Here is a 115,343-nt window from a genome sequence, read left to right as displayed (position 1 = left end):
AACCCGGAGCTGCTGCTCGAAACCATCAGAAGCCGTGCACAGCGCATCGACTTCAAGAAAATCGACAACGAGGAAGTGAAGAAGGCACTCATCGAGCGAAGACTGCTGGACGAAAACACCGCCCACCGCATCGCCCGAATAGCAGGAGGCAACTGGAACCTGGCACTGGAAGAGCTTGACTCCGGAAACGAAAACCGCCAGCACCTGGACATGTTCATCATGCTGATGCGACTGGCATACATGCGCAACATTCACGACCTGAAGAAATGGAGCGAGGTGGTAGCCACCTTTGGTAGAGAGAAGCAGAAGCGAATGCTGGATTACTTCATGCACATGCTTCGCGAGAGTTTCATGTACAACTTCCGCCAGCCGGAACTGAGCTACATGACGCAGGATGAGGAGGACTTCGCCAAGAACTTCGCCCGATTCATCAACGAGGCGAACATCATCGATATCTCCGACCTCTTCGAGGAAAGCAAGAAGTTCATCGCCCAGAATGCCAATCCCAAGATTGTCTTCTTCGACATGGCGCTGAAGGTCATCGTCCTCCTCATCAGAAAATAATAATGAAAGCATCATATATACATAATATAAATAAAATACAATAAATAGATTACATCGTGGACTACAAGAATATGAAATTCCGAATGTGGAATGGCTGCGACAGAGGTCTATGTTGCAAGGCTGTAGGACGACAGGACAAACAGCTCAACACATACGACTGGCTTGCCGATGTGCCAGGAAACGCAGAAAGCACCGACCTCGTGGAGGTGCAATTCAAGAATACCCGAAAGGGATATTATCACAATGTGAACAACCTAGACCTGAGAAAGGGCGACCTCGTGGCTGTGGAGGCTAACCCGGGCCACGACATCGGTGTGGTTACACTCACCGGACGACTCGTGAAACTGCAGATCAAGAAAGCCAACCTCAAGTCGCAGGATGACATCAAGCGCATCTACCGCATCGCCAAGCAGGTGGACCTTGACAAGTGGAAGGAGGCCAAGAGCCGCGAACACGCCACCATGATCCAGAGCCGCCAGATAGCCAAAGACCTGGGCTTGAAGATGAAGATTGGCGACGTGGAGTACCAGGGCGACGGCAACAAGGCGATATTCTACTATATCGCTGATGAACGTGTGGATTTCCGCCAGCTCATCAAGGTACTTGCCGAGGCTTTCCATGTACGCATCGAGATGAAGCAGATTGGTGCACGCCAGGAAGCAGGCAGAATCGGCGGAACCGGTCCTTGCGGAAGAGAGCTCTGCTGCGCCACCTGGATGAAGAACTTCGTAAGCGTAAGCACCAATGCAGCACGCTATCAGGACATCTCGCTCAACCCACAGAAACTGGCGGGTATGTGCGCCAAACTGAAGTGCTGTCTGAACTACGAGGTAGACAACTACGTGGAGGCAAGCCGCAAGATGCCACCTAAGGATGCCGTGCTCGAAACAGCCGATGGTCAGTTCTACCAGTTTAAGGTGGATATTCTGGCTGGCCTCATCACCTACTCATCCGACAAGAATCTGGCTTCCAACCTCGAAACCATCACTGCCGACCGTGCCAAGGAGATTATCGAGCTGAACAAGAATGGCGAAAAGCCGCTCAGTCTGATGGAGAACGGAAAGGTGAAGGAAAGCTCCAAGCATATCGACCTGCTCAATGAGTCAGACCTCAGCCGATTCGACAAGGCGAAGAAAAAGAAGAAAAAGAACAAGAATAACAGTAACAATAATCGCCAGGACAAGGAAGGCGGAAACAAGCAGGAAAGAGGCGACCGCAGACCAAAGGGCGAGAACCGCCAGCAGCAAAACGGCGGTAATCCACAGAAGAATGGTAATGCAAATGGTGGTAATCAGCAAAAGAACGGTAACCAGCAAAAGAATGGTAACCAGCCAAATGTAAACCGCCGCAAAGACAACAGAAACAAAGGTCCTCGACAGAACCAGAATGGAGGAAAAGAGAAAAATGAAAAGAATGATTAATTTCATTTTCCTGATGGTGGCAGTCTTCGTACTTGCCTCCTGCTTCCAGCGAACGGTGTATGACGAATACGCCCATACACCTATCGCCGGATGGGAGAAGAACGACACCCTCTCGTTCGATATTCCTCCCATCCTTACCACAGGATACTATCAGGAAAGCCTGGGTTTGAGAATCACAGGAGCCTATCCCTTCACAGGATTAACACTCATCGTGGACCAGACCATCTATCCAGCTAACAAGCAGGAAGACCGCATAGAAAAAGCCGATACCGTGCTCTGCCAATTCATTGGAAAAGACGGTTCCAGCTCAAGACAGGGAATCAGCTATTATCAATACAACTTCCCCATCAATATGTATAAGATGAACCAAGGCGACTCCATCCATATCACCATACGCCACGACATGAAGCGAGAAATCCTTCCCGGCGTCAGCGATATCGGAGTAAAAGTTGAATTGGCAAAATAAAAAAATAATAAAGGGCAAAAGCATCTCAAAACAATGCTTTTGCCCTTTTATTATATTTATATTGTACAAGATATATGCATTATACATTATCCATTATACATTATCCATTATCTCAGCTTCTAACCAGATTTCTTCCCGCATCAATTCTCAGGAAGATAAAGAGAAGGATGGTGAAACCCCACAGCGAACTACCGCCATAACTGAAGAACGGTAGCGGAATACCAATCACAGGCGTCACGCCCAGCACCATTCCCACATTAATAAATAGGTGGAACAGGAACACACTCAACACACAATATCCGTATATTCGCCCAAACTTAAACGGTTGCCGCTCTGCCAGTTTTATCAGCCTCAATATCAGCATCAGGAAGAGCAGCAGTACACCTGCCGAACCCAGGAAGCCTTCCTCCTCTCCCACCGTGCAGAAGATAAAGTCGGTATCCTGCTCTGGCACGAACTTCAGCTTGGTCTGGGTTCCGTTGAGGAATCCCTTGCCCTGCAAACCGCCCGAACCGATGGCTATCTCACTCTGATGCACATTATATCCGGCACCAGCTAAATCCTCATCCAATCCCAGAAGCACATTGATACGCACTCGCTGGTGAGGCTCCATCACGTTGTTCAGCACGTAGTCGGCACTGTAGAAGAAGGCAATAGAACCCAACGAGAAGATGGAAATCAGGAAATAATTCCTGAATCTCGTCCTCAAGCCGTGATATACCAGGAAACCTATCATCAGTGCACAGAGCAGCAGCTGAATCCATACGATATCGAACGGGATGATGAAGGTGGAGAAAAGCGCCACTATCAGCGTGATACCCACCGAATATGCCAGAATAATCAGCGCATGCTTCTTGTTGCCCGTATAGGAATTCACCATGCCCGCCGTGAATATCTGCACCAGCAGCAGCACCGTAAACTTACCCACCGAGGTATAGGTATCCCACATCAGCACATTCTCGTACTTGATACCCACCACAAAGTAGGCTATCATCGAGACACCCGTAAACAGCACGGCTCCAGGCATTCCCTCGCGATAGAGCATCAGGAAGAAGGCGGAATAAACCAGTGCCGAACCCGTTTCTCGCTGTCCCACGATGCAGACCATCGGCAGCAGGATGATTCCCACCGCCGCCATGAAATGCTTCATGTTGTGGATGTTGAAACCATAGCTCGACATAAACTTCGCCACAGCCAGCGCCGTAGCAAACTTACCAAACTCGGCAGGCTGCAGTCGGAGCGGTCCGAGAACCAGCCAGGAATGCGAACCATTGATGCTGTGCGGATTGAATACCGTGGCAAAGAGCAGCAATATCAGCACGCCATAGATGACATACGAGAAGGTATCGAAAAACCTGTCGTCCATCATCAGGATAACAAAGCCCAAGGCGATGGAAGTGCCAATCCACACAATCTGCATGCCCGAACGGGCACCCAGACTGAAAATATTATTGTCACCATAGGTGTAGCTGGCACCACAGACGCTGATCCAGCCAAAGCTGAGCAGCACCAGATAGATGCCGATGGTCCACCAGTCAAGCGAACGGAGTACACCAGCCGGTTGTTTATTATCGCTCATAATCTATAAACTATCAACTATAAACTATTAACTGAAAACTATCTGCTAGAAGAGCCATAGGCGATTCTGCGAGCCTGCATCTGTGCTGCCTGACTTTCTGAAGCTGGCGACAGCTTTCCTTTCAGATACTGCTCCATCATCAAGCCTCCGATAGGCACACCATAATCGGCACCCCAACCACCATTCTCCACATACACGGCGATGGCAATCTTAGGGTTGTTCATCGGAGCAAAGCCCATGAACACAGAGTGGTCGTGACCACGGTTCTGAGCCGTACCCGTCTTGCCGCATGCCTCGAAGTCGTAGCGTGAAAGCATCTTGCAGGTTCCCCTCAGTGCCGAACTTCTCATACCAGCCACCACATAGTTGTAGGCACGCTTCGATGCCTTGGTATAATGCCGGCGGGTATAGAGCGTATCCAGCGGCTCGCCCTGCACCTTGCGCACTACGTGAGGCACATAGTAATAGCCTCGGTTGGCGATGGTAGCACCCAGATTGGCTATCTGCAAAGGCGTCAGGTTCACCTCACCCTGACCAATGGAGATACTGATTACGGTCAGTCCGTTCCAGGAACCCTTGTAGGCCTTGTCATAAAACTGGGCATTAGGAATCAGTCCTCGTTTCTCGCCCGGCAGGTCGATGCCCAGCTTGTAGCCGAATCCCATGCTCACCATATAGTCTTTCCAAACAGTCATTGCCTTCTGCACAGAACCATACTTGCTCTTGCTTCCAAGCATATAGTAGAGTCCCCAACAGAAATAACCGTTGCACGAAGTACTGATGGCATCCACCAGTGCGATAGGCGACGGGTGCCCGTGGCAACCTACGTGCAATCCCTTGTAAGAGAATCCGTGATTACATGGGAAGGCTGTGCCCGGAGTGATGATACCCTCGGTGAGATAAGTCAGCGCCTGGGTAGTCTTGAACGTAGAACCCGGAGGATACTGTCCCATGATGCTTCGGTTGAGCAGAGGCTTCCATGGGTTCTGCGAGAGCCATCGGTGCATCTTACCACGGTTCTTGCCCACCAGCTTACGAGGGTCGTAAGATGGAGAGGAAACCATTGCCAGCACCGAACCGTCTCTAGGGTCGATGGCAACGATACTGCCTATCTTTCCCTGCAGCAGACGCTCACCCAGAGCCTGCAGGTTCACGTCGATACCCAGGGTCAGGTCTTTTCCTGCTACAGGTCGCTGGTCGAGTTTTCCGTTCTGATAGCTTCCCTGTATTCTTCCGCGCGCATCACGGAGCAGAATCTTCACACCCTTTACGCCTCGAAGTTCCTTTTCGTAATGCTTCTCAATACCCAGCTTTCCGATGTAGTCGCCCGGCTGGTAGTAGTCATCTTCCTCGATGTCGCTTTCCGAAACCTCGCCCACATCGCCCAATACATGGGCGGCATACGGATAGGTATATTCTCTCACGCTTCGCTTCTGCACATAGAAGCCCGGGAATCGGAACATCTTCTCCTGGAACACGCTGAAGTCCTTGTCAGACAACTGCGTCATGAAAAGCTGCTGCGTATATCGGGAATATCCCGGATTCTTACTGCGGTCCTTGATATCCTCCATTCGCTTCTCGAAAGCCTCCTTGGTAATACCCAGGGAATTGCAGAAGTCGAGGGTATCAAGTCGTCCCTCCTGCTCCTTCATCACCACCATCAGGTCGTAAGAAGGCTGGTTATACACCATCAGCTTTCCGTTTCTATCGTAGATAGCACCACGCGAAGGGAACTCTATCTGCTTCAGGAAGGCGTTACTGTCGGCATTCTTCTTGTAATCCTCGCTCATAATCTGGAGCGTGAAGAGCCTGATGATGTAGACTATCACGATAACTATCGCCACACCACCAATCACATAACTGCGCTTCTCAAGATTGTAATCTACCATACCTTATTATATATATATATAAGTATCAATGGACATGAATGTTCTTCTTCTTTTTCCTTCAGGGTAAAAATCCCTACGACTTTCTGAAACTCTCCAGCGCCATGATCAGCACCATGGTGATGGCACTGCTGCCGACAATGCAGAGCAGCCACTGCATCCAGTTGAAGAAATTGAAAGTCTCTATCGTAAAGAACAACAGATTATAAACGAGTACTATAATCAACGTGTAGAGCACGTACGAACCCACACCGATGGTTCGCATCGATGGTTCCAGGTCTTCAGCACTGTCTCTAGGCACGAAGAGTTCAAAAAGATAAGGTTGCAGCAGTCCGATGGCTGTCATCGATGCCGCCGCAACACCCGGCGTGTTGGCAAACACGTCGATGCAAAGTCCCAGCATGAAGCTCCAGAGCATCACCGACCAGCGTGGGTGGTTTCTGCGGAAATGGAGCACCATGATGATATACAGCAAGGGGGTGGCACAATTGAACAGATGGATATGGTTGAACACCAGTCCCTGCACCAGCACGAGCACCACGAAGATGCCGAGTCGTTTTAAAATATCTATACTCATTGCTTCTGATATCTCCTCTTACTTTACTTTAGTTTTTACTGCCCGTATTGCCATCGGGCTTGATGCTGTCTTGCGCAGCACGCATAATCTCTATTCTCTCTTTCATCAGTGTGTCGTCGATGACGCATACGTCGCGCAGGTTGCCGAAATCTGTTGAGAGTCGCAACTGTACGCGGTAAGACAGGCCGTCGGCGGAATTGAACACATGCAGTATCTTGCCCACTCTAACACCTGGAGGGAACACAGCCGAGTAACCGCTGGTTACCACATAGTCGCCCAGCTTGAAATGGGCATGGCGTGGCACCTCTTCCAGATAAGCCAGCTCCGATACGCCGCCCTTCCATCTCAGATAGCCGAAGTAGCCTCTGCCCTGGATGGTACAGCTGATGTTCGACTTCACGTTGAGCACCGGTATCACGATGCTGTAATGCTCGGCCACAAGATATACGATGCCCACCACGCCGGTGCCGCTGATTACACCCATATCCTTATGGATGCCGTCGGCGCTACCCTTGTCGATGGTCATCAGGTTGTCGGGCTTATCCAGACTGTTGGCAACCACCTTGGCAGGAATGAGTCTGTAGTTCTTGAGCAGGGCAAACTGGTCGCGGTGATAGATGGCACTATCCTTGGTCACGGCATAGAGACTGTCGGAAAGATGCTGCACCTGCTGCTCCAGATAGGCATTTCGCTGCGTGAGTTCCTGGTTCACCTTGGTCAGCGAGAAGAAGGTTTCCACATTGGCATCCCACTCATAAATCTTTCCCGTCACGGCATTGGCTGTGGAAAACCACGCACTGCCCTGATAGCTGTTATACTGAAACAGGAACACCATGCTCACCACTTCGAGAATCACGAAGACAAACCAATGGTTGTATTTCTGCAAAAACTCTAAAAGGTTGTGCATACTATTATATAAAATTAAAGTTTCGCCACTTGGGGGGAATTTAACCTTCCCAACAAAGTCACGAAACTTATCTAATAAAATTTTATCTCATCAAGAAAGAGAAACGGTCCACATTCTTCAATGCGATACCGGCACCCTTAGCCACGCTATGCAATGGGTCCTCGGCGATATGGAATGGGATGTTAATCTTGTCTGTCAAGCGCTTGTCCAAACCACGGAGCAAAGCACCGCCACCCGAGAGCCAGATACCGTTCTTCACGATGTCGGCGTAAAGCTCTGGTGGAGTATTCTCAAGGGCAGAGAGCACGGCATTCTCAATCTTAGCCACGGTCTTGTCCAAGCAGTGAGCAATCTCCTGATAGCATACTGGAACCTCCATTGGGAGGGCTGTGATACGGTTAGGACCATGAACGATGAAGTCCTCTGGAGCCTCCTCACCCAGGTCTGTCAAGGCAGAACCTACGTGAATCTTGATACGCTCAGCCATACGCTCAGAAACCTTCACGTTGTGCTGACGGCTCATGTACTCCTGGATTTCAGCGGTGAGGTCGTCACCGGCTGTGCGGATAGAGTTGTTGGAAACGATACCACCGAGCGAGATAACGGCAATCTCGGTAGAACCACCACCTATATCAACTATCATATTGCCTTCTGGTGCCTCCACATCGATACCGATACCGATAGCGGCAGCCATAGGCTCAAAAATCAAATAAACGTCGCGACCGTCGGCATGCTCGGCAGAGTCACGAACGGCACGGAGCTCCACCTCGGTAGAGCCAGAAGGAACACCAATCACCATACGGAGTGAAGGTGAGAACAGGCGGCTGCCTGTGTGGACCATCTTGATGAGTCCACGCATCATCTGCTCGCAAGCAGTAAAGTCTGCGATAACGCCATCGCGCAAAGGACGGATAGTACGGATGTTGTCATGAGTCTTCTCGTACATCATCTTTGCCTTCTCGCCCACGGCAATCATCTTGTCGGTGCGGCGGTCGAGGGCTACAACAGAAGGTTCGTCCACTACAATCTTATCATCACTGATAATGATGGTATTGGCGGTACCCAAGTCCATTGCGATTTCCTGAATAAATGAAAAAAATCCCATTTTCTAATGTAAAAAATATAATATTTTAAGCTTAAAACCTTTTTGTAGTCATCTTCCCGCCCTGGGATGCAGAACGGGAAGAGGTAGCGAGATTACTCGGCTGCTTCGTCTTGTTACTTGTTACTCAGCAAACCAAGTATTACTTAGCAAGCCAAGTTATTACTTAGCAAACCAAGCATGGATAGCTGTATCGTAGTGTGAGCTTACGCCGAAGGCACGCTCAGCAAACATCTTGCGGTCCTCGATGTCGGTCTCAGCACCCTTCTTCTTCAGAATATCGAGAAGCACGCTGTATTCAGCCTTGCTAGGAACGATAACCACGTCCTTGAAGTTCTTGGCTCCGGCACGGATCAGAGAGATACCGCCGATATCAATCTTCTCGATAATGTCGGCATCGCTGGCACCGCTGGCCACGGTCTGCTCAAATGGATACAAATCTACGATAACGAGGTCGATAGAAGGAATCTCATACTCCTTCATCTGCTCCTGGTCGCCCTCATTGTCGCGGCGGGCCAAGATACCTCCAAATATTTTTGGATGAAGAGTCTTCACACGACCACCGAGGATTGATGGATATGTGGTGACATCCTCAACTTTCTCACATTCATAACCCAAAGATTCGATAAACTTCTGAGTACCTCCTGTGCTCAGGAATTTAACACCCTCTTCATTCAACTTGGCGAGCAACTCGTCCAAGCCATCCTTGTGAAAGACAGACACCAAAGCTGTCTTAATCTTCTTTGTTTCAGCCATTGACTTGATATATTACGAATTCTTATTCAATTTCTTATTCAATCTGTTTCTTAAAACGCTGCAAAGGTACGAAGAAAATTTGGAATACGCAAACATTTGGGGGCTATTATCACATTATTTAAGTGATATTTGCGATTTATTGAAGCATGGGTTGCGATAAATCAAGTCGCGGTTCAGTCATTTTGACAGAAACTTCTATAAAAAGGCAGCCTTTTCTACGAAAAAGCCGACAAAACGTCAGAAAATCTCCTCAACTCCGACAATGGGCACACTATTCGCTCCTACCATCGGCGAAGCTGAAAGCCTGCAAGGGCTGAAGCGAAACTAAGTATTGAAAATAATAACATCATAGAAAGGAGATTAAGATATGACATTCGACAAATTTACAATCAAGGCGCAGGAAGCGGTGCAGGCCGCTGTGAACATAGCGCAGAGAAATGGTCAGCAGACCATCGAACCGGTGCATCTTCTCAGTGGTATCATCGAGAAAGCACCTGATGTAACAAACTATATCTTCCAGAAGCTGGGCATGAACGGCAACCAGATTGCCATGCTCCTGCAGCAGGAGATGCAGCACCTGCCTCGTGTGCAGGGTGCCGGTCAGCCATACCTCTCGGGCGATACCAACCAGATATTGCTCAATGCCGAGGACATCGCCAAGAAGATGGGAGATGAATTCGTCAGCGTGGAGCCTATTCTCCTCGCTATCCTCAAAGGCAACTCTACCGCTGCCCGAATCCTCAAGGATGCGGGTGCCAACGAGAAGGACCTCACAGCAGCCATCCAGGCTTTGCGACAGGGCCAGAACGTGAAGAGCCAGAGTGCCGACGAGAACTATCAGAGTCTTGAAAAATATGCCAAGAATCTGGTAGAACAGGCTCGCAGCGGCAAGCTCGACCCGGTGATTGGCCGTGATGAAGAGATTCGAAGAGTTCTTCAGATTCTCTCCCGCCGCACCAAGAACAACCCTATTCTGATTGGTGAGCCTGGTACAGGTAAGACCGCTATCGTCGAAGGGCTTGCAGAGCGTATCGTTCGTGGCGACGTGCCTGAGAACCTGAAGAACAAGCAGCTCTATTCACTCGATATGGGTGCACTGGTTGCCGGTGCCAAATACAAGGGTGAGTTCGAGGAGCGCCTGAAGAGCGTCATCAAGGAGGTAACCAATGCCAACGGCCAGATTATCCTCTTCATCGATGAGATTCATACCCTGGTAGGTGCTGGCGGTGGCGAAGGTGCCATGGATGCAGCCAACATCCTGAAGCCAGCCTTGGCTCGTGGTGAATTGAGAGCCATCGGTGCCACTACCCTCAACGAGTATCAGAAGTACTTCGAGAAGGATAAGGCACTAGAGCGTCGATTCCAGACTGTGATGGTCAACGAACCAGACGAGGTCGATGCCATCAGCATTCTTCGTGGTATCAAGGAGCGTTACGAGAACCACCACAAGGTTCGTATTCAGGATGACGCCTGCATAGCAGCTGTCAAATTATCTGAGAGATATATTTCTGATAGATTCCTTCCTGATAAGGCCATCGACCTGATGGATGAAGCCGCAGCAAAGCTTCGTATGGAGCGTGACTCCGTGCCAGAGGAACTGGATGAAATCACCCGTCACTTGAAGCAGTTGGAGATTGAACGTGAAGCAATTAAGCGTGAAAACGACCAGCCTAAGATTCAGCAGCTCGACAAGGAGATTGCAGAGTTGAAGGATAAGGAGCATGACTTCCGTGCAAAGTGGGAAGGCGAAAAGGCTCTTGTCAACAAAATTCAGCAAGACAAGCAGGAGATGGAGAACCTCAAGTTCGAGGCTGAGCGCATGGAGCGTGAAGGCAATTACGAGCGTGTAGCCGAAATTCGCTACTCTAAGTTGGTAGCTCTTGAAGAGGATATCAAGAAGATTCAGGAGCAGCTGAAGAGCACCCAGGGCGGAGAAGCCATGATTCGCGAAGAGGTAACTGCCGATGACATTGCAGAGGTAGTAAGCCGCTGGACCGGAATACCAGTGAGCCGAATGATGCAGAGCGAACGTGAGAAACTGCTCCATCTGGAGGAGGAACTCCACAAGAGAGTCATCGGTCAGGACGAGGCAATCACTGCCGTAAGTGATGCCGTACGCCGCAGCCGTGCCGGTTTGCAGGATCCAAAGCGTCCTATCGCCAGCTTCATCTTCCTCGGTACCACCGGTGTAGGTAAGACCGAGCTTGCCAAGGCACTTGCCGAGTATCTCTTCAACGACGAGTCGATGATGACCAGAATTGATATGAGTGAGTATCAGGAAAAGTTCAGTGTCACCCGTTTGATTGGAGCGCCTCCGGGGTATGTAGGATACGACGAGGGTGGTCAGTTGACCGAGGCTGTTCGCCGCAAACCATACAGTGTGGTTCTCTTCGATGAGATAGAGAAGGCTCACCCAGATGTCTTCAACACCCTGCTTCAGGTATTGGACGATGGCCGATTGACCGACAACAAGGGTCGTGTAGTGAACTTCAAGAACACCATCATCATCATGACTTCCAATGCGAGCCGTGAGATGTTGAAGAAGACCTTCCGTCCTGAGTTCCTGAACCGTATCGACGACATCATCACCTTCCAGCCATTGACCAAGGATCAGATTGCCAAGGTTGTTGAGTTGCAGATGAACAGAGCCAAGAAGATGTTGGAGCCTCAGGGCTTCGATCTCCGCTGGACTCCAGCCGCCATCGGTTATCTTGCCGAGGTAGGTTACGACCCAGAGTTTGGTGCCCGCCCTGTAAAGCGTGCCATCCAGGATTACGTTCTGAACGATTTGAGCAAGAAGATTCTTGCCGAGGAAGTAAGTCGCGAGAAGCCAATTACCATCGACTACTCAGAGGCAAACGGCATCGAGTTCAAGAATCTCTAATTCATATAAAAAAACAAGAAAGGTTCCTTCAAGGAGTAACATCCCCGAAGGAACCTTTTTTATAGGAATACGTGCATGCTTTCAAATGAATTACCCATTTATTTGTTATATAAAACACTAAAATCGTCCAAAGAAATTACAATTAGCATAAAAATAATAGTTTGAATTCCAAATACTTACCTTAAAATTTGGTACTTTCGCTTTTTTTTCGTACTTTTGCAACCTACATAAAGAATAAACATGAATTTACAACTCTGTTAATTCAGATAATAAAAACAAAATATAATGTATCAAGAAAATTTAGACAATGACATATATCAGTCAGATAATGACATCTATCAAAATAACAATGACATATATCAGTTAGATAACGACATCTATCAGGATAATAATGGCATGTATCAAGATGACAATAATATATATCAAAATGACAATGATATATATCAGGATGACAATGATATGTATTATCCTCCAGTTGACAACTACGACTGGAGTCCTAACTTATTTGCCAAGCTCACATCCTTCTTGCAGACATCAACCTCTCCTGATGTGATTAGAATGGGCATCATCGCTGGTATCAGAAATAGCGTATCCACAGAGGAAACCCCTACCAGATGGGACAAGGTGGAAGCCATGCGCCGCTATGTAGACAGTGTGAACCAGGGATTGGGATTGCCAGAGGATCCTAAGCTCATGTCGCTTCTTCATTCCACCCAATGGATGGGCTACGGCTTGTTCTCAATGAATTTTATCTCAGAGAAGAATCTTGATTTTAAGGGAATCTGCATGGATGAGCAGACATCACTCTCCTATGCAAGCATGGTATTTCTCATTGCCCTTGTCAAGGGAATGAGTATGCTCAACCTGAAGCATCCTTCCCCTAACAGTGAAGACCGCCAAATATATACATTTTTAATTCCAAGCCAGTTTTCAACATTCGCATTTGCTTCATTCCTCAATGTTGCCAATAATCGCCTTTCAAACAAAGAAGAGATTTCGCAACAGGATATCGATGAACTGGCAAACCTTGCCTTCAAGAGTCGCTATTGGAAACAGGGAACCTGCCTGATGGGAAAGGACAGCGAACAGTTTGTCAATGTCCTGAAGAACATCATCCTAGACATACTTGGGCTCACGCTCAACGTTGATATGAACTCTTTCTCACAGCATGCCAAGAAGGAAGAGCGCATAGCAGATAAGCCAAAGCAAGTACTCTCTACAGAAAACATGGAGGCTAACACAAAATTGTCCATTGTAAAAGCCGTAGAGATAGTCCTCACAGGGTGTTCAGTTCCTATAGATAGAGATCAGCTCTTTTCTGATATCCAGGAACTCAGACCATCCACAAATGAAGATAGTTTCCGTGCAATGATTACCAAGATGCATAGGGAAGGAGCCATTTCCTATTTTAATGGCAACCTGATAGGTTTCTCTGGCAGAAGCTACGGAAGAGGATACAAAAAAGTAAATCGCTACAAAAAGAAATAGCATCAAAGATATAGAGGTGATAAAAAAGGAGGAAATGAAAACGTTTCCTCCTTTTTGGTGTAAACTTATTTGATGATGGCAAATCCATGCTACACCCAAACCTGACTTCTAAAAATACGGATATTGGAAATCAAGCAGTTACATGATAAGCAGCAGCAAGTTGGGTTAAATTTCCCTTATTCTTTCAGCTGTTTCAACTGCCTCTCCGACAATCCCGTAATTTCCATCACCGTCGCAGCATCCATACCTTTTGCCAGCATCGTCCTAGCAATCTCGAGGCTACGCTGACTCATGCCTTTCTCCATGCCTTCAGCTAATCCCTTTTCCATTCCTTCAGCTAATCCCTTTTCCATTCCTTCAGCTAGTCCCTTCTCCATTCCTTCAGCTAGTCCCTTCTCCATTCCTTCTCTCTTGGCGGTATCAATCGAATTTTTAATATCGCGATATGCCATTTTGCTGGCTTCATACTCTCGTTGTTCCTGCGGAGTAAATTTTGCGATCTCGGCTTCTTCTACCTGCTTCATAATCCCAATGTTATTAATGTTTCTATTGTAGCAGCAATAGTTACGATTTTCTTTTGAAACCAACAAGAGTTTTCTCAAAAAAGTTGAGAAACCATCCATAAAAGACAAAAAAGTATAAATAGTGAATCATATAAATGGTCAAGTGAAATATTATCATTATCTTTTTTGTTTGGAAACAACAGGAGTGCCTTTCCTTTTATTGTTGTTGGGGGATTGCAAATCCGCCGGGACGCCTAACATTATGAAACCAACAATGAACAAACAAATTGTCCAGATGGCATCTGGACAATTCCCAAAGATTCTTTTTCTGACCACATTATCAAATCATTATTACATATTGGGCAGATGTAGAAGTTTTGATGAACGTCTCTTTTATATACTTTATGCACACAAAGAAAGATTAAGCCATAAAGAACTTCAAAGACCGGGACGCCTAGCGGACAGCTGCAAAACAAAGCATAGACATAGATAATCTACAAAAGAAGAAATCGTGTGCAATGCATATGAAATTCCAAAGTTTACCCTTTCGTGGAATCATTACCAAATATTAATGCGAATAGCAAATCTCAAAGAACGCAAGTCCGCTAGGCATCCCGCCGGATTTGAAATCATAAGTGGTTAATAGATTTTTTAACATCTATAACCACTTAATAATCAGTTATTTATTTGCGTATTTCAATTATTTTTTGTACCTTTGTAGGTAGATAAAAACAATAGAAAATAGCAAATATGAGCAAAATAAAGGTACATGCATGGGATATTCTTAGAATGATTCCAGATGAAGAAATCGCAAAAATAGCAAAAGACACGAAGGTGGATTATTGCGCCAAGGTATTAACCGGTGAGCGCCTTTTCTACCTTCTTGTCTTTGCCTTCTTATCTGCCGACCATGTTAGTCAAAGAAGACTTGAGTCAATCTTCAATAATCCTACGTATAAAACTTTGTTCAATGTAGCATTGGATGCTACCGTAACACACGGATCCATATCTACCCGTTTGGCTAATGTAAATCTCGACTTCTTTGAGAAGGCTTTTGATTTATTATATAACCGTCTGTCTCAGCTATATACAGAAAAAGAATTGCAGGCCAAAAACATAGTTCGCATAGATAGTTCCATGGTGGCAGAAACCTGTAACAAGCTGAAGAAAGGATTTACTGTTGGTAAAAAAGCATCAAATAAAACAGAACGCAAACAAATAAAGTATACAGTAGCTTATGATGGCTTTTCTGCTAAACTTGCTGAAGTATTTTCTAAACCAGAATATCTTAGCGAAGACATAGCTATGCCGGCTGTTGTGCAAGAACTGATTAAGTATGACCCAGAACATAACAATCTATACGTTCTTGACAGGGGATTCTGTGCTCTTAAGAATTATGAATTGGTAGAAGATGCAAAGGCTAAGTTTGTAGGACGAATTAAAACTAACCGCAAAATGCAGGTTATAGAAAGCCTTATGACAGAAAACACCAACACTGATTTAGGAAAATTGGAGTTGGTGGATGACCTTGTTGTGTTCCTATATGACAGAGAAAAAAAAGATTTTTCAAATACAAAGTATAGAGTGATAAAGGCTAAATTCAAAACGCCTCGTGATACTACTCGTCCAAATAATAAGGGTAAGGTAAAGCGTGTAGAAAATGAAGTGTTTTTTATAACTAACGACTTTGATATGACTCCACAAGAAATTGCGTTCTGTTACAAAAAGCGCTGGGACATAGAGGTTTACTTTAAGTTTTTAAAGCAGAATTTGAATTTTTCTCATTTTCTGTCTACTAATGAGAATGGCATAAAAGTCATTCTCTACATGACTATTATTACCTCTATGCTGGTTATGATATACAAAAAGGAAAATGAGCTCGGTTTTTCTATTGCGAAATTTAACTTTTACCTTGAAATGCAAGAATGGGTTGGGGCGTTGTTAGTGGTTATTAATGGTGGGGATTTGAGTAAGACTCCATTCAGGCATGTTACTATAAGAAGTAGGATTCCTTAAAAAAGGAAATCCTACTTTATAGAGCAACATGCCTAAAATAATCTTTCAACCACTTATGATTTGAAATCCGGTGTTAAAAAATGTCCTAACCTATTAAGGCTCTGCGGATTTGGAATCCGCAGCAAAGGAGTATGTTTTTCCTTTAGTTGCTGTTGGGGGATTGCAAATCCCCCGGTTTTAATAGGTCGAACATTTTTTGACGGCGGATTGCAAATCCGCCGGGACGCCTAGCGGATGCAACAACAGATGTTTATTCTGATGAAGATCACCAGGTAAAATGGTAATTCTCTGTTAATCAAATGTTAAATAATACACAAATGTTTAAAATAACATAGAAACACCTTGGCATTCAACAAAAGTTTATTATCTTTGCACCATGATAGTGAAATAAAGCGTATGGCAAGACGGAAATCTAAGGAACTCAAGGAAAATGAAGACGATTTGCTTTTCTACCTAGAGTATTGGCAAGAGTTTCCCGATACCTTCAAGAGGGTAGCAGAAAAAGAAATCGAAGAGTTAGAGAATAAAATAAAGAACAAAAAGAAATAAGGTCTCATGCGGATCTCATTCCTTTAAAACTTAAAAAATAAGATTATGGAATATACAGAGATGATTGATAAGGTGAAAGCTCTAGCTATACAAAACAGAACAGCCCAAACAGAAGAGGAGAAAGATGAGGTTCGTCGTCAGATGAATATTCTCAAAAGTATTGACCCTAAGGCTTTTGCCGTGGCTGTTGGATATATGGCTAAGAATACTGAGCAAAAGGTAAAGGAACTGACTATGGCTGAGAAGTTGGGCGAAATCAAAGATATGGTTTCCATGGCTTACATCGCCAAGGCTTACTTTGGAAAATCGCGCTCTTGGCTAGCACAAAAGATGAACGGCAACATCGTTAACGGAAAGACCTCCCAATTCTCTCCTGACGAGCTTGCAATCCTCAGAACAGCCTTGCAGGATATGTCGAAGAAATTTGGAGCGCTTAGCCTTACTATATAGGCTTATGTATTAACAACACTATATAGGCTTATTATTAACAACAGAAAGATAAAACATGGTAATATACGAGCCGATAGCATCCCAAGAGCTAACACAATGCATAAAGCGAAAGTTGGTGACCTTCATTTTATGAAGCCCCTTACAAAAGGATGCGTTCCAAGCGGATTTTAAACCCACCAGGTATCCCGGCGGATTTGAAATCATAAGTGGTTGAAAGATTATTTTAGGCATGTTGCTCTATAAAGTAGGATTTCCTTTTTTAAGGAATCCTACTTCTTATAGTAACATGTCAGAATGGAGTCTTACTCAAATCCTCACCATTAATAACCACTAACAACACCATTGACCCAAAGTTTACCCTTTCATGGTCACATTACTCGGTACGACTCTCCGACAAATTCACCCTTCCTTAATAATCCACTCGCTGACAGTACGCTGAGTGCTATCATAAATCACAGCAAGAAGCTTCTCCATACTAATCTTCACCTCCTGGTTAGGATACAAACAAAGAAATAGCATCTATCCGATTACGCACGCATAAAAGTTTTTTCCACAAAAAAGTATCATAGTCTCATTTTTCGCTGGAAAATCCATATTATATTACTGATATATTGATATTTACAATCAATGAGACTTCTCGTAAAAAGCAAAAAAAAATATCATGGAAGTATCATTAAATGCTATAGAAGTATCATTAAAAACAGCACTATGCACGAGAAAAGACAATTGAAACATTAAGAAAAGACAGTTTAAACATTGCAAAAAGATAGTTTAAACATCGCAAAGAACCTAAAGAATATTGCCCAAAAACAAGTCCTATATTTGGGCACTCGTTGCCCACGCTATGGGCAATAGCTGCCCAGCACACGGTCTGCCGATGCCCACGTGGTGGGCTGCGGATGCCCGTGTAACGGGCACAAGCAGACCAACCGGAGGGCATAAAGAGACCAACTGATGAACTGAAAAAGTAGACACATTACCGTGACTTATCCTGATTATATTGACATAACCATAGAACATCTACGCACAGCAAAAACACAGCAAAAAGTGCCGATAGCGGTGCCAAAAGTGCCTAAAAAAGCAACTTTTGGCACCACTATCGGCACTTTTTCCCAATTTTCCATCGTTTTTTCACGATTTAGCATTATCTTTGCATAAGATAAGCTGCACTCGGCAATCTGAAAGCAAGCTTTCATTGCGCTCGTTTGCATTATCTTTGCAAAAAATCAAAATTAAAGAAGATATGCAGCAAAATATCATTGGAAGAAAACGGGAAATTGAGCTGATAGAGAATTGCCTCAATTCCAACAAGCCCGAATTCATCGCCATCTATGGCAGAAGACGAATCGGCAAAACATATCTCGTCAAACAACTCTTGGGCGAGAAGTTTAGTTTCTACATGACGGAGGTGTACCAATGCTCCAAGAACGAGATGCTCGCTTACTTCAGCGAGCAGTTGGCATTGTATTCCGGACAGAAACAGGCAAGACCTAAAACCTGGTTCGAGGCATTCTCTCAACTGCGTGCCTACCTCTCTACCCTATTGGAAGAAAGAGAGCAAATCATCATCTTCATTGACGAACTGCCATGGCTGGATACACCGAAGTCTAATTTCATCCGTGCCTTAGATTTGTTTTGGAACGGATGGGCTTCAGACCAGCCTAATATCAAGTTCATCGTCTGCGGTTCAGCTACTACCTGGATGACCAACAAACTTCTGGGCGACAAAGGCGGCTTGCATAATCGGGTAACCAGAAAGATTTACCTCGCCCCTTTCGACCTTAACGAGACTGAACTTTTCTTACAATCAAAAGGTATCGTATGGACCCGCCATCAGATAGCAGAATGCTACATGATTATGGGAGGTACACCGTTTTACCTCAACATGATAGACAAGCAATATAGCTTGCCTCAAAATATTGACATGCTTTTTTTCGCAGAAGGCGCAGAACTATCCAATGAATACGAGTTCCTGTTCCGTTCACTCTTCAAGGATTCAATACTTTACCGAAGAATTGTGGAACTTCTTGCCAAGAAAAAGATGGGTATGACGAGAGAAGATGTGATGAAGGCGTTACATCTCACATCGGGCGGAAAACTGACAGAAGCATTTAATGATCTCATCAGCTGCGACTTCATCAGAAAATACAACTCATTCGGAAACAAGTCGAATGGTGCTATGTATCAGTTGACCGACCTCTACACTTTATTCTATTTACATTACATAAAAGGTAAAGAGGAGACCGACGAACATCTCTGGAGCAATATGATAGACTCTCCGTCCCATCGTGCCTGGAGCGGCTATGCCTTCGAACAGCTTTGCCTTCACCATATCTCACAGATTAAGAAAAAACTAGGCATTCTGGGAGTACAGACGAATGTATATTCCTGGCAGCAGAAAGCCAACAAGGAAAAAGGAATTGAAGGTGCACAGATTGACCTTATATTAGACCGTAGAGACCAGATTATCAATCTCTGCGAGATGAAGTATTCTCTCAAGGCATACGACATCACCCCTGCTTACCTGCAAAAACTGCTGGACAGAAGAGAAATCTTCCGCCAAGCTTCAAATACCAGCAAGGCACTGCATCTAACTTTCGTTACAGCTGCAGGATTAAAGAAGAATGCCCAGGAAGGCATGATTCAGAGCGAAGTGGGATTGGACGATTTATTCGGAGAGAAAATATAAGTACATTCTGATGATGCAGAAAGTTTTATGAGACTTCAATGAGACTTCAATGAGACTTCTCGGCTCAAAATCCGAGAAGTCTCATTTTCGTTATCATCTTATATATCAAGTATTTACACCCCATTTTTCAAACATAAATGAGACTTTGATACTTTTTTCGAGAAAAAAAACTTTTTTACGTAAGCAATCGATGCCTATAAAATTTTCACGAACACGAATCTTATGCCTATAAAACATGAAGATTATTCGATGATGATACCGCCATTAGGCTGAATTACCACCTTTGCCTTACCATTCTTTCCAACCTTCAAAGTTTTCTTGACAGAAGTAAAGAACTTCTCGCCCTTCTTCTTTGGCTGATCAGTGATATAAGTAACGGTCTTACCCGCAAACATCGGCAAATCCAAGGTTAGAGCCAGAGGCTTATCGGTGGCATTCAAACCGCCCACAAACCATCTGCCGGCTGTAAGTGCTGCACCGGAACCGTTCTCTACGCTCGACTTGCGAGCCACCACCGCATACTTGGTAGGATAACCGGCAATAAACTTGGTATCCTCCCATGCCGTTGGTACATTCTTGAGCCAATCCAACTCCCACTGTGGTACATCCTGCAAATTGTTAGGATAGAGACAGATGCAGTTTACGCTACTCTGGTTGGTGATGGCAGTAGCCATCTCGAACACATCGCTGGTATAACGCTGATGGCGACTCTTGTTATCCTTAGACAAATACTTGTTCATCATCACGCCACCCCAGTCGAAACTAGCTACGGCATTTCTTGAGAATGGATGCATCGTCATCTCGAAAGCCTCCTTCTTGGCATGATAATCCGTGAAAAATACGTTCTCAGAAGCCAGGGCTGCCTCGCTGGATACATAATTAGGATACATACGCTCCCAGCCACGTGGCATGGTGCAACCATGGAAGATTACCTCCAAGCCATAATCGTTGGCATCGCTGAGGATATCCTCATAGAGCTTCATCGTCTCCAGCTTGTCGCCACCGAAGAAATCCACCTTGATGCCTACCACGCCAATCTTCTTCATCCAAGCCATCTCCTTCTTGCGGGCGATGGAATTGTTCATAATCTGACGCGGAGTCTGAGGGGCATCATTCTCGAAACCATTGGAATTATACCAGAGCATCAGGCTTACCTTCTTGCTCTTGGCATACTTGCTCAACTCTTCGATGCGCTTTCTGCCAATCTGCTTGTCCCACCAGTTATCCACCAAGATGGCTTCGTAACCCTGGACGGCAGCTACATCCACCATCTTCACCTGGTCGTCATAGTTAATGGAATTGTCCTGCCAGATGAGCCAGCTCCAGGTATAGCGCGATGGCTTGTAAGTCTGACTCGCCTCGTACAATGGTTCAACCACATCATAAGGAATGGTGGTCTCTACGATAGGAGCCAGCGAAGACCCCACGGTGATGGTGCGCCAAGGAGTTTCGCCCGGCAATGGGATGCCGGCAAATTCAGAACCGATGCCATTGTTCTCGCCCTTCTGAGGGAAAGCCACAGTATAGCCCTTGCCTGGCTCGTAATCTGAAAGACGACAACCAGGATAAGCGCTTGAAACACCCGTCTCGCTGACCAGTACCCAACCATCGTTGCCTACCTTGAAGAGGCAAGGGAAGGTATAGCCCACACCAAACTGCGACTTCACGTTCATCGGAGCATCCGGAGTATATTCCTCCTCGTAAGAAGGCTTGGTGCGCTCCCAACCCGTCATCGGAGTAATCTGAGGACAGAGGAAAGTGGTGGTCTTCTCAGGGAAGTTGAAACCGCTCACCTCATTATAGATAATCACCGACTTAGGATTGTCCTTCTTAGGACGAATCATCTCATACTTGTAGGCGATGTCGTTGTTGGAAACATGCAGACGGAGGGTCATGGAATCCTTCTTGCTATTGATGAATCCGATAGTAGCCTCATTGGCATCTTTCTCGATTTTCTCTTTCTTGATACGGGTCATCTTGTAAGCCAGATGCTTCTTCTCACTCTTGAGGGCACCCATCTTCAGGTTCTGCGAGAAGTCGCCATAGTTAGCCACCAATCCCAGAGCCGAAGCGCCGAGCATCTGCTTTCCATTGTAATCCACTGTATAGAAAGCCTTACCTTCCTTGCACTCCACATTCACGGCGAGTTTGCCATCAGGAGAAGTCACAGTATAGTTGTTTGCCTGGGCGCAGACAGCACAGAGCAACAAAATACCACTCAAAAAACTTTTTTGCTTCATTTTATTTGTTTATTTATATAGGTTGTTCATTATACACTGCAAAATTAATGTTTTTTGCGGAATAAAAGGGGTATTATTCGTTAAAATATAAGCAAAATCCGGGAAATGAGCGCAAAAAGGTACAAAATCAGGGGAAATGTGTCCAGAAAAAAAGTCCATCAACTTAAAAGCCCCGACTCCCGTCGAGGCTTTTGAAGTTTTTGAATGTTTCAGCAGTTTGTGTTTTTTATGTAGTTATGATTTGCGTTTTGAAAATCAGTTTTCTAATTCCGCTTGCAAAAGTACGACAAATATTGATATAAATCAAATAAAATAATACTTTTCATTCAAAAAATAACGTAAACGTTTGCAAGTTTTGACGCTCAAAAACAGGAAATCCCAGCAATCTTTACCTGCATTATCTACACTTGAAACAGGCATTGGTGACCCAGAAAACATAAAAAAAACATAATTTTACACCTTATTTATATATAGGATAGAGTTTTTTTATTACCTTTGCAACTTAGTAAATATTGAATTGAAAGAATGAAAGAATTTGTTATATCAGAGGTCAAGGCGGAAACCGCTGTGCTCGTGGGTCTTATCACCAAGACACAGGACGAGGCCAAGACCAAGGAATATCTCGACGAGTTGGAGTTTCTTGCCGATACCGCAGGTGCCGTCACCGTGAAGCGATTCACGCAGAAGGTGGTGGCTCCTAACCAGACCACCTACGTGGGAAAGGGTAAGCTGGAGGAAATCAGACAATATATCAAGGACGAGGAAGAGGAAGACAGAGAAATCGGTATGGTCATCTTTGACGATGAACTTTCGGCCAAGCAGATCAGAAACATCGAGCAGGAACTGCAGGTGAAGATTCTCGACCGTACTTCCCTGATTCTCGATATTTTCGCCATGCGTGCCCAGACCGCAGCTGCCAAGACCCAGGTAGAGTTGGCACAGTATCGCTACATGCTTCCACGCCTGCAGCGACTCTGGACCCACCTGGAACGTCAGGGTGGTGGTTCCGGCTCCGGTGGCGGAAAGGGTTCCGTAGGTTTGCGTGGACCAGGTGAGACCCAGCTTGAGATGGACCGCCGTATCATCCTCGGCAGAATGAGTCTGCTCAAGGAACGACTCGCCGAAATCGACAAGCAGAAGACTACCCAGCGAAAGAACCGCGGAAGAATGATCCGTGTGGCGCTGGTGGGATATACCAACGTGGGAAAATCCACCATCATGAACCTGCTCAGCAAGAGCGAGGTGTTTGCAGAGAACAAGCTCTTTGCCACACTCGATACCACCGTGAGAAAGGTGGTGGTAGACAACCTGCCATTCCTCCTTGCCGACACCGTGGGATTCATCCGCAAATTGCCTACCGACCTGGTGGATTCCTTCAAGAGTACACTGGATGAGACCCGAGAGGCAGACCTGCTGCTGCACGTGGTTGACATCTCGCACCCCGACTTCGAGGAACAGATTCAGGTGGTAGAGAAGACATTGGAGGAACTGGAATGCGCCGACAAGCCATCGATGATTATCTTCAACAAGATAGATAACTACTCATGGGTGGAGAAGGAAGAGGACGACCTGACCCCGATGGAAAAGGAAAACATCCCGCTGGAAGACCTGAAGAAGACATGGATGGCGAAACTCAACGACGACTGTCTCTTCATCTCGGCAAAGAACAAGGAGAACATCGACGAGTTCCGCGAAGTGCTATACAAGAAAGTAAGAGAGCTCCACGTACAGAAGTACCCATACAACGACTTCCTGTACCAGGATTACGAATAAACATTCACCCAAAAACGTATCAACAATGAATGACTACAGACCTCTGACCTCCGAGGAAATCGAGGTGCTCAAGAGCAACGACTGTTGGGCAGAAGACTGGACATCCGTTAATGTTGCAGAAGATTTCAAGCCAAACTTCATGCACCGAGTGATGCTCTATGGCGAGGTAAATATCGGTGCCTTCAACAAAAATGTGGAGGTGAGCCAAGGATTCGTGAAGCATGCTGGCATCAACAATGCCACCCTTCGCAACGTGACCATCGGAGATGATTGCCTCATCGAAAACGTGGGCAACTTCATCAACAACTATACCATCGGTGACGACTGCTACATCTCGAACATCTCGACCATGGAGACCACCGAGGGTGCCACCTATGGCGAGGGAAACCTAGTGAGCGTGCTCAACGAGGTGGGCGAAGGCAACGTGATTCTGTTCAGCGACCTGAACAGTCAGCTTGCTGCCTTCATGGTGAAGCATTTCTCTGACAAGGATCTGAAGGAGAAGATTCGCCAGCTCATCAAGACCGATATCGACAACAAGATGCCGGAAAGAGGTCAGATAGGCAACAACGTGAAGATTGTCAATACCAAGGAGATAACCAACTGCATCATCAACGACTTCTGCGAAGTGAACGGTGCAGCACGTCTCAGCGACTGTACGCTGCTCGGTTCTGCCCATGGCAACGTATATGTAGGCACCGGCGTCATTGCCGAGAACTCAATCATCGCCGAGGGCGCTTCGGTTATCAACAGCGTGAAGATACAGGATTGCTACGTGGGCGAGGCTTGCCAGCTGAGCAATGGTTTTACGGCATCCACCTCTATCTTCTTCGCCAACAGCTACATGAGCAACGGCGAGGCTTGTGCCGCCTTCTGTGGTCCATTCACCGCATCGCATCATAAGAGCAGTCTGCTCATCGGCGGCATGTTCTCATTCTACAACGCCGGTTCAGCCACCAACTTCAGCAACCATGCCTACAAGATGGGTCCTATGCACTGGGGCATCCTGGAGCGCGGTTCTAAGACCGCCAGTGGCGCCTACCTCTTGATGCCAGCCACCCTGGGTTCGTTCTCGGTATGCTTCGGCAAGCTGATGCACCACCCTAACACCCGCAACCTGCCATTTGCCTATCTGATAGCCGATGGCGACAAGATGTTCCTCATTCCAGGCAGAAACATCACCACCGTGGGTCTGTACCGTGACATCAAGAAATGGCCTAAGCGTGACCTCCGTGCACAGGAAAACCGCAAGAGCATCGTGAACTTCGACTGGCTCTCTCCTTTCTCCGTGGGCGAGATCCTGAAGGGAAAGAAGATTCTGGAAAGTCTGCGCGAGGTGACGGGCGACAATGTGTCGCAGTATCTCTATCATGAGTACATCATCCCAGCCTCATCGCTGCACAAGGGCATCAAGTACTACGACATCGCCCTGCGCATCTACATGGGAGCCGTATTGAAGAGAGTGCTCAAGCGCGACCCTTCCATCACCCCTCCAGCCACCCAGACCGGCATCGGCGACTGGGACGACCTTTCAGGACTCCTGCTGCCAGTGAGCGAGGAAGAGCGCATCGTAAACGACCTGCAGGATGGCACCATCGACAGCATCCAGCAGCTCATCGAGCGATTTGAGGAAATCGATGCCAACTATCGCCAGTATCAATGGGCATGGACCTACAAGATGGTGTGCGACTATTACGGCATCAGCGAAATCACACTGGAAGATGCCAACCGCATCCACGAAGACTACATCAAGGCACGCCGTTCCTGGATTGCAGAAATCAAGAAGGATGCCGAGAAGGAATACGCCATGGGCGATGTAGAGGAAGAGGTATTCAGAAACTTCGTGAACAGCCTCAACCAGGAAGTGGATTACGAGAATTAATTGATAATTAATAATTTATAGTTTACAGTTCATCATTAAAAATGACTTTAAAACATGTATTGATGGCGGCTATCCTGATGGGAAGCCTCAACGCCACAGCCAAGGACTATCATTACACCACCGTAGCAGGTGATGCCATGAAAACCCGCATCTATACCCTCGACAACGGACTAAAGGTGTATATGTCGGTGAACAAGGAGAAGCCACGTTTGCAGGCTAATATCGCCGTGAAGACCGGTTCAAGAAACGATCCTGCCGAAACCACGGGTCTAGCCCACTATCTGGAGCACCTGATGTTTAAGGGTACCCAGAAATTCGGCACCATCGACCACGCCAAGGAGAAGCCATATCTCGACGAGATTACCCGCCGATATGAGAGCTACCGCAAGCTCACCGATCCTGCCCAGCGCAAGCAGGCTTACCACGAGATAGACTCCATCTCGCAGCTTGCTGCCAAATACAATATCCCTAACGAGTACGACAAACTGATGGCGAGCATCGGAAGCCAGGGCACCAATGCCTATACTTCCAACGATGTGACCTGCTATGTGGAAAACATCCCGAACAATGAAATTGAAAACTGGGCAAAGGTGCAGAGTGACCGATTCCAGAACATGGTAATCCGCGGTTTCCACACCGAGCTGGAGGCTGTGTATGAGGAGAAGAACATCTCGATGGCAAGCGACAACACCAAGGAGTTTGCTGCCCTCTGGAAGCTTCTTACTCCTACCCACCCTTACGGCACCCAGACCACCATCGGCGAGCAGGAGCATCTGAAGAATCCTAGCATCATCAATATCCAGAACTATTTCCACCGCTACTATGTGCCAAACAATGTGGCCATCTGCATGGCGGGCGATTTCGACCCAGACCAGACCATCGCCATCATCGACAAATACTTCGGTACATGGAAGAAGAGCGACAACCTCTCACGTCCTGAGTTCAGCGCACAGCCAGACCTTACAGCCGTGAAGGATACAGCCGTGGTGGGCAAGGATGCAGAAAACGTGATGCTTGCCTGGAAGTTCAAGGGAGCCAACGACAAGGAAAACGATGTGCTCGACGTAATCAGCGAAATGCTGACCAACGGAAAGGCAGGATTGATGGAGGTAGATTTAGAGCAGCAGATGAAGATAGCTGCAGCCAGCGCCTTTACCTATGGTCTGCACGATTACTCAGCCTTCATCGTAGCCGGTACTCCTAACAAGGACCAGAAGCTGGAAGAGGCTCGTGCCCTGCTCCTCGACGAGATGGCAAAGCTACGCCGTGGCGAGTTCGACAACGACCTGCTGCCATCGGTCATCGCCAACAAAAAGCTGAACTACTACAAGGGTCTGGACGACAACGAGGAGCGTACCAACATCATGGTGGATGCCTTCATCAACGACCAGAAATGGGAAGATGTAGCCAGCAAGCTCGACCGACAGAGCAAGCTGACCAAGCAGGATATCGTTGACTTCGCCAAGAAGTATCTGCGCGACGACAACTTCGTCTGCGTTTACAAGAGAATGGGCGAAGATACTACCCTAAAGAAGATAGAGAAGCCAGCCATCACTCCTATCCCAGCCAACCGCGAGTATGAGAGTGACTTCGTGAAGGAAATCAAGAATGCCAAGGTTCCAGACATCCAGCCTCAGTTCCTCGACTTTAAGAAAGATCTCACAGTGACCAAGACCAGCAAGAAGCTGCCGCTCATCTACAAGCAGAACACCCAGGACGACCTCTTCAACCTCACCTTCCGCTATGAGTTTGGTGATGAAGACGACATCCGCTACAGCTATGCAGCGCAGTATCTCAACTATATCGGCACCGACAAGAAGAGTGTATCAGCCATCAAGCAGGCATTCTACAAGCTGGCTTGCAACTACAGCATCATACAGGGTTCCAAGACCCTGCAGATTAATCTGAACGGTCTGAACGAGAATCTTCCTGCTGCCCTCAACCTGATGGAGGAAATCCTGCACCATGCCAAGGCCGACAAGAATTCCTGGAACCAGTTTATCGACCTCATCGAGAAGATGCAGACCGATGCCAAGGCCAACCAGAAGTCGAACTTCAGCTATCTCTGGGCTTACAGCACATACGGTGCTTACAACCCAACCCGCAATGCCATCAAGACAGCCGACCTGCGCAAGATGGATCCACAGGAACTCGTGAACCTGCTGGGCGGACTGAACAACATGGAGCACACCGTAACCTACTACGGTCCATACAGCGAGAAGCAGTTGAACGCCATGCTTGCCAAGGAGCACAAGACAGCCAAGAAGCTCGCCGCCGTGCCAGAAGGCAAGGAGTATAAGATGGAAGAAATCAAGCAGAACGAGATTTACATTGCTCCATACGAGGCAAAGAACATCTATCTGCGCTATTACCAGAACGAAGGCAAGAAGAGCAGCGTGAACGACGAGGCACTGGTTTCTCTCTTCAACGAGTATTTCGGTGGCGGCATGAATGCCATCGTCTTCCAGGAGCTCCGCGAAACCCGTGGTCTGGCTTACAATGCATGGGCTTCATACCTTACTCCAACCCGCAAGGACGAGAAGGATTACTTCGTGAAGCACATCATTTCGCAGACTGACAAGATGATGGACTGCATCCACGTGTTTGATGAAATCACCAACAACCTGCCACAGAACGAGGCATCATTCAACCTCGCCAAGCAGAGTCTGATGAAGTCAATCCAGAGCCGCCGCGTAACGAAGAATGGCGTTATCAATGCCTACCTCAACGCCAAGCTGATGGGTATCGACTATGATGCCACCAAGCTCTACTACGAGCAGATACCATCGCTCACCCTGCAGGATGTGACCAACTTCGAGAAGCAGAACATCGTGGGCAAGCCTCATCGCATCATCATTCTTGGTGACGAGAAGAATCTCGATATGAAGAGCCTGGAGAAGATTGCGCCAATCAAGCGTCTCTCTCAGGAGGAAATCTTCGGATATTAAATAGGAAAAAGAATATATTGAATATTTCAACAGTTTTAAATAACAAAAAACATTATGGCAAAAACTCCAGATTTTAAGTATGCTCCAATGTTCCAGATTGGAGAGGACAAGACTGAGTATCGCCTTATCTCTAAGGAAGGCGTAAGCACAGCAGAGTTCGAGGGTAAGACTATCCTCAAGGTTTCTAAGGAAGCTCTTACCTTGCTGGCTCAGCAGGGTTTCCACGACGTAGAGTTCAAGCTCCGTCGTGAGCACAACCTCCAGGTAGCTAAGATCCTCAGCGACCCAGAGGCTTCAGAGAACGACAAGTACGTAGCTCTCCAGTTCCTCCGCAATGCAGAGACTGCCGTTAAGGGCATCCTCCCATTCTGCCAGGATACAGGTACTGCTATCATCCACGGCGAGAAGGGTCAGCGTGTATGGACCGATTTCGAGGACGAAGAGGCTCTGAGCCTGGGTGTATATAACACCTTTACACAGGACAACCTGCGTTACTCTCAGAACGCTCCTCTCAACATGTATGATGAGGTGAACACCCGTTGCAACCTGCCTGCTCAGATTGATATCGAGGCTACAGAGGGCGACGAATACCGCTTCGTGATGGTAGCTAAGGGTGGTGGCTCTGCCAACAAGACCTACTTCTACCCTATGACCAAGGCTACTATCCAGAACGAGGGTACACTGCTCCCATTCCTCGTAGAGAAGATGAAGAGTCTGGGTACAGCAGCATGTCCTCCTTATCACATCGCCTTCGTCATCGGTGGTACTTCTGCTGAGAAGAACCTCCTTACCGTGAAGTTGGCTTCTATCAAGTACTACGACGAGTTGCCTACTACAGGTGATGAGACTGGTCGTGCCTTCCGTGACATCGACTTGGAGAACAAGCTCCTCGAAGAGGCTCACAAGATTGGCTTGGGTGCACAGTTTGGCGGTAAGTATCTGGCTCACGATATCCGTGTGATTCGTTTGCCACGTCATGGTGCCAGCTGCCCTATTGGTATGGGTGTAAGCTGTTCTGCCGACCGTAACATCAAGGCTAAGATCAACAAGGACGGTATCTGGCTGGAGAAGATGGACGAGAACCCAACAGAGTTGATTCCTGAGGAGCTCCGCAACCCAGGCGAGGGTACCAAGGGTATCGAGATTGACCTCGACAAGGGTATCGACGCCGTTCGTGCTGAGTTGAGCAAGTATCCTGTAAGTACCCGTGTTAACTTGAAGGGTACCATCATCGTGGCTCGTGACATCGCTCATGCTAAGCTCAAGGCTCGTCTGGATGCAGGCGAGGAGATGCCAGCGTACTTCAAGAACCACCCTATCCTCTATGCAGGACCAGCCAAGACTCCAGAGGGTTATCCATGTGGCTCTATGGGACCTACCACAGCCAACCGTATGGACCCATACGTAGATGAGTTCCAGGATCACGGCGCTAGCTTGGTAATGATTGCCAAGGGTAACCGTGGCGATGTTGTTACAGAGGCTTGCAAGAAGCATGGTGGTTTCTACCTCGGTACTATCGGTGGTGTAGCTGCCGTTCTCTCTAAGAGTTCTATCAAGAGCATCGAGTGCGTAGAGTACCCAGAGCTCGGTATGGAGGCTATCTGGAAGATTACCGTAGAGGACTTCCCAGCATTCATCCTCGTAGATGACAAGGGCAACGACTTCTTCAAGCAGTTGAAGCCTTGGACTCCTTGCACAGAGTGCCAGAAGTAAATGATACAGAAATCATGATATTTAAAAAAGCTCAGGGCTATCAGCCTTGAGCTTTTTTTATTTCTCACTCCCCATGCATATAGTGTATAACCATTCCATCTTTTTTAGCTATATAAATAGAGGCGGCATCACCGAAACTGTTTGGTGGTAAGCTTCCCTCCATCAGCCAGCTATGTTGAAACTCTATAATGTTGAAAGGAATTTCCTCCTTTATGACATCTTTGCCATAAATGTCATTTAGGTAGCAAATGCCTATTTGGGCTGCTACCTCAGATGTATTAATAAGCTCTTTTCCGAATCTTCTTAATGAAGAGTCTGAACAGAAAAGAGAATCTTTCTCCATACTAAAGCACATTTTTTCTTCACTTTCTTTTAAATGTACAATTTTAGGAATACTCTTTTCTGCTGGAGTACGTCTCATATTTATATATAATCCGATAACAGTACCAGCTATTGCACCTAAAAAGAAATAAAATCCTATTTTACATGTTACTTTTACCATATCTTTCCAATCTTAGAATTCGACCATCATGTTTTTGAATATAGACTACCAATGAATCTTGCCCGACAACACTGATTTTCCAAACCTTTTTGCCTGTAGAAGTTATGTAATACCTTTTTATATCGCTATTTTCCTTTCCAGTATGTTTATACAAAACATTTGCTACAAAAATAGCAGTCTTTTCTGTAGAAACAACATCTTTAGAATATATTTTCTCACTTCCATAAATAGCATTTTCTGATTCGTGATAACCTTGACGATCCCCTGTTAATTCTTGATATTCCTTTAAGGATATTTTTTTGTATGATGGAGATTTATCCTGTCTTTTACTATTGAAAGACAAGATAATAATCAACGAAATGATGAACCCCAATAAAAAACTAATAATTTTCATTTTTATATAGATTATATTCGACATTAGATGCATACTGATTGTATAATATAACAACCTCTTTCATCTTTTTTTCTAATTTTCGTTTCTCTAAAACAAACCAAAGATTAAATATGACACAAGCCAATCTGTAACCAATATGGCCAATGCTTCAATTCTCCATTTCCAAATATATTTTTTGCGAGCAGGAAGCATTTCTCGAAATTCGGAATCTCAGAACTGTCAAAACTCACAGGAATGACAGAATTTTCCCAATTATCAGGACCCACCTGAGCCTGGCAAATATCTGCGATACCTGCCAAGCACAATAATATTATGATGATTACCTGTCTCAAAATCAAACTGCTTTCCTTAACTATTCAACTGTCATATCAATAACAATAAGCAAAGGTATCATTTTAATTCCAAACAACCGACTTTTTTTGTTTTATTTCACAATAAAAAAAAGAAGCTGCCACCCATTCTTCACGAACAGGTGGCAGCTTTCCTAATAACATAAACTTAATATCAACTATTCTCTAAAAACCAATATAACTCTTTTTGCACTTTTTATGCCATACCAATAGAGGGGGATTACTTAGTATATTCCTCAGGGATGACAGGCATTGCACCATTCTGGGTGCATACGTATGCACTTACCTTAACGGCAAGTTCGTGTGCCTCCTGGATGCTCTTGCCCTTCAGGATGCTGGCACAGAAAGTACCGGTGAAGCTATCACCTGCACCTACGGTATCAGCCACCTCAACCTTTGGAGTCTCCTGGAATGACTTCACACCTGGAGCAAATACATAGCTGCCGTTTACACCGCAGGTCAACACGAGCATATCGAGATTGTACTTGCCGAGAATCAACCAGCACTTGTTCTCGATGTCCAAACCTGGATAACCGAAGAGGCGACCGATGGTAATCAACTCCTCATCGTTAATCTTCAAAACATTGCAGCGCTTCAGGCTCTCGGTAATCACCTCTGGAGTATAGAAGTTCTGACGGAGATTGATATCGAAGATCTTCAAGCAATCTTCTGGAGTATGATCAAGGAATGTATAGATGGTCTTACGGCTAACCTCACTGCGCTGAGCCAGAGAGCCCCAGCAAACAGCACCAGCATTGGCAGCAATTTCCTTGATATCATCGGTGAATGGGATGTTATCCCAAGCCACATTCTGCTTGATATCGTAAGTAGGAACACCCTCCTTATCGAGCTGCACCTGAACAGTGCCTGTAGGGAATTCTACCTCAGGCATCACATACTTGAGCTTCTTCTCATCGAGCAGGCGGAGAGCTGTTTCGCCCAGAACATCCTTGCCCACAGCACTGACGGCTACAGAATGCAAACCATGCTGACCAGCGTGGTAAGCGAAGTTGGCAGGAGCACCGCCGAGTTGAGAACCAGTAGGGAGAACGTCAAAGAGAATCTCACCCAAACCTACACAATATTTTGTATCTAAATTCTTTGTTTCCATAATTACACCTTATTAAATATATACTTTATTAAATATATATGATATAAACGATTGTGAATGATCTTATTATAACTTACGGATATAAGTGAAGAGATAAACAACTCCTACAGCCATGACTGCCACGGCACCTACCTGACCGAAGGTATCGCTGGCGAATCCCATGAACAATGGGAAGATGGTACCACCGAAAAGACCCATGATCATCAATCCACTCACCTCATTCTTCTTCTCTGGCAAAGCAAGCAGAGCCTGAGAGAAAATCATAGAGAAGACGTTAGAGTTGCCGTATCCCACGAGGGCGATAGCGATATAGAGCATCGTCTTGCTCTCTCCTATCCACATGCCAATCATACTCAGAGCCATCATCACTACGCTGATAACGAAGAATGTGCGGGTCTTCATCATGCGGAGGAAGGCTGTACCGGTGAAACATCCGATGGTACGGAAAATAAAGTAGAGCGATGTAGCGAAGGCTGCCTCGTTCAGCGTCCATCCCAAGCGCTCCATCAGAATCTTAGGAGCAGTGGTGTTGGTACCTACATCGATGCCCACATGGCACATGATACCGATGAAGGAAAGCAGCACGATAGGTTTGCCGAGCAACTTGAAGCACTCACCGAAACCGGAAGCCTTACCCTCGTTCTTCTCTTCTTCGATAGGCGTACCAGCCAGGAAGAAGGTGGCAGCAATACCGATAACCATATAGATTGGGAAGAGAATGCGCCAGCCCAAACCGAAGGTTGGAATGCTTGCTATGGCGCCCCACATAGCGATGTATGGAGCCAGGAAGGAAGCTATCGCCTTGACAAACTGACCAAAGGTCAAAGTAGAAGCAAGGTTCTTGCCTGATGTCACCACAGAAACCAGCGGGTTCAGGGAGGTCTGCATCAAGGCGTTTCCGATGCCAAGCAAAGAGAATGACACGAGCATCAGTTCAAAGTTTTCGCCGAAAATGGGCAAAAGGAGTGAGATGACGGTAACGAGCAAAGACAGGAGCACTGTCTTCTTTCTACCGATCTTATTCATCAGGATTCCCGTAGGAACCGAGAAGATGAGAAACCAGAAGAATACCAGGGATGGAAACAGATTGGCTGTCGAATCATTGAGGTTGAGATCTTCCTTTACGTAGTTGGAGGCGATACCTACCAAATCTACAAATCCCATGGCGAAGAAACAGAGCATCACCGGGATAATTGATAATTTTGATGATTTATTCATATTTGTTAGCGTTATTGTTTCTATTTTTGCTGGTGCAAAGGTAGCGATAAACGATACAATATATCATAAAATATCGTTCATCGGCTACCATTTATGTTGCACTGTTACATCAGTAACACTCTTAGAAACAATTATCTTATAGATTCAGTTCTTAACAGATGAGGTTACTTGATGTCGTAAATCTGATACTTACCCTTTCCCTTTACAGTGACCTTGTTGTAAGGCTTGCTTGGGAACACGAGATTGGTCATAGACATCTTGCCGTCGGCATCAAGTGCCTCGATGCTGCTCTTGTCGATGAAGATGCGCAACTGGCTGATATTGCCATAGGTTGGAGCCTTGGTGACTGCAGCGAAGTCCTTGCAGAAATCCATCTTACCGCTCTTGGTTCTATCCATTGAGAAAGTCTCTGCCTTGGCATCGTAGTTCATCACTACCTTCTCGCCCTTGTCGTTGCTCAAAGTGATAGTAGCATTTCCCTTCAGGTTCACTACCATCTCACAAGATGCTGTAAGTTTCTTGCCTGCCTTCTTGCTTCTTGCCGCTGTCATCTCTGGAGATGGAACCACGCTGCAATAAGTTTCACCCTTATATTCAAAGAGACCCAAGTCGCGAGGAATAGAGTTGCCTGAACGGTACTGCTGGGTAGGAACCTGGTTGGCATACTGCCAGTTGCTCATCCAGGCGATAGCCACACGGCGACCTTCTGGTGCGTTATCAAAAGTAACTGTGGCATAGTGGTCCTTACCGTAATCCATCCACTTGGTAACCTCAGGCTTACTGTCGCAAGTAAACTTATGACCGTCGAAATCACCGATGAAATACTGGGTAGCAGAACCTCCGGAAGGTCCACCAGGATTGATGTTGCAGATAAGCATCCACTTCTCCTTACCGGTGCCACGAACCTTCATCTTCATCAAGTCTGGGCATTCCCAGACACCGCCATGGTTGCCATACTTCTCACCAAAAGAGCTTTCGTATTTCCAGTCCTTCAAGTTATCTGAAGAATAGATTTCCATGTGCTGACCGGCAGCCAGAATCATATTCCACTTCTTGATATCCTCATTCCAAAACACGTGAGGATCGCGGAAGTCGGGCACATTGCTGGTGATGACCGGATTTCCCTCATATTTGGTAAAGGTCTTGCCATTATCTGTGCTGTAAGCCATGCTCTGTGTCTGGTTCTCACCAGCCGAAGTGTAGAGAGCCACAACAGCACCCTTGCCCAAACCAGCGGTATTATTCTTATCCACAACGGCAGAACCACTGAAGATAGTACCTACAGCATCAGGCTGTATAGGAGTACCCTGGAACTTCCAATGTACCAAGTCGGTGGAAGTAGAATGTCCCCAGGTCATATTCTCCCACTGTGATCCGTAAGGATTATACTGGAAGTAGAGATTCCATACGCCATCCTTATAGAACATACCATTTGGGTCGTTCATCCATCCGTAAGCAGGAGTGTGATGGAAACCCGGACGATACTGCTCACGATTCTTCATATCGAAAGAATCAGAGAACTTCATGTTCTCCCAGCAAGTGAGGGCGTTCAAACCCTCCTTGCTATAATCGCCGTTTACATGGATATCGAGAGCCAGGCCCTTCAAACCGGCAAACTCATTCATATAGAGAGGCACGTAATAATCTACGTGGTCTTTAGCCAACTTCACATTGAAGGCTTTCACCTGCTTGTTGTCGGCAATCACCTTGATGTTGGCCATCTCCGCACTCTCCTGCACAGGGAGCAAGAGACACTTCTGGTTCTGACTCTCCTGGCTGATGCGATAGAGACAGTGGTTATTGCTCAAGAAGGAAGCCTCCTGGGCATAACTGGCGGTGAAACCGCAAAGAGCGACAAGCGCTGAAACAAATATCTTTTTCATTGTCTAATTATCTAATTATCTAAAAATACCGATGGTAATTACTCGTATCCCTTATTCTGCTTATAAAGACCAGGAATGTAATACAGCTGGTTATATGGAACCGGATAGAACTCGTTCTTGCCCGGTGTGAACTTGGCATCCTTCAAGTATTGTGCGTATGTTTGCTCTCCATACTGATCTTTCTGCTCAGATTCGAAATACTTGTTCAGTGTCTCAGAAGCAATGCCCCAGCGGCGCAGGTCGAAGAAGCGGCCGTTCTCCATAGCCATTTCCAGACGACGCTCCCAGCGAAGGCACTTTCTTGCCGTCTCCTTATCCTGGAAATATGACTCCGGATAGAGGGCTATATCACATTGATCCTTGGCATATTCAATATGCTTATCCACAGAATTCTTGGCTCTCTGACGGATATCGTTGATGATGGTACGAGCCTCAGCCAGACGGTCCAACTCTATCAAAGCCTCAGCACGCATCAACATGATGTCGCTATAACGGAGCACATAGTCGTTCATCGCAAACGCCTGCCAAGAACCATTGAAAGTTTCACCCTTAGAACGCTGTGGCACTTCCTTCAGAGAGGTATAGTAACCGTAAACATTTGGTGTACGAGAGTTGGCCTTAGTCATCGTGTATTCTGACTCATATTTATATGGGAAGGTAGGCATTCCTACTGTATGGAACAAACGTGGATCCCATTTCTGACTATTAGGCTCACCGTTTACAGGATAATCACAAGTCTTGTTGTAGTCATCAAACTCAGGAAGTCCGTTCTTGGTCTTGAAGGCATTCACCAGGTTCTGTGAAGGCTTGTGGAAATCCCATCCGCAAGACCAAATACCCCAACAGCCATTCAGCATATTAGACCAGTTGGCACGTCCGAAGGTGGTATGGTCCTCGCTATAGTCGGAAGTCTGGACAGCAAAAACTGACTCCTTGCTGTTCTTATAGTCAGGCAGGAAGATGTCGCCGAAATCTGCCATGTAACCATAGTCTGAATTCTTCACCACATCAGTATAGTCGATAACCTTCTGCATATACTCCTTATTAATATGGTCAACACCATCGGTTGCCTCATAGCCATCACCCCAGGCAATGGTAAGATAACACTTAGCCAGATAACCTGCGGCTGCAATCTTGTTGACACGACCGCCATCCTTCTGCTTAGCAGGAAGTACATCGTATGCTGCCTGGAAGTCGGCTATCACCTTCTGCCACAATTCCTCGTAAGTAAACTGAGTGTTTGATGTGCTCTCTGTGGTTTTATCCTCATAAACCTTCTCGTCTATCCAAGGTATCTGACGATACATGGTAAGTAACTTGAAATAGAAATGAGCACGGAGAAAGCGAACCTCAGCCTCACGCTGCTTGGTTACCTCAGCACCCAGTGTGCTCTCGCCATTCTGCTGCAAAGAAACCAAGGCACGGTTGCAACGGGAAACGGCACAATAGAGACGATACCATAACTCGTCGAGTTCGCCCTTAGTAGAGGTTAAGGTACTCCAAATCTCCACATCGTGATAACCGGTATCACCGGTGCCACCGCCACCCTTCAAGCAATCGTCTGAAGAAAGGTCACCGTATGGCCAAAGGTTGAATGGGTAAGAGTACCAACAGTCGCCCAACATCGCATAGGCACTGTTTACCATCTTGTCTGGCTCGCTGAAAGCCTTGTCTTCATCAATCACAGCTGTTGGCTTGTAATCCAGGAAATCATCACAACTGGTGAATGTTCCTACCAGTGCTGCTGCAAGCACCATTGTATATAACTTTTTCATTTTGAAATTCTCTTTAAAATATGAAACATTTTAGAAACCTACCTGAAGTCCGAATGATACGGATGTTGAAAGTGGATAGTTCCAGTTTGGATTCTCTGGGTCTGAACAGGTCAGGCTATTGCTCTTGATGGTCAAAAGATTCTGACCTGAGAGATAGACACGGGCACTGGTCATCTTCAACTTAGAGAGGATGCTGCTTGGGATAGTGTAACCCACCTGCAAGGTACGCAACTTCAAGTAAGATCCATTCTCAACGAAGTAAGTAGAAGCACGACCTTCATCAGCTGTATTCATGGTGCTCAAGCGTGGGATGGAAGAACCAGTGTTGTTGGTATTCCAAGCATCGAGCAAACGGGTTCCCTTGTTAGAACCACCATCAGTAATAGCCCAGAAGTCGGTCTGGAACTTTTGGTTGTTATACACATCCTGGTCATAGACACCCTGCCAGAACATACTGAAATCAAAGCCCTTATAGTTGAGAGCAATATTCAAACCATAGGAGAAGGCTGGTACAGGGTCGAAAATCCAAGTCTGGTCATCTGAAGTAATACCATTTTTACCATCTAAGTCCTTGTATTTTAATCCACCGACACGTGCGTTTGGCTGTCCAGACTTATCTACTTCTTCCTGATTCTGGAAAATTCCATCGGCTACATAACCTACGATAGAACCGTATGACTTGCCACTCTGCACCAGGTTTTCCGTAGATGTGTGAGCGTAAGCACCTGTTGTTGTTGCTGGCAAATAAGTAACCTTGTTGCGGAAGAAATCCAGATTGCCGTTCACGTCGATGCCAAGTCCATTAGCCAAAGTCTTGCGATAGCCCACGGTGAACTCCATACCCCAGTTGCGGAGCGAAGGACCATTCTGCCATGAATTTCCACCTTCACCAGTTGCACCCAGATAAGCAGGATTAATCAACATATCCTTTACATTCTTAATATAGGCATCCACTGTACCATAGAGGGTGTTGCCAAACAGGGTGTAATCCAAACCTACGTTATACTGGGTAGCAGCCTCCCATTTCAAGTTAGGGTTAGCCAACTGTGTGGCACGATAGCCAGAAGGGAAGGTACCTGAACCTTGCAGGAAGAGGTCGTAAGCTGTAGAGGTTACACGGTCTAGTCCGTAATCCACTACATAAAGACCAAACTGTGCATTGTTGTCGATAGCCTGGTTACCTGTCTGACCCCAAGAGAGTCGCAACTTGGCGTCATCCAACCAATCCTTCTTCAGGAGATTAGAGAATCTGAAGCCGAGTGATGCAGCAGGGAAAGTACCCCAGCGATGAGCCTTACCGAAACGTGAAGAACCATCATGACGGATAGTAAAGGAAGCCAGGAGGAGATCATCCCAGTTGTAGTTCACCTTTCCGAAGAAAGAAGCCAGGCGATAGCCTACCTTTGCACCCGAGTTACGCATCGTTCCCGTGGCAGCATTTGGCCACATATAATCTTTATCTTCCAGCGCATAGCCTTCTGAATAGGCAGAGAAATCGACAACCGACTGCTTGGAAAATTCCATACCACCGAGTACATCGATGTTGTGCTTGCCAATCTGGGTAACGTACTGGGCTGTGTTAGACCATGTCCAGTTAGTCTCATTGTTATTCGAGAGCGTTGTCTTGGCGATGTCATTGTTGACAATATCGGAATGATAAGTATTCGTCATCGAATTGATAAACGATGTCTTGAAATCCAAACCGAAGTTAGAGCGCAGGGTCAATCCCTTAACAGGCTTCAATTCTACGAAAGCATTACCGAAGATGCGCCAGTAGTCGAGGTGGTTGTTGCGGTTCTGATACTGCTCACGACAAGGGTTCTGACGGTCGGCCATACTACCCACAGGACCTGCGAAGGTCTTGCCATCTTCTTCGTAAACCGGAACGATGGAAGGCATCTTCAAGGCATTCTCCATCGGATGGCAATCTACCTGAGAGGTATAAGTCAAAGTCAAATTCTCACCTACGGTTACGATCTTGTTTAAATTCCAAGAGGTGTTCAAACGAGCTGAGATATTCTCGAAGTCGGTATATTTCAAGACACCCTCATTATTCTTGTATCCCAAGGAGAACATAGCGCTATGCTTGTCATTGGCATGAGATACAGAGAGGTCGTAGTTCTGCGAGAAACCAGTGCGAGAGATTTCATCGAGCCAGTCGGTGTCTGAGAATCGCATGGTCTTCTTGGCATTGATGTAGCCATCATATCGACCATTGATCGTATAGTTCTGATACTGGTTGGTAGCAGGATTCCAAACGGTGATTGGAGTACCAGAGGCCGCATTCAAGTCGATGCCGTAGTTGGCTGCATAAGCCACAGGATCGAGTCCATCGTTCAGGGCTGCCTGAGCCATCGCAGTAGCATACTGGCTGGAGTTCATCAGCTTCATCTTCGACTGGTTGGAATAGAACTGTGCAGTCAGGTTGGCAGAGAAGTCAACAGCCACCTTGCTACCCTTCTTACCTTTCTTGGTGGTGATGATGATGACACCATTCGATGCACGTGAACCATAGATAGAAGCCGAAGCGGCATCCTTCAAAACCTGCATACTCTCAATATCATTTGTATTGAGGGTATTCAATGCCATAGTGGTAGGCACACCATCTATGATATAAAGAGGGTCCTGAGAAGAGTTGAAAGAACCGATACCACGAATACGCACGGTTCCTGAACCAATAGGAGAACCATCGGTAGTAACAGTCATACCAGGAACACGACCCTGCAAAGCACGCATCGGGTCTGTCTCTGAACTTGTCTTCAGGTTCTTGGTTGAAACCACAGCCACGGAACCGGTCAAGTCTGCCTTCTTCTGAGTGGTATAACCTGTTACAACTACTTCCTGCAAGTCGTTGGCATCTTCCTGAAGTGTTACCTCCATATTATCTGAAGCCTTTACTTCTTGCGTTTTATAACCTATATAGGAAATAACGAGTGTGGAACCAGGAGCACATTCTACATGGAAGTTACCATCAAAGTCGGTAACAGTACCAGTCTTTGTGCCTTTCACCATAACAGACGCTCCAATGACTGTCTCACCGGCTGCATCCTTTACGATGCCATTTACATTTACCTGTTGTGCACTAGCTATGGTGCAAACAGTACAGAGCGCAGAGCTCATCAGTAATCTTGAAAGATTGTTCATACTATTATAACATTTTAAGTTTCAAAAATTGTTATTGCTTTGATTTCTGCCGCAAAATTAGGCAAAGATTGGATATGAGAATAAAAAAAATCGTTCCTGCAACAATAATTATGTTACATGAAACGATTTTCTTATTTTTTGCTAAGATTTTAAAATACTTATTTTAAAGGAGTTAGAAAACTATTTTCTTTTAGATAACTGTTTATTTCTGAAATCGGTAGGAAGAATGCCAAACTGCTTCCTAAAGCATGAAGAGAAATAGCCCGGTAACGCAAAGCCTACTTCTGCCGAGACTTCAGCTACAGTCTTATCAGTCTGCATCAGGAGCGTATAGGCTCTCTGCAGGCGCATCTCTTTCAGGAGCTCGGCAGGCGTTTTTCCTGTCATAGCCTTCACCTTGCGATAGAGCTGTACTTTACTCAACTGCATCTCGGCTCCCAAATCATCCATTTTCATATCAGCATTGCCCATATTCTCAAGAATCTTCTTCTTGAAACGATCCATGAAATAACAATCACTCTCATCCAGGTGATTCAGTTCAGCAGCCCAGCCCTCCTTGTTCTCTATGAATCCACGAGCCACGGCTTTCTGTTTCTGCAGCTTCTTTCTATATACCTTATATATATAGTAGATGATAAAGAGCAGAATCAGAACTACAATAAAAGCGACCACAAGCATCCATTTCTGGATACGGGAAACCTCTGAATAAGAATCAAGACTGACAGAAATCTGATCCAGATTCTTCATCTTGGCTTCCAAATCCTGATATTGTAGGGCAATGGCATCGCAATTCTCCGGGGTAGCAAGGAATGATTTCATCACATTATCCTTCTTATAGGGTTTACCCTGAAGGATATTCATCGCCAATTCCATAATCTTTTCGCCCTGGGTGGGATAGACATAAGAAGCAGCAAACTGTCCTCTCTTCACTCTATCCACTCCTTCCCATTCTCCAGGCAATCCATCAATGCCCACTATCAGCATCTGCTTATCAATGCCTCGTCTCTCTGCTTCCAGAAAGGCACCTATGGCTCCCAGATCGCTATGTCCGAACACGCCATCCGCATGTCCACCCTTATCCAGATATTGCTTCATCAACTCCTGGGCTCGCTCCATCTTCCAGTTACTGTCCAGGGTAACCACCTTGATTCCCGGATAATTCTTCATCACCTCATGGAAACCACGATGGCGCTCAATGACAGGAGAAGCATCTTTCAAGCCCGTAATCTCAACAACGGTACCTTTTCCATCCAGTTTACTGGCAAGAAAGCGTGCTACTTCCCTACCCGCTTCTACATTATCGCCACCGATGGAAGCTGTATAATGTGGTGTCTTTACCTTTCTGTCGAAGAGGATAACCGGGATATGCGCACGATAAGCTCGCTCGATGGCAGGTGTTACATCATTCACGTTATCAGGAGCCACCACGATTAAATCTACCTTCCCGGCTATCATACTGTCTATCTGGCGAGCCTGGCGTTGCCCGTCATTCTCTGCAGTAGTAAACAGCAAATCCACATTCTTATATTGATACTGCGCCAGTCGCATCTCATTATTCACCTTCTCGCGCCAAACTCCGCTGCAACATTGCGACACACCAATCACCATCTTCTTCTGGGTGCATGAATCCAGAAGAAGAAGCATACTACTAAGTAATACTATTAATATAATATAGAGTCTTTTCATTAATTTCATACTTCTTCCATCCGTTTAAGTTCCCACCCCTCAAACTGCATGATGATGAGATGGAGTTTTGTGCCTTGGCGCAAAGCCTCAACCCTTGGAGCCTCAGCATATCGATGAATCTGATCTACTGCCTCACGCCACTGTTTCTCCGCCTTGGTCATAGGCTTGCCATCTTCCGTGACCTCACCTTCAACTATCGCAGAGAAATCTTTCTTAGAAAGAACCTTCAACTCCAGGATGTAGCTATGCTGACTGGCATAATGGGTAAGGTCTGGCAAAAGGAAGAAATCACAATAGCCATGATTCAACTCCAACTCTGGAGCCGTGATATAATAATCATTCAGATTCAGATAAGCCATGAAGAATCCCTGCAGGTTTCGCTCAGCCTCAATGCCATCACGCACCGATGAAACCTTGGCATAGGCATCTGCCATGAAGCGCAATCCTTCTTCCCACTTACCATCGTATGCCATATCATAATAGTAATCGGTGAGCTGGTTGACATCCACATAAGCCTTTGCCTGATACTCCTCTTCCAGATAACCATAATACTGCTTGCGGACATTATTGTTCGGAATGCCCAGAATGAGCTTGGAGCCACGAGTTCCCTTGATGGTCAACATGCCATAATAGAACAGAAGACTTGGAAATATCTCTGCCTTTGGAATCTGATACGCAGAAAACGACTCATAAAGCTGGGTAACAATCTGCTCCTCTTCTGCAATCTTGCGGATAATGCCCTTACGCTCTCCATCCAGCTTGTCAAACTGCAAGAGTTTCTTCATCTTGCCGTAATCGGTACGGGTATTCGGGTCTATCATCTCTTCTGGCGGACATCCGGCATCCATGTAATTGCGAAGGTAATAAAGAACCATATCACAATTAAACATACGAGTCTTTTTCTTCAATGCCTGCTTGGCGAAGCAATAGTTATCATACCATGGCTTCATATCATTGACGATGGCATCAATATCACTATCGGCAGGAATACTACCATGCTCCTTATAATAGGTAAACATCTCCACCACATCAGTGGTAGAGAAGCCCAGCATCTCATCAAACTCTGGCTTGATAGAAATGTTCCAACCTATATTGAATCCACTCGTCACATCATCCAGGGTTACAGGACTCACACCCATCATGAAGATACGCTCAAAATTACCCTTGAACTTCTTGAAGACATCACGATAAAATCCGTCGGCATGGGTTATTGCATGATATACTTTCTCACCACGTTCGTTGAGTATGACATTCGTGAAATTGTCATACTCATCGATGATGAGATACAGATGATACTGGTGCGCCTTGGCTGCCTTGAATATCAGTTCCATCTTTTCCTCGAAATCTTCCTGCGCCAGGATTTCTTCCATCTCTGCCTGATAATATTCTGAGTATTGACGGACAAAAGCATCGAGGTTGATGCTGAGATAAGAATTAAACTTAGTCTCAAGCTTATCGATATTACCCGTAATCTGGGAGAAATCTAAGAACAGCACCTGATACTTTCCCTGCAAAGGAGTAGGATGCTGGCCTATCCACAGATTTCCAAAAAGACGCTGGAACTTATGGCTCTGCGTACAGTCATAGTAAGAATAGAGCATACTCAAGAACATACTCTTACCAAAACGACGAGGGCGGGTGAAGAAGAGATTGCGAGGCTGCTTCTCCAGCTCCGGGATAAACATCGTCTTATCCACATAATATAGATTCTGCTCTATTACCGTAGCAAAATCTGCCACCCCATAAGGTACTTGTTTAACTTGCTGTTCCATCATGATCTATCTTTAAAAACTAATCTTTGTGCAAAGATAGCATAAAAAAACGAAAAAGCCACAGTTTGCGTTTACAAACTGCGGCTTTTATTATATTTTATCCGAAACACACGATTTTTACCGTACGACTTTCTTGTTGCCCATAATATAAATGTGTCCTTTTTGTGGCACAAGGACTTTTCTTCCCGAGAGGTCGAACAGAGTAGGATTGATGTTTCTTGCTATCATGAAAGATGATGCATATATATATAATAATGTGATAACTTGTATCTTTTGGTGTAAAATATTAGGATTATTTATACATTGATATATTTGCAGCGTTTGAAAAGGACTCTAAAATATATGGGGTATTTGGATCAAGTACAAATTTACTTATTGATTTCAAATAGTGTTACAGATGTCATCAAGAAAAAAAGTTCTGAGACATCATAAGAAAATGCTTCATTACCAAAATAAACGTCTCCAAAAGTGCGTTTCTCAAATTTTATTTGTACTTTTGCAGTGTCATTCAGAACTTTGTTTTAATTTTGCAGCACGATAATAAACAAAATGTCTGGATATGGCAAGCATCCCGGTGCACCAACAGAGTAGCTTAGGTACACCCTGATAAAGAAGATAAATGATAGTGCTGCGTTAATTAAATAAATCAGATTCAACATGTCGTTTCTAACTCGAACATATCCTTTTAAACAGAGTAAACACTTGCTAAAAGATAGTAGCATCTTTGGCTTCATCATTTGGGTAATTTTATATTTTCTGCAGCCATTTGGACTCTGCTTATATCAAGGTAACAAATGCTTTGTTGCTACATTATTCGGACTGGTAACTTTTGGATGCCACATAACATACGCTGCAACGATATTGAAGTATTTGCATCAAACTATCAAGCCCTGGCGTATCTGGCATGAAGGAGTAGCTATACTCGGACTGATTTTCATCATTGCCTTCGGTAATTTCCTCCTATTCTCATACTTGTTTCATTATACGATTACATTCAGTCTGTTTCTCTTGTTTCTAAATTGGACTATTATCATAGGCATATTTCTTACGACATTATCTATCGGAATGCAATACAACAGAACATTACGAGAGAGAATGGAAGAGTTGTTGCGCAATACAACAAAGGAACAGGAAGAAGTATCTATTACCATCCATGATACTAACGTAAGAGGAAACGATCTGTCGATTGCCATCAACGATCTACTTTATATGGAAGCACAGAAAAACAATGTATCCGTCTGTTTTCTAAAAGAAGGTAATGTTGTTGCTGTTGATATCCATACAACACTAACCCATGCTCTTGAAGAGTTGAAAGAGTTTGAGAACATTTTCCAATGTCACCGTTCTTTTGCTGTCAATGTGAATAATATCACTTCAGCACGAGGCAACTCAAATGGTTATCAACTGACTCTCGGAAATTGCACAAACATCATACCCGTTTCCCGAAGATTTGTGCCCAAGTTAAAGACTTATCTTACATAGTTATTTGTCCTTCAACTTAGTTATTCGGCATCTTAACTAGCTTTCTATCATAAGTTTTAGTTGTATATCCTAAGAATTTGGTAACTCCAGTTTCATGCAGTATCTTTGCGGCATGAAACATCGAATAATACATATCGCATTGCTGCTGACTTCAGTCTGCAACCTGGCTGCACAGACCATCATATCAGGCATGGTAAAAAGCGGTCAGGAACCGCTTGCTGGTGCCAATGTTTTCATCATGGGCACAATTGATGGATGCCTGACAGATTCTCTGGGCAGGTTTTCCTTTTCCACATCAAAAACCGGAGAAGCGTCTATCAAGATTACCATGATTGGTTTTGAAGAATATATGCAGACTACAGATGCCTGCAAGTTACATAATCTTTCTATCCAAATGAAAGAAAAAGCTACGGCAATCCAAGAAGTTGTAATATCTGCCAGCACTTACAGTTTCGGGAAAAGTGACAACTTCAAGACTATGGATGCCTTAGATATTGTGATGGCAGGTAATTCATGCGGGGACATTGTTGCAGCCCTGCAAACTTTACCCGGCACTCAAAAAGTGGGAGAAAATGGAAAGCTCTATGTCCGTGGTGGAGAAAGCGAAGAATGCCAGACTTTCATTAACGGAATGCACGTCCTTGTTCCATATAGTACAAACACAGAAAATACTGCTGTACGTGGACGATTCTCTCCTTTTATATTTAAAGGTATCAACTTTTCTCTTGGTGGATATAGCGGAGAATATGGACAAGCACTTTCCTCCGTTCTCCCTATGGAAACATCAGATGCAGCAACAAGTGACAAATATGGAGTCAGCGCATCATTGGTTGACTGGAACATCGGTGGCACCAAGGCATATTCCCACAGCAGCTTATCCTTTAATGCCGCACTAACAAGTTTGGGAATCTACAATCAGTTATTTTCAGAAAGGCTTGATTTCAACAAGCCTTATCTAAAACTATCTGGCGAATCACAATACAAGAATGAGTTCCGAAATGCCGGAATATTGAAAACATACGTTGGCTATGATTTTACATCTGTAGGACAGCATATAGACAACCAAAACCTTTCGCTCAAAGAGAATAATATCTATGCCAACACAACCTATAAGGCACAGTGGGGTGCTGGCTACACGCTCTTTTGTGGTATGGCAAGCTCATCGGTATTCAACGATATAGAAGATGCGAAGATTGCTGGTGACCGATATTACAACTTCAGGAATGAGATACATCTGAAAACAGGAATACGCAAAATTTGCTCGGATGCACTAAAAATATCGGCAGGAATGGAGGACTATCAGCGAAACAGCCTCATGGAGTACGAAAACGATTGCTACAAGTTGGATTATAATATTCTTGCTGCTCATATTGATGTCCAATGGAGGATGATGCCCCATGTGTTCCTGAATATTTCGACAAGGACAGAATATATGGCTCATGCCAACTGGCTGTTTATGCCAAGGGCTACACTATGTTATATTCCTAACAAGAATTTTCAGCTTTCATTTGCTACCGGTCGGTATAGCCAGACTCCAGAAGATGACTATCTTGCAACAAACAAGAAATCTCTTGGACAAAGTACGGCAGATCATGCTATCCTATCCATACAATATAAGTCGCCTGGTACACTCATACGAATAGAACCCTACTGGAAAAAATATCAGCGATTGCCTTTATGGGAAAAGGGTATTTACCAACCGAAAGGATATGGAAAGAGTAAAGGTATAGACATTTTTGTAGAAGAGCATTCGCTTTTCAAACATCTGACCACAGCATTTTCATATTCCTACAACGATTCCAAGCGATTCTATCACGAATACACAGAAGAGCGAATACCTGACTACGTCTCAAGGCATAATCTGAGATTGACAGCAAAATATTCATTCGGCAAAGCAATCATCGGGCTGACTGAATCGTATGCAAGCGGACGTCATTTTCTTATTGGCAAGACACCACATTATAATAGCGTAGATATAAACCTTACTTATCTGCTAAGTCCCAAGGTCATTATCTATTCTTCTCTGAACAACATCCTCGGCCGTACAAACATTTTCGGATATAATACTAACGGACGTTCGATAGTTCCTTCTAGAGACAGATTTTTATATATAGGCATATTTGTTTCACTTAAAAATAATAAAGCATATGACATTTCAAACTTTTAAACGATTCGTATTGATGTCTGTCTTCTTCATGACAACATCTGTAGTTATCTATGCCCAGCAATCCACAATGCAGAGGCTTATCGGACAGTCGCTTGCTAAACTTCATCAACCGACATCAGAGAGCATACTAAATTGTATTGCAGAGATGAAGCGTATTGATGATATGTTTCCTGATAGCATCCAGCCCAAGTTTCAGATAGCTTTGCAAAGTCTCAATTATTCCGTGATGAATCCGCATGCTCCACAAACAGAAAATCTTCTAAAAGAGACTGAAGAAACCATTGCCAAGATGGAGAATATAAAGCATGCTGACCCGTCTGACATCTGTACCCTTCGCGGTTTTCTCTATATGGTACGCATCGTACAGAATCCAGGGCAAAACGGTCAACGCTATTATCTGGAAGTGATGCAGGATTACGAGAAAGCTCTCAAACTCAACCCTGATAATCAACTGGCCAAACAATTGCAGCAAAAGTTTTTTGAGGGAATGAAACTGCAAACCGGTAAATAAGAAACAGAGGTTGTTTTATCCACGGACAATCTCCCCTGAGCCCCCAAAAAGAGTCGCAACCTAAAATATTATCAGGTTGCGACTCATTACTATTTACAATTAAACCTACAATTCGACCATACAATATCTACGTGATTACAAACCAAGCTTGTAAACCTTCAGATTCTTGAATTCAGCCTTGCCATCCTGGGTGTAGAGCTTCACATTCTCGTATGGAGCTACAGGGAACACGAGGTTGGTCATGGCGATACGGCCGCCATCTAAGAAGAGTTCAACAGATGACTTATCTACGAAGATATCAACATGATAAGTCTTCTTGCCATTCTCGCAAAGACTCAACGGAGCCCAGGTAGCCAGAGCGAAATCGTTCTTGTAGTTGATGGAGTTGGCAATGCGGGCAGGCTCCTTGCCTTCAGCTGCACGCTGCTTATCCCAAGCCAACTCGATATCGTGAGGAACTGCCTGCTTGCCGAAATCGGTCAAACCGCTCTCTGTTCTATCCATAACCACCTTGCCCTGCTTCATATCGAAGTAAATCAGGGTGCGCTCACGCTTATTGTTTGAAATCTCAATACCGGCAATGCCGTTGGCATCTGGAGTTACATCGGCCTCAATCTCGAATGCACCTTCCATATTGGCAGCAACACCCTTCAGATCCTTGGCATCGGCAACAGAAGCATCAGCCAAATCCTTGGTTTCCTTTCTCAAAGCATATACTTCAGGAGCTACATTCTCAGAAACATAATACTTGCCGTTATTCTCGTAAAGCTTCAACTCACGAGGCAAACCGTTGGCACCACGATTCTGCTTGAACGGAGTGAGGTTGGCATACTGCCAGTTGCTCATCCAGGTGATTCCCAATACTCGGTCGCCTGTGTTGGAGAAGGTAACGGTAGCGTAATGATCCTTACCCCAATCGAGCCACTTCACATCGTGGGCATCAGGACAGGTGAAGTTCTTGCCGTCGAAATCGCCTACGAAATACTCGGTTGCACTGCCACCAAACCAGCAACCTGGATTGATATTCATGGTCATCACCCACTTCATCTTCTTCTTATCACCATTTACAGGCAACTGGAAGAAGTCTGGGCACTCATACTGGCATGGCTGCTGACCCAAACCCTTACCAAAGGCACTCACGTAAGTCCATTTCTTGAGATTCTTTGACTTGTAGAAGCGGGTCTCTTTATCAGCAGAAACAATCATATACCAGCATTTTCCCTTCTCATACCAGAACACCTTAGGGTCACGGAAATCCTTCAAACCATCGAATGGAGTCAACACTGGGTTGCCCTCGTACTTGGTAAAGGTGCGACCATTGTCATTGCTATAAGCGATGCACTGCACCTCATCATGGTTTACACTACTGTTGTTGGTATAGATGGCGATGATGGCATTCTTGCCGAAACCTGTCGTATTCTTCTTATCCACAACCGAACTACCAGAGAAGATATGACCTACAGGGTCGCGGGCGATGGCAGGATCGAGATGCTCCCAATGAACCAGGTCCTTGCTTACGGCATGACCCCAGTGCATATTGCCCCACTTGCTTCCGTATGGGTTATACTGGAAGTAAAGATGATACTCACCATCCTTATACACCATTCCGTTAGGGTCGTTCATCCAACCATAGAGCGGAGTGAAGTGATAAGATGGGCGATAGTAATCGGTGTTGGTGGTATCAAAAGTATTGCTGAGCTTCATGAGATTCACAGCCAAGGCATCTTTCTTCAAACCGAGAATCTTGACCGTAGCCACATTACCCTTGACCGACTTACCGGCAGCATTCTTCTCCAAAGAGAATGGCACGAAGTAATCTACACCATTCTGTGCCAGACGCACATCCATCCAGGTATCTTCCTTATCACCGGTGCTCAAGATAACCTGAGCCTCATCCTTCTCTTCCTGGATAGGGAGAAGAAGATACTTGGTAGGATTCTCCACCTTGACGATGGTAGTATCACCCTTGTGTTCGATGTTCATCTTCTGTGCAAAGGCAGAAGTGGTAGCTGATACCATCAACATGAGGCAGGCAGCCTTCATCATTTTGTTTGTTTCCATTGTAAAACTATTGTTAATTGTTATTGTTTATATCTATTGATATGTAGTATTGTTTTCGTTATTATCGACAGCCCTATACCTTATTATATATAGGAGCTGTCGATTATATGTATTGGAATTAAAACGCTTAGAATTTAAGCGAAGCTGTGAATTCAACCGTGAATGGACGAAGATAGCTACCCGTCATAATCTGATTCTTGATTCCCTTAGCCTCATCCTTAGTAATCAGCTCGGCACCTGCGATACTACCCTTGGCACCAGTCTGGTTGAGGAAGTTGACTACGGTGCAGCCGAGAGCCAGGCGCTTGGTTGCCTGCCAGTTTACACCACCAAAGGTCTCCCAGTGACCATTGAAGTAATATGCCTCGTTGATGTTGGCGTAGGTCTTGCTGAAGTAACGGAAGCTGGTCCAGAGCTTGATGTCCTTGGTAATCATGTAGCTTGGATCCAACTCGATGAGAATCTGAGGAATCTCTGCTACGATATTGCCAGTGGCATTGATGTTGCCAGGGGTACCATCACTGAAGGTAACCGATGTCTCATATTTCTTGTAAGTTGGCTTCTGATAAGTGAAGAGGAAGTGGAAATCGAATCCCTTGAAAGGATGAGCCACAGCATCGGTTGTCCAACCCCATGTCTGAATATCGTAAGCCATAGGAGCTGCCTTGATTTCACTGCCATGCTGCAAGTTCAGAGTTGAGTTGTTGTTGGTCTTTGAGATGTAAGAGAACAACGATGTCAAACTCAACCATGAGTTATTGTAGTAGATACCTGCACGACCGAGTGGCACAGAAATCTTATCCGTATTTGGCAATGTAGCTGGGGCAAAAGCCTCGAACTTAGGATGCTGAACGATGTAAGTGAAATCGCCAGTGAAGCCGAAGCTATCGGTCAACTTATAAGTTGCTGCTACAGAGAAATCGTAGTTCAACCAGTTGTAACTCAAGTCTGCCGGAGCAATCTTAGTTCCATCTGCTGCAGTAGCACCGAGATAGTAATCGGCAAATCGGCCTACGAATTCACCCTTTGCATTCTTCACTGCTGCGTTTTCACCCTTCAGCTTCTGCCACTCCAGACGAGCACCATAGTAGAGGTTCAACTTATTGGTGACATCCCAATCGTGAGTGAAGTAGAGAGCCAGCTTGTTTTCGCTTCCCTTATAATACTCAGAGGCGTTCTTGTTGAAGTCGTAGAAATAGCCATTGCGCTTGGCATCCCAAACTCGCAAGGCATAATTGCCATCTGCAGGAACACTCTGGTCATACATGGTTGTATTTGAGCAATAATCGATATGGTAGAACCACTCATTCACGCCAAGACGGAAGGTGGAAGTACTGAATTTCTTGCTGAGCTCGGTGGTGAAAAGAGCCTCATCAATCTTACCGGCATTGAGACAGGACATACGGGTCTGAACATACTGACCATCGTAAGCCTTAGCCTGTCCGTTGATGTCGCGATACATATAATTATATACGCCCTTGTTGGCATCGCTCTTCAAATCGATGATAGACATTGGTGACTGGTAAACCATCGCACCACGTGAGTGATCGTACTTCAAGGTAGCCTTCCAGTTCAAACCGTTGTCAAAACGGTAGTTGTTCATCAGGGTTACCTCGCTTGTCTTGTTCAGACAGGCATCATAGAGAGAAGTCTGCTTCAACTCACCAGTACGCATATCACGATAGGTCATATCATTATCTACAGGAAGATAAGAGGTGGTACCGAGCTTGAAGTCGCCATACTCCTTCACGCTTCCATCACCTACATAAATGAATGGAGCACTCTGGGTAGCATAGTTATATACATTATGACTGTTGGCATACTTATACATAGCGGTAAATTCACCACGGTTGCCGTTATACTTCTTGGTAAGGAGCGCCTTATAAATCTGAGTACGGTCCTGATAAGGAGTTGACTTAATCTTGAAGGTTCCCGGGTCGAAATTCTGATACATATTAAAGCTGTAGTACCAGTCGCTTCCCAAATCACCATTCATATTCAAAGAGAATTCCTGCAATCCGAAGTGATTGCTCTTATAGTTCAGCGTACCATTGAAACCTTTCTGACCCTTCTGGGTGAAAGAGTTCACGGCATAACCGATATTACCGGTAGTGATAGCTGTCTCTGCAATCTTAAGCAAACCCTGATGGCTCAAACTTGCATCGCCACGCCAGATGGTATTCACAGAGTGAGGATTGGTTGCATAAGTAACAGGCAGCCCATTCTCCAAAACGTTGACATCGGCAGAAGGCAAGCCTATCTGAATCTCACGAGGACCATTCGCACTGGCTGCATTGAGCATCACATTACGATTACCCTCTTCCTTCGCACTAGAATTATCATCCTGTGCAAAAGCTGCTGTAACATTTACCAATGAAAGTGCAAGCATCATAGCTGCGCTCTTTCCATTTAAAAAGTTGTTCATACTTTAAATGTTTAATTTGTTAATCCTATTTTTTATTTCTGCTGCAAAGTTATATAAAAACAGGTATAATAGCTTTAAAAATCTCTACATATAATAACAAATTCCGTTCATTGCAACATAATTGATATAGCATGAACGGATTTTATTAGGAACTACAAGCACTATCAAAGGGAAAAGAGAGCTATAAAATGAAAACAAAGATGCCCAAAAAATGAAAAGCAGATACCCATAAACGAAAAACAGCTGCTGGTACTCACCCAACAGCTGCTCTTACTGATTTCCCAAAAACTAACTTTTCTTTTTCCCTAAAACAACTAAACCTAAAAACAAATTTCTTTTTCTTAAAACAACTAAACCTACAACCTGAATTTCTTTTTCCCAAATCTAACTAATCATTACCTGAAACAAACTTCTTACCTTCAAGATTACTTCATACCTTTTGAATACTCAATCCTATAACCTTAAAAACATAAACCTATGAAAATGCAACTATTTCGCATGAAACAATTTCTAAACTTTTAAACTCTGGTGCAAAGGTATGAAGTTTTGGTGAAAGTGATGTACACTTATCGTTCAAAAAGTGACGAAAATGATACATTGAAACAATTTCCCCACTAAATGAACGATATTTCCCTTTATTTTCACGATTTATGACCCAATTTCACCCGGCAGCATGCCGTATTCTTCCTTAAAACACTTGGTAAAATAAGACGGAGCAGAGAAACCTACATCATAGGCAACCTCAGAGACACTCATGCTGCGGCTTTCAAGCAGTCGCTTTGCCTTAGCCAAACGAGCCTTACGGAGCAAATCTACCACCGAAGATCCCGTCATCGCCTTCACCTTGCGATAAAGCTGAACGCGGCTCAAACCAATCTGCTTACCAATATCCTCTACACCAAACTCGCTGTCGGAGAGATTCTTCTGGATGATGGAATGCAGCTGCTTGAGGAACTGCTTGTCACGATCTTCCAGATGCGACTCTGATATTTCCTGCTCTGCCTCCTTGGAACCCTGGAAAAGACGCTTCAGAAGCTTGCGCTGTTTCAGGAGATTCTCGATACGAGCCAGGAGCACCTTGCTATGGAATGGCTTGGTAATATAGGAGTCGGCTCCATGTTCATAACCTTCTGCACGATGCTCCTCCAGATTCTTGGCGGTAAGCATAATGACAGGGATATGAGAGGTTGCCTTGTTCGTCTTCAACTGTTCGGTGAACTCCAAACCATCCATCACCGGCATCATCACATCGCAGATGACCAAATCCGGAACTTCCTTCTTGGCTATCTCCAATCCTTCCTTGCCATCCACAGCCTCCATTACTATATAATCATCCTGCAAAAGCGTATGCTCATACTGACGGATATCATTGTTGTCATCGATGACCAGAACGGTTGGCTTATTGGTATTCTCGCTAACCAACTGCTGTACTTTTCCACATTTCCTCACGCCATCATCGATATATTGCAGTACAGACTCGTTTACCACATTCTTATTATCTGAATTAGAATTACTTACAGAGTTATCCACATCCTCATCTTCCATGTGGATAACCAGTGATTTATCCACCTGTTCACGTGGGATTTCCACTATAAAGTCAGACCCCTTTCCCAATTCACTCTCAACCCAAACTTCACCATGATGCAATTCCACAAACGACTTGACCAAAGCCAAGCCGATGCCGGTACCGCTGGCAGCCCCCTTAGCCTGGAAGAAGCGCTCAAAGATCTTATCAGTCTCTTCCTTCTCGATTCCCTTGCCGGTATCTCTCACATCCAGTCGGAGTTTCTCACCTTCATCTTTCAGGGAAACAAAGATGTCGCCACCAGCAGGAGTATATTTCAAGGCATTGCTCAAAAGATTGAAGATTACTCGGGCTATCTTCTCCTTATCGGCTACCACTTCATGACTGCCCTTGAAAGCCGCTATATCCAGATGGAGTTTGATTTGCTTGCGTTCAGCAGTAAGCTGGAAATCACCCACCCATACCGTCAAGGTTTTCACGATGTCGAAGCGATAAAGTTTCAAGTCCATCTTTCCGTTCTGAATCTTGCGGAAATCGAGGATGCTACTCACCAGCTGCTGCAGGGCGATGGCATTACGCTGCACCATCTTGAGCAGTTCCCGACTTTTGCCCTTGATGCCGCTATCTTCCAGTAGCATCTCCACAGGGTCGGCAATCAACGTTAACGGAGTTCGAAGTTCATGACTGATATTCGTAAAGAATACCAGGCGAGAATGGGTCAGTTCCATAACCTCCTCATTCAGACGCTTCAATTCTTCGTTCTTTACTTCCAGCTCCCCATTCACTCGTTTCAGTTCATCATTGGTTTTAGCCAGTTCCTCGTTGAGTTTCGCCTTTATCACATAGCCACGGAAAACCATGGTAGAGGCAACCAGACATACCAAGAGGAACAGGCACAATCCTACCAGCATGATTTTCTGAGAGTTATAATCAGCCAGATATCGATCAACCTGTTTATGCAAGGTTTTCAGATTGCGGGCTTGTCGCTCTGCATCCCTAGCCTCCATCAAGGTGAGTTCAGCATTTGCCTTGGTAATGATAGAGGTACTCATATAGTTATCGCGCTTATAAGGTTGACGCTTCAGAATCTTCATTGCCAGGGCTATCACCTCATCGCCCTTGGTAGGATAGAGATAGGAAGCCTCGAAGATGCCGTCACGCACCAGTTCCAGGCCACCACCCTCGGTAGCCATTCCATCCACGCCGGTATATTTATAGTTGCGCTTCACACCCATCTGCTGAACTGCCACATAGGCACCCCATGCCAGCCGGTCGTTGTGGGCAAAGACATAATCAAAATCTTGCGTCTTCTTCAAGATTCTTTTCATTGCCCTTATACCACCTTCTTCCTTCCAGTTTCCACTCTCAGAAGCAACCATCTGAATACCAGGATAAGATTTGATGGCATCCATAAAGCCACGATGACGCTCCATGGCAGGCGATGAACCTTCCAAGCCACCTATTTCGACAACACGTCCATGCCCCTGCAACTGCTGGGCAACAAACTTACCCATCGAATTGCCTATGGTATAGTTATCGCAACCGATGAATGCCGTATATTTGTCAGAATTGGTCTTGCGATCATAAAGTATCACAGGAATACCTTTGTCGTGAGCACGCTCCACAGCCTTTGAGATGGCGCTCAACTGATTAGGAGAGATGATGAGCAGATCGACCCCCTCGTCTATAAACTGGTTAACCTGCTTGTTCTGCAATACATTATCATCATTCGACGAAGCAAGTTTCACTATGATGGAATCATTGAGATACTCACTCGTCTTCAACTCATCATTGAGCTTATCACGCCAGACATCCTCTGAGCATTGAGAAACACCAATGACAAACTTCTTGGGTTGCTTGCTACAGCTGCCTAGCAACACGAGAAATGCCATATATATAATAAGGTGCAAATAACGTTTCATATCGCTTATACGTTTGTTATATTAAAAGATTGTTCACTTAGAGAAAGCCTTAAAGAACGACTTTTCGATGCAAATTTACAACTTTTTTTTGGTTTTCTATCATTTGGTTCGTTTTTTACAAATATAAAGCAAAGATTTTTAAAGAAGATTATCAAAAAATGCATTAATTTTGCACCCAGAAAGATATATAAAGATATATAACGAGAAAAATAAGCAATCGACAATAAATAGTATAAACAACAAAAACAGAAAATATTATGGCTGAAGAGAAAAAATTTAGAGTAGAGTCAGACCTTTTAGGTGAACTCAAGGTTCCTGCTGAAGCACTTTATGGTGTACAGACACAGCGCGGTATCAACAACTACCACATCTCCCGCAAGACAATGTGCAGCTATCCAGACTTCATTATCGCTATCGCATACGTGAAGCTGGCTGCTATTGAGACCAACCATACCCTCGGCGTTATCAACGACGAGATTTCAGGTGCCATCTCTCAGGCTTGCCGCGAAATCATCGACGGCAAATGGCATGAGAACTTCCCTATCGACATGGTACAGGGTGGTGCAGGTACATCTGTCAACATGAACGCCAACGAGGTAATCGCCAACCGTGCACTCGAAATCATGGGCCACGAAAAGGCTGACTACCAGTACTGTTCTCCTAACGACCACTGCAACTGCGGTCAGAGTACCAACGATGTATATCCTACTTCTATCCGCCTGGCCCTCATCCGAATGAACACCCATCTGATAGGTGCCTTGACAGGTTTGATCAGCGCATTCCGCTATAAGGCAGATGAGTATGCCGACGTCATCAAGATGGGCCGCACCCAGTTGCAGGATGCTGTTCCTATGTCTTTCGGACAGGAATTCAATGCATACGCCAACAACCTGGAAGAGGAAATCCTCAACCTGGAGCGCAACGTGAAGCTCCTGCACGAAATCAACATGGGTGGTACAGCCATCGGTACCGGCTTGAATGCCGTTCCTGGCTTCGCCAAGCTCTGCGCAGCTAACCTCAGCAAGCTGACAGGTGAGAACTTCGAGACAGCTACCGACCTGGTAGAGGCAACCCCAGATACCGGTGCTTACGTAAGCTACTCTTCAGCTCTGAAGCGTCTGGCTATCAAGTTGTCTAAGATCTGTAACGACCTCCGTCTGATGGCATCAGGTCCTCGTTGCGGCTTGAACGAAATCAACCTTCCTCCTAAGGCACCAGGTTCTTCTATCATGCCGGGCAAGGTGAACCCTGTGATCCCAGAGGTAACCAACCAGGTTTGCTTCAAGGTAATCGGTAACGATGCTACCGTGAGCTTCGCTGCAGAGGCAGGACAGTTGGAGTTGAACGTGATGGAGCCTATCATCACCGAAAGTCTCTTCGAGAGCTTGACATGGATGAAGAATGCCATCGAGACTCTGACATCAGAGTGTATTCTCGGCATCACCGTGAACAAGGAGCGTTGCTACGAGATGGTAAAGAACAGTATCGGTATCGTAACCGCACTTAATCCCATCATCGGATATAAGAAGAGTTCCAAGGTGGCCAAGGAAGCTCATGCCACAGGACGCTCTGTATATGACATCGTCATTGAGCAGGGAATCATGAGTAAGGAAGAACTCGACAAGGCACTCGACCCTAAGGAGATGCTGCAGTCGCACAAGTTTACGCTGAAATAAATTTTTCCATAACCAGTCAGCTTATTAGCTGAAATTACAAGAAACCTGTAAGCGTATTCCCAATTTGGAATATAGCTTACAGGTTCTTTTTATATCATTTCAAAAAATCATTCCTGGTTGCGATAAGCCAGCGGCGACATTCCCGAGCGGAGCTTAAAGAAATTACTCATAGCACTCTGGTCACTAAAATGCAGATAATCAGCTATCTCTCCCATCGTCATATCCGACTGCTTCAAAAGATTGCATATCTCCTTATACAATAAGGATGTGATGTGGTCATTCACCGTGGTTCCGGAAATCTCCTTGATCATTCTCGAAAGATAAGGAGAAGATACGTTCAGTTTATCGGCATAGAATCGAATCTGCCGCTCGGTGCGGAAATGGCGATACAGGAGATGGAGAAATATCTCATATACTTCTTTCTTATGTCGCAAATCGCGAGTAACGGATACATTCTCGTAGGGAAGTTCGGAAACCAGGAGTTTCAATACATTCACCATCGACTGTATCATCTCAACCTTATAGATATGTTGATGGCGTACGATGTCGCGAATCATGTGGAAGATATCAAGAGCCGCCTTCTGCTTGTCGGCAGACAACTGATACACCACATCGGCAGAGATTTCCTCATCCACCAGGATAGCTTCCGCCTCGAAATCTGCCGACATGTCAGAAAAGGCAATGACATGCTTGGGCGAGATAACCAGCAGTTCGCCAGATATCAACGTTCTGTCAGTTCCATCGGTTTCAGCACCCTGCTGAAGAACCTTCATATTGATGTTTCCTCTGGTCACCAATACCAGTTTGGTAAACAGAGTGCGCTCTAGAGCCATCTCTTTCAATTCATTCTCGCATAAATCGTCTATATAGATATGTGCGGCATAAGCCCCAAAAATGCTTTCAAGATGGTGTTGGGCGGCAAACTCCTTTAAATTATAAACTTGCTGCTTCATAAAGATCCATAATTTTTAGTTGGGGACAAATTTACAATTTTATTTTGGAAAATGCAAGAAACGTATGGATAAAAAATGTGAAGAACTTAAACAGCCAAATGTTATCAACGATGTTTTTCCAACAACACAACCACTGAAAATCAAGCTATTAAGATAGTTTTCCACAGTTATCAACAGATACTTGGATAACTTTATGAAACCCGAAGTGGAAAAGTGTGGAAAAGTTTGGCGCACAAAAAAGACACTAACTTTAAAAGTTAGTGTCTTTAAAGTAGCGGGAGGGGGCCACGATCCCTCGACCTCCGGATTATGAATCCGACGCTCTAACCAGCTGAGCTATCCCGCCATCCTTACAAGTCATTTCTGAATTGCGGGTGCAAAGGTACAACAATTATTTGATTCCACCAAATTTTTTCGGAGAAATTTTCAAAAAAACTTTTATTTTTTTGTTTTTGGCCCTTTTTCACCCCATTTACACCTATTATATATATAAAAAAAGCGAAAAAGAAAGGTTTTCTGATTTTTTTGTGTTAACTTTGCACGCTGAAACTGTCAAGTCCCAGAATAAGTAGGATGGGAAGACAGTAAACTTGATAAAAAGAAATGTTTAGAATTAAGAAATTAGACATATTTATAGCCAAGCAATTTGGACTCCTTTTCATGGGAACCTTCTTCATCTGCCAGTTTGTGCTGATGATGCAGTTCCTGTGGCGATATATCGATGACCTCATCGGTAAGGGAATCTCTATGGACGTGATGGCGCAGTTCTTCTGGTACATGGGCTTGATGCTCGTGCCGCAAGCCCTGCCGCTCGCCATCCTGCTTTCCTCACTGATGACGTTCGGCAACCTGGGTGAAAGTTCAGAGCTCACAGCCATCAAGGCTGCCGGCATCTCTCTGATGCAGGCTTTCCGTTCGCTCATCATCATCACCGTCATCATCATGTGCGGCTCGTTCTACTTCCAAAACAACGTAGGCCCGAGTGCCAACCAGAAACTGGGACAGCTCCTGCTCTCCATGAAGCAGAAGAGTCCGGAACTGGAAATCCCAGAAGGAATCTTCTATGACGGCATTCCAAACTGCAACCTCTATGTGCAGAAGAAAGACCTGAAGACGGGTAAGCTCTACGGCATCATGATCTATCGCATGACCGACAGTTATGAAGATGCAGCCATCATCCTCGCCGACTCGGGCATGCTGCAGAGTACCGCCGAAAAGAAGCACCTCATTTTGACGCTCAACAGCGGCGAATGGTTCGAAAACATGCAGAGCAGCGAATTCGGCAACAGCGCAGCCGTACCATACAGAAGAGAGACCTTCATCACCAAGAAGATTGTGCTCGACTTTGACGGAGGCTTCAATCTTGCAGATGCAGCCTCGCTATCCAACAATGCCAAGGCAAAGAGCCTCTCCAAGATCTTCCACGACATCGATTCCATCAACGGGCAGTATGACTCCGTGGGCAGGAACTATCTCAGCGAAGCCAACGTCCGCTTCTACAGACTTGCCACGGTGGACCAGAAAGACTCGGCAAGACTTGCTAAAAAAGGGCAGACGGAGAATTTCGACACCTTATATAATAGGCTCCCCAACGACAAGAAGCTGATGGCACTCAACGATGCCAAGATGACGGTGCAGCAGGAGACGAGCGACCTCGACTTCAAGGCGATGATGACCCACGATGCCGACTATATCGTAAGACTTCACGAGATAGAAGCCATACAGAAGTTCACGCTGGCACTGGCATGCCTGATCTTCTTCTTCATCGGTGCGCCTTTGGGAGCCATCATCCGAAAGGGAGGTCTGGGATTCCCGGTAGTCATATCCGTTCTGGTGTTCATCATCTTCTACATCCTCGACAATACGGGCTACCGAATGTCACGACAGGGTTCGTGGGCCATCTGGTTCGGTAAGGGACTGGCACCAGCCGTGCTTGCCCCAATCGCCGTCTTCGTGACCTACAAGGCAACCAACGACTCTACGGTATTCAACATGGAGCTATACAAGAACTTCTTCATGAAGCTGCTGGGTCTGCGAATCAAGCGCCACATCTTCGGCAAAGAGGTAATCATCGAAGACCCGAAATACAGGGAAGATGCCGCATCGCTGGAGAAGCTGAACGGCGACATCGCTATATATAATAAGGTACACGAGCTGAAGAAGCTTCCTAACTTCATCAATGTGTTCTTCAAGTATCAGCCCGACCACGAGATAGAACGCATCAGCGAAGAACTGGAAAAAGTGATAGAGGACCTGAGCAACACCAAGAACAGGGTGATTCTGCACAATCTCAACCTCTACCCTATTCTCGCGACCAAGGCCCACACCCGACCATTCGAGCAGAAGTGGCTCAACATCGTTGCAGCCATCATCGTTCCGGTGGGCATCGTGCTGTACCTCAGAATGTGGCGCTTCAGACTCCGTCTCTATCGTGACCTGAATGTCATCAGACAGAGTAACGCCAACATCATCAGTCAGATAAACAAAATGTAACTAACAAAATAAAGTATCACAAATGGCAGACATCAAACTAAATAGCATCGAAGATGCAGTAAAGGATTTCCAGGAAGGAAAGTTTGTTATCGTAGTAGACGACGAAGACCGCGAGAACGAAGGCGACCTCATCATCGCCGCAGAGAAGATTGATGCAGAGAAGGTAAACTTCATGCTGAAGAACGCAAGAGGCGTGCTCTGCGCACCGATTACACTGAGCCGTTGCGACGAACTCGACTTACCTCACCAGGTTTCAGACAACACCTCCATGCTCGGCACACCATTCACCGTAACCGTAGACAAGCTGGAGGGCTGCTCTACAGGCGTATCGGCACACGACCGTGCAGAGACCATCAAGGCACTTGCCGACCCTAGCTCAACCCCACAGACATTCGGTCGCCCTGGCCACATCAACCCACTCTATGCACAGGACAACGGCGTATTGAGAAGAAGCGGCCACACCGAGGCTGCCATCGACCTCTGCAAGATGGCAGGACTCTATCCAGCCGGCGCACTCATGGAAATCATGAACGAAGACGGCACCATGGCACGCCTGCCAGAGCTGATGAAAATGGCGAAGGAGTGGAACCTGAAGGTAATCTCCATCAAAGACATGATAGAATACCGCCTCAAGAAGGAATCGCTCATCGAAGTGGGCGAAGAGGTGGATATGCCAACCGACTACGGACACTTCCGACTCATCCCATTCCGCCAGTCAAGCAACGGATTGGAGCACATGGCACTCATCAAGGGCGAATGGAAGGAAGACGAGCCAATCCTGGTTCGTGTACACTCATCATGCGCCACAGGCGACATTCTGGGCAGCAAGCGCTGCGACTGCGGACAGCAGTTGCACAAGTCAATGGAAGAGATTGAGAAAGCAGGCAAGGGAGTCATCATCTACATGCAGCAGGAAGGCAGAGGCATCGGACTGATGAACAAGATTGCCGCCTACAAGCTTCAGGAAGAAGGATACGACACAGTAGACGCCAATGTTCACCTCGGCTTCAAGCCAGATGAGCGCGACTACGGCTGCGGCGCACAGATGCTCCGCCACCTCGGCGTACACAAGATGCGCCTGCTCACCAACAACCCGGTGAAACGTGTAGGACTGGAAGCATACGGACTCGAAATCGTAGAGAATGTAGCCATCGAAGTTGAACCTAACAAGTACAACGAGCGCTACCTCAAGACCAAAAGAGACCGCATGGGGCATACTTTGCACCTCGGATAATGTAATTTTTGTTATTATTTCGGGTCAAAACCCGAAATAATGAGCAAATTTCTTCCGAAAAAGAAATAATTTGTTTAATTTTGCACACGAATATTTAATATAAACAAAGAATTATGGCACAATTATCTGATCGTCTTAACAGATTGGCACCATCAGCAACGCTGGCGATGTCACAGAAGAGTAGTGAAATGAAAGCTCAGGGTATCGATGTAATTAACATGAGTGTAGGTGAACCAGACTTCAACACGCCTGACAATATCAAGGAGGCTGCGAAGAAGGCTATTGATGAGAACTTCTCACGTTACTCACCAGTTCCTGGTTACCCAGACTTGCGAAAGGCAATTGTAGCCAAACTGAAAAAGGAGAACGGTCTCGACTACACTATGAACGAGATAATCGTCGGCACAGGTGGCAAGCAGTGCGTATGCAATGCCGTATTGGCACTCGTGAACCCAGGCGACGAAGTTATCATCCCAGCTCCATATTGGGTAAGTTACCCACAGATGGTGAAGTTGGCAGGTGGTACACCAGTCATCGTAAACGCAGGTTTCGACCAGGACTTCAAGATGACAGCCGAGCAGCTTGAGAACGCCATCACAGAGAAGACCAAGATGCTCATTCTCTGCTCTCCTAGCAACCCAACAGGTAGCGTATATTCAAAGGAGGAATTGGCAGCATTGGCAGCCGTCCTCAAGAAGCATCCAGAAGTATTCGTGTTGGCAGACGAAATCTACGAGCACATCAACTATATCGGCAAGCACCACAGCATCGCTCAGGAGCCAGGCATGAAGGAGCAGGTAATCATCGCCAATGGTGTATCTAAGGCATACGCCATGACAGGATGGAGAATCGGTTTCCTCGCAGGTCCGGAGTGGATCATCAAGGGCTGCAACAAACTGCAGGGTCAGTACACCAGCGGTACATGTTCTGTAAGCCAGAAGGCAGCCGAGGCAGCCTACACACTCGACCAGGGTGCCGTGGAGGAGATGCGCGTAGCCTTCGAGCGTCGCCGCAACCTGATTGTGAAGCTGGCTAAGGAAGTACCAGGACTTGAGGTCAACATGCCACAGGGCGCCTTCTATCTCTTCCCTAAGTGCAACAGCTACTTCGGCAAGAGCAACGGTGAGAAGACTATCAACAACTCAACCGACTTCGCAATGTATCTGCTGGAGGAAGCTCACGTAGCAACAGTAGGCGGTGATGCCTTCGGCGATCCAGACTGTTTCCGCATGAGCTATGCCACAAGCGACGAGAACATCGTAGAGGCCATTCGCCGTATCAAGGAAGCATTGAGCAAATTGAAATAAAAACGAGCAAACAAGTACGTTTTACCATCAATTTTGTAAAGAAATAACGAGATATTGACTTATTTTGAGTTAATATCTCGTTAAAACTTCTTAATTAGGGTAATAGTTTCTCATTATTTATTATCTTTGCCAATGGATTTTGAGGAATCTTCTCGCACAGGTCAGAAATGACCCCAAAGAAGCCCGAGAAATAACTAGAAAAAACGAGAAAATATTAATAATTTATTAACTAATAATTTAAAAAAAAGTAAAATTATGGCAACTACAAAACAAGCAGCCCCAGCTAAGAAGTCTGAGGGCTTTCAGGGAGTAAGAGGCGCATTCTGGATCATCGTGGTATGTGCTATCATCGCATTCACATTGTTCTTCACATGGTTCGGCAATGACATGCACTTCCAGGATCCAGGCATCCAGGATCACCCAGCAGACATTTGGGGTACTATCTACAAAGGTGGTGTTATCGTACCAGTTATCCACACATTGTTGCTCACAGTGTTGGCTATGACTATCGAGCGTTGGTTGGCTCTTAAGACAGCTACAGGTACAGGTGCACTTCCTAAGTTCGTTGCAAACATCAAGGCAGCTTTGAACGCAAACGACTTCGCAAAGGCTGAGCAGCTCTGCAACAAGCAGCGCGGTACAGTAGCAAACGTTGTTTTGGCTTCTTTGAACGCTTACAAGTCTATGGAGTCAGGTGCTAACGCATCTTTGAAGAAGGCTCAGAAGGTAGCTAAGATTCAGCAGGCTCACGAGGAGGCAACTCAGTTGGAGATGCCAACTTTGACAATGAACTTGCCTATCATCGCTACAATCGTAACTCTCGGTACATTGACAGGTCTTCTCGGTACTGTAACCGGTATGATCAAGTCATTCCAGGCCATGGGTGAAGGTGGTGGCGCTGACTCAGCAGCACTTTCTGTAGGTATTTCTGAGGCGTTGATCAACACTGCATTCGGTATTTTGACATCTTGGTGTGCTGTAGTATCTTACAACACATTTACAAACAAGGTTGATAAGTTGACATACGCACTCGACGAGGTAGGTTACTCAATTGCTCAGACATACGAAGCTAACCACGCAGAAGAGGCTTAATTTTTGCTAACCCTTTAAAATTTTATCGCTATGGGTAAAGTAAAAATTAAGAAGAGTGACGTCTGGATCGATATGACTCCTATGTCAGACGTTATGACCCTGTTGCTTACCTTCTTCATGCTCACTTCTACATTCGTAAAGAATGAGCCTGTTAAGGTTAACACACCAGGATCTGTGTCTGAGATTAAGGTGCCAGAGAACGGCGTTTTGACTATCTTGGTAAGTCCTGAAAAGGACAAGGCTGGTAAACCAACCGGCGAAGGCCAAGTATTTATGAGTATTGATAATACCGATCAGTTGGGAGCAACACTGAGCACAATGACAGGCAATTTCGGTGTGTCATTGAATCCTAAGCAGATTGAGACATTCAAGAGCGAGGGTTTGTTTGGTGTTCCAATGAGTGACATGAGCACTTATCTGACTATGAACGCAGCAAAGCGTCCACAGTATCTCCAGACTAAGGGTATTCCTCTCGACAGTATCAAGGGTGGTATGAGCGAATTCCAGCAGTGGGTAGACGCTGCTCGTAATGCTAACGAGGACATCAAGATAGCCCTCAAGGCAGATGCTTCTACACCTTATAAAACAGTGAAGAGAGTGATGAACGAACTCCAGGACATGGATGAGAGTCATTACTATATGATTACACAGTTAAAACAACAGGGGGACGAATAAATGGCAAAGAAAGAAAGCAAACAAAAGAAAATGAATGTCCGCGTAGACTTTACGCCTATGGTGGATATGCTCATGCTTCTTATCACGTTCTTCATGCTGTGTACATCTTTGAGCAAACCTCAGACTATGGAGCTGACTATGCCAAGTAATGATGACAACCAACCAGAGGACAAGAAGAACGAGGCGAAAGCTTCTGAGACTGTTACCCTCTATGTAACAGCTGATAACAAGATTTACTACGGTGCTGGTATCCCTCAATACAATGATCCTACATGGATCAAGGAAACTACATGGGGCAGCCAGGGAATCCGTAAGGTCTTGAGAGAGCACACGACAGAGAACGGTACACGTCCAGTAGAAAGAATTGCGCTCGCTGTTAAGGAGTTAAACATGGACCGTCAGAAGAATCCTAAGCAGTATCCTGATAGCATCTATCAGAAGAAACTTAGTGATTTGAAGGCAGGTAATTTGAAGGATGGCAAGATTCCTACTCTTACTATCGTCATCAAGCCTACCGACAACGCTTCTTACAAGAATATGGTTGACGCTCTCGACGAAATGCAGATTTCAAACATTGGTACTTACGTCATCGATAAGATTAACGCAGACGACGAGAAACTTCTCAAGTCTAGAAACGTTAAGATGTAAGATGAGTAACAAACAATTTTAAACAAGAAAGAAATGGCAAAAATAGATCTTTACGATCCTAAATGGGTCGATATGGTTTTCGCCGGAAAGAACAAGGAGTATGGTGCATACCAGCTCCGTAAGGGTACTTCTGGTCGAAACATCAAGTCTCTTCTGATCTTGGTCATTGCTGCAGCTCTCGTGGGTGGATTCTTGGCTTGGAAAGTTATCGAACAGAAACAGGCCGAAGAACAGCAGGCATATATGGAAGCTATGGAGTTGGCTAAACTCCAGCAGCAGGCTAAGAAGGAAGAAAAGAAGAAGGAGCCAGTGAAGCCAAAGATTGAACCTAAGAAGGAGATACCAGTGGCTCGCGAGACTCAGAAGTTTACTGCACCTGTCATCAAGAAGGATGAACTCGTAAAAGAGGAAAACCAGGTTAAGCAGATGGATAAACTGGACGATAAGGTAGCTGTAGGTGCTGAAGACAAGGAAGGTGTGAAGGACCGTACAGTGGAAGCTGTAAGAAGTGAGATTGCAGTAGCAGCTCCACCTCCACCACCAGCTCCAAAACCTGAGGTTGCTACTAAGGTCTTCGACGTCGTTGAGGAGATGCCTTCATTCCCTGGTGGACAAGGCGCCTTGATGCAGTACTTGGCTAGCAACATCAAGTACCCTGTCGTAGCACAGGAGAATGGTGTTCAGGGTCGTGTTATCGTTTCATTCGTGGTAGAGCGTGATGGTTCTATCTCTGATGTAAAGGTAGCTCGTTCCGTTGACCCTTCACTTGACCGTGAGGCACAGCGCGTCGTTAAGAGCATGCCTAAGTGGAAACCAGGTAAGCAAAACGGTTCTGCTGTACGTGTTAAGTATACTGTACCAGTTGTATTTAGATTGCAGTAATAGAATGAAAAGAACATCTTATATTTTTATAGGTATAGGATTAACAGTACTATCAATGGCTTTCTTCTCGTCTTGCGGCGAGAAGAAAGCCAAAGATGGTAGAACTGATACTCCTACTTCAGGCACAATTGAATTTGTGGCTGACGAGAGTTTGAGTCCTATCATTGACGAAGAAAGAAGTCAGTTTGAGTTCGAGTTCCCTAAAGCCAAACTCAAACCAAAATACACAGATGAAGTCACAGGACTTCAGATGATTAAGGATTTCAAGACAGCACTTCTCTTCACTACCAGAAACCTGAAAGATAGTGAGATTGCATACTTGAAGTCGAAGAGCAATATAATTCCTGCCGTTTTCCCTATCGGCTACGATGGATTGGCGTTCATCACCAACAAGAACAACACAGATACTTGTATCACGGTGAACGACATCAAGCGTATCCTGACAGGTAAAGCTACCAAATGGAGTGATATTGTTCCTGGATCCAAGAGAGGTGACATCGAGGTTATCTTCGACAATACCCGCTCGGCTACCACCAACTTCGTTGTAGACTCCATTCTGCACGGCGAAAAGATGGGTGCAAAGATCATGGCTGCCAAGACAAGCAAGCAGGTGATTGACTTTGTAGACCAGAATCCAGGCTCTATTGGTGTTATCGGATCAAATTGGTTGAACGACCGAAGAGATTCCACAAACACTACCTTTAAGAAGAATATTCATGTGATGCGAGTATCCGTCAAGGATAAGGCTACACCTTCTAACAGTTGGCAGCCATATCAGGCATACTTGCTGGATGGAAGGTATCCATTCGTAAGAACTATATACGCTATCGTGGTAGATCCTCACAAGGCTTTGCCTTGGAGTTTTGCCAACTACATCTCCAACCCTAAAGGTCAGCTCATCCTTTTCAAAACAGGATTGCTTCCATATCGTGGAGACATCACAATCAGAACAGTAAATGTGAAACGCTAAGAGGCGGAAACGCCAAAGAGCTGATACACTGAAAGTTGAAACGTAATTAAAGTAGAATTATGAAAGCAGTTAAATATTTAGTAGCAGGTTTGCTCGTCATGGGTTTGGCAGCTCCTGCAATGGCTCAGGACGTTAACTACAAGGACGCTCTTAAGCCAATAGAGACAACTTTGAAGGCCGGCAATGTAGATGTCAAGGCATTTGCCAAGACCCTCAAAGAGTACCAGAAGGAGTATAAGAAAGATCCTAAGGCGCTCGTTGCTTTGGGTAATGCACTTGTTATCAACAAAGACTACACCAATGCTTTGGCTGTAGCAGATGCTGTCATCGCTAAGTTCAAGAATTATGGTGATGCCTACATCCTGAAGGGTGACATCTACGCTATGCAGGACAATGGTGGTGAGGCAGCTACATGGTATGGTCAGTGTATGACTATGGACCCTAAGAATCCTCAGGGTTACATCAGCTACGCTAACGTATACCGCAAGATTGACCCACAGGCTTCTGCAGAGGCACTGAACAAGTTGAGAGAGGTAGATCCTAACTACCCTATCGAGGCTGAGACAGGTCACAACTACTACTCTATCGGTAACTACGAGAAGGCCTACGAGAACTTCACAAAGGCCAACCTCAATACCATGGAAGAGTACATCTACTACGAGTATTGCTTCACAGCATACGTTTTGGACAAGAAGGAAGATGCTCTCAAGTTGTGCAAGCAGGGTATCCAGAAGTATCCTAAGGATACAGCATTCCAGATTCTGGCTATGCGTGCTGCAGTAGATACTCAGCAGTTTGAGGACGCTCTCAACTATGCCAACGCTGTGATGAACAACGCTGACATCAAGAAGAACTCTAGTATCTATGCATACTATGGTTTGGCTCTGGCTGGCAACAAGCAGTATGAACAGGCTTTAGCACAGTATAACAAGGCATTGGAGATTAACAAGGAAGACTTCAAGCCATACCAGTATATCTCTGAAACCTACAAGCAGATGGGCGAAGAGGATAAGGCTATTGAGTACGCTCAGCTTTACATGGACAAGAACCCTAACGTTGCTCCATCAGACTACGTGAAGATGGCAGAGATTTACAATGCAAAGGCACAGAAGGGTGGCGACGCTAAGGCTGCTAACGTAGACAAGGCAATCGCTGTATATAACTCATTCGCAGCTAAGTATCCACAGTTAAAGGCATACGCTGATTTGCAGGCTGCAAACATCGCATTCCAGAACGAGTTGGACGACAAGGCTCTTGAGAACTACCAGAAGGTTATCACCGAGGTAGAGAACAAGCAGTATGATGAGGATGAGAAGGGCTATCTGATGCAGGCATACAAGAACGCCGGTTACATCTACTGGAGTTCTAAGAACGACTTGGAGACAGCTAAGCCATACTTCGAGAAGTTGATTCGTCTCGATCCTAACAATGCTCTTGCCAAGAAGGCTTTGGGCTTGGAGGAAGAGACAGCTAAGTAATGAGGTTGCTTTTTCGAAAGCGACATCAATATAAAGAAATCAAGTAATAAGCAAATTTGGGCGGTGAAGATTCATTTCTTCACCGCTTTTTTATGGTCATAACTTGTCTATTTTTTGCAAGCTTAAACAAGCCCAAATTTTGCAGGCACAAACATACCTAGTTTTCTATAGGCTTAAACATGCCTATATTTTCCCTTAAGGGAAAATATTTGTTCCCTTAAGGGAAACTGTATGTTCCCTTAAGGAAACATATTCCTACTGTTTTCCACACAAAAAAAAGAGCGACTCCTTGGAAGGAACCGCTCTCAATGTTTTATGTAACTAAAAGTATCTATCCTTATAATTAAGGAAGACTGATTGCCTCGTTAGGGCAAACATCTGCGCAAGTACCACACTCTGTGCAGAGGTCTGGGCTGATAGAATACTTCTCGCCCTCAGAAATAGCGCCTGATGGGCACTCATCGATACATGTACCGCATGCGATACAATCGTCACCAATTACGTATGCCATAATTCTTAATGTTTTTATAATGTTAATAATATTGTTTCTACCTACTTTTGATGGTGCAAAGATAATAATAATTTTTGGAATACCTACATTTAGGTATGCTTTTTTTTAGTTTTTTGCTCAATTTATACATTATCGAAATAAAATACTAAACAATAAGATGCAAATACTCACGTTTATATTATATGAATAAGAAACTTATAGCAATATGGATAGGCATCATCATCGCTATACAGGCGATGGCTCAGGAAAGGACGGTGGAGAACCGCCCTTATACCGACCTGCGCCCATTCCACTTCGGCGTGGTGGTGGGTACCCACTTCCAGGATATTGAATTTCAGAATATAGGTCCAATTACCTATACCGATAACGACGGTGTAGAGCAGCATTCTACGGTCACAGTAGACCAGGATAAGTACGACCTGGGCTTCACTGTTGGCGTATTGGGAGAATTCCGCCTCAACAAGAGCTTCCAGTTCCGTGTAGCCCCAGCCATGTACTTCGGAACCCGCCATCTCACCTTCCATAATCTCACAGAGAAAGATGGACAGGAGAAGCCTACAGAACAGCGACAGGAGATGAAGACAGCCTATATAGCCAGTGCCTTCGACCTTATCTTTGCCGCAGAACGCTTCAACAACCATCGTCCTTACGTGATGGCAGGTATCACCCCGATGATGAATCTGAGCGGAAATACTTCCGGTTTCATCAAACTGAAGAAATCAGAAGTGTTCCTCGAACTGGGTCTAGGATGTGATTTCTATCTACCCTACTTCAAACTGCGCCCTGAACTCAAGTTTATGTATGGCATCACAGATACCTTCGACAGTAATCAGGTAAAAAACGTCCGAGACGACAGCAAGAAGCCTTATGCCCTTGCCGCCAAAGCTGCACACAGCAAGATCATCGCCCTGACTTTCTATTTCGAATAAGCTAACGGGGTTAAAAGAAAAAGAAAAAGATAAAGATAAAACAAGAAGATAAAACAAGAAGAGCTTGATTCCAGCACAAGGGAACCAAGCTCTTTTCATATATAACATCACGAGAATGTGCCTATTCCACAACCTCCCAAGAGAAGACACAGCCATTCTTCATTCCAGCATCAGCACCCTGGAAATCTGCAGAATATGGACTTCCATCCTTAGGATGCTTGCCCACATATCGCTGAGTCTTCAAGGAAAGCAGCATACAATGGTTATAAAGCATATCCTGCCATACAAACTCCTCTGCCTTGCTAGCATCCGATGTGAGTCGTACATCACCCGACAGACCGGCTCCTGCTATATAGACATATCGTCCGTCAGCAGCCTTCAATGCCACCTTGCCTTGACCTCTATCTTCCACAACAAACTTCACCTGATTACTTAAATCCTTTCTGTTCCAGGAATTGTGCAACAATCCGTGTCCTGTAGCATTCATCAGATTGCCATCAGCGAGGTTGAAGAATCTCACGGTCTTTCCGATAGGCAGATTGGCGGTTCTGTCAGCCATAGGCTCCTCTACCTTGAAATTATCGAAATCAGCCACTCCACCATTCACATTCTTCTTGTTAAAGGCATAAAGTGCCACACGAACACCCTGGAAGGTCTTCAACTGATAAGGCGAAATCATCTGCTCGCCGATATTCTCCCAGTTCTTGCCATCCAGAGAATAAGAATATTGCAACTGGCTCTTGTCGTAATCACCCCAAAGGCGAAGCCAAACCACCTTTTTATCCAATGGTTTAACCACCTCCTTGTTGGTATTCTGGTCATAGCATTTCAATGCCAGGCCCTTATCCGTCTTTACGACTCCCAAGGAAGCGTAAGGCATGTTGATGGCACCAAGACCAGCCTCATCACCAGCTTTCAGCTTAGAAGCATCCAGTTTCACGGATGTATAAGACACAGGACCTATCGCACGCTGGGTAAGTGAGTTCTTAGCCCAAAGCAACTGCTTGGCAGGCATGGAATGAAGGCGAAGCCAGCCTTTGCGCTCCTTGTTGAGCGACCACATCTTATCATTCGGGTTATGATTCCACTGCCAAATAGGCTTAAAGGTCTTGCCAGAGAAATCATCACAGCGGTCGTATGTTGCCACAGGAGTCTTTACCACATTATTTGGCTTGAACCAGGTACGAGGTGAGCGACCGAGGTTCTTCTCCAAGCCGAAGTATGGCCATCCATCTACCCATGTTACAGGAGAAAGACAAACGGTACGCCCCACGGCGTTAAAGTCTTGCATGGAAACTCCCCACCATTTGCCATCAGGTGCCTGCACGATGCCACCTTGATGGATGGTTGAACAAATCAAGGTTTCATCAGAAGGTTTATTGTTCTTAAACTTAAATCCATCCTCTGGCACAGGGCGACCCAAGCCGACATTATTGACCGTCCAAGCAGCCGAATAGCCAAACGACTCTCGCTCACTGATGACACAAGTCTCGTAAGGTCCCCAAATACTCTTGCTTCGGGCACATTGCATTCGTCCCATCGGTGAATAATCCGCAGAGAGAATATAATACATGCCATTGATCTTGTAGATATGGTGCCCCTCTCCCATTGCATTCCCCTCAGGAATGACCACCTTGCTGGAGCCTTCCACTGGTCCACTCAAGTCTGGTTTCAACTCGGTTACGGTTACATTGCCATATTTATGGATAGCATATATCTTACCATCGTCATCGAAGAGCACGGAGAGGTCGTAGATGTCGCCCTTGATCTGATGATGCTTCCAAGGTCCCTTGGCACTGTCTGAGATAAAGACTTGCAAGCCATGTCCGTTGATATTAGAGAAGATATAGAACTTGCCATTATGATAACGGATGGCAGGAGCCCAGATTCCCTGACCGTATGCCTCCTTGCCATTGCGGAGATTGAAATCATCGGAATCATCGAAACGGTCGAAGCAATAAGAGGAGAATTCCCAGTTGACCAAATCCTTGGAATGAAGTACCACCAAGCCTGGTACACTGTGCATCGTGGTACCGGCAAGATAGTAATCCTCCCCCACTCTGATAATGTCTGGGTCAGAGAACTCATCATAGAAGAGAGGATTGGTATAGGTTCCATTTCCATTGTCTGCCGACCAAGTCTTTCTACTTGGCTGCTGTTGAGCCACCAGCTTCTTCTGGGCAGATACCTGACCATTCTGAGCAGAAGCCGAGATAGAGCCAGCACATAGGGCTAGGCTAAAAGTTGCAATTAATAGTTTGTTCATTCTTTATGAAGTTTATAATTATACAAAAGTTGCCACAAAATTACAAAAGAAACCAAACACAAAGGTGGATTTATCGTAATATTATGGCAACTATTTGAGATTTTACTTAATTTGATAAGATTTTCCTGCTTCTGTATCCAAATCATACTCGAAAACTTGTGGGATATGAGCCTTCACTCCTTCATCCACACGATGCTGTTCCATCGGTTTTTTGACGACGGCTGATTGGAGCAAAGGATTCGTACAAGTGCCCTCAGCCTTTCTCAATCCCTTTCCTTTCAGGGGAACATAAGAACGGATACGCAGGGTTCCGCCTATGTTGGAATGGACCTTTGCCGAAACCAGCTGCTTATTCTGCCACTTCATGTCGACCACAAATCCACCACGCGCACAAAGACCCTTTACATCGCCATCTTTCCAGGCATCAGGCAGGGCAGGCAAGAGATGCACGGCTCCATCATGACTTTGCAAGAGCATCTCTGCGATACCGGCAGTAACACCAAAGTTACCATCTATCTGAAATGGTGGATGAGCATCAAAGAGATTAGGATAAGTTCTGCCATCAGGATACTCCTTTGCCTGCGCATCAGACGGCAACAAACGAAGCATATTGCTGATAATCTTGAAAGCATGATTGCCATCCAGCATGCGTGCCCAGAAGTTGGTCTTCCATCCCAGGCTCCAACCCGTAGCCATGTCGCCACGCTGCTTCAGCGTATTGGCTGCCGCATGGAACAGTTCAGGATGAGAGAATGGAGAAATCTGGTTGGATGGGTACAAACCATAGAGATGGGAGATGTGGCGATGTTCATTCTTAGGGTCATCGGCATCTATCAACCATTCTTGCAGTTGTCCATACTTGCCTATCTGCATAGGAGGAATCTGCGAGAGCAATGTCTTCATCTGTCCACGCTCAGCCTCATCCAATCCCAACACCTCAGAAGCATGGATGGCATTGCTCAGTGCATCAAAAGCTATCTGGTTATCCATGGTACAACCAGCGGTCACGGATGTCTTCTTTCCCGCTGGTCCTTGTTCCGGACTCACGGAAGGCACGGTTACCTTCCACTGTGTGCCAGGCAACGGCTGCATATAGTCGAGATAGAATTCCGCTGCTCCCTTGAGCACAGGATACCACTGGCGCAAGAATGCCTTGTCGCCCGTATAGAGATAATGCTGCCACAGATGGGTGGAGAGCCATGCGCCACCATTCGGGAACATACCCCAGAAAGCTCCATCCACCGGACCGGCGATGCGCCAGATGTCCGTGTTGTGGTGAGCCATCCATCCACGGCAACCATACATCTCACTTGCCGTCTTGGCACCCGTCTCGCTCAAATCCTTGACCAGGGAGAACAGAGGCTCGGCATTCTGGCTCAGATTGGTTACCTCAGCTGGCCAATAATTCATCTCGGTATTGATGTTGATGGTATACTTGCTGTCCCAAGGCGCATTCTTGCTGTCGTTCCATACACCTTGCAGGTTGGCTGCCTGTCCTCCTGGCTGTGAGGAAGAGATGAGCAGATAACGTCCATAATTGAACATCAATGCCACCATCGCCATATCCTTGCTGCCCGTAAACTTATCCAGTCGTTGATCGGTAGGCAACTGGGCATTGGCATCAGTAGGAAGACTCAACTTCACGGTGTTGAACTGCTTCTGATAAGCCTCTACATGGCGCTTCTCCAGCTGGGCAAAGCTCATGGCACTTACCTTATTTATATAAGAAGCATTGCGCTGTGCGGCATTGCCCGACACATCGTGATAGTTGACAAAGTTGGTAGCGGCACTCACGATGATTGTAGCCTCGGTGCCATCCGTCTTCACATCAGCTACGCATTCGGCGGTAAGGGCAGCCTTGATACCCTCCTGGTCTTGTCCTTTAACTCTCAGCACAATACCATGAGGCGTCTTCTGAACCTGATGTTTAAAAGGCGAGTCTAAGGTTACATCGAAGTTTAAGGCTCCTTTCTTGCTTGCCTTGATATGGCAAACAATAACTCCATCTGCCAATGAAGCAAAAGTTGTGCGAGTATATCTCACATCATCAAGGACAAAAGAGGTGGTGGTAATCGCCCTTTTCAAGTCTAACTCGCGCACAAAATGCTCCGCCTTTCCCTGATTCTGCATCTTGACATGCAGATTTGCCATCGGCAGGAAGCGCATACCGTGAGGCCCCACCACGAAATCCTTGTTGATGATGTCGGAAGCCTCATTTTCCCTACCATTGAATATCAATTCCCTGACTTTAGGGAGGGAAGCCAACGACTTCTGGCTATTGTTGTCATGAGGGCCGCCACTCCAGAAGGTTTCCTCCGTAAGCTGGATGTTCTCATCCTGGATGCCTCCATACACCATGCCGCCTAAGTGGGAATTACCTATCGGTAATGCCTCCAGCCAGTGTTTGGCTGGAGCATTGTACCAAAGGCGGCAAGCATTATCGGTCACGGTCTTCTTGGCCATCATCTGCATAGGCAGAGTCATGGCTAAGACCATAGAACCTAATATGATTTGTTTTCTGTTCATACGTTTATCGTTTGATTTTTTATTGCCAGTTGTTTAATAACCTATGCAAAGGTACAACTATTTTTTGGAATATCCAAAACAATCAATATCTACATAGCCCCCAGCACTCTTGGTGGCATAGTTGTAGATAGCGAAACGAGTACCCATGAACAGACGACGATAGTCAAAATTCATCCTGAAATCCCTGATTGCCTCCGTCCAGTTCTTTCCATCCAAGCTATAAGACAGGGTGGCAAGATCTTTATGGTCACGGAAGTCGCAACTGATCTTCAGATAGATGGTCTTGGATTTCAAAGCCTGGCGATATACTTCCTCATGCTTCACATCAGTAACCATTTTCTGCTCATCGCTCATCACAGAATTGTCCTTGCTTCCAAGCACGAACCATTTCTTGCCCTCCCTGGCAACTGAGAGCAAGGCAGCATCACCCTGGAATGCAGCAAAGCCTGCCACGTCTCCATCCTTCATCTGGCTCACGTCCATTTTTACCACCGCCTCGCAGGTAGGTCCTTCCATGCGGGTAGTCAAGGTGTTTGGAGCCATGAAGAGATTCTGCGCCGTGCGTGATGTCTTCAGGCGGAGATAGCCCTTGCGCTCGGTGAGCGACCAAGCCTCATCCACAGGATTATGGTTCCACTGCCACTGCAAGTCGAGCTTGTTCTTGGCAAAATCATCACTATGCACGATGGTCTTGTCGTTGTATCCCATTACAGGCTTGCTCATCTGGAGAGGCACATTGCCCTTCTCATCTCCCAAGATAGGCCATCCGTCCTTCCAGGTACAAGGCTCCAAGGTAGGCACTCTGCCCACACCGCCACGGTCTTGGAAGATAAAGCCATACCATTTGCCGTCAGGTGCATCCACGATAGTGCCCTGACCTACTCCACCGAAACCAGCAAACTCGGTTTCCAAGATAACCTTCTTCTCGTATGGTCCATAGATGTTGTCGGCACGATAGCATACCTCACGACGAGGATGTCCCTTGATAAATCCCGAAATCATCAAGAGATAATACTTGCCGTCGTGCTTGATCATGCGAGAGCCCTCCAACAAACCGGTCTCCTCGGCATCACGCTCAAAGAGCTTGCGCTGGCTGCCTGGCACCACATCAGTAAGGTCAGCATTCAGCTGCACGATGTCGCCTGTTCCAAACACCACGTATGCCTTGTCATCATCATCGAAGAAGAGAGAGGCATCATGGAAATGGCGCAGACGGCTGTGGATGGTCCACTTGCCCTCAGCACTATCCGCCGTGCAGATATAAGTTTCTCCCCCAGGGTTGTCATTGGGAGCAAAGAGCGCATAAAACTTTCCTCTGTGATATTTCAGCGAGGTAGCCCATTGTCCTCTGCCATACACAGTTCCCTCCTTCATATCATATTTAGGAGAATCCGTCAATTTAGGGAAGATATAGTTCACCGTCTCCCAGTTCACCAGATCCTTGGATCGCATGATAGGGGCACCTGGCATCAGATGCATCGTGGTGCTGACCATATAGAAGTTGTCGCCCACACGAATCACGTCTGGATCGGGCACATCTGCCCACAACACAGGGTTCTGGAAGTTCTTCTCAAACTTCCACCAGTCGAAATTGAAGAGTTTGCTTCCCTTCAATCCCTTGAACACGAAGTAGACATCATGCTTGCCTGCCACCTTCTTGAGCATCTGTGCCGAGAATGTCTTCCACTTTTCCCAGCCACCGGTCTTGGTCACGTCAATCTTTGCCACCAGTTCACCATCTTCCTTGTCGAGATGCACTTCCAACGAGCCGCCCAATGAAGAGCAAGCTGCAGAGATGGCAAACTGGTCTGGTGACTCGTTGCCGAAGTCCACCTCGCGTACCTTTATATAATCACCGTTATGAATCTCCGAGATATAAACACCTGTTTCATCCGTCTGTTCCGACTTCACCCCCTTGGAGTAAGCGATGGTCTCAGCCTCATTGCGCTTGAAAGGATTGATAGTACCAATAGGAGAAACTCCCTCCTGTGTATGATGGATGATAGGGAATGTGCCATCAGCATTATACTTGAATTCCTCTACGGCAACGCTGCGTCCGAATCCGCCACCCAGCTTGCCAGTATGATAGAAGAAATAAGACTTGCCCTTGAAGTCGGTCACACCGCAATGGTTAGTAAAGGAACCCGTATCTTCCAATGGCATGATTTCGCCCATATACTTCCATGGTCCGAAAGGCTTCTTGCTCATGGAATAAGCGATATGCTCAGGCACTCCACCTGCAGCATAAAGCATATAATAGTTCTTGCCACGCTTCATGAACCAAGGTCCCTCTGTGTAGCAATCCTTATATTTTCGGGTAGAATCACGCTTCTCCACGTCAGGCGAACCGAATCCCTCCTCAGTCATCACGATTCTGCCCACTTCACGCTTTTTATCAACAGCTGCCTTGGCATCTATATCCCCCTTGAAGCTGATCATGTCTTTATTCAGTTTGGCATAGTAAAGATGCGGATTACCCCAATAGAGATAAGCCTGACCATCCTCATCCATCCAGACGGTAGGGTCGATATTGTCCCAACTTCCATTATCAAAAAGCGGTTTGCCCAGCGCATCCTTGAACGGACCGGTAGGAGAATCAGCCACAGCTACGCCGATAGCCATTCCGCCCGTCAGTTTAGAGTGCGCACAGATATACCAGTAATACTTACCATTACGTTCGATGGTCTGTGCTGCCCAGGCACGGTCATCTGCCCAGGAAAAAGAACTGAGGTCGAGCGGAGAACCATGGTCTGTCCAGTTCACCATATCCTTGGTGGAATACACACGCCATTCGTTCATCCAGAAGAAGTCAGCCTTATCTTCATCATGACCGGTATATACATAGAGACGGTCTCCGACAACCAGAGGTGCCGGGTCGGTAGTTAACTGTGTTTGCACGATAGGATTCTGCGCATTCATCGTTGCGCTCATACTCATACACAAAGCCGAAGCTAGCAAAAACTTATTGTTCATTGTTTATCTAAAATTATTAGTTTCTATTTTTGAGTGCAAAGATAGCAATAAAACAGACATTTTACTTTGCTATACGTTTCAAATACTTTGGCAAATCAACCATAGTGTAAGAAAAAAAACGGTGCATCTCAAAAAGAAACACACCGTTTTTACATCTTTACCTACAAGTTTTGCCCGAAATAGCTGTATCTGTTGTTGTCTGGATTAACATTCACTTTACCTGCATATTACCAAATTAATCATACATCAAAAAATCTAAATTTATAAATTTTCGGATTTTAGGATATAAAATCATCGACCACTTGTGCATAAAAAGAGGTTGAGCATCAAAATACTCAAGCAACATATTAATTTCCGGATTATTCTGCTTATAACATATTGACACCGAATCTCCCTCCTCTGGTTCCCTACCATACTTGTGTTCCCATGCCCCATAACGAGACACACCTTTATATTCCTTCCCCTTAATGCTAAAAGAATAATTTATATAATGATTACCTTTACCCGTATGAACGTCATAGACAACTCCTTGAACCAAGGAGCATTCCTTTTTAAGTTCCTCTCGAGCATATTCATCACGATAGAACGAAGGCGAATCATATAAAAACAGTATAACCACATCAATCAAAAGAAGTAACAACGCACGCCACAAAACAGACAACCAATAACAAAACCTTTTATACAACTTTACAACAATTTTTCTCATAATAACATTTCGCTTGTACTAGATTGACTACTTTTGTTCATTTAATAAATAGACTCTTCTTACCAACATATTTATACTAAACTTTGGTTCATAATATAAAAGATCAAGCGGCATATGAATATCAGGATTATTTTTTTTGTAACATACCAATACAGAGTCTCCATCTTCAGGAAACCCTCCATGCTTACTTACCCAACCATAATAGGAAGATTCACCTTTATACTCTTTTCCTGCAATTACAAAAGAATAATAAAAAGTTCTATACTTATTGTTAACACCATAGATATATCCCCTTATTATTAAATGTTCCTTTATAAGTTCATCTCTATTAGCCTCAGCTTGATACATAGCAGGAAAATCCATTACAAACCGAATTATCCAAATAAGTACAACAGTCAATAGCAAACGCCAAAGCATTGACAAAACAAGATGTTTTGTATTAAGGATTTTTTCAAAATTTGCATTCATAACATTATTCTTTATTTTTTCACATCAGTATATACATCGTAAGCAACTTCTAAACAGCTGTATGTTAGCTATTTGCGGTATATTTGTGAAGAGTGAAGAGTGTTTTTAAAATATGTATCAAAACGAGGGTACTTCTTGCCGAAGCACCCTCGTTAACAGGATTTTGTATGAATTCTTATTTTTTACTTTTGAATCTTCTTCTTACCGTTGCTTACCACAACGCCCTTGTAGTTCTTGCCTACTCGCTTGCCTGCAACATCATAGGTTGCCTGAGCTGAAGAAGACTGGGCATTCTGAATCTCATTGATGCCAGTTGTGCCACCAAAATCGAGGTCGATAGAACGAGATGCAGCAGTAGAAAGAGCCGTAGATGGAACAGAGATGTATGCTCGGAAGGCATCAATGCTAGCGTTGGCACCCGCATGAACAAACTTGCCATCGCTTGCACTGAATCCATAAACCTCCATACCTTCTGTCTTGACTGAATTCTTTGCCTGAAGCGTACCTACGAAAGAATAGCTTCCAGATACAGATGTCTTAGCCTCAGCAGGAACATCAGCGATGTCCTTGGCAGCTGCAATCTCCTCCAAGAGCTTGCCATCTGCGGATGGTATCAAGAGGTATGGCGTGTAAGCCACGATTGAAGCAGCTGGGGTAAAGGTTGCCTTAGAACCACTAACTGCAGACAAGGTATAAGCCTTACCAACATTTTTCAGTTCCTCCGCCGTCAAAGCAAAAGGCAAGCAAACGGTGCATGGCTGATTCATGGTGAAATTACGGTCGTAAGAGACTTTAGAGCCCTTGGATGCTGCGATAGCGAAAGGAGACTCTGTGTTGACAGCCTGATACTCACCGATGAAGTCGATGGAGGTGATTTCCTGCTCAACATTCTGCCCCCATCCACCACTCTTCAGTGATGTACACTTAGAGACGCTGCAAGGAACCAATGTCTCATCGCCAGTCATTGTTATAGTGGCATGACTGTTGTCCGCACTCATCACACGGAATGTCTTGTTCTTGGCATCATCAAAATTGTTTACCTTTACAAGGAGAGCACTATAACCATTCAGATTGAAATAGCCCTCTCCCTCACTATTATTAGAGCCATATCCCCACAAAACAGAGATTCCGTCTCCAGTCTTACCGATATTATTCTCCACGGCTAAAGTTCTAGGCTCAGTACCCTTGTACCACTGGAATGGGGTGTTAATATCAGAGCTTGCATCCACAGTAGTGGTAACGGACAGAGTCTCAATGTCATCTGTCTCAAGGGTAACATCAGCAGGCTTAAGAGTAAGGGAACCAACGCCATCTTGTGCACCAGAAATACAGATTCTATCTATGTCATCAATGGACCAACCGTCCTTCAACTCCAATGTTGTAAGATCCAAGTTAACATCAGTATCAGTTTGAGCCATAACCTTGGCAACATTTTCAGTGCCCTTATAAAAGAGCAAACGATAGCCATGGGTTGCCTCTGTGAGATTGATCTTCAGATGCTTGTATTTAGAAAGTTGACCATTCAAGTTTGTGAACAAATTCATCGAGTTGTCCCATGTCTGTGTCCACTCAAATTTACCAGTCTCGTTATCATAGGTGGCTCCTTTAGAACCTATGACGAAATTACTATTCATTGTAGAAATCTTAGCAGATGCCCCCCCACAGAAAAGCATAAGGGCAGCACATACAGAAAGTATTATTTTTTTCATAATCTATTCTATTCCTAATTAATAATTCCAATAAACAAACAACTTATTATCTACTTACCAGACATAAGTTTATCCTAGCGAACCATCATAATACTCATCCTCTGGATAATCATACTCCTTATCCTCATTAGGATAGGAGGCTGCCAACAATGAACACTGAAGTTGCATTTCATGCACTTCAATTTCTGGTTTAAAATACTTTTTCTTCATAATCTTAAGTTTTTAAATATTAAAATTGTTATATGTTATGTTTTATATTTTATAGGTCTATATTACTAGACTTAAAATTCAGCTTAAACATTCGTTTCTGATCTGATTCGGCTGCAAATTTACTGCAAAAAGAGAAGCAAGGCTTTGGTTTATGTTCCAAAAACCTTGTTTCATGTTCCAGCACTCTTTCAAAGTCCTCAGAAAAGCATATTTACGACATTTCAACTACAAGTTTTGCCCGAAATAGCTGTATCTGTTGTTGTCTGGATTGATAACCACCTGCTCCAAGACAATCTCAGGGTCTATCATCACGATACGAAGCGTATGCTTGCCAGCCTTGACTGCAGATGATGACGTAGCAGCCAACCAGCGCTGGTTGTCAAAGACCTCGTCTCTTCTAAGCTGTCGCTTTCCTTTCCACCAACCATTCAAAACCAGTTTAGGCTGCTCAGGCAATGGTTTCAACACCTTGGACACAGCGAGGTTCTGAGGAGTGTACTCGGCAAAGGTATCCACAAATCCTGCGCGAGCATCCACAATCTGCAAGGGCTGGTCATCTATCTGCACGCCGATGCGAAGGCCACGAGCTGGATAGACATCCTGGGTTGGCAGAATGCCGAGGGCGATGGAAAGCTGCTGCATATCGGAAGAAAGCTCGAAATCGTATTCCAGTGATGCACCCTTGCCATCCGGCTCACTTGCTGCCATCACATGGTCGATGCCCATGCATCCCTTACCTCTGCCCAAGTCTGGCAAGAATATCCACTTGGCATTCTTTCCTTCCTTGATTCGGCTGTACTGATAGGCAGGAATGCCAATCTCTGTGGTGGAAACAGGTACATTTAATGGATGCTCTATCTTCATGCCCAAGGTCATCGGGTTGCGATTCTTGTCAGGGATAGACCATTGGGTATAGCCGATGTGATTATCCATCATCATGCCTTTCCACTTGCCTCCTGCCAACACATTATTATAATAGTCGCTCAACTGCTGGTCTTTCTTCATCAAGACCTCCACACCGAGGCTGTCGCCCATGGTGGCATGATTGTATATTTCTGCCACACCAGCACTAGCCACCACTGGATAATAAACCAACTGGTAGAAAGCATCCTGCTTCTCCTTAGGCATCTGCTTGCGCAACAGCTCAGCTCTTTCCACCAGCGACTGCCAACGCTGTGACATCACCAGCATCTCATGCTCATTAAACAAGCCTGGCACCTGAGCCTCAGGCTTGCGCAGAAGATTATACTTGCTGTATTTGGCTATCAAGTCAGCTGTTTCCTTGGCATATTCCTTGCCGAAGATGCTTGCCGAGAAGCGTTCCAACCATGGCAGTTCATCTCCTGGTTTCACCGCATCTGGGTTCCATGCATAATCCATGATGAAGTCGATAGGCACCTCCTTTGGCTTCAAGTCACCCACGTTGATGATCCAGATGCGGTCGATGCCGCTGGCGTATGCCTCATGCAGCTGCTCACGGAGTTTCGGGATGGTTGTGGTGTTCACCCAGCGGTCGTTCCAAGGACCACCATTCATGTCGATGTGATAATACAAGCCCAGTCCACCCTTGCGCTTGCGCTCTGCAGCAGTACCCTTGCGGCGGATATAGCCCCAGTTGTTGTCGCAGAAGAGCAGGGTTACGTCATCTGGCACGGTGAATCCCGCATCATAGTATCGCTGCACCTCAGTAAAAATAGCCCAGAGCTGCGGCACGGAGCTTGCCGGCTTGCCATAGCAATCCTTGATGATGCGACGCTGTGCCTCGATCACTTTTCCTAATGTCTTGATGTTGTCCTCGTCCTTGCCGTTGCCCATCGCCACATCGCCATCACCTCGCATACCGATGGTAATGATGTTCTCATACTTGCTGTTGCGCTTCAAGCCATCAGAGAAGAACTTCTCGATGCGTTCAGGGTTCTGTGCATAATCCCATGGACCCACCTCAGCCTTGCGGCGCACATACTCCTTATGTGCTCGCATCATCGGCTCATGATGGGAGGTACCCATCACGATGCCCATGTCATCTGCCAACTGTGGCGACTTGGGGTCATCCTCGTTAAAGCGTGAGCCCCACATCGCCGGCCAGAAGTAATTGGCTTTCAGGCGGAGCAAGAGTTCGAAGATATGGCTGTAAGCCTTGGAGTTGATTCCCCCGAAGAGATTGTTGCACCATCCACCAAAGGATGGCCACTCGTCATTGATAAAGATGCCACGGTATTTCACCTTAGGTTCTCCATCCGTATAAGTACCAGGCAAGACATAAAGCTGGTCATGATGGGCGATAGGCGCATCCGCCATCCAATACCAAGGCGACACACCTATCTGGCGAGACAACTCATAGATACCATAGATGGTACCACGCTTGTCGGAACCGAGAATCACCAGTTGTCCCTTGTCTGTGAAAATGAGATATTGCTCCCATTTGCCCTTCAACTGCTTGGATTGCTTGGGATATTTCTTGGCGATTTCGCTTTTTCCTACTGTAGCCACCACGACGGGAGCATACTCACTGCCCGTCACGCTACGCAAGTCATGGCGCAAGTTAGCGACAGCCATCTTCACTCCCTTCCAGTCGGAAGGACTATAGCGGATGGTATCCTTCGTGCCCGTCAAGAGAAGGGCATTATCAGCTGAAGCCTTGTCAAACTTTACAAACTGTTCGGCTGCATCCACAGCGGAGATTATTCCCAGCAGCATACCTGCCAACAAGATATATTTCTTCATAAAATCAATTGTTTATTCTTTGTTATTTTCTATTTTGTTGTTTTGCGCTGCAAAAGTAGCAAAAAAAAAGGGGTAGAAGAGCGCCCTCACCTCACGTAAGGACTCTCTAGCATTCCTAGATGAGTAGGTTTATACCCACCAAGATTGATGAGTATTTTCTCAAATACAATACCAGGCTGCATAGGACGAAGCCTCAAGGTATGTTCAGCCTTCCCCGTGTTTCCTACAGCCATCCTCACCTTCTTCTCGATGATGCGCGATGCGGCTGTAGGATACATCAAGTCGTACTTATGCTCCCAGTTCAGATTCTGATTCAGCCCTACAATCTCTTCCTTGCCACCATCCAGCGACACTGCCACATAATGACCGCCCAGCACAAAGGGCATCACTGCATCGGTAATAAGATGTACATCCACCGAATCCACATCTGCCTTAAATCTCATCTTATAGGTAAGATACGCTCCTGCTGTTGGCTGGGTATATGGGAAGAGAGCTATACCCGACTTCGTTCGTCCTAAACCAGGGATGAGTCTCCACTGCGACTTCTCTGATTCAGCAGGTGTCAGTGAGAAGAGATGCTCTGCCTCCATCACCACCATGCCGCCATCTTGCTCAAACACGTAGCCTGTACTAGGCTGCGTAACGGCAAAAGGGGTACTCTGCTGAATGCGATATACCATAGGCATAACTTGATGCTGCGGGGCATGCCAGTTTTGATAGCCGATATGCACTTGATCCATCATGTGATTCCACTTGCCATTGGCGATATGGTGATTATAATTGTCGCAGAGCAAGGAGTCTCTCTTGTAACATTCCTCCACCCTATCTGCCCATGTATTAGCCTCAATACGTCCCTCACGATAGAGTTGCTTGTTCATCGCCAAAGAGTAATACATATCATTGAGATTTGCCATGCCTTGTATTGGGAAGAGAACCAACTCTTGATAGGCATCCTTCGCAGGCTCATCCAGGGTGATATACTGACGCAGGGCTCGTGCCTCCAAGGCCAGGAATTCATCCCGTACGCCCTTAAACTCTCCCGTCTGCAAATTGTATGTCTTGTCATCCAGCAATTCGGCTTGCACCCTAGACGCATATCTTCCATAGCTCATCAAGAGACGAGCAGCCTCTTTCGCTTCTTTATCACCAAACTGCTGGGCACAGAATCCCTGTGCATATTGCTCCAGGTTGCTGGCATCGAAGGCATCGGGATTCCATGCCATGTTCATAAAAAAGTCGATGGCAAACTCATGGGGCTTGATATCACCGACATTGAGCATCCAGAGTTTATCCACACCATGTTGATAAGTGGCTTGCAACTGCTCCCACATCTCGGCGATATGCGACATGGTGAGCCACTTGCTGGCTCTTGGGGCACCATAATAGCCTACATGATAATACATACCATAGCCGCCCTTGTGGAAATTTTTCTTTCTATCAGGAAGTCGGCGCACATGACCGAAATTGTCATCGCAAAGCATCACGATGACATCATCGGGCACCTTGAGTCCCTGGTCATAATAATCGAGCACCTCACTGTAGAGTGTCCAGACCTGTGGGGTCTCGGAGGCTGGTTTCCTGGTGACATCAGCTATGATTTTTCGCTGTTCCGAAATGATTTGTTCCATCAGCCGGAAGTTAGCCTCTCTACTACCTGCATCGGTCATCGGACGGTCTTCGTCACCTCTCATACCGATGGTCACGAGCTTGTCGTAACCCTTGCTATTCTCGATTCCCTCTCGGAAGAAACGCTTGATGGCATTCTTATTGGTCAACCAGTTCCATTCACCATTGCCATAGTTCTTCTTATGTCGAATCCACTCTTGCTGCGAGCGTTGCATCGGCTCATGATGCGAGGTACCCATCACGATGCCATATTCATCAGCCAGTCGGGCATTCTCCGGATCATCCTCATTGAAGCAGTTGCCCTCATACAGTCCGTTCTCATCCTTCAGGATAGGTACCAAAGGCTTGTATTCCTTGAACGAGCCCCACATGGCAGGCCAGAGGCAGTTTGCCTTGAGGCGAAGAAGGAGTTCGAAGACGTGGGCATACATCTGGCTGTTCATGCCCCCAAACTTATTTCTAGCCCAGGTGGTCATACAAGGGAACTCATCATTGATGAAGAAACCACGATATTTCACCTTCGGCTCTCCACTCTCCACAGAGCATGGCTTGGCAAAGACCTCCTCATGCTTGGCTATCGGCGCATCCGCCCACCAATACCAAGGCGACACCCCCATCTGTCGGGAAATCTCGTAAATGCCATAGATGGTGCCACGCATATCGCTACCAGCCACCACCAAGGCACGCTCCATGCCCTTGGCAGGATGATCAATGGTCTTGATGACAAAGCTCTCCCACTTGCCCTTGAGCGAACGCTCTGGCAAGATGCCTTTCTTGGCAAGGCGAGTAATAGCTTCACTCACTCCGTATGTACCAATGAGGATGGGATAACGCACCACATCCTCGCCCTGGCAGCACACTCTGGGTGAACGACCCGACACGGTATAGATATCCTTACGCAGGTCCTCCGCTGCTCTTTTCACACCTTGTTTTTCGTGAGCATCCATACAGATACCAGACATCTGAGAGGCGGTGGAAATAGGGAATGCTCCCCCTTGCTGTCGGAAGCTGATAAAGGAATCAGCCATTGCAGTGAGAGCAAACATCACAAAACAACAGGCTAAGAGAGGCCTTGACCATGGAAAGTTGATCTTCATTTGAAATTTCATACTGTAATATTATTATAAATAGAGAAATTATGAAAAATAGAGAAGAAGGGGATTGCCCCACCTATTCCCTTTTTTATGCAAAGGTACAACTTTGCTTCAAGAACAACTTTTCTCCATGTTCCAAACACTTTGGCGTACATTCCCACATCAACAAAAATATGATAAATACTGCCCAATTAAGTCAACATCTAAGACTAAAGCGCTAACATGATGACCTGCCATCTTACCATTAACATAGATAACCTTTCTATATGTTGCAAAAACATCGCAAATTTAAACTTGTAACAAAACTATATATTTAAGGAACATACGAAACATCAATTATATCATTATTTTTATAACTTTGCAAGCACAAACACATTATAATATATAGCAGTATGATAAAAATCAAAAATCAGTGCATGGGATTCATGCTCACAGCCATCCCATTGCTTTCGCTCAGCACTCCTTGCATGGCACAAAATCCATATCTCCCACTTTGGGAGCATGTGCCAGACGGAGAACCTAGAGTATTCGAAGACCCTGACAACCCAGGGAAGTACAGAGCTTACATCATAGGCTCTCACGACACATCCTTCAAGTCTTACTGCGGATCAGACATACGCATGTGGTCTGCCCCAACAGAAGACCTCACCCAGTGGAGAGACGAGGGAGCCATTTTTTCCTATCACATCAACAATCAATGGGACACCATGTTTGCTCCCGATTTGGTAGAGATAAAACGAAAAGATGGAACAAAAGATTACTATCTCTATCCTCACTCCCGAGGACACAAGCGTGTGAGAATGGTCTGCAAAGGCAAGCGACCTGATGGTCCTTTCACTCCCATCAACCTCAATGCAGATGGAACGGAAGAGCTGCCAGGCAGCATCCTCGACTTCGACCCTTCCGTATACATCGAGAATATCACTGACCCAAAAGATGCAGATTACGACACAGGATTCAGAGCATACGGCTACTGGGGATTCCAACATTCATCAGCAGCGCAACTCGACCCTAGCACCATGTACTCGCTCAGACCAGGTACTGAGCTCATCAAGTACTCGCTGCCAGCTTGCGACGCACAAGGCAACGTAAGAGACCCTAAGGGAACAACCTACCCTATCATCAAGGGACAGAAGCCTACAGATTTCAACTTCTTCGAGGCATCATCCATCCGAAAAGTAGGCAACAAGTATGTGATGATTTACTCCGGCTATTCCGGAAAGGAATACGGATTAGGCAACACCAACTCCACCTTGCGATATGCCTATGGAGACACCCCATTAGGTCCATGGAAGAATGGAGGTGTATTGGTTGACTCACGTGGAGTGGTTCCTAACGAAGACGGCACCAAGTTAATCACCAGCAATGCCGCCCATAACACCCATGGAAGCCTACAAGAAATCAACGGTCAATGGTATGTGTTCTATCATCGCCCACCACGTGGATTTGGGTTTGCCCGTCAGTCTGTCGTTGCTCCCGTTACCATCCAATGGGATAAGAAATCTGTGGAAAAAGGCGGAAAAGTGGTTATCAGGGCATACGATCCATACAACAAGAAAGGCATCTGGACCGCCAAAGCATCCGACAACACAGAATACACGGGAGCAGAAGTCACTTCGGAAGGATTCCAGATATACGGCTTGAATCCATACCACTACTATTCTGCAGGTATCGCCAGCTATCTGAGCAACAACCAAGCCATGCAGGATGCCTGGGACGTATGGAACAACCACATGCCTGTAAACATGAACGCTGGTGACATCGTTGGATTCAAGTATTTCGGATTCGGCGGTCTCAGCAAAGCACAGAAAGGATTGCAACCTTTTGAGGGAACAAAAAAAGGAAACGGCACCCAACTTAATATCTTTGTGAAGGCAAAAACGCAAAAGAGCTTCAAAATCAAAGTAATGATGGATGGTCCATGGGCAAACAAGACATGGAAAGGCAAATTGCTTGGTGAGCTAACGGTTCCTGCCCAGACTTCAGCACAAGGAATCCAAAAGTTGACACTGGACGTAGCTGACAAGGTCGATGGTATCGGCAAGAAACATGCCATCTATCTCATCGCCGAAGGTGAGGGCAAGCAACTTTGCGAACTGGAGGGCCTCGGATTCACCAAGAAGGGCGAGAACATGGAATGCCCAGTATCGCCTACCATCGAAATCAAGATGAACGGCAGAAAGCTCAATGTTCCTACCATTCCAACGAGAATGACCAATGAGAATGGCAACTTCGGTTACAATGAGTATGATGTCATCGCCTCTTTGCAAACAGGCGAGAAGAGCGCACCACGCATCACTGCATCATCCGACAACAAGGAGGTGGAGATAGAGATTCTTCAGCCTAAGACCTTGCAAGACAAGGCTTATGTGAAATGCACCTACAAGGGCATCAGCAAGAATTACACCATCCACATCAAATAATACATTCAATACATTCTAAAAAAACGCTTCGCACTTTGTTTGGTGCGAAGCGTTTTTTGGATTTGATAACCATCACAAAGCCACCACGAGGCTGTGCATTGATATAATCTTTCATACCCCTAACCTTACGGTATGAAATTTTCCAAGGATTTTTTGCCGTTCCGCTATCCTCGAACAAAACAACACGTGAGTTTTGCTTTGTCAGAGAAGATAAATTCAGGGCCAGTTTCTGGGATTCATCCTTGCCATTGATGCCAGCCACATACCAGGTGCTTCCCTTTCTGCGAGCCATCACGACACTTTCGCCCGGATAACCACTGAGCAATCGCGTCTCATCCCATGCAGTCGGCATGTTCGAGATAAAATCCTGCACTTCCTTTGGCTGGGCAAGATAACTCTCCGGCTTATCAGCCCAATGCATCAAAGCCGACTCGAACAAGATTGGCAAAGCCAACTCATGAGCATGGGTAGTGATATGCGGATGCTGAGAATCAGAAAAGGTGCAAGGCGTATAATCCATCGAACCCACTATGCCGCGGGTAAATGGCAAGGTGGCATTATGGCAAGCTGCCTTTTTTGTCAGCACAGATTCATTATTATACCATTCCGCTCCATACACACCCTCGGTAGAGAGCAGGTTGGGATAAGTGCGCTGCCAGCCTCGGGGAACAGTAGCGCCATGAAAGTTAACCATAAGATGATGGCGTGCCGCACACTCCAAGAGGTCGATGCAATACTCCATCGTTTCCTGTTTATCGCCAGCAAAGAAGTCAATCTTCACTCCAGCTACGCCCATTTTTTCCAACCAGGCAAACTCCTTCTCCCTGTTTTCCGGAGCATTCAGTCTATTGTGAGGACCTGGTGCACCCCAAGCCTTAATCCATGCAGTAGAAGAATTATACCAGAGCAAAGGCTTCACACCCCTATCCTTAGCATATTTCAAAGCCTCCTCGATGGTGGCTCCATTCTTCATCTCATCCCATTCTGCATCAATCAATACGTATGGCAGATGCAAGGTCTTCGCCATATCTACATACTTTTTAATGATATTCAAGTCGTTAGAGCCATGGTTGTAAGCCCAATAAATCCAGCTTACACTTCCCGGTTTAATCCATGAAGTATCTTTCAGACGACAAGGGGCACTGACATCAGTTATCAGGGTCGAAGCTATCAGATCCTGCTTCTTTCCAATGACAACCACTCGCCAGGGAGATTTCCAATTACCCGAATAATGCTGTGTGTTTTCATCCAGGAACACATGATAGTCCTCCGGATTCTGCCCATTCTTCAAGGAAGAGGCACTGTTGATTCGTTCTATACCAGCTTCAGTAATAAGAGAGTACACACCATTCTGCTCAAGCAGACAAGGATAGCCCCAATGTTGTTTTCCACCTTTACCGGTAGTGGATAAAGGGAAGAAATTCTCATAAGACTCCGTCCATTCCTGAAACCACCGGCGCGTGCCTTCACTGATATGATAAGTAGTCAAATCCTGCTTGATTGACGTATGCTGCAAAGCCTCCAACTCATAACGGAAGGCTACGCCATCATTATAAAGTCGAACCACCATGCGCAACGGGCGCTGCAGATCATCCTCAAAGGTATAAACTATTTCATTCGCCTCGTTCTTGCATTCACTCTTCTTTCCCATGAGCATCTGATAATGCTCCGAAATATACTTGGGTTTGGAAATGTTTTTCAAGATCAGATTTCTTCCTCCACCATCACTGGTATTCAAACCATAACCAGAAATATGAAGCACCTGGCTTTCCTTATTTCCTTTACAGGCATCGCGATAAGCTACCTCAAAAAACTTCACCTTATTTTCCTCACCCTCAGCCTTCCATTCAATCTTTCCATTGGGAGAAAAGAAAGTTTCCCGCAGATTCTGCGCAAAAGCTGCGCCCTGCATGGCAAGCAGCCATACAATCATCAGTAACGGCTTTCTGAAAGCCAAGATTTTCGTTGTATTCATCATTATGATTGTTTATTCGTTTAACGCTACAAAATTACGAATAAACAATCATAATGACTTTTTTTAATGTTTCAAATACTTTACTCAGTATATTTTGCCGCATATTCCGTAGGCGACATACCGAAATATTTCTTAAATGCAGTGGAGAAATGACTATTATTGGCAAATCCCACCATATATGAAACCTGCGTAATGTTGATTTTATGCTCTCTTATCAATCGGGCAGCCTCATTGAGACGGATGTTTCGCAGGAACTCGCTGGTAGGAACACCGGTCATTTCCTTCAACTTTCTATGCAGCTGGGTGCGGCTTACGCCCACCTCATCACACATCTTCTCTACATTGAAGTCTGAATCGCTCAAGTTCTCGTTCACTACCTTCATGATACGCTCCATCAGCTCCTCATCGTAGCCTTTCACCTCTACCTTCTCCACCTTGTCATCCTGCTTCAGGGCACCACTGAACTTACCCTTCAGGCGACGTACATTGTCGATGAGATTGTCTATCGTGAGATGAAGTTCCTCCAGGCTGAACGGTTTTGCCAGATAAGCATCAGCTCCTAGCTTAATACCCTCTAGCCTATCGCTGATTTCCGATTTGGAAGTAAGCATGATGACTGGCACGTGGCTGATATTGGCATTGCCCTTGATATTTCTAAGCAGCGTGATACCATCCATCTCCGGCATCACCACATCGCTTACCACCAAGTCGAAATCACCAGAAAGCAGCTGCTTCAGCGCCTCCTTGCCATTGTTGCAGATTACAAAGCGATACCAGTCGCTCAGTTCCGACTTGAGATAACGGCAGATTTCGATATCATCATCCACTAGCAGGATTTTACTGTTTCTGCTAGCCGCACCTCTCTGCTGTTTCTTTCCATTCACCACGTAGTCTGAATTAATCTGGCTATCCTTGAGATGCTCTTTACCCAAAGGCAATTCTATGATGAAACAGGCACCGCTCGTTCCGTCCTCTCGGTTGCGTGCTGTCACATCGCCACCATGAAGCCTTACGATGGATCGGCATAGATTCAAACCGATGCCCGAACCTCCCAGGTGCATATCAGCAGAATTCTTTCCCTGATAGAAGCGTTCAAACAGGGTTTTGGCATCATCGTTCTTTCCCAATCCCTTGCCGCTATCAATCACATACAGGAGCACCTTCTTATCCTGCTTCTCAATGCGGAAGATGATTTCGCCGCCATTAGGCGTATATTTAAAGGCATTAGACAGCAGATTGGCTATCGCCTTATCCAGCTTGTTGCGGTCTATCCATGCATTCACAGGCGTCTCTGGCATCTCCAGCCTGATATTAATACCACGCAGGTTGGCATTATAGGTGAAGAGCGAAACCAAACCCTGCGAAAACTCCACCAGGTTGGTTTCCCTGCACGAGAGGTTCATCTGATGCTTGTCCAGGCGTCTCTTGTCGAGAATCTGATTCACCAGGGTGAGCAGACGCTGTGCGTTTCGGTCGATGGTATCAATATCCGCCTGATATTCCTCAGCATTTCCCAATCGCTCCTTCAGTTTCTTCAGAGGCTCCATAATCAGCGTCAGCGGCGAACGGATATCGTGGGTGGCATTGATGAGGAACTGCATCTTAGCCTCTTCCATATCTCTCTTCTTTTTGCGCAGATAAACAATGATAGCGGCAGCCGTGAAGCCGAGAATCAGGAAGAGATAGAGGAGCTTCGCCCAAACGGTAAGGAACCAAGGTGCCAGCACATCCAGGTTGATCACCTTTTTATATGTGGAGTACTTGCCGTTGCAATAGGTACGCACTTCTATACGATAATGTCCATACGACAAACCTGTGAAGTTGAAGCTATTGTCTCCAGCCGCATTGCTGATCCATTTGCCCCCGTTGATGCGATACTGGAACACGATGTTACCCACGCTCTGATAATCAAGCTGGGAGAAGCTGAGCACTATCGACTTGAAATCAGACGGAACACTCAGATTATCTCCAATAAACGGAGCCATCTTTCCATCAAGCAACACACCCGACAGATAAATGGCGGACGTTTTCTCATTATAATCCTTTACCTCAGAAGGCTGGAAATAAGTCAATCCTTCGGAGTTTCCATAACAGATAACCCCATCCGATGTAGAACCTACTACTCCAGCCAGATATTCCTTGGTCAAGAGTCCGTTTCCCTTTTCAAAAGAGAAAAACGACTTAGCTTTACTATCATAACACCAGATACCCTGCGCAGTGCTCATCCATAGGTTTCCCTTGACATCCTTCTTCAGCGAATAAATTCTCAATCCGCTAATACTCTCGGAATGAGGCCAAGGGGTAGTCTGCTGTTTTTTCCTGTCATAGAGATAAAGCCCCATCTCTGTGGCAATAGCAATCTTACCATCCGACAATTCTAATGTAGAATAGCACGATTTACCCTCTAACAAAGGCCGAGAAAGAATGATGTCAAAATATCCGGTTTTGGTATCCATGCACGACACACCATTGGCTGTTGCACACCAGAGCCATCCCCGGGAATCTAACCTGATCTCCGATATCCAGTTATTGCAAATGGTTTTGTGTGGACGCTTATCATCCATCAGATATTGCGTCATCTTGCCACTCTTCCTATTCCATACATAAAGTCCGTTGCCCTGGCTCGTAAAATAAATATTACCAGCAGCATCTACCCGCATATCATCTAGAGAAAGTCCATTGGAAGGCAACAACAACCGGTAAGTCTGATGCATCCAATCATACTCATAAATGCCATCACGGCCATATACATAAACTTTCTTCCGAAAATCCGAGTACACTTTGATTGGTCCTGCAGGACTTTGTAGTAGCTTGGTATTGCCCGTCTTCTCATCCAAGAGATACAACCCATGATTTTTGACCACAAAAAGCATCAATCCGTCAGCAACTCCCACTACAGACGAAATGGTTTCCATACCAGCCCCCAATTCATCCAAAGAAACCGGATGGAACACATTCTTATCATTATTCGACAAGAAAAGTCCTTTCATATAGCATCCATACCACTGATTACCATCTCTATCTATCAGCAAATCGCTGATATGCGCATTATCAAAGATAAACGATTGGTTATTCAACTCCACCCGATAAGCCTTTCTGCTTCCATGCGGTATCTTGAAAGTTCCATCTCCCGAAGTACCCAACCATAAATTGCCATACTTATCCAAGGTAACAGCACTGATATATCCTGCCCCCTGATGAGCTGAAAAATCGAAATCGTAGCGTGAGAAGCTATGCGAGGCATAATCATAGCGCATAATGCCGCCCGCATGCGCCACAAAGAACCCCTTCTTGTCTGTGGCATATAATTTACTGATGCCAAACAGATCTTTAGGTTCATATACACTTACCAGTTTGATAGACTTGCCATTGTATTTATATTTTCTCAACACCTTTGTATGATTAGCCTGCCACAGATATCCCTCATCATCGAAGAACAGCATAGCAAAGAAATCATCCACTGAATTTGCAGATTTCCTTGAAAGGCGAGTAACTTTACCGGTAGTCATATCCAACCTATAGGCACCATACCCGGATGTACCTATCAGGAGATTATGCTTTCCATCCTCTATAAGAGAACTTACTCTTATCTTCTCATCTTTCTTTTCCAATACGATATGCTGGAAACTATTGGTAAGATAGGAATATTTATAGAGTCCACGATTTGTTGCCACAAAGAGGAACTCTTTGCTGTAAGGATAGAGTTTTACGATATCATTGTCCTGAATGGTTGTCGTATCGGCTGGATTGCAAAGATAGGTACTGAATTTATAGCCGTCAAAACGATTCAGTCCATAATTGGTACCCACCCAAATGAAACCATACTTATCCTGTATGATACATCGAATCAAGCTACTCGACAGGTCGTTGGATGTATAAAGTCGTCCAGAGTTGGCATAAGAAAAGCATGTCAGCATCTGTACGAAGCAAAAGATTGAAAAGAGCATAAAACGTTTCATTGGCTTATGATTGTATATATAATTGTTATTTACATGAATTATTCATCCTGCAAAATTATATTTTTTCTTTCAGAAAAAAGAAAAAAAAGCAAAAATTTGCATTCTTTACCCGTGTTTTTGCTCAAAAGTTACAAGAGAAAAGGTTTATGATACCCAAAAAACGCAAAAAGATGACCTTGCAAAACGCAAGGTCATCTTATTTATTGAACTTTCGCATGTGGTTCAAGAACGGGCTGAAGGCCCAAAAGCTCCTAGCCCAGGGCATCGCCCTGGGGATAATGGTAATCAGCAAGGCGCCCTGAAAGGGCAAAAGCCTTATAAATAGCCCGGTTCTTTAAAGCTTTTGCCCTTACAGGGCGACAGGGTTGCGTCCATAATAACCCAGGGCGATGCCCTGGGCTAGGGGCTTCTGCCCTTTCAGGGCGTGTGGAGCTTACATGCGAAACTTGAGTAAATATATATTTATAGATAAAATTCTGTTTATTATTTCTTGATAACCTTTCTGGAAACCTTTCTGCCATTGGCAAGCTGTGTCTGCTCGATAACCATACCCTTGGTCTGAGCGCTGATGCGATGACCCGCTAAATTGTAGGTCATGCTATGGCCATTTCCAAAAGCATTGATTGCGTTCTCAGTAATACCAGTACTGGTATCCGCCTTTTTAATCTTCACATTGCCAAGAATAACCGCAGCCCAACCAGAAGACATGGTGAAATAAAGTTCATAGTCACCTTCTTTTTCTACAGTAAAGTTCAAGAAGTGAGCCAGAGAACCTTTCACCACCTGATTGGCATTCTCCTTCAAGTTACCTTCCGAATCCAAGTTCTGTTCCAACAAGACAGACTTATTGTCGCTTATGCCAGCAATGCCAGCATCAAAGGTCACTGCCCCATTCTCGGAACCATCATTCCAATAAGAAGAGTTGAAAGAAAGCTGGTATTTGCCAGGAATCAAGTGCAGACGATGCCCATCATACAAGCCATAAGAGAGCTTGCATTGGTCAAAGTCACGAGCACTGAGATAGAATCCTGTATTGAAATCACCACCAGCCACGAAATCCTTGATACGAGCACCACCCGTATTGGCAGCGCCGTTCGCTTTCTCATCGCTGCGGCTTCCATCATTCATGCTATTGATGCGCTTCCACCCAGCAGGCACGCCTTCACCTACGTTGATGACCTCGTCTTCCCAATTGTCAGAGAACAACACCTCACCCTTAGCCTCGCTAGAATCTTCATTATCAGGAAGATCGAGCTTATACTGCTTGAAGAAGTTCCAAAGCTCGCGGGTAGAATAGACTGCATTAGGATCATCCGAATGCCAATGTCCCTTACCATCAATGGCGATGAGAGTAACCTCCGTACCATCCATCTTATTAATATAGCGAGTACGAGTGGCGGCAGCATAACTCATGGATGCAGGATAAGGGCGAATCACCTCTGGATTATCCACATCACAACCTTCATAAGCAGCCCACTTCTTGACATAATCGTCAATCCTACCATAGCCACCAGCGGCATGGTTTGGATCGCCGCCCCATTTCACGACATCATCTCCCGTGCCATGGATGTGCATAATAGGCACATGGCGTGGAGCCACAGGCTCACGATAATCGACAGGGATACCACTCACAGGACCAAAGGCTGCAACTACAGTTCCCAATTTGGTCATACAATGATAAGTCATCATTCCGCCCATGGAGAAGCCAGAGATATAGATGCGATTCTTGTCTACCTTATATTTCTTCTGCATCGTCTTCATGATGGTTTCGATAAACTTGACATCGCCAGAGCCTGAGATGTCCCAGGAATTATTTTTTCCCTGAGGATAAACCACCAAGATCTTAGCCGTGTCCGCCACCTCGTTCCAATGGGTCTGCCCCATCTGATAATCAGGATTTTGGCTAAATCCATGCAAAGAGATGACCATAGGAGCCTTCTCGGGTAAGTCGGTTGGTACATAGACCAACATTTCTCGTGTAGACGTACCCACTTTTACAGTCTGCTTCACTGCCTTCTGCGTATAGGAATGCTCGGCAGCTACCACTTGCATGCACAAGGCAAAGAGCAAGCACAGCAAGAAAGTTGTTCTTTTCATTTTAAGTTATAATTATCAGTTATACGATTATCTGTTGTTATAATAGTCTGTTGTTATGACACATAAAAAAATCGGCAAAGTATCTGCTGGATTCAACAAATACCTTGCCGAACATCAGAACTAGGGACTACTCCCTAGTTACACAAAAGGAGTAGAAATTCTGCCATTACTTATTCATTACCTTTACTACCTTACCACTCTGGAGCTTCTTGATAACGAGGCCCTTGGCATTGGCTGCTACCTTAGCACCAGCAGCGTTGAATGTTGCAACCACTGCATCATTTGCTACATTGACATTCTGGATACCAGTAGTTTCACCTCCGAGCTCCTCTGGAAGGGTATTGTAAAGCATGATTGTAGAAATAAGGCAAGTACCGCCCCATGAAGCCTTGATAGTAACCAAGTGGGCATATTCATCAACTGCAGGTTCTTCGCCAGGAACAGTGCGAACCAAATCTTTCTTCAAATCAAGAACAATAGCACCTGTATTTTCATCAAAAGCTTTGTTCTCGATGCAAATCATACCACCATCAGCCTGCTGACCATTCTCAGCGGTACGGTTGAACATGAAACGAGGTTTGGCAACTTCACCCTTATCATTTATGGAACCTTCACCATAAACTACCATGTAATGATAGTCTGACAAGTCGGCATAGATCTTTGGATCCACAGTAGGTGTACCTACGATAACAGAACCTGGGTCATTTGGATTCTCTGCACCCACAGTCCAACCCATATAAACCTTCTCATCAGTTGGTTGTGCATCCTTTGTGAAACCATCCCAAATGTGGAACATGTCCTTAGTCAATTCAACACCCTCATCTGCACTCTCTTCCTGTGCAGAAGCTGAACCAAAACCTGCAAACAATGCTACGGCTACCATAGCCATACTCTTAATTGTTGTGTTCATAATTGTAAAAAATTAAAATTGTTATTAATAAATAGTTATTTATAAAGTTTCTCCGTATAAGTTTTGCCGCTACGAAGATATACTTTCTTGATATTGATGCCCTGCTTGGCAGCAGAGAGGCGCATACCTTGCAAGTCGTAATACTCTACATGGTCTATCAGGTCGGCATCGGTGGTTACACCGGCGATACCCGTCAAGGCACCCTTGTAGTTCAGGCGGACGCAATCGAGCACAGCTCTCTTTCCGCTCACATAGTTAACCGTCATATTTCCCTTGACATCAGCGATGTCCATGTCAAACTCCACTTCCGACCATTCCTTGTTGGAAGAAGCATTCTTTGGCAGTGTAACCTGCTTGGTCTGATTGCCGCAGATAACATTGATAACAGCATCACCCATGGAAGCCTGATAGCGGATAGCCACCTTGTAATTACCTGGCTTGGTAACAGGAATGTAGCCACGAACGGAAGCCCCCTTCTGGGTACCCAGGTTCAGGCAGCCCTGACCATAGTATCCACGGAAACCGTTGTACCAAGCGTTGCCATAGCAACCAGCTACGTTCTTGTAGTCGAAGTTCTCAAACTCATACTGCATCTCTCCATCGTATGCCTCAGGCACAGCTGGCATCTCGATAACAGAAGGGGTAACATCAGAATCCTTCAACTTGCCCGATGTAGAAGTACCCTTACAATTGATGGTCAACTCCAAAGGACCGTTGTGCTTCACATAAACGATGAACTGAGAGTTCTTCCATTCGCTGGTAACAGTACTTGCAGAGTGGCTGGCATTATCCTTCCAAGAGAAGGTTGGTTCTGCCGTGGCACCCACTACGGTGATGGTATCCACCTGCTGAGCATACTCTGGGAGGTTGGCATCATCAGCCAAAGCAGGATTTCCCTGTGCATAGCGCTTGCCATCTTCCAAACGATAGTTTTGCATGTAGAGGCTCAACTTATCTGAGTTCTCACGCATAAATACCAATGAATAAGGAGCCAGGTTCATCTTAATCTGGCGGCAAGTGTTGTAAGCAGGTTTCAGTGTACCCTTGGCACTGCGCTTGGCAGCAGGGAAATCACGATAGAACGTCTGTCCATGCAAAGGAGTTGCGAGGTTCACATGCTTCTCATCATACTGATATGGATTGTAGCAAACCCAAGCATTCTCATGACGAGCAGCATAGATATCACCTGTATACTCCTGCTTGAAGAGCTTGTTGAGATAAGCCTTCTTGCTATTTACATTGTTCCAAGTGCTGTTGCTGGCATAATCCTTGGCTGTAACGGCAACGGTTAGTTTCTTAGCCTCATCATCCAAGAGGTCGTAAACCACAGGAATGGCTGGATAGCGACCCGTGCTCTTCAACCACCAACGGTTGTTGAGAGGAGCATTCTCAGCATTCCACTGAGTGCCACCATAGTCTTGCTCATTACGATAAACTCCATCATACAAACCCTGAGGAGAAACGTATGGTTCCATCTCGTTCTTACTTGAGTTAATATCTTTAGGAGTTACATCATTCTTCACACAGATTTTGGTGCGTTCTATCACCTCACTGCGGCTAGGAATACGGATAGTTCCATCAAGAATCTTGCGGAACATATCAATGTTGATGTTCTTGAAGTGAGGGAACCAGCCCCAGTTGCGATGTGTATAGCCATCAGCTGTCTTTGTGGTTGCTATCTCACGAGAATCCTCCAATGGAATGGTCTCAGGACCATCAATCACAGTCTCACCAGTCAAAGCCACATGCTCCAAGATAGGAATGGCACCACAAGCCTTCGGGAAGTCGTTGAAGTAATTAGACAAAGTTTTGCCGTTAGAATCTTTAATCTCATTACCATTTTCATCCACCTTGGTGGTCTCCTCAAACCATCCGCAGGCATCGAAACGGATACCATACTGTCCGGCATATCCACCAAGATAAGCACCCAGACAGTTGCTCTCAATATCGAAGAAACCATTCTTCATGGTGTACTTCTCGCAGCAGATGAAGTGATCCTTGTCTTCTGTCAAGAGGCGGTTCATCTCCGCATTACGCTTCATGTAAGCCACAGGCATCATGTTGGCAGAATAAACAGACTGGGTGAAGCTCACTACCAAATAGCCACCATACTGATGACAGAGTTTCATAATCTTAGTAAAGAGATCCAAACGAGTCAAGAAAGAAGGATTGGTTACCGTTCCATTCTCACGCTCGCGCGTCTCTCCAAATCCCCAGAACTGCTCAGCGAAATTCCAACCCAAAAAGTTAGGATATTGCTTGAAGTATCGCTCGTAGATTTCCATGTCGTCATCGGCGAAGGTACTGCAAGCACCACTGGCACACTGAATCATGGTCCAGACACGGTTCTCGGCGCATACCTTCATCCAGGAGTCGCATACCTTCTCGCCATCAGGACAGGTAGCCTCGGTGGCAGAGAGCGAAAGGTTGAACACTACGTATGGCTTGATGTCCTCTGGCACCATATCGATGATGCGCTGTGGGTCAGGATTATTCCAGGTATCAATGTGGATAATCCACATCGGCTGGGATGGCGAGATAACTCTTCGCAGGGCAGGCCCGTCATGAGCCTGCGCCACTGCGAATGTCAGCATCCCGAAAATAAATATGAATAATCTTCTTACCATTTTATTTCTGTTTTCTGAAGTCCATTAACCACACCCACGTAAGTAGGAAGGCGATTGAAATTATTCCACAATCCTACACCCGTAGTGCCCTGATTGATAGTAGAGAAGGATACACCATAGAGCTTGTCGCCCAATACATCCTGTGCCTTGTTCAGAATATAGGCATAGAGTTCAGCCATTCCCTTGTAATCCTCGAATGTAGCCTTGCTCTGATCGGCTACTGTTCCGCTGGCATCAGCCAGATAAACGTTCATGTCTGAAAGACGTACCTGCAAGCCTGCGGCAGACAGCGTAGCAAGAAGCTTGTCGATTTTCTCCTTGGTTTCTGCCAAAGAACTGCCGTTGTATGGCACGTCGAGCTTCACGTCGATGCCTTCAATCTTAGCACCAGCCTCATTCCACTGCTTGATGTAGTTAATGGCTGCCTCGGTCTTCTCAGCATCCGTCAGCAAGTTTTCCTCACTGTAGAACAGCTTGGCATCTGCCTTCTTTGAATGGATTTCCTTGCATACATCAGCCACCCAGTTTTCATCCATGTAGTCGTTAGGATAGAACTCACCATCAGCTACCATGTTCTCTGAAGACTTCAAGGTATAGAAGAGATCTTCTATCAGGTTGGAAGCCACATTCCATGCCTGCACCTTGTCTCCATAGTTCTGCATAACGGAATCAACATAAGCAAACATAGCCTTCTTTACATCAGCAGCCTTCTCTTCTACTGGACGAGGTTTATAATATCCCGGCTTCTGATATGGAGCATAAACATCAATATTGTCAACATAAACCTGCTGAGGTACAGCTCCCTGACCAATTACCAGAGAAATATCGGAAGATTTCATATCATCTGCATCAAAGGCTTCAGTAAAGTCAACCTTTGACAAATCCACCACGAATGTTTCCCAAGTCTTAGCCTTGGTAGGAACACCGAAGTTTCTCAGTTCCTTGGCTTTGTCACCCACCTTTACTCTGATAACCACATTCTTCTTGACATTTGAAGAATAATAATCAAAGGAGATGGTCTTGATAGTAGACAGCGAAGCTCCCTCTGGTAGATTCACTGGGAACTCGATGAACTTGGCACCCTTCTTGTTGAAGAGCGACTTTCCGTTTTTTCCTGTCGGATCCTTTGCCACTTTGGAATCCTTGTCAGTTCCGAAGACATCACCAATGGCACTGCTTTCGAAATCATACATCTGGTGCAAATCCACATTTTCACCTTCTACCCAAGTATCCTTAGTTGCCTCTTTCATCACATTCATGTTCCAGGCATTAGGTGCAAAAAGAGAACCACATGGTATAAGTCCGGCTCCAATAGCCTTCTGTACAATATCTTTGTTCTTTGAGGCATTGACGGTTCCATCATCAGCCACCACTGCCGAATGCTTAAATCCATCAGTGATGTTCACCGCATTGAAGTTTTCCAACACCGTTGAGAAGGTAGTGCTAGAGGCTTCCAAATCGGCAACTGTCATATTGGCAGCCAGCTTCATGCCCGTATAGTTCTTCAGAACTTCATAACCTCTGGTAAGGTCGTCCATCACTACGCTCTCAGGCTTATCGCCGGCAGGGTAGCTTGTATCGAAGTCCTCCACACAACCAGTGAGCAGCATGGAAGCTGCTGCACTGGCCAAGAGGATATTATGTATTTTTTTCATAATTCTGATATCAAATTAAAAATGTTCTTACTTCTCAGGAGTGAAAGTCGGGAATCCAATACCACGATTGCGGACCACCATGGTATCTGTGGTTTCAACCGTACCCAAGGCATCGCTCTTGATGTTGTAGTTCAAATAGAGTGTGTTGCGCTTAAACTCGCCCATAAGCTGGTCTTTCTTGACAAACTTACCACTACCCGAAACCTGAACTCCGTCACTACCGGAAGAGATGGTGCAGTCATCACCGTTGAAGGTCATCAGCACGTTCACCTGATGGTTTTTGCCACTTGCATCCTTCACTTCCACAGTCATCTGTGCCTTATACAAGCCTTTGGTCACCACTTTGATTACCTCAGCCTTCTCTATATATGGATAAGCACGGTGAGATTCCTTGCCGTTGCTCACATCCTTACCCTTGCGAAGATAAGTGGCAGTCCAAGGATTGACGAACTTCACAAGGCAGAATGTAGTATTCTTCGACTCCAGCACCTTGTCAACTCCCTGAGCCTTGGTCAGCTTCACAGGAATTACGTAGCCCTGCTCATAGCTCTTGTCATCGTTGAAGAACGCATCAGTAAGCTTCACTCTTACGCCTCCCAACTGCTGTCCCTTGGCAATGACAAACTGGTTAGGGTTCTCTATATGATAGTAATTGGATGGCATCACCTGGATGGCAGCGCCATTGATTTTATAGCCATCACAAAGACTGGCATCAGATATATAATCCACGGTAACGTTATTATTGTTGCCATAACCACCGGCACAATAGGCCTTGATGTTGATGATGTGGTTGTTATCGTCGGTAAGGTCAGCTTCCTGATCCTCACCCAACTCCACGGTGCGCACATAACCAGCATTGGCAAAATAGACAGCAGTTTCTCCGTCATATCCAAATTCCTTGTTACCGCTCTCGCAGGAAGCGGTCATCAACAAAGTCATGGCAGCAATGCCTATTGTATTTAATAACTTAAAACTTTTCATTTTCATTATCATTTTTAACTGGTTTATTTCCATCCCTTGTTCTGATGGAGATTAGAGTACTTCAATGCTTCTGAATATGGAATATAACCATAGTTCATATAGCTATCGAAATGGCGCTCTTCTACATTTGGCAAGATGGTAAACGTATCGTTGTTCCAATCGATGCCCTGTACAGAAGTAAGCTTGTCCAACTGGTTCCAGCGGCGCAAATCCCAGAAGCGGAATCCCTCGAAGCAAAGCTCCAGGCGGCGCTCGTTGCGAATCAGCTCACGCATCTTAGCCTTGTCGCCGGCACACTCGTCGAGATAAGTATCATCTGTCAAGCCTGCACGGTGGCGGATTGCCTTGATCACATCGTATGCTGAGTAAGCATGTGTGCCAGGGTTCTTAGGACCCCAAGCCTCATTGGCTGCCTCAGCATAGTCGAGGAAGAACTCTGTGAAACGGGCCTTGCAGCTATACTTGGTTACCTTGGATGTGTTGCTAGGATTACAGTTGGCTGTCATGCGCAACATCTTCTTCATATAGTAACCGGTGCGGGTAGAAGCATCACGACGACCGATACCGTCATCGCCCGAAGAACTACCAGTCTTGATTACCTTGTTATCAACTCCCGCTGTTGCTCCATTATAAATAATGTATTTAGCCAGACGAGGGTCACGGTTGGCGTATGGATTATTCTTATCATATTCACTGCGTGAATCGGTGATAGGATAACCCTTGGCATCTGGGAAGGCATCTACCAGATTCTGGGTAGGATTGGTTCTGCCGCTTCCGTAGAGTGATGGAGGGAAATTGTTCTTCTCATCATTGATTTCGTCTGTCTGCTTGGAACCACGCCAGATGATTTCAGGAGGATTGGAACCATTCTGCAAGGCACTCATCTCTGCATCGTTGTCGTAGTAGGTGAGTCCTGTAGAAGGCAAACCTGATGGACCGCCTACATAGTCAACCACCTCGGCAGCTGCATCTGCAGCCTGTGCCCAGGTTACATTGTTCTGGGCAGGATCCTGAAAGGCAGGACTTGCAGCGAGCAGCAGGGTACGAGCCTTGATGGCACGCAGAATCAGTCCGTTGATCAACTGGCGTGCATTCTCGCCCATCACCTTATTATAAATACCCATCTTGCCATCCTTAACCGAAGTCACCTCAGGCACATTCAGGATGTCATCATACTTGGCTGGCACCTTGTCGTCGCTTGTCACTGGCTCATAATCCATAGGCAGCAGCTTGTCAGCCTTCTCGATGTTCTCCAGAATGAAATCCACATGCTCCTGGAATGTCTTGCGAGGCTGGTTGAAATCAGCATCCGTTCCTACATATCCGTCAAAGAGCTGTGTGCCGAGCAACTTTCCTTCATTGTCAAATCCTGCATGGGCACGAAGCAGATAATAGGCATGGGTAGCCAGAAGTCCGTAGGCCTCACCTGTAAGGCGTCGCTGCATCAGCTTGTTCTCATTGGCTTTCTTCAGGAACCCGATGTTCGAAATGTTTGAGTTCAGGAAGATATACAAATACTGCATGGAAGACAAGTCGTTGTTCCAGCGGCCTGTAGGATCCCAACTCTGAACGGTCCATGAGCCTGTGGCATACTTAGACCAGTTGGCTCCCTTCTCATTCGTCACGGCATCATCCGTCGCAACATCCGTACCTGTGCCCACCTCGTAGTTTGGCAAGTTACGGTAAGCGGTGAGCACGAAGCCCTTGGCCATGATAGGATCATTCTCCATCTCGTTGATGTCCTTCATGTTTTCTGCAGCAGGAGTAAAGACATCATCACATGCTGTCAACAATGCCGCAGAAGCCAATATCATGAATATATTTCTTAATTTCATAATTCTTTATTGTCTAATTTTTCAATATCTAAGATATGATTTCATCAGCCTTTAGAACATCATCTTCAAGCCCAGGTTGTAGAAACGGCACTGTGGTGAACCATAGCTGGTCTCCATATACTTGCGGTTCTTGCTGATGGTGAGAAGGCTCTCGCCCAATACGTAAACACTCATACCCTTCACTACCTTGTTCTCAAACCACTCTTTTGGCATATCATAGGTCAGCTGCACCTTGTTGAGGTTGAAGCGGTCTGTGCTGTAAATCCAGAAGTTTGAGTTGCGGAAGTTGTTGGTATTGTCCTTGGCTGTCAAACGTGGATAGGTAGCGGTAGCGGCTGTCTCAGGTGTCCAGCGTCCACGAACCACAGAGGTATATTTCTTCTGGTTGTAAATCCAGTCGTTGCTCTTGAAAGCCTTGGCACCCATCTGACCGGTACCGGCGATGAAGAGGGTAAACTGCTTCCAGTTCAAGGTGATGTTTACACCATAGAAGAAAGGAGTTGCACTCCATCCATACTTACCCATCACCTGCTGGTCGTTGCTGTCAATCTTGCCGTCGCCGTTGATGTCCTTGTACTTCAGGTCACCAGCCTTGATTTCACCGAAGGTATGGTTTGGCACGAAGTTAGGATCTGTCTTTTCGAGGTTTGCCTTCATGTGGTCCACATCTTCCTGAGTGAAGAAGCCTTCGCAGACATAACCGCGAATCACGTCAAGAGCCTGACCCTGTGCGTTCATATAGCTATATTCGTTCTTCTCCTCACGCTTGTTAGCCTTTGAGTCGAACACCATACCTGTGAGTCCGAGCTGTGCCTTCACCTTGCCGATGTTCTTCTTGAAGTTTACGGCGAAGTCGAAGCCCTGTCGCAAATCCTCGTTGTAGTTCAGGGAGGTGATGAAAGACCCGTCACTGTTCATCCATGAAGGATAGATGGTAGCAGTTCCCGAAGTAAGCAAGCCCGAAGTGAGCTGATGGAAATAGTTCATGTCGAAGCTAATGGTTCCGTTGAGGAGTGAACCCTCCAGACCTGCTCTCCATTCCTTACGCTTCACGAAATCAAGACCGTAGTTGCTACCACGCTTAGAAAGTGTGGAATAAGTTCCGTTTCCACCACCTTCGTTCCAGGTGTACCAGCCACCCTTCACATCATAGTATCCCTGGTAGAGATAATAATCTGAGATATCTATGTCCTGATTGAGCACAGAGTAAGAAGCGTTCAGCTTCAGATCGTCGAAGCAAGGAAGTGCATTCTTGAACCATTTCTCCTGACCGATTCTCCAGCCCAATGTTCCTGATGGAGAAAGAGCGTTGCGATGACCCTCAGCCAACTTGGATGCGTGAACCAGAGCACCGCCAAACTCTGCGTAGTACTTCTGAGCATAATTGTAGGCTGCTCGAAGGGCAAGGTTGGCATTGGTGGTGCGGTGGTAAGAAGAACCCTTTACACCAGATGAACTCTCATGATTCTCGTCCACGGAATTCGACTTGGAGTAACCCCAGCCAGCCAAAGTGGCATTTACGTTGTGAACTCCGCCAAAGGTGTTCTTATAGTCAAACTGAGCACGGAAGGTGGTGTTCTGGTAATATTTGGATGCACCGATATACTCGCTCGTACTGCTTGATTCCTTACCATATTTCTTCAGGTCGATAATCATGTCCTGTCCGTTCACATTTGCCCAGGTAGGCTCGTAAACGGCATAGTCGAGCTTGTAAGCCTCAGAGTAGTTGTTCCAGTAGTCGATACTGAAAGCTGTCTCGAAGCTCAATCCCTTGACCCACTGGTCGAAGTCGGCCTTTACACCCACATCAAAGGTGAAGGTGCGGGAGTGATTCTTCACGTAGCCGGCAGCAAGCGCATCACCAAAGAAAGTAGACTGGTTATCATTGTTTCCACCCAGCAGATACTGGCCATCAAGCACGTGGAATTTTGAGCCTGCTATCATCTGCTGCAAGGCTGAATTGTTGGCATCCATCATGGAGATTGGCAACAGGCCGGAATACCAGTTAGGACGAACGCTGGTAGCTGTTGACCAGTAGTCCTCAGGACGTCCACGATAGTTGTCCGAGATGTTGATGCCTACATTTACATAAGCCCCCAGCCAGTCGGTGATGGTAGCATCAATGTTAGAACGCACACGGAAGGAGTAATCCTTGTCCTTCTTGTGCTCGCCAAACTTCACCAGGCTGTTGTTGTAGGTCATGCCCAGGTTGGCATAGTATCTGGCAAATTGGCTACCGCCCTTCACCTCCATCGTAGCATCCGTACGGTTGTTGAACTTGCGCAGGTAGTCGCTGCTGTAGAAATCCATATCAGGATAGCGGTAAGGATTGGTACCTGCTGCCGTATTGTAAATCTGCTCCTTTGAGTATTTCAGCGGCTGTGTAGGGTCATCATTGGTCATCGCCTCGTTATAGAGCGACATATACTCAGCCGCACCCAGATATTCAGGATAAGCCTTAGGTGTATAGATGCCCGTATTGACGGTGGCTGCGATGCGCAATGGCTGCACCTTACCACGCTTGGTAGTGATGAGGATTACGCCCTTGGCAGCCTTGGCACCATAGAGTACTACGGCAGAAGCGCCCTTGAGCACGGTAACCTTCTCCACCTCGGTGGCATTGACGGTGCTGGCCTCACGGGGAGCTCCATCTACGAGAACAAGTGCACCCTGTCCCCAAACATTTCCGTTATAACCACTGATGAGCGACTGAAGATCATTGAGTGCATTGGCGCTGTAGTCCTTTTTCAGCAGCTCTTCGACATTCACCTCGCTGACACCGCCCATCAGGTCGGCCTTGGAAACCTGACCGAAAGCCACGTTTACCTTGGTAGTGTCAGCCATTTCCTGGGCGCTTGCCACACCACTGGCGACTAGCATGGAAGCTAGCGCCAATGACATTCTCTTATTAAATATATTATGTTTCATAATAAATTCTCGAATTGTTTAATTATTCCCAACCAGGGTTCTGAGAGAACTCAGGATACATCTTGACATCCTTTCTCAGGAATGGGAACCAGTAATGCTTTGAAGTAAACTTACGGGTAATCAATGGCTCCTCCTTCAGGTTGAGCACGTGATTTTTCTTTGGATCGTCGTAGCGGTCAACATCCTTCTGGTCGGCTGCACGGTCGAAGTAAACAGCCATCTTCTGGGTGTAAGGTGCCTTGTCTATCAGGAGCCAGCGGCGAAGGTCGGTGAAACGGTGTCCCTCGAACGCCAACTCTACGGCACGCTCACGGCGAAGCTCGCTCATGAAGCCATCCAGATTGGTAAGATACTCATCAGCAATATTATCCACATGCGCACGGTTGCGGACGATGTTCACGGCATCCACGGCACTCAGCTTGAATGCCTTGCTTGATTCCTTGTAACCATAACCCTGAGCCACCGACTCGGAATACATCAGATAAACATCTGCCAGACGAATCATACTCAAGAGCACACGTATCATCTTAGAACGCTCACCACCGTCATCAAATCGATTACGATATGGATCACAGAACTTCTTCAGGCAATATCCCGTAAAGCAGTCCTTGGAAGGTGTTGCCTTACGATACTTTCCTCCCGTATAAAGAGAAGCATACTGCACATCTGCATCTTGTCCTGCACTCTTAACACACTTCACACCATCATAGATGAAGAGATCGTAGAAGCGAGGGTCACGGTTCTTGAACGGATATTCCGGATCATAGCCGCTGTCGGCATCCTTCTTCGTGATGTCCTTGATAGGCTTACCATTTGCCATACCGAAGTAATCCACATAGTTGGCTGTAGGATAAACCTTGATACCACCTGCAATAAGGCTGGTAGGACGGTAGTCTGTCACTTGATTCCAAACCCAGTTATTGTTACTTGAATTCTCGTAGAAGATAGCCTCCTTCTCACCAGGAATCTTGGTTCCCTGATCATAGGTATAGAAGATGTTCATGTAATTATCATAAGAAGACAACTGGTAAAGTCCTGTTTCCTTATTGATCTTCAAAGCCTCACCGAATGCCTCAGCAGCCTTCTGGCAATACTCCTTATTATATCCGTTAACATTCTTAAAGTCAGGATTCTCCTTACTTACTTCATTCATCAGCGGCGAACCTGCCCACAGATAATTCTTACCCAGGAAGCAGAGAGCAGCTATCTTGTTAGGACGGAACTTGTTCTTGCCCACTGTCTGCTTACCCACGGTAGTCTTATCCCAATCTACAGGCAGCAGCTCAACAGCCTTCTTGAAGTCTTCGGCTGCCTTGTCGGCACATGCCTGATAGGTGAGGCGCGGATAGTTGAACACGGCATCAGATGGAATCAGGAAGTCGATATATGGAATACCGCCCCAATACTGCATAATCTGGAAATGGAAGAATGCACGGAAGAAATAGAGCTGACCTGCAATCAGGTTCTTCTCTTCCTGGGTAGCATCTACCAGGTTGCCCAGATTTTCCAAGCCCAGGTTGGTGACATAGATTCCCTGCCAGCACATACCCCAGAGGCGGCCCTTGGAATCGCGGTTCACATCATTACCGGCGTTCAGGTCGATGCCCGAATGGAATGGGGAATACTGCACCTCGTCCCATGCCCAATAGTTTCCCTGGTCGATGGCAGTAGTGAGTATACGGGTCTCTGATGGTTGCCAGTATTCATCCTCACCATAGTTCCAGCAGCCATGATACCAGGATGTTGAGGCAAGACCAGGGATGTCATTGTAGCACTGCTCCAAGAAACCCTGAAAGTTGGTATAATTCTTATATGGCTCCGTTGGGGCAATATCACTGCCCGGTGCCTTGTCAAGGTAATCAGTACATGATACTGAAGAGAGAGACAGGGCTGCCGCAAACAGCAATGTATATATTTTATTAAACTTTTTCATATTTACGATTCATTTAAAATGTCAGGTCGAAACCTAAGTTAAATCTGCGTACTGTTGGGTAAGCACCTACAGAAGCATTGCCGCTAAAGTTGTTTTCGCGGTCATCTGGCATGTTGGTCCAGAGCAGCAGGTTGTCACCATTCAGATATACACGGAGTGAATTCAAGTGCATTTGCTTCACCCAAGCACCCCTGAAGGTATAAGCTATCTCGGCATTCTTCAGGCGCAGGAAAGCACCGTCATAGAAGTAACGGGTACCGGCATTTCCCTCATCTGCCACTGTGGTCCAACGTGGCAAAGACAACTCGCCACTCGGATTGGCTGCAGAAAAGTAAGAACCCTCCTTGAAGGCAATGTGGGTTTCACGCTCAAAGGTTGGGAAGTTCACCTCGCGGGTAACATTGGTTACACCATAGAACTGTACCGTTACACTCAGACCCTTCCACTCTGCTCCCAAGGTTGTACTGAAGGTATTCTCAGGAATAGAGGTGTACTGATAAGGTGCCTTGTCATCTGATGTAATCTGACCGTCAGCATTGAAGTCTGAAATAATGGCATCACCCGTATATTTCTCAGAATCATGGCTACCCCAGGTAGGTACGGCAAAGAGATCATCCCAGTTGCGGATAAAACCATGATCAATGTAACTGTGGTTCTGGCCGATGGCATAACCCGCCTTGTTCAGATAACTTGCCTGAAGCTTTGGATCATCGGCAAACTTAATCTCGTTGGTAGCATGGGTCATATTGAAGTTTGCCCATGTACGCAGATTCTTGTTCCATGCCTTGTTCACCTTCAGGCTCAACTCGTAACCCTTGGCATCCACCGAACCCACATTGGCAACCGTATAGTTCATACCATAGTAAGAAGGGATGGAACGGTTGGTTAAGAGTACATCGGTACGCTTGTCGTTAAACACATCCAGCGAACCGGTAAGCAATCCGCCCAGGAATCCGAAGTCGAAACCCAGGTTGCGCTTCTCAGATGTCTCCCAACGCACGTTAGGGTTTCCGATGCGGGTAAGGCGATATATAGTATAAGGTGAATCATAAGTGTTATCACCACCCAGATAGGTCTTACCACCATAGGAATACTGGTCGGAATAGAGATAAGAACCTCCGGTAGAATCATCACCGATGCGACCCCAGGATGCACGCACCTTAAACATATCTACATATTTCTTGATGTTCTTCATGAATGGCTCCTCGGTGATAGTCCAGCCGAGAGAAGCAGATGGGAAGAACTTGAAGCGATAGTCGGGACCAAACTTCTCAGAACCGTTGTAGCATCCGTTCAACTCGAGCATGTAGCGCATCGCATAGTTGTATGTGGCACGGAACACCCAGTCTTCACGGTAATGTCTGAAAGAAGAACCGCTGGCATATTCGTTGCGGTTGAATACACCCATTGCACCCACTTCATGATTGCCGAACTTGCGGTTCCAGTCGAGCTGAGCCAGATAGTAGAGACGGCGATAAGTAGCACCCGTATTTACCTTACCACCATTGACGGTCCATGCCACAGACTCATGGTAATCCTCGCTCTGGTCATAGGAAACTGAGCCATCATCAGGGTTAATCCACTTCATCTGCGGATCCATATATTGGTCGCTGATACCACGCTTCTCCTCTACCATTGTATTGTCAAGAGAAACCTTGGCAACAAACTTCAGACCCTTGGTCAGGAAATCGAGTTTCTGGGTAAGAATAAAGTCGGTGGTAATCTGTGTATTGGTACGATTCTCCACACCGCTTCGGGCAAGGCTCATCACAGAGTTAGGACAGTCGGCCTTACGTGGACCATAAAATCCATAAGTACCGTCTGAATAAATAGGACGCATCGCATCTGGAGCTGCATGATAGACAGAAGCCCAATAAGCACTGGAATCGCTCGCCTTATCCCAAGGGAAATGACGAACACCGTTACTACCGAAAAGGTTGGTAGAGAACTGAGTGGTCTTGGTCAGGTTGAAGTCCAGGTTGGCACGCATGTTAATACGGTTATAGCCGAAACCAGCCTGATAGCCACGACCGCTGGTGAAGTCCTTGAACAAATCACCCTCATGAGCAAAGTCTACTGCTGCAAAATACTTCACGAGTTTGGTACCTCCCGAAACATCCACGCTGGCATTGTAAGACATGGCTGTGTTGTTGAACAGTTCCTTCTGCCAGTCTACGTTAGGATAGCGGTCCCATTCTTCAGCATTGGCAGGGTTACGATACTTGTCAATAATAGCCATTGGCTTGTAAGAACCCCAGGAACTTTCGTTGTTGATGTTCAGCTCGCGCTCTACCACTCTGTTCAGAAGTCGGAAAGTATCATAAGAATCATACTTCTCTGGCAACTTGGAAACCACCTTCATGGTAGCATTCGCCTTCACGTGTACGGCAGCCTTACCTTCCTTACCACGCTTGGTAGTAATGAGGATGACACCATTACCACCCTTCACACCATAAACGGCAGTGGCAGAAGCATCCTTCAATACGGAGATGCTCTCTACTGAAGAAAGGTCAACGGTGTTCATGGCACGCTCCACACCATCCACGAGAACGAGAGGGTCGTTGGAACCGTTGATAGAAGTCTGGGTACGGATTACGATCTTAGGATCTTCCTCACCTGGCATACCTGTAGAAGAAAAGGTAACGACACCAGGAAGATTACCCGTCAGTGCCTGACCCAAAGATGAAACTCCGGCATGACGATTCAAGGTTTTCGCATCTGTCTGGGCAATAGAACCGACTACAGAGGCTTTCTTCTGCTGACCATAACCAACCACTACTACCTCGCCCAAGGTATTGTCATCGGTCAAGGTAATCTTAAACTGTCTTTTCTTACCTACTTTAACAGTCTGCGAATCCATACCGATGTAGGTAATGACAAGGGATGAATTTTCTGAAGGCACAGAAATCTGGAAATTTCCATCCATATCCGAAATGACACCCGTAGTTGCATTTCCCTTCACTTTCACAGTAGCACCAATCAGAGGCTCTCCTGTGCCGTCAACAATACTACCCTTCACGGTAATCTTCTGGGCTTGTGCGTTCAAGCTGCAGAAGGCTCCCACGAGGCATAGAGCTGCTGTCCGTTTAAATGTAAACACTTGTTCAATCATGTTGTATCATTTTAATTAAGTTTGTTCCTTTGTTTCTAGGTGTTATTACTTCTTGGTTAAAGAACACGGCTGCAAAGGTAGAAAACTGTCATGAGAACGTGTTTTCTTGATGTTCCAAATGTTTTCACTCTTGTTACAACACACCGCAACTATCACATTTCCTGCACTTTATGATAAAGAAGAAAAAGTAATATAACATCACAAAAAAATGGCGCATATCACTATGCACCATTCTCGTAAACAATTAAAACTTGTTTCACAACAATCTTGTCATTCATCAATATGAACTGTTTTCTTTATATAAAAGCATAAATCTAAAAATAAATTCATCAATTAATTCTTCACAAGTCTCACACCATAAATCTGTCCTACCTGCTTGCCCTTGTGAGCTACAAACTTCACTCTTACTTCCTTCTTGCCCTTAACAAACTCTGAAGGAATGGCATAATCAACGGTCTTAAACTGAGTGGTGCGCCAACGATGGCTATTGTTTACACTCGTGAGAAGATGGTCGTCGATATAGATGTCAAACTCACTGGTGCGCCATTCATCCTGACCCCAGAACTTGAGCTGGAGACTAAGGTTAGTCTCTCCCTTGGTCTGCATCAGATAGCTGAAATAATGACCATCCCTTGCATCACGGAAGAAGATACCCTCTGTATTACCCTTGTCCGAATTATCGGTCTCCATACGATGGTCGGTCTCCGGCTGTTGTTCACCCGGGCTCACCTTATCCACAGTTCTAGCCTCCAAAGCCTGACGGGCATTTTCCTCATCAGCCAACTTCTGCATATAAGCCTTGTACTCATTCTCGCCAAGTGCCAACCAGTACATCATATATCGAGAATCGTGAATTTCGAAGAACGGCTGCAACTCGCCTTCGATGGCATTCTCCATGTGGGTGGCAAGCTTAAAGTGCAATGGCTTGCCAGGAATTGGCTTCAGGTCTTTGGCAATGTCGTCGAGATGTTTCGGCAACAGAATAGGAGCCTTGTCAAGAGCCAGTTTCTTTCCACTGGCATACTGTCCGAAACGGCTGTCATCGGCAATGAGTCTACGCATATCCTCCGTTCCCGTCTTCATGCCGAGCAGGACAGGACCATACATGATTGCCACATACTGAGGCACATTGATCATCGGTTTGATATAAGCGTGCATAGGCATCGAAATCTTTACCTGGTCACCCTTCTTCCATTTGCGCTTGATGCAGACAAATCCATTCTCCTCATAGCTGTCGGCATCAAAACCTACACCCGTCACGGTGAAGTTACCACACCAGGATGGCTTGCGGACTTTCAGGATGAAAGTTCCCTTACCCTTGGCTACTTCTACAACAGATGTCTCAGCATACGGGAAGGCGGTCTGCTGACGAATCACCATCTTTCTATCCTTCCAATTCAACTCGGATGCCACGAAGAGATTAACGTACAGGGCATC

72 protein-coding genes, 1 tRNA gene and 1 pseudogene (2 of these 74 cut by a window edge) are annotated in these 115,343 nt (G+C 45.7%); 29 read left to right on the top strand and 45 right to left on the bottom strand.

The features are described from left to right. The 3 genes in view from V8Z93_RS05145 to V8Z93_RS05135 are tightly spaced (at most 56 nt apart) and all read left to right on the top strand, a layout consistent with a single transcriptional unit that may run on beyond the window. Positions 1-564, top strand: partial view of a DNA polymerase III subunit gene (locus V8Z93_RS05145; protein WP_203040919.1) — the final stretch only. It extends 618 nt beyond the left edge of the window; the window shows 564 of its 1,182 coding nt (coding positions 619-1,182); its start codon lies off the left edge, out of view; its stop codon occupies positions 562-564. 56 nt (positions 565-620) lie between these two features. Then, positions 621-1,985, top strand: a complete 1,365-nt coding sequence (gene ricT / locus V8Z93_RS05140) for a regulatory iron-sulfur-containing complex subunit RicT (protein ID WP_439432587.1) — start codon at positions 621-623, stop codon at positions 1,983-1,985. Next, positions 1,978-2,451 carry a gliding motility lipoprotein GldH gene (locus V8Z93_RS05135; protein ID WP_439432586.1) on the top strand — a complete coding sequence of 158 codons (474 nt, stop codon included), beginning with the start codon at positions 1,978-1,980 and terminating at the stop codon, positions 2,449-2,451. Before ricT ends, V8Z93_RS05135 begins: the two co-directional genes overlap by 8 nt. Before the next feature lie 112 nt (positions 2,452-2,563). Here the strand turns inward: V8Z93_RS05135 and rodA are convergent, their stop codons facing one another. From rodA to V8Z93_RS05105, 6 genes are all read right to left on the bottom strand, one after another. After that, positions 2,564-4,030: a rod shape-determining protein RodA gene (rodA, locus tag V8Z93_RS05130; protein ID WP_203040916.1), complete on the bottom strand. Its 1,467-nt coding sequence runs from the start codon at positions 4,028-4,030 to the stop codon at positions 2,564-2,566. 38 nt (positions 4,031-4,068) lie between these two features. After that, complete coding sequence (mrdA, locus tag V8Z93_RS05125; protein WP_203040915.1) at positions 4,069-5,919, bottom strand: penicillin-binding protein 2; 1,851 nt, start codon at positions 5,917-5,919, stop codon at positions 4,069-4,071. Between the two features lie 73 nt (positions 5,920-5,992). Further along, the gene (gene mreD / locus V8Z93_RS05120; RefSeq protein ID WP_203040914.1) at positions 5,993-6,493 is read right to left on the bottom strand and encodes a rod shape-determining protein MreD; all 501 of its coding nucleotides are present in this window, start codon (positions 6,491-6,493) and stop codon (positions 5,993-5,995) included. Between the two features lie 28 nt (positions 6,494-6,521). Further along, on the bottom strand, positions 6,522-7,400 hold the full coding sequence (mreC, locus tag V8Z93_RS05115) for a rod shape-determining protein MreC (RefSeq protein WP_203040913.1): 879 nt from the start codon (positions 7,398-7,400) through the stop codon (positions 6,522-6,524). Positions 7,401-7,482: 82 nt separating this feature from the next. Beyond that, entirely contained in the window at positions 7,483-8,505 is a 1,023-nt protein-coding gene (locus tag V8Z93_RS05110) for a rod shape-determining protein (protein WP_203040912.1), read from the bottom strand. Positions 8,506-8,664: 159 nt separating this feature from the next. Beyond that, the gene (locus V8Z93_RS05105; RefSeq protein ID WP_089544052.1) at positions 8,665-9,258 is read right to left on the bottom strand and encodes an IMP cyclohydrolase; all 594 of its coding nucleotides are present in this window, start codon (positions 9,256-9,258) and stop codon (positions 8,665-8,667) included. A gap of 367 nt (positions 9,259-9,625) precedes the next feature. Here V8Z93_RS05105 and clpB point away from each other — a divergent pair, with 367 nt between their 5' ends. Together clpB and V8Z93_RS05095 are read left to right on the top strand one after the other, a co-directional pair. Beyond that, positions 9,626-12,142 (top strand): ATP-dependent chaperone ClpB, encoded by a 2,517-nt coding sequence (clpB, locus tag V8Z93_RS05100; protein WP_153091157.1) that lies wholly within the window; start codon positions 9,626-9,628, stop codon positions 12,140-12,142. 285 nt (positions 12,143-12,427) lie between these two features. Continuing rightward, on the top strand, positions 12,428-13,630 hold the full coding sequence (locus V8Z93_RS05095) for a hypothetical protein (RefSeq protein ID WP_203040910.1): 1,203 nt from the start codon (positions 12,428-12,430) through the stop codon (positions 13,628-13,630). A 176-nt stretch (positions 13,631-13,806) separates the two neighbouring features. Here V8Z93_RS05095 and V8Z93_RS05090 read toward each other — a convergent pair whose 3' ends face one another. Next, positions 13,807-14,154 carry a hypothetical protein gene (locus V8Z93_RS05090; protein WP_439432585.1) on the bottom strand — a complete coding sequence of 116 codons (348 nt, stop codon included), beginning with the start codon at positions 14,152-14,154 and terminating at the stop codon, positions 13,807-13,809. Positions 14,155-14,416: 262 nt separating this feature from the next. Between V8Z93_RS05090 and V8Z93_RS05085 the strand changes: the two are divergent. The 4 genes and pseudogenes from V8Z93_RS05085 to V8Z93_RS05070 all read left to right on the top strand — a co-directional run. Continuing rightward, positions 14,417-14,578: pseudogene (locus tag V8Z93_RS05085) on the top strand (PDDEXK nuclease domain-containing protein); the annotation flags it as partial. A gap of 305 nt (positions 14,579-14,883) precedes the next feature. Continuing rightward, positions 14,884-16,149: an IS4 family transposase gene (locus V8Z93_RS05080; protein WP_439431386.1), complete on the top strand. Its 1,266-nt coding sequence runs from the start codon at positions 14,884-14,886 to the stop codon at positions 16,147-16,149. 396 nt (positions 16,150-16,545) lie between these two features. Beyond that, complete coding sequence (locus tag V8Z93_RS05075; RefSeq protein WP_334675017.1) at positions 16,546-16,698, top strand: hypothetical protein; 153 nt, start codon at positions 16,546-16,548, stop codon at positions 16,696-16,698. A 45-nt stretch (positions 16,699-16,743) separates the two neighbouring features. Next, a complete protein-coding gene (locus V8Z93_RS05070; RefSeq protein ID WP_439432584.1) occupies positions 16,744-17,148 on the top strand; it encodes a DUF5053 domain-containing protein in 405 nt (134 codons plus the stop codon). A gap of 995 nt (positions 17,149-18,143) precedes the next feature. Here V8Z93_RS05070 and V8Z93_RS05065 read toward each other — a convergent pair. Next, positions 18,144-18,272, bottom strand: a complete 129-nt coding sequence (locus tag V8Z93_RS05065; RefSeq protein WP_439432583.1) for a hypothetical protein — start codon at positions 18,270-18,272, stop codon at positions 18,144-18,146. Between the two features lie 119 nt (positions 18,273-18,391). Between V8Z93_RS05065 and V8Z93_RS05060 the strand changes: the two genes are divergently transcribed. Next, positions 18,392-19,837, top strand: a complete 1,446-nt coding sequence (locus V8Z93_RS05060) for an AAA family ATPase (RefSeq protein ID WP_439432582.1) — start codon at positions 18,392-18,394, stop codon at positions 19,835-19,837. 242 nt (positions 19,838-20,079) lie between these two features. Here the strand turns inward: V8Z93_RS05060 and V8Z93_RS05055 are convergent, their stop codons facing one another. Further along, positions 20,080-22,077 (bottom strand): glycoside hydrolase family 97 N-terminal domain-containing protein, encoded by a 1,998-nt coding sequence (locus V8Z93_RS05055; RefSeq protein ID WP_439432581.1) that lies wholly within the window; start codon positions 22,075-22,077, stop codon positions 20,080-20,082. Positions 22,078-22,602: 525 nt separating this feature from the next. Between V8Z93_RS05055 and hflX the strand changes: the two genes are divergently transcribed. The 4 genes from hflX to V8Z93_RS05035 are packed head-to-tail and all read left to right on the top strand — an operon-like array spanning position 22,603 to position 30,393. After that, positions 22,603-23,850, top strand: a complete 1,248-nt coding sequence (gene hflX, locus V8Z93_RS05050; RefSeq protein ID WP_217764857.1) for a GTPase HflX — start codon at positions 22,603-22,605, stop codon at positions 23,848-23,850. A 25-nt stretch (positions 23,851-23,875) separates the two neighbouring features. Next, entirely contained in the window at positions 23,876-25,732 is a 1,857-nt protein-coding gene (locus V8Z93_RS05045) for a DUF4954 family protein (protein ID WP_299330339.1), read from the top strand. A gap of 41 nt (positions 25,733-25,773) precedes the next feature. Beyond that, a complete protein-coding gene (locus V8Z93_RS05040; protein WP_439432580.1) occupies positions 25,774-28,680 on the top strand; it encodes a M16 family metallopeptidase in 2,907 nt (968 codons plus the stop codon). Positions 28,681-28,734: 54 nt separating this feature from the next. Next, positions 28,735-30,393 (top strand): fumarate hydratase, encoded by a 1,659-nt coding sequence (locus V8Z93_RS05035; protein ID WP_439432579.1) that lies wholly within the window; start codon positions 28,735-28,737, stop codon positions 30,391-30,393. A gap of 64 nt (positions 30,394-30,457) precedes the next feature. Here the strand turns inward: V8Z93_RS05035 and V8Z93_RS05030 are convergent, their stop codons facing one another. The 9 genes from V8Z93_RS05030 to V8Z93_RS04990 all read right to left on the bottom strand — a co-directional run bounded on the left by V8Z93_RS05030 (position 30,458) and on the right by V8Z93_RS04990 (position 44,228). Continuing rightward, positions 30,458-30,895, bottom strand: a complete 438-nt coding sequence (locus V8Z93_RS05030) for an NTF2 fold immunity protein (protein WP_439432578.1) — start codon at positions 30,893-30,895, stop codon at positions 30,458-30,460. Beyond that, entirely contained in the window at positions 30,876-31,289 is a 414-nt protein-coding gene (locus V8Z93_RS05025; protein ID WP_439432577.1) for a hypothetical protein, read from the bottom strand. The genes V8Z93_RS05030 and V8Z93_RS05025 overlap by 20 nt, the downstream gene beginning before the upstream one ends. A gap of 570 nt (positions 31,290-31,859) precedes the next feature. Further along, positions 31,860-32,750, bottom strand: a complete 891-nt coding sequence (locus V8Z93_RS05020; RefSeq protein WP_439432576.1) for a carbohydrate kinase family protein — start codon at positions 32,748-32,750, stop codon at positions 31,860-31,862. A 66-nt stretch (positions 32,751-32,816) separates the two neighbouring features. Further along, entirely contained in the window at positions 32,817-33,968 is a 1,152-nt protein-coding gene (locus tag V8Z93_RS05015) for an MFS transporter (RefSeq protein ID WP_439432575.1), read from the bottom strand. Between the two features lie 164 nt (positions 33,969-34,132). Further along, on the bottom strand, positions 34,133-35,851 hold the full coding sequence (locus V8Z93_RS05010; RefSeq protein ID WP_439432574.1) for a DUF4980 domain-containing protein: 1,719 nt from the start codon (positions 35,849-35,851) through the stop codon (positions 34,133-34,135). A 38-nt stretch (positions 35,852-35,889) separates the two neighbouring features. Further along, the gene (locus tag V8Z93_RS05005) at positions 35,890-37,626 is read right to left on the bottom strand and encodes a RagB/SusD family nutrient uptake outer membrane protein (RefSeq protein WP_439432573.1); all 1,737 of its coding nucleotides are present in this window, start codon (positions 37,624-37,626) and stop codon (positions 35,890-35,892) included. Positions 37,627-37,656: 30 nt separating this feature from the next. Further along, positions 37,657-40,770 (bottom strand): SusC/RagA family TonB-linked outer membrane protein, encoded by a 3,114-nt coding sequence (locus V8Z93_RS05000; protein WP_439432572.1) that lies wholly within the window; start codon positions 40,768-40,770, stop codon positions 37,657-37,659. A gap of 180 nt (positions 40,771-40,950) precedes the next feature. After that, positions 40,951-42,465, bottom strand: coding sequence for a substrate-binding domain-containing protein (locus V8Z93_RS04995; protein WP_439432571.1), 1,515 nt, complete (start codon positions 42,463-42,465; stop codon positions 40,951-40,953). Continuing rightward, complete coding sequence (locus V8Z93_RS04990; protein WP_439432827.1) at positions 42,462-44,228, bottom strand: AAA family ATPase; 1,767 nt, start codon at positions 44,226-44,228, stop codon at positions 42,462-42,464. The genes V8Z93_RS04995 and V8Z93_RS04990 overlap by 4 nt, the downstream gene beginning before the upstream one ends. Positions 44,229-45,323: 1,095 nt before the next feature. On the opposite strand from V8Z93_RS04990, the gene V8Z93_RS04985 reads away from it, so the two are divergent. The 3 genes from V8Z93_RS04985 to V8Z93_RS04975 all read left to right on the top strand — a co-directional run bounded on the left by V8Z93_RS04985 (position 45,324) and on the right by V8Z93_RS04975 (position 48,388). Next, on the top strand, positions 45,324-45,710 hold the full coding sequence (locus V8Z93_RS04985; protein ID WP_181976471.1) for a LytTR family DNA-binding domain-containing protein: 387 nt from the start codon (positions 45,324-45,326) through the stop codon (positions 45,708-45,710). A 112-nt stretch (positions 45,711-45,822) separates the two neighbouring features. Continuing rightward, complete coding sequence (locus V8Z93_RS04980) at positions 45,823-47,877, top strand: TonB-dependent receptor (protein WP_439432570.1); 2,055 nt, start codon at positions 45,823-45,825, stop codon at positions 47,875-47,877. Continuing rightward, on the top strand, positions 47,858-48,388 hold the full coding sequence (locus tag V8Z93_RS04975) for a hypothetical protein (RefSeq protein ID WP_439432569.1): 531 nt from the start codon (positions 47,858-47,860) through the stop codon (positions 48,386-48,388). Before V8Z93_RS04980 ends, V8Z93_RS04975 begins: the two co-directional genes overlap by 20 nt. A gap of 135 nt (positions 48,389-48,523) precedes the next feature. Here the strand turns inward: V8Z93_RS04975 and V8Z93_RS04970 are convergent, their stop codons facing one another. The 3 genes from V8Z93_RS04970 to V8Z93_RS04960 form a co-directional block, all read right to left on the bottom strand. Beyond that, positions 48,524-50,449 carry a GH32 C-terminal domain-containing protein gene (locus V8Z93_RS04970; RefSeq protein ID WP_439432568.1) on the bottom strand — a complete coding sequence of 642 codons (1,926 nt, stop codon included), beginning with the start codon at positions 50,447-50,449 and terminating at the stop codon, positions 48,524-48,526. A 127-nt stretch (positions 50,450-50,576) separates the two neighbouring features. Next, the gene (locus V8Z93_RS04965; protein WP_439432826.1) at positions 50,577-52,838 is read right to left on the bottom strand and encodes a TonB-dependent receptor; all 2,262 of its coding nucleotides are present in this window, start codon (positions 52,836-52,838) and stop codon (positions 50,577-50,579) included. A gap of 684 nt (positions 52,839-53,522) precedes the next feature. Beyond that, complete coding sequence (locus V8Z93_RS04960) at positions 53,523-56,321, bottom strand: hybrid sensor histidine kinase/response regulator transcription factor (protein WP_439432567.1); 2,799 nt, start codon at positions 56,319-56,321, stop codon at positions 53,523-53,525. 257 nt (positions 56,322-56,578) lie between these two features. Here V8Z93_RS04960 and V8Z93_RS04955 point away from each other — a divergent pair, with 257 nt between their 5' ends. Beyond that, complete coding sequence (locus tag V8Z93_RS04955) at positions 56,579-57,997, top strand: aspartate ammonia-lyase (RefSeq protein WP_203040883.1); 1,419 nt, start codon at positions 56,579-56,581, stop codon at positions 57,995-57,997. A 107-nt stretch (positions 57,998-58,104) separates the two neighbouring features. Here V8Z93_RS04955 and V8Z93_RS04950 read toward each other — a convergent pair whose 3' ends face one another. Together V8Z93_RS04950 and V8Z93_RS04945 are read right to left on the bottom strand one after the other, a co-directional pair. Continuing rightward, positions 58,105-58,950 (bottom strand): helix-turn-helix domain-containing protein, encoded by an 846-nt coding sequence (locus tag V8Z93_RS04950; protein WP_439432566.1) that lies wholly within the window; start codon positions 58,948-58,950, stop codon positions 58,105-58,107. 272 nt (positions 58,951-59,222) lie between these two features. Beyond that, positions 59,223-59,296: transfer RNA gene (locus V8Z93_RS04945), tRNA-Met, on the bottom strand. A 257-nt stretch (positions 59,297-59,553) separates the two neighbouring features. Here V8Z93_RS04945 and V8Z93_RS04940 point away from each other — a divergent pair. From V8Z93_RS04940 to V8Z93_RS04900, 9 genes are all read left to right on the top strand, one after another. Continuing rightward, complete coding sequence (locus tag V8Z93_RS04940; protein WP_439432565.1) at positions 59,554-61,443, top strand: LptF/LptG family permease; 1,890 nt, start codon at positions 59,554-59,556, stop codon at positions 61,441-61,443. A 22-nt stretch (positions 61,444-61,465) separates the two neighbouring features. Continuing rightward, positions 61,466-62,677, top strand: a complete 1,212-nt coding sequence (locus tag V8Z93_RS04935; RefSeq protein ID WP_439432564.1) for a bifunctional 3,4-dihydroxy-2-butanone-4-phosphate synthase/GTP cyclohydrolase II — start codon at positions 61,466-61,468, stop codon at positions 62,675-62,677. A 113-nt stretch (positions 62,678-62,790) separates the two neighbouring features. Next, on the top strand, positions 62,791-63,984 hold the full coding sequence (locus tag V8Z93_RS04930; protein WP_439432563.1) for a pyridoxal phosphate-dependent aminotransferase: 1,194 nt from the start codon (positions 62,791-62,793) through the stop codon (positions 63,982-63,984). A 255-nt stretch (positions 63,985-64,239) separates the two neighbouring features. Further along, positions 64,240-65,076: a MotA/TolQ/ExbB proton channel family protein gene (locus V8Z93_RS04925; protein WP_203040888.1), complete on the top strand. Its 837-nt coding sequence runs from the start codon at positions 64,240-64,242 to the stop codon at positions 65,074-65,076. A gap of 30 nt (positions 65,077-65,106) precedes the next feature. Further along, positions 65,107-65,751 (top strand): ExbD/TolR family protein, encoded by a 645-nt coding sequence (locus V8Z93_RS04920; RefSeq protein WP_203040889.1) that lies wholly within the window; start codon positions 65,107-65,109, stop codon positions 65,749-65,751. Beyond that, a complete protein-coding gene (locus tag V8Z93_RS04915; RefSeq protein WP_299332408.1) occupies positions 65,752-66,399 on the top strand; it encodes an ExbD/TolR family protein in 648 nt (215 codons plus the stop codon). A 33-nt stretch (positions 66,400-66,432) separates the two neighbouring features. Continuing rightward, entirely contained in the window at positions 66,433-67,281 is an 849-nt protein-coding gene (locus V8Z93_RS04910; protein WP_203040891.1) for an energy transducer TonB, read from the top strand. Positions 67,282-67,336: 55 nt separating this feature from the next. After that, positions 67,337-68,251, top strand: coding sequence for a PstS family phosphate ABC transporter substrate-binding protein (locus V8Z93_RS04905; RefSeq protein WP_437183080.1), 915 nt, complete (start codon positions 67,337-67,339; stop codon positions 68,249-68,251). A 59-nt stretch (positions 68,252-68,310) separates the two neighbouring features. Then, positions 68,311-69,729, top strand: coding sequence for a tetratricopeptide repeat protein (locus V8Z93_RS04900; protein WP_439432562.1), 1,419 nt, complete (start codon positions 68,311-68,313; stop codon positions 69,727-69,729). A 343-nt stretch (positions 69,730-70,072) separates the two neighbouring features. Here V8Z93_RS04900 and V8Z93_RS04895 read toward each other — a convergent pair whose 3' ends face one another. Continuing rightward, positions 70,073-70,240 carry a 4Fe-4S binding protein gene (locus V8Z93_RS04895; RefSeq protein ID WP_439432561.1) on the bottom strand — a complete coding sequence of 56 codons (168 nt, stop codon included), beginning with the start codon at positions 70,238-70,240 and terminating at the stop codon, positions 70,073-70,075. 182 nt (positions 70,241-70,422) lie between these two features. Between V8Z93_RS04895 and V8Z93_RS04890 the strand changes: the two genes are divergently transcribed. Further along, positions 70,423-71,169 carry a porin family protein gene (locus V8Z93_RS04890; protein WP_203048961.1) on the top strand — a complete coding sequence of 249 codons (747 nt, stop codon included), beginning with the start codon at positions 70,423-70,425 and terminating at the stop codon, positions 71,167-71,169. Between the two features lie 121 nt (positions 71,170-71,290). Here V8Z93_RS04890 and V8Z93_RS04885 read toward each other — a convergent pair whose 3' ends face one another. From V8Z93_RS04885 to V8Z93_RS04845, 9 genes are all read right to left on the bottom strand, one after another. After that, positions 71,291-73,435, bottom strand: a complete 2,145-nt coding sequence (locus V8Z93_RS04885; protein WP_439432560.1) for a family 43 glycosylhydrolase — start codon at positions 73,433-73,435, stop codon at positions 71,291-71,293. Positions 73,436-73,537: 102 nt separating this feature from the next. Continuing rightward, positions 73,538-75,961 (bottom strand): glycosyl hydrolase family 95 catalytic domain-containing protein, encoded by a 2,424-nt coding sequence (locus V8Z93_RS04880; protein WP_439432559.1) that lies wholly within the window; start codon positions 75,959-75,961, stop codon positions 73,538-73,540. Positions 75,962-76,018: 57 nt separating this feature from the next. Further along, positions 76,019-78,934, bottom strand: coding sequence for a family 43 glycosylhydrolase (locus V8Z93_RS04875; RefSeq protein WP_439432558.1), 2,916 nt, complete (start codon positions 78,932-78,934; stop codon positions 76,019-76,021). A gap of 235 nt (positions 78,935-79,169) precedes the next feature. Next, positions 79,170-79,640 (bottom strand): hypothetical protein, encoded by a 471-nt coding sequence (locus tag V8Z93_RS04870; RefSeq protein WP_203040898.1) that lies wholly within the window; start codon positions 79,638-79,640, stop codon positions 79,170-79,172. Positions 79,641-79,667: 27 nt separating this feature from the next. After that, positions 79,668-80,108 carry a hypothetical protein gene (locus tag V8Z93_RS04865; protein WP_439432557.1) on the bottom strand — a complete coding sequence of 147 codons (441 nt, stop codon included), beginning with the start codon at positions 80,106-80,108 and terminating at the stop codon, positions 79,668-79,670. 182 nt (positions 80,109-80,290) lie between these two features. Next, a complete protein-coding gene (locus V8Z93_RS04860; protein ID WP_439432556.1) occupies positions 80,291-81,742 on the bottom strand; it encodes a hypothetical protein in 1,452 nt (483 codons plus the stop codon). A 144-nt stretch (positions 81,743-81,886) separates the two neighbouring features. After that, complete coding sequence (locus V8Z93_RS04855; RefSeq protein ID WP_439432555.1) at positions 81,887-82,027, bottom strand: hypothetical protein; 141 nt, start codon at positions 82,025-82,027, stop codon at positions 81,887-81,889. Positions 82,028-82,252: 225 nt separating this feature from the next. Continuing rightward, entirely contained in the window at positions 82,253-84,751 is a 2,499-nt protein-coding gene (locus V8Z93_RS04850; protein WP_439432554.1) for a glycosyl hydrolase 115 family protein, read from the bottom strand. A gap of 86 nt (positions 84,752-84,837) precedes the next feature. Next, complete coding sequence (locus V8Z93_RS04845; RefSeq protein ID WP_439432553.1) at positions 84,838-87,405, bottom strand: glycosyl hydrolase 115 family protein; 2,568 nt, start codon at positions 87,403-87,405, stop codon at positions 84,838-84,840. Positions 87,406-87,887: 482 nt separating this feature from the next. On the opposite strand from V8Z93_RS04845, the gene V8Z93_RS04840 reads away from it, so the two are divergent. Further along, positions 87,888-89,894, top strand: a complete 2,007-nt coding sequence (locus tag V8Z93_RS04840) for a hypothetical protein (protein ID WP_439432825.1) — start codon at positions 87,888-87,890, stop codon at positions 89,892-89,894. Here V8Z93_RS04840 and V8Z93_RS04835 read toward each other — a convergent pair. The 12 genes from V8Z93_RS04835 to V8Z93_RS04780 all read right to left on the bottom strand — a co-directional run. Beyond that, complete coding sequence (locus V8Z93_RS04835; RefSeq protein ID WP_439432552.1) at positions 89,887-91,872, bottom strand: glycoside hydrolase family 97 protein; 1,986 nt, start codon at positions 91,870-91,872, stop codon at positions 89,887-89,889. The two genes, V8Z93_RS04840 and V8Z93_RS04835, sit on opposite strands and share 8 nt — an antisense overlap. Positions 91,873-91,949: 77 nt before the next feature. Continuing rightward, entirely contained in the window at positions 91,950-95,828 is a 3,879-nt protein-coding gene (locus V8Z93_RS04830) for a response regulator (protein ID WP_439432551.1), read from the bottom strand. 483 nt (positions 95,829-96,311) lie between these two features. Then, positions 96,312-97,925 (bottom strand): alpha/beta hydrolase family esterase, encoded by a 1,614-nt coding sequence (locus tag V8Z93_RS04825; protein WP_439432550.1) that lies wholly within the window; start codon positions 97,923-97,925, stop codon positions 96,312-96,314. A 166-nt stretch (positions 97,926-98,091) separates the two neighbouring features. Next, entirely contained in the window at positions 98,092-98,835 is a 744-nt protein-coding gene (locus V8Z93_RS04820) for a hypothetical protein (RefSeq protein WP_439432549.1), read from the bottom strand. A gap of 35 nt (positions 98,836-98,870) precedes the next feature. Further along, positions 98,871-101,462 (bottom strand): glycoside hydrolase family 98 domain-containing protein, encoded by a 2,592-nt coding sequence (locus V8Z93_RS04815; protein ID WP_439432548.1) that lies wholly within the window; start codon positions 101,460-101,462, stop codon positions 98,871-98,873. Next, entirely contained in the window at positions 101,456-103,117 is a 1,662-nt protein-coding gene (locus tag V8Z93_RS04810) for an endo-1,4-beta-xylanase (RefSeq protein WP_439432547.1), read from the bottom strand. Before V8Z93_RS04810 ends, V8Z93_RS04815 begins: the two co-directional genes overlap by 7 nt. A 27-nt stretch (positions 103,118-103,144) precedes the next feature. Further along, a complete protein-coding gene (locus V8Z93_RS04805) occupies positions 103,145-104,098 on the bottom strand; it encodes a DUF5627 domain-containing protein (protein WP_439432546.1) in 954 nt (317 codons plus the stop codon). 23 nt (positions 104,099-104,121) lie between these two features. Further along, positions 104,122-105,933, bottom strand: coding sequence for a RagB/SusD family nutrient uptake outer membrane protein (locus V8Z93_RS04800; protein ID WP_439432545.1), 1,812 nt, complete (start codon positions 105,931-105,933; stop codon positions 104,122-104,124). Between the two features lie 51 nt (positions 105,934-105,984). Beyond that, entirely contained in the window at positions 105,985-108,834 is a 2,850-nt protein-coding gene (locus tag V8Z93_RS04795) for a SusC/RagA family TonB-linked outer membrane protein (protein WP_439432544.1), read from the bottom strand. A 49-nt stretch (positions 108,835-108,883) separates the two neighbouring features. After that, positions 108,884-110,794 (bottom strand): RagB/SusD family nutrient uptake outer membrane protein, encoded by a 1,911-nt coding sequence (locus V8Z93_RS04790; protein ID WP_439432543.1) that lies wholly within the window; start codon positions 110,792-110,794, stop codon positions 108,884-108,886. Positions 110,795-110,807: 13 nt separating this feature from the next. Next, entirely contained in the window at positions 110,808-113,906 is a 3,099-nt protein-coding gene (locus V8Z93_RS04785) for a SusC/RagA family TonB-linked outer membrane protein (RefSeq protein ID WP_439432542.1), read from the bottom strand. A 333-nt stretch (positions 113,907-114,239) separates the two neighbouring features. Further along, positions 114,240-115,343, bottom strand: the end of a protein-coding gene (locus V8Z93_RS04780) for a beta-L-arabinofuranosidase domain-containing protein (RefSeq protein WP_439432541.1). It continues 1,281 nt past the right edge of the window; the window shows 1,104 of its 2,385 coding nt (coding positions 1,282-2,385); the start codon falls outside the window, past its right edge; it ends in the stop codon at positions 114,240-114,242.

The organism is Segatella copri (genome assembly GCF_051861805.1).
In the GTDB taxonomy this organism is placed as follows: Bacteria; Bacteroidota; Bacteroidia; order Bacteroidales; family Bacteroidaceae; genus Prevotella; species Prevotella copri_M.
The sequence above is the reverse complement of the archived record's forward strand: the minus strand, read 5'-3'. Positions and strand labels throughout refer to the sequence as shown.

Coding starts and splice junctions, on each gene's coding strand:
- V8Z93_RS05135 (WP_439432586.1), top strand. CDS start 1,978: ATGATTAATTTCATTTTCCTGATGGTGGCAGTCTTCGTACTTGCCTCC.
- rodA (WP_203040916.1), bottom strand. CDS start 4,030: ATGAGCGATAATAAACAACCGGCTGGTGTACTCCGTTCGCTTGACTGG.
- mrdA (WP_203040915.1), bottom strand. CDS start 5,919: ATGGTAGATTACAATCTTGAGAAGCGCAGTTATGTGATTGGTGGTGTG.
- mreD (WP_203040914.1), bottom strand. CDS start 6,493: ATGAGTATAGATATTTTAAAACGACTCGGCATCTTCGTGGTGCTCGTG.
- mreC (WP_203040913.1), bottom strand. CDS start 7,400: ATGCACAACCTTTTAGAGTTTTTGCAGAAATACAACCATTGGTTTGTC.
- V8Z93_RS05110 (WP_203040912.1), bottom strand. CDS start 8,505: ATGGGATTTTTTTCATTTATTCAGGAAATCGCAATGGACTTGGGTACC.
- V8Z93_RS05105 (WP_089544052.1), bottom strand. CDS start 9,258: ATGGCTGAAACAAAGAAGATTAAGACAGCTTTGGTGTCTGTCTTTCAC.
- clpB (WP_153091157.1), top strand. CDS start 9,626: ATGACATTCGACAAATTTACAATCAAGGCGCAGGAAGCGGTGCAGGCC.
- V8Z93_RS05095 (WP_203040910.1), top strand. CDS start 12,428: ATGTATCAAGAAAATTTAGACAATGACATATATCAGTCAGATAATGAC.
- V8Z93_RS05090 (WP_439432585.1), bottom strand. CDS start 14,154: ATGAAGCAGGTAGAAGAAGCCGAGATCGCAAAATTTACTCCGCAGGAA.
- V8Z93_RS05080 (WP_439431386.1), top strand. CDS start 14,884: ATGAGCAAAATAAAGGTACATGCATGGGATATTCTTAGAATGATTCCA.
- V8Z93_RS05075 (WP_334675017.1), top strand. CDS start 16,546: ATGGCAAGACGGAAATCTAAGGAACTCAAGGAAAATGAAGACGATTTG.
- V8Z93_RS05070 (WP_439432584.1), top strand. CDS start 16,744: ATGGAATATACAGAGATGATTGATAAGGTGAAAGCTCTAGCTATACAA.
- V8Z93_RS05065 (WP_439432583.1), bottom strand. CDS start 18,272: ATGGAAAATTGGGAAAAAGTGCCGATAGTGGTGCCAAAAGTTGCTTTT.
- V8Z93_RS05060 (WP_439432582.1), top strand. CDS start 18,392: ATGCAGCAAAATATCATTGGAAGAAAACGGGAAATTGAGCTGATAGAG.
- V8Z93_RS05055 (WP_439432581.1), bottom strand. CDS start 22,077: ATGAAGCAAAAAAGTTTTTTGAGTGGTATTTTGTTGCTCTGTGCTGTC.
- hflX (WP_217764857.1), top strand. CDS start 22,603: ATGAAAGAATTTGTTATATCAGAGGTCAAGGCGGAAACCGCTGTGCTC.
- V8Z93_RS05045 (WP_299330339.1), top strand. CDS start 23,876: ATGAATGACTACAGACCTCTGACCTCCGAGGAAATCGAGGTGCTCAAG.
- V8Z93_RS05040 (WP_439432580.1), top strand. CDS start 25,774: ATGACTTTAAAACATGTATTGATGGCGGCTATCCTGATGGGAAGCCTC.
- V8Z93_RS05035 (WP_439432579.1), top strand. CDS start 28,735: ATGGCAAAAACTCCAGATTTTAAGTATGCTCCAATGTTCCAGATTGGA.
- V8Z93_RS05030 (WP_439432578.1), bottom strand. CDS start 30,895: ATGGTAAAAGTAACATGTAAAATAGGATTTTATTTCTTTTTAGGTGCA.
- V8Z93_RS05025 (WP_439432577.1), bottom strand. CDS start 31,289: ATGAAAATTATTAGTTTTTTATTGGGGTTCATCATTTCGTTGATTATT.
- V8Z93_RS05020 (WP_439432576.1), bottom strand. CDS start 32,750: ATGGAAACAAAGAATTTAGATACAAAATATTGTGTAGGTTTGGGTGAG.
- V8Z93_RS05015 (WP_439432575.1), bottom strand. CDS start 33,968: ATGAATAAATCATCAAAATTATCAATTATCCCGGTGATGCTCTGTTTC.
- V8Z93_RS05010 (WP_439432574.1), bottom strand. CDS start 35,851: ATGAAAAAGATATTTGTTTCAGCGCTTGTCGCTCTTTGCGGTTTCACC.
- V8Z93_RS05005 (WP_439432573.1), bottom strand. CDS start 37,626: ATGAAAAAGTTATATACAATGGTGCTTGCAGCAGCACTGGTAGGAACA.
- V8Z93_RS05000 (WP_439432572.1), bottom strand. CDS start 40,770: ATGAACAATCTTTCAAGATTACTGATGAGCTCTGCGCTCTGTACTGTT.
- V8Z93_RS04995 (WP_439432571.1), bottom strand. CDS start 42,465: ATGAAATTAATGAAAAGACTCTATATTATATTAATAGTATTACTTAGT.
- V8Z93_RS04990 (WP_439432827.1), bottom strand. CDS start 44,228: ATGGAACAGCAAGTTAAACAAGTACCTTATGGGGTGGCAGATTTTGCT.
- V8Z93_RS04985 (WP_181976471.1), top strand. CDS start 45,324: ATGGAAGAGTTGTTGCGCAATACAACAAAGGAACAGGAAGAAGTATCT.
- V8Z93_RS04980 (WP_439432570.1), top strand. CDS start 45,823: ATGAAACATCGAATAATACATATCGCATTGCTGCTGACTTCAGTCTGC.
- V8Z93_RS04975 (WP_439432569.1), top strand. CDS start 47,858: ATGACATTTCAAACTTTTAAACGATTCGTATTGATGTCTGTCTTCTTC.
- V8Z93_RS04970 (WP_439432568.1), bottom strand. CDS start 50,449: ATGGAAACAAACAAAATGATGAAGGCTGCCTGCCTCATGTTGATGGTA.
- V8Z93_RS04965 (WP_439432826.1), bottom strand. CDS start 52,838: ATGCTTGCACTTTCATTGGTAAATGTTACAGCAGCTTTTGCACAGGAT.
- V8Z93_RS04960 (WP_439432567.1), bottom strand. CDS start 56,321: ATGAAACGTTATTTGCACCTTATTATATATATGGCATTTCTCGTGTTG.
- V8Z93_RS04955 (WP_203040883.1), top strand. CDS start 56,579: ATGGCTGAAGAGAAAAAATTTAGAGTAGAGTCAGACCTTTTAGGTGAA.
- V8Z93_RS04950 (WP_439432566.1), bottom strand. CDS start 58,950: ATGAAGCAGCAAGTTTATAATTTAAAGGAGTTTGCCGCCCAACACCAT.
- V8Z93_RS04940 (WP_439432565.1), top strand. CDS start 59,554: ATGTTTAGAATTAAGAAATTAGACATATTTATAGCCAAGCAATTTGGA.
- V8Z93_RS04935 (WP_439432564.1), top strand. CDS start 61,466: ATGGCAGACATCAAACTAAATAGCATCGAAGATGCAGTAAAGGATTTC.
- V8Z93_RS04930 (WP_439432563.1), top strand. CDS start 62,791: ATGGCACAATTATCTGATCGTCTTAACAGATTGGCACCATCAGCAACG.
- V8Z93_RS04925 (WP_203040888.1), top strand. CDS start 64,240: ATGGCAACTACAAAACAAGCAGCCCCAGCTAAGAAGTCTGAGGGCTTT.
- V8Z93_RS04920 (WP_203040889.1), top strand. CDS start 65,107: ATGGGTAAAGTAAAAATTAAGAAGAGTGACGTCTGGATCGATATGACT.
- V8Z93_RS04915 (WP_299332408.1), top strand. CDS start 65,752: ATGGCAAAGAAAGAAAGCAAACAAAAGAAAATGAATGTCCGCGTAGAC.
- V8Z93_RS04910 (WP_203040891.1), top strand. CDS start 66,433: ATGGCAAAAATAGATCTTTACGATCCTAAATGGGTCGATATGGTTTTC.
- V8Z93_RS04905 (WP_437183080.1), top strand. CDS start 67,337: ATGGCTTTCTTCTCGTCTTGCGGCGAGAAGAAAGCCAAAGATGGTAGA.
- V8Z93_RS04900 (WP_439432562.1), top strand. CDS start 68,311: ATGAAAGCAGTTAAATATTTAGTAGCAGGTTTGCTCGTCATGGGTTTG.
- V8Z93_RS04895 (WP_439432561.1), bottom strand. CDS start 70,240: ATGGCATACGTAATTGGTGACGATTGTATCGCATGCGGTACATGTATC.
- V8Z93_RS04890 (WP_203048961.1), top strand. CDS start 70,423: ATGAATAAGAAACTTATAGCAATATGGATAGGCATCATCATCGCTATA.
- V8Z93_RS04885 (WP_439432560.1), bottom strand. CDS start 73,435: ATGAACAAACTATTAATTGCAACTTTTAGCCTAGCCCTATGTGCTGGC.
- V8Z93_RS04880 (WP_439432559.1), bottom strand. CDS start 75,961: ATGAACAGAAAACAAATCATATTAGGTTCTATGGTCTTAGCCATGACT.
- V8Z93_RS04875 (WP_439432558.1), bottom strand. CDS start 78,934: ATGAACAATAAGTTTTTGCTAGCTTCGGCTTTGTGTATGAGTATGAGC.
- V8Z93_RS04870 (WP_203040898.1), bottom strand. CDS start 79,640: ATGAGAAAAATTGTTGTAAAGTTGTATAAAAGGTTTTGTTATTGGTTG.
- V8Z93_RS04865 (WP_439432557.1), bottom strand. CDS start 80,108: ATGAATGCAAATTTTGAAAAAATCCTTAATACAAAACATCTTGTTTTG.
- V8Z93_RS04860 (WP_439432556.1), bottom strand. CDS start 81,742: ATGAATAGTAATTTCGTCATAGGTTCTAAAGGAGCCACCTATGATAAC.
- V8Z93_RS04855 (WP_439432555.1), bottom strand. CDS start 82,027: ATGAAGAAAAAGTATTTTAAACCAGAAATTGAAGTGCATGAAATGCAA.
- V8Z93_RS04850 (WP_439432554.1), bottom strand. CDS start 84,751: ATGAAGAAATATATCTTGTTGGCAGGTATGCTGCTGGGAATAATCTCC.
- V8Z93_RS04845 (WP_439432553.1), bottom strand. CDS start 87,405: ATGGCTGATTCCTTTATCAGCTTCCGACAGCAAGGGGGAGCATTCCCT.
- V8Z93_RS04840 (WP_439432825.1), top strand. CDS start 87,888: ATGGGATTCATGCTCACAGCCATCCCATTGCTTTCGCTCAGCACTCCT.
- V8Z93_RS04835 (WP_439432552.1), bottom strand. CDS start 91,872: ATGATGAATACAACGAAAATCTTGGCTTTCAGAAAGCCGTTACTGATG.
- V8Z93_RS04830 (WP_439432551.1), bottom strand. CDS start 95,828: ATGAAACGTTTTATGCTCTTTTCAATCTTTTGCTTCGTACAGATGCTG.
- V8Z93_RS04825 (WP_439432550.1), bottom strand. CDS start 97,925: ATGAAAAGAACAACTTTCTTGCTGTGCTTGCTCTTTGCCTTGTGCATG.
- V8Z93_RS04820 (WP_439432549.1), bottom strand. CDS start 98,835: ATGAACACAACAATTAAGAGTATGGCTATGGTAGCCGTAGCATTGTTT.
- V8Z93_RS04815 (WP_439432548.1), bottom strand. CDS start 101,462: ATGGTAAGAAGATTATTCATATTTATTTTCGGGATGCTGACATTCGCA.
- V8Z93_RS04810 (WP_439432547.1), bottom strand. CDS start 103,117: ATGAAAAAAATACATAATATCCTCTTGGCCAGTGCAGCAGCTTCCATG.
- V8Z93_RS04805 (WP_439432546.1), bottom strand. CDS start 104,098: ATGAAAAGTTTTAAGTTATTAAATACAATAGGCATTGCTGCCATGACT.
- V8Z93_RS04800 (WP_439432545.1), bottom strand. CDS start 105,933: ATGAAATTAAGAAATATATTCATGATATTGGCTTCTGCGGCATTGTTG.
- V8Z93_RS04795 (WP_439432544.1), bottom strand. CDS start 108,834: ATGTCATTGGCGCTAGCTTCCATGCTAGTCGCCAGTGGTGTGGCAAGC.
- V8Z93_RS04790 (WP_439432543.1), bottom strand. CDS start 110,794: ATGAAAAAGTTTAATAAAATATATACATTGCTGTTTGCGGCAGCCCTG.
- V8Z93_RS04785 (WP_439432542.1), bottom strand. CDS start 113,906: ATGATTGAACAAGTGTTTACATTTAAACGGACAGCAGCTCTATGCCTC.